Below are 115343 nucleotides of genomic sequence, written 5' to 3' on the forward strand. Positions count from 1 at the left end.
TTCATGCACAGGGCTCGCGCTATTGCCACGCGCTGTTGTTGCCCACCGGAAAGCTGGATCGGATATTTGTGAGCCTGTTCCGGGATCTTGACGCGCTCCAGATAGTGCATGGCGATTTCGGTTGCCTGTTTTATCGGCGTTTTACGGACCAGACGCTGGGCAATGGTGAGATTGCGCAAAATCGTCATGTGCGGGAACAGGTTGAAGCTCTGGAAAACCATTCCGACTTCACGCCGAACTGCATTGATGTCCCTGGTCTTGTCGGTAAGCTCGTGGCCGTCGATGAAGATATCGCCGCTGGAATGCTCTTCCATACGGTTGATGCAGCGGATCAGCGTTGACTTGCCGGAGCCGGATGGACCGCATATGACAATTTTCTCGCCGCGCTGAACCTTGAGACTGACCTGCTTGAGCGCATGGAACTTGCCGAAGTTCTTGCTAACATTGACCAGTTCAATCATCGTGTCTTTAACTTCATTCATAAAGGTCACCTTGAAGATACTGTTTCGCTTCAGCGCACCATGTGCCGGCCAAGATAATCCTCAAGGCGCTTGATCCCCGTCTGCAATATCCAGGTCAGGATGATGTAAACGCAGGCCAGCGAGAGGAACACTTGATACGGCGCGAAGGTTTCAGCGACAATCGAGCGGGCGATACCAGTCATGTCGACCAGCGTAATCGTGCTTGCAAGTGCGGTTGATTTCATCAGGCTGATGACCTCATTACCATATGCAGGCAGACATATTCGGAATGCGAGCGGCGCAGTGATATAAACAAAGCGATGCATCGAGTTCATTCCAAGGGCAGCGCCAGCTTCGGTCAGCCCGCGTTCTACAGCAAGAACTCCGCCTCGAAAAACTTCGGATACATAGGCTCCAACATTGAGCGAGAGCGCAACAATGGCACAGCCGAATGGATCTCTGAATATTGGCCACAATATGCTGTCACGGATCCAATCAAATTGGGGCAGGCCATAATAGATGATAAATATCTGGACGAGGATGGGGGTGCCGCGGAAAACATAGATGTAAAGCTGCGCTGGCCAGGACAGCCACCATTTGCCGCTCTGCCGCATCAAAAGCAAAATGATAGCGATCAGAGTTCCGGTGGCCAATGAAATAACCGTCAGCTGAAATGTCATTGGAAATCCGCCCAGCATACGCGGTAGCGCATCTAGAATAATACTCATATTCATGATGGTCTCCGCTGCAAATGCCGGTTGGCCAAATATTCAAGCAGATTCACCGATAGCGTGATGATGCTGGAGAAGAACAGGTATATCAGCCCTACCACGATATACATTGTGAATGGCTTCCCAGTAACGCCAGCAGCTTGTTTGGCAACAAAAAGCGTCTCGTTCAGCCCGATGATCGAGATCAGCGCCGTATCCTTGATAAGTGACAACATGTGATTGCCAAAGGGCGGCAAGGCCGTGCGCCACATTTCGGGTAGGCGAATATAGACAAATGTCTGAAGGGCGTTCATTCCCAAGGCTCGCGATGCTTCAATACTGCCGGGCTTGACGCTCTTGAAAGCTCCGCGGAATGTCTCTGTGGCATAGGCTCCCACAACCAGCGCTATAGCTATTGAGCCAGCCCAGAATGGTGGGATATCAACGAACTTTATCGACGGGTTGAAAAACCGTGCAATCGTCGTGAGTGTGACAGCCGAGCCAAAATACAGCAGCAGAATGACAAGTATTTCAGGTGTGCCACGAAAGAACACCGTATAAACATTGCCTATCTGGTTCAGCACTCGACTGGATGACAGCTTGGCGGCGGCGCCAAGCAGTCCGAAGATTACAGTAAGGATCAAGGAGCAGATAAAGACTTTCGCAATTATCATTGATGCGAAGAGATAATTATCCCACCAGCCGTTCATGGCTTCCAATTTACTTCTCCGTCTTTTTGAGAAAACAGGGTCGACGGATTATTTGTTAGCCCATGCATCATCGTGAATAGGGAATGGGAATATCTTAAGGGCATATTCCTTGAGCTTGCCGTCACGAATAAGTTGACGAATGGCATCGTCTATTTTGCTGCGCAACTCATCTTCACCTTTGCGCAAACCTACCCCAACGCCCGGGCCAAAATACTCAGGCTCATTTATTTCAGGTCCAACCAACTCGAATTTGCCCTTACCTTCGCCCTGGAGGAAGGAGAGATAGGCCTTCATAGGGTTGGTCATGATCATGTCGACACGGCCATTTTTGAGGTCGAGATACATTGGCTCTGCGCCGTCGTATATGGCCAGATCGGCATCAGGCAGCTTGGCCTTGAACCAGTCGAAATAAGTCGATGCGCGTTCGACACCTATGCGCACCCCTTTGAATTTTTCAGGAACCGGCTGGCCGCTTGCATCAAACATGTCCGCGCCTTTTCCTGCCCGCGCCACCAGGTGTCCAACCGACTTGCGATAGGGGATGGAAAAGTCGATCTGCTGCTTGCGCTTGTCGGTAATCGACATGGAAGCAACAATCAGATCAAACTTGTTCGCCAGCAAGGCAGGGATCAGTCCGTCAAAGCTCTGACAAACATATTCAAGCTCGTAGCCGGTGATTTCGGCTATGCCCTTGGCAACATCTACATCATAGCCTTCAAGATTTCCTTCTGCTGTACGGTAATTGAACGGCGGGTAGGTGCATTCCAAGCCGACACGCAAGGTTTCGCTGTGGGCCAGCGACGTACTAACTAGCATTGTTGCGATGGCACTCAGAAAAACTGACTTCCACATTTTCATTGTCATTGTTCCCTTTGTTTTTTCGCTTCAACAAGCATTCAGAGCAGCTGATGTGCCAATGAAAAACTTGCATAAGCCCTGTGATTAAATTTAGACTATTATATCTAAATAGGACTGTCGAGTCCAATTTATGAGCAAGTTGGCCGTATACAATCCGCAACAACTGAGAGTATAAGTATGGAAACAAAGGTATTGTTTATTAAGGAAAACAGCGCCTTGAGCCATGAGATAAGCCCGAACCTGTTGCCCTATGTGCCTATTTGCGAGGCAATTGCGACGTTATTTGCACCTTTTGCAGAGGTCGTGCTGCACGATCTTCCTAGCGCATCAGTTGTTCACATCGCTGGAAATTTCTCGAAGAGAGAACTTGGAGACCCGTCAAATCTTGATGAGATTAATTTTACGCCCGCAGACCGGTTGATCGGTCCTTACGCAAAAACAAATTGGGACGGGCGCCGGATAAAGTCCATCAGCTCTGTGTTAAGGACTGCCGACGGGCAGGAAATCGGAGTGTTGTGTATCAATGCAGACATGTCTGTTTTTGAAAGCATGGTACTGACGCTGCAGAATTTCGTCTCGGTTCCATCCACGCCGGGCGAGATGGAAAGTCTGTTTCGCGATGATTGGTTCGAGCGCATCAACAGTTACATTCAGCACTGGACGACGTCGCGCGGCCTCAACATATCGGACCTGTCGCGCGCCCAGAAAAAGGAGCTTGTACAGGCACTGGCTGACAGTGGTGCGTTTAGCGGCAAGAATGCGGCGGGATACATATGTCGTTTGCTGGGGATGGGCCGAGCTACAGTCTACAACTATCTTAATGATAACAGCAGCACCTATGATGAGGACAGCTGATCCCGACCAAGAAAGCATGGTGCGACGCTGAGCTCGTTACGGGCATTTGCTGCTATTCACTCAGAAAAATTTCTGTGCTCGGAAAAGGTTATCGGGACGCTTCATTGCTGGTAGCACTTTTCTTTAAAGCGGCTAAAAAAGCACGTCGTACCATCAACGTACCAACGAAATCTGCGACTTCAAGCGCATGGCTACGCACAAAGATATATGGACTAGATAACAAAAAAGCCCGCTTGCGCGGGCTTTTTGGGGTGCTTCTGACCTTGGTAGTGGTCTGAAGACTAAGGAATGGTGCCAGAAGAGGACTTTAATTGCAACTCCAACTGTATGAAATATAACAATAATATTTAGAATATTTTCTTTTATGCCATCAATAATGCCATCAAGTTGAGCGGATGGAATAGTGTGGACGCGTCACACTGAGTTTTAATTGTGGAAAAGACAATTATCAACGGTCTCTCCGTGATCATGACTTTCCCCCGTAGTCCAGAATGATCTGGTTCCCCCGGTGCCATGGAAAGGACGATTCTAATGGATCGAGATTATAAAGAACAACACACACCTGACCGTGACATTGTGCAGCCATTAATCATGCTGGTGGATCTCGATAAATTTTGGATTGGCGTTGGCGCTGCAATCGAATGGATTGCCATGCGTGGCAAGCCAATGACATTAGAGCAATATTACAAACGGGAAGATGAAGCCGCCCTGGCGCTTGTAACAACTTTGGCTGATATGCCTGCAGAACAAGCGGAAGCGAATATCAGAGGTGTGGATGAAAGCAAGCCAGGTCCATTGGTCCCCATACCTAGCGGGATCTGGCCGCAAACGGCAACCTCAGATTCGAATGACAGTGGACAGCTTTACCGGCTGATCGGGACCGATGATCACGACGAATGGGATGCCGCCATTCGGAGCATCCAGTTGAGCGGCTATCATAAAATTCAAGTTAGATCTGACTTCATAAAGGACAACTGGCCGGAAGATGGGGAAAAACCGACAGCGCCGTCGGCTGGGCGCGTTGTGTCGCAGGCGCAACTTCGACGTCTTATGGAGAAGATTTTGCACGAAACTCCAATTGAATTGGCACCGCTCACACAGAGGGAGATAATTGAGCTTGTTAAGCGCTGTATTCCAGGCGCCCCCCGAGACAATATTCGCCGAATTTATCAAGAACTTGTGCCCAATCAAAAGCCAGGTCCACGCGGTCCGCGCAGGCCAGATCGCCAAAATAAGATCAATGAATTGAGCGAAGAATTCATCGCCGCACAATTGCACAATTAGGATTCCACTCAAGTCTACGGCAGGCTCCACGTATTCCCCCGGAATTACCTGGGATTAAATGGAGCTAATGTAATGCAGGACTATTCATCGCTTTCTATAGCGCAGACCGCTCGCTTTCTTGGGATTGGCCGCTCCACACTTTACAATCTGATCAAGGAAGGCCGTCTTCCTGTACGCAAACTTGGTAAGCGTACCCTTATTCTCCGTGACGACCTCGACCAGTTCGTTGCATCGCTGCCGGTCAAGGGCACGCGCGATTAGGTCGCCTTTTCAAGGGCGGCACTTATCGTCCGTGGTAGCGAATAATGAAGCCCAGGAAACTAGGGCTTCAACTGTTTGGCGGAAACCTGCATGCGGAAAATCAATCAAGGTAACGATGCTGTCAGTCCAGAAGTGATTGCCGATCGTATGTTCGGTAAGACTGAGGGCAACAAAATTGAACGGTTTCACAATGCTTATGCTGAAGCAAGCTAAGCGCGAATACCATGCAAAGCTCTGAAACCAGCTGATGCGACTGGCTCCGTTACAGCCGCCGAGATCGCAGTCGCAGCAATTGGCGCATCCGATTCAAATAATAAGCAAGAAATATCATTAGCCGTTAAACACGATTTATCGATCATTTCAGCGGTTAAACCGCGTAAACAAAAATCATACAGTGATAAGTATCCGTTTGAACACCAGATCAACGGCCAATGCGCACGTCTTATGACTGTTAAAGAGGTGGCGAGCTATCTGAGCGTCAGTATTTCTAAAGTCTGGCGCTTAGGTAAATATGCTATCGATTTTCCGAAGCCGGTTCACATCTCCGGATCAACGCGGTGGGACCGACACTCAATTGATAACTACCTGGATCGTCTCCAGAATACCGCGCATTCAGGCAAATAAGCATGTCGCGGCGCCATGATCCTACCAAAGCACGTCGTCATTGGGTGTATACCCGTGAACAAGTTTGTCAGAGTTTCCATATTGGCGAAAGCACGATCACGAATTGGATCAAGCGTGGATTAAAGCCAATTGACGAAAGGCGCCCCCAGCTTTTTGCTGGATATGAACTTCGTCGCTTTGTTACGATTATGCGCTGGCCATTTGGACGCTCGCCCGAGAATGGTCGGGTATTCTGCTCATTCTGCAACAAATTTGTGGTGCTGGTGCATGGATCAATAAATGCTCTTCCGAAAGGAATAACATGCTACGAGGTGACAGGAAATTGCTCTGATTGCCACAACATGCTACAAGCTAGCATTCAATCCAGCATTCTGCCTGAGATTTATGCTGCATCTACCAATACCCCTAAAGACTCGTCCGACGTATTGTATGATGGCGCTCCCGGAAATATTGGGAGAAGCCGCTCGCCAGTCCCGCCGGAAACTAACAGTTTCAATTTGCGCTGGCTTTACCATTATACGGTCTATCTTGAGAGCCATCAGAATTTAGATGTGCGAACGGTAGATGAACATCTTCGTTCTCTCGCCAGACTGAGCGCATTTCTCAATCATAAGCCATTCGGCAAGATAGCAATTGACGATTGTCGCAAGTTCAAGGAAGAGCTACGTGGTCGTCGTCTTCTTATAGGGAGAGGCGCGCTAAGCAGCTCAACCGTTTCGCACACGCTGGACCGGTGCCGTGCATTCTTTGATTGGCTGCAACGGCAACCTGATGTCGAAATCCATCCAGATCTCGCTGGCTATTTCAGTCTTTCCCGGAGAGAGCGCGCCGTCGAAGCAAGTTCGGTAAAGGGGACCAGTCTAACCTTCGACCAAGCTCTTTGCATTTTTACAGCCATGACCAGCGCGAATACGGTCGAGCTGCGTAATCGTGCAATTGTGGCGATGTTTATCATAACGGGAATACGTATTGCGGCGCTGGTCACGTTGCGTGGTAAACACGTAAACATCCGTACTCGGTGGATCAATCAGGATCCACGAGAGGTGGACACGAAGCTTGGAAAGCACATAAGAACTTATTGCCTCGATCTTGGCTCGGGACTTCTTGAAGCTCTTGATGCATGGGCAGATTGGCGTGGATCGAATGGCTTCGATCATGATGCCCCTTTCTTTCTTCCGGACCGCTATATTCAACCGAATGCCCTTGGCTTCGGCTATAGAGGCAATCAAACAGAACCAGCGCAGTGCTGGAGATCGGAAGATTCTGTTCAGCGGATTATAAAAGAGGCAGCTCAGGCAGCCGAAGTCTTGAGCGGTAACATCTCCTCACATGACTTTCGAAAGATACTCCACCCATTTTTAACCAAGCGCGGCAACATGACGATCAAAGATGAGGTCGCACTGCAACTCAACCTTGGTCATACGCCGCAGGAAATTATACGGAAACACTATTCGTCAATGCAGGACAGCGAACGGGAAGAAGTTCTTGATGATCTTTGTCGCCGAGCTCTGACAAATCGCTCCGAACTTGACCTCTATCTTGCCTTCGAGCGGAAAGAAATTGCGGAATCAGATCCGGATTTTCGACGAGCAAAAGAAATTTATAATCGTAACGCAGGCACACTAGTTAACTCAGATGATTAATCCGTAGGGTTCGCCGGCAGCGTATCTGCTCAGAAGTGCTGGCATGGTCTTTTTCGGTGGAACTCTTCGACTGTGTATGTTCTCAATCAGGCTTCTGTTCTTAATTATCTGATTGAGCTGGCAAGATGGTTGATATTGACGCTTTAATGCGCGCACTGCCTATTTCATCGCTTGAGCCCTACCATGTGGCTTCAATTCGTGGCGTCGGTAATCCGCTTAAAAAATCGCCTTGGGATCGGAACATTGATTTCCTTGAACCACCGGCTGGGCAAAGACTTCCTTATATTCATCCGCTTGATGCATTGGAAAAGCTACTAGGTAGCCAGGAAGAAACTCACGACGAATGGCTTGAGAAGGCACAATTGTTTGAGCGTGAACTGAAGCTGGAGATCAAGTCGAACAAATGGGCTCGATTCTACCATCATCTCGAGCCGGATATGCAAGAAGCAATACCCGTGCCTGATTTTCTGGTATGGCTCAGAAATAAGTCGATTGTTAGCAGCAAGATTACGGATCTTTTTGAACAGGCCAACGCCGCCGCGATCAAAACGCCAATGTTTACCGGCCCTGACAACATAGGTAACCCTTGGTCTCTCGAAACCTTGCCCGATTTTCCACCGGCCAAAGCCATGATAGAATTTGTTCCAGGGCCTTCATGGGATAACGAATACGATAGCGCTGGCAAAAACACAGTGTATGAACCGTTTTTGCTTTGGCGAGCGGCAATACGACCGGTGGCACAAGCACTGGAACAAAAGCTGGGCGAGCCTGTCTATCGTTTTGCCAATCTAGAACTTGACTACGACGATGATGACGTACACCGATTTCTGGTACTTCACTGGTGTTTCACCTTGCGACCCGATGCGCTGTTTACGCAGTATATCATCCGAGTAACCGGCGCTACGGATGTTGAAGAATTGAAAGCCGCACTGATCGATCCAGCTAGCTACAAACAGCCATTTAAAATGAACTATTCATTTTCTGGATTGGAAGCACGCACTTTAATATTTGATATCGGCGGTTGAGAAATTGGCGGTCTCGTTGTTAAGCTGGATGGCTAGCGCACTGACGGCTTTTGTGACAGGGTTAGACGTTAGAATACCTAGTCATCACCACTCATAATTACTATTCTCTAGAGATGAGTAATAAAAATGCTGATGAAGGCCTTGAGCTAACACGATTCATTCTAGTCTGGTCGAGTCTTAGCCCGGTATTTGTACTGTGGGCCATTCGCGGCGTCGATGCGATTCAAGACAAATATTGGATCCCAATCTGTGTGGCACTGTTTATGCTCCCGACAGCGATCTTATGGTGGTTATTGAGACAAGCTCGCAAGACTGAAAACACAAAGACAATTCATATCGCATCGGCAAAAGATCAACGGGAACATCTGCTTACGTATTTGTTTGCAATGCTGATTCCGCTGTTTGATGCAAACACAGATGGCATCCGCGATCTGACCGCAGTTTCCCTGGCGTTCATTTTTGTCATATTCCTCTTCTGGCACATGCGACTTCATTACATGAACCTGTTGTTCGCGATATGGGGGTACCGGATATTCACCGTAGAGGCGAAAATCGGTACTACGGAGAAGGACCGCAAACGCGACCGTTTCGTCACTTATGCGGTCATCTCTCGCAGGCATTTTATTCCTAACGACGATGCTCTCACCGGCTACCGCCTCGGTGGACGTGTACTATTCGATAAGGCCGCAAATGATTGAGAACGATATTGATATCGGAAACATTGATTCCGTTAACTTCGGCATTGCACTGCGCAGTAATGGAAATCTTTATTTTGTTCCGACAGATGCCGGATTGAAAGGCGCCTTGAAAGAAATGATCGCGAGCACCGTCGCTGCGCTCAACGCTGTGCCAGGCGATTGGCAAGCCTATGACATCTCCGAAGATTATGGGCAGCGGCGGCGCGTCTACTGCAATCGTGACAACGAATACATGGCCGTGTTTTCAACGCTATTTGATGCAGGCGCGCTTGATGATCTCGCGAACCTACCGGACCACGTGAATGATATCGAATATTACTTCGCCGAAATCACCGACAATCAGAATCGCAGAATGGTTGGCGTGAGAAAGGCGACACAGTTCAAGGGAACGGTGAAAGCGAAGAACCGCTTGGTCCGCATGACAGATGACACGCTGTCGATCATCGAAGATACCGTGTTCAAGCTCGACAATGAGTTCGATGTGCTGATTACGGGTGCACATGTCTATATCCTGAACGACGCGAAAATGCAGCAGCTTGCTGATATTACCTCATGTGTGGCGGCAACGGCCAAGAACAAAATCCAATCTATAGAAGACACGATCACCTTCCTCGACCTCTCGCGGGTCAAAGAGAAAATCGAAAAGCATCCGAGGGTTGCGCGGTATGCTGCCTCAATCGCGCAAAACCCGTTAATTGTTAATTTCCAGTGGGCGAAAATAGAAATGCTCGCCCAGCAGCATGGGATCGTTTTCAAAGAACTTGAAAGCGGTAAGCTTCAGTGCCGCGTCCAGGACGAGGCGAAGCTCATGGAACTGCTGGACGCGCGGCGCTATCATCTGGATCTGGCCAACAACGGCGGCGATCCGTATCGAGCGACAGGCAGACAGAAGGTCTAGCCGGTGTTAGCTACATCCAGTTAAGCATGCCCCGAAAGGGCAATTAATAAACCCAATTCTCGTAAGCTAGCGGCTCATTGTTCAGCAAATCTCGGTATGATCGCCACTTGGGCATATATTGATCCATAAGTGTCCGAAAACGTTCGTTGTGATGGCGCTCATGCAGATGCACCAGCTCATGAACAAGAATGTATTCCAAGCATTCGGGGGATTTTTTGGCTAACTCCAGATTCAGCAAAATGCGCTTTTCCGAAATGTTGCAGCTGCCCCATTTCGTTTTCATTTTTTGAATCCGCCAGCCATTTACCTCCCTGCCGATCACAGGTTGCCACTTCTCCAAAAGAGCAGGTACCTGCTGCCTAAGGTGGCCACGAAACCAATCGGCCATAATTTTTGCTCGGGCTGCTTTGGGAGTACCAGGTCGAACTGACAGCAAAATCTTTGAGTTATTTTTCAGCGCCACTGAGGGTTTTTCCAACCGTTCCGACACCTCCAATACATAGCGCCGCCCTTGGAAATAGTGGCTCTCGCCTGCAACAAATTTCCGTTCCGATTGCCGTGGCTGTCGCTCAAACTCCGCTTGTTTGCGCTTGATCCAGCCGAGCCGGGAAATGACCGCCAGCCGTACGTTTTCATTGGTGGTTTGCATTGGCACTGCAACTCTCACCATCCCGTCCGGCGGATAGACCGCGAGATGAAGGTTTTTAATTTTCTTCCGAACGATCTCGACGGATAGTCCGGATACTTCGAGGTACCGGCTATCTGTACTCATATTGGTTCTTCACCAGTTCAACGATTTTCTCGATACGATCATCATCGCCGATTGCCTTGTAGATTGCGCCCGCGAGTTCGCGTTCCTTCTGAGGGTTGCCAATCCAGTCAGCTTTTTTGGCGGTTCTGATTGCCGTATCCACCTTGGTTACCCATAGCTCGTCGGCCTCAAAATTGTCATACAGCGCCTTTTTCGCAGGCGTGTCCACTGATGTTGGATAGGTCTTCGGATCGATCCCTCCTGGGTTGAGGACCTGCACCGATAACTCTTTCACACGCAGCAGATACTCTTTGTAATCCAAAGCCTGCTTTCGCCGCTCTTCAATCAAAGCGTCTAGAAGCTCTGACATTTTTTCGTAATATTTGGGGTTCACATCCTTCTCATCGATAATAACCTTACGCATGTTATTCTCGATGGTTTCCGCCATAGATTCCTCGCTTTTCATCATCGCGAGCGGCGTATCTTGAAGGGAAGCATTGCCCCGTTTCACGATAAGTTCGATCAGGCCCAACTCTTCGAAATCGGCTATAAGCTTACTATCTTCGGCCTTGATGTAAGTATCCAACAGGTGGCGCATCGCTGGCTCGTAAAGCTTCATGTCGATGTAATCGCCACTCGCCAGCTTGATTTCTTCCCGCACCTTACTGAAGTGCTCGACTTCCTGCTTAATTCGCGCGGCTTCCGCCGCATTGTATCCTGCATCCTCAAGTTCATTGGCAAGGTTAGCATAGGCGCGGAGCAGGCCAGCTACGGCTTTATACAAGGCAATTCGTCGTGCCTCAAAATCTTGAAGCTGCCCAGGCGATGCCGGATCACCGCAGAAATAATGGCGATATTCGTTTTGGCCTCTTGGCTCGAGGACAGGCTCACAGATCGCCTTAACGGTTTCTCTCGCCTCTTCCAGCCGGTCATGGCCTTTTTCCAAGCGATCTCCAAGAAGGCCTTTGACATCTGCTTCGTCATATCCATCGAATGCGCCGCTGGTGTAATCACTGATCGCGCCCTCTAGGCGGTGGAACAGGTCTTTGTAATCGACGATATATCCGTATTCTTTATCCTCTCCGTCGAGCCGGTTGACGCGGCAAATCGCCTGAAAAAGCCCATGATCGCGCATTTCCTTGTCGATATAGAGATAGGTTGCCGATGGCGCATCAAAACCGGTGAGTAGCTTGTCCACCACGATGAGCAAGCGCATTTGCCCTGGCTCTTTGATGAACTTCCTCTTCACCTGCTTTTCGAATTCCTCGGCCATGTACATGGCTTCGTCTTCTGGTTTCTCGAAATACTCGGCCAGCATCCGGCGATAGATCGCATACTGATTGAGCTTTTCAGTGAGCCCGGCACCGCTGTCCTGCCCCTTGATGTCAGCGGGTGACGGCTGGTAGCTGGTGATGATCGCGCATTTTCCGGTCAAGTCGGTCTTTGAGAAGAGATCGTAGACCTTGCATGCCTGATAGATGCTGCTGCAAACCAGCATTGCATTGCCGCGTCCATCCATCAGGCGTGGCTTGGTTTCCATGTCCATCAAGACATCATTGACGATCTGCTCCAGCCGGTCTTGGCTGGATAGGACTTTCTTCAATGTGCCCCATTTCAGCTTGAGCTGAGCGCGGGCCATGTCCGACAGGCCCTTGGTCTTGGCCTCGAACCATTTGTCGATCTTTTCTTGAGAGGAAACGTACTGGTCGATGTCTCTGGCTTCGTAGCGAAGATCGAGCACCACGCCGTCCTCAACGGCTTCATCGAATTTATAGGTATGGATGAAACTGCCGAAAACCTCGATGCTCTTCTTCTTGTCCGCTTTCAGGAGAGGTGTGCCGGTGAAACCGATGAAAGTTGCATCCGGCAGGATCAGCCTCATGGCATCGTGTAGCTTGCCGGACTGTGTTCGGTGGCATTCATCCACGAAGACGAAAATCTCGCCTTTCGCCGTAAAACCAGCTGGCAGGCTGGCCTTCAATTCCTTGATAAAGTCTTCGGTGGCCTTTGTTTCCTCTTCTTCGCCCTGCCGACCGAACTTATGGATCAGAGAGCAGACCAGCCATTCGGTCGAGTTGTTCAGCGTGGCAATGAGGTCTTCGCCGTTCTTCGTGCGATAAATCTTCTCGTCAACGCCGGAGAACACGCCTTCGATCTGCTCATCCAGCTCCGTTCTGTCAGTGATGACAACAACGCGAGAATCCTTGACGTTCTCGCGTATCCATTTGGCCAACCAGACCATGGTCAGGCTTTTGCCTGAGCCTTGGGTATGCCAGATAATACCGCTCTTTCGATCCCGAACATGATCATGTGCTGCCGACACACCAAAATACTGGTTGTGACGGCAGGTCTTCTTGGTGCCGGTATCGAACACGATGAAGTCGTGAATGATTTCCAGAAAGCGTCGCTTCTCGCATATGCGGCTGAGATGGAAATCCAGCATATAGCCGTAGGGGTTTTCGCCGTCTTCCTTCCACTGGTAATAGTGTTTTTCAGTGGTTCCGACGGTGCCGTATCTGAGCCCTTCGGTATCGTTTCCGGCCATGGTGAGCTGTATGGTCGTGAAGAAATTACGGATGAAAGCCTTTTTCTGATTATCGAGGTTCTGGCGTATGCCTTCAGCCACGGAAACGCTGGAGCGCTTCAGCTCGATCACGCCCAGCGCAATGCCGTTTACGTACAGAACAACGTCTGGGCGCTTCTTGTTCGCGCCGCTGACACATACCTCTTCGGCGATGGCAAAATCGTTGTTTTCAGGATTTTCCCAGTCGATTAAATAGACCGTCTGGTTTTGCTCACCGGCGCCTTCCTTGACCTTCACACCGTAGCGCAGAATGCGGTAGACATCCTTGTTGGCATCATAGAGGTGGCGACCATCACCAAGGGCGGCTGCATCCTGTAGCTCGCGAAATACGCGGGTGATCAGAACATCACTGACGCCGCGACCGCGCAGCCAATCGCCCAGAATCTCTTTCTCGACATTGTTGTTGTCGGGGCGATCTATCCAATTGCCAAGATAGCGATATCCCAGTTGCTCGCGGAACAGTTTAACAATTCTGTTCTGCGTCGCGCGCTCGATCTGCCCCACATCGCTCATAGCTCCCCCTAACTCTTAAATAACTTAAAGCTCACCGAATAACGGTAAAATTCAATATTGCTGGTCACGCGCAGCGCCCGGCGCAGACGCAAATCATCTTCCAAGGCGATAATTGCCCCGCGCACGCCTTGATTTGGTTCTGCGATGTCATCCAGAACATAGCCCATATAGCGTTGAATCTGGCCGACCACGGCATCGCTCGCGCGGCCCTTCTTCAGCTCGACCACCAGATATTCGGTCTTGTCCTTGCTGAGCGCCAGAATATCGATGTTGCCTGTATCCGTCGGATATTGCTGGCCGACGACTTCACCCTCGTCCTCAACGAGGTCAAAGCGCTTGCCCAACTCGGTCTGGGCCCAGTTTTGTACAAGGAAGTCTTCGAGATGCTTTTCAAGCGCGAACACAGACGGGTCTTCAACCAACTCATCCGTTGAAATCAGCGTTGGCAGGGCATTCCCGGCAAGCAGGCTTTCAATTTCTGCCCCATGCTTGGAGATATTGCTGACGGTGCCAATTGAGCCCGCCGAATTTACCAAGGCCTGGCTGAGTTCGCTGCGGTCGATGGCCTTCGGATACCAGCGCACCTGACGGCGATGGGGCAAAATCGCACCCGGTACATACGTGTAATCCCCAACGACCTCACCTGCCCAGTAGGTTCCTGTTCCGGTCGGACAGAGGACGAAATCGCCCATCTTGATGCCCTTGCAGATGGTGTGGAGCATGCCGCAGGCCAGACCTGCAGCCACCTTACTCTTCCCCGGATTGCGCTCTAGAAAGACTGGGTTGTACATCTTGTTGAAGTCGCGCCAGTTCTCGGGCAGTGTCCTGCTCAGGTCAAAATCCATACCCCAGTCGCCGCCGATGAACTGCCCGTCGTGGCATTCCTTGGCATGGACGCTTTTGCGGCCCAGCATGATCCGGTAATAGCTGCGGGTTATCGTCATACGAGGCGCGTCCTCCCCGTCAGCAATTCCTGCATCATGCCTTGCTTGATGGCTTTGGCTTTGCTGAGCTTTTCCTCAAGGAGGTGAAGCTCGTCGTCCATGCATGAGATCACCTTCACGATCTCGACTTGTTCATCAAATGGCGGGACCGGAATGCTCACGCTTTTCAGGCTGTTCTTAGAAAGACCGTAAACCTTTAGGCCCGTGGCAAGCGTATCAAATGCACACTTGATAGCCGGAATTGAATGAAGATAGCCGCGAAAACCATTCGCGTAGCGCTTTTCCGTATCTCTCAGCAGAAACGTGTGGAGCCCGGAAACGACCCGTCTAGTGCCGACGTTTGAGATTTCAATACTCTTACCAATACCTTCATAGTCCTCTGACGCATCAGCCATCACGACATCGCCGTCAGCAATAAAGGCCGGATTTCGCAGTTTGTTGCGGTCAATCTTTGGAAGTGTTTGTCGTTCCAAATCGAGATTGAAATGAAGCTTTGTATGAATGTCTCCGTAATGGATGTATTCTACGTCCCCATCTTCATTGAGGTCTGCACGAGAGTTGTTTGCCGTCGACAAAAAGGCAAACGTATCGCCATATTTTCGGACGTCCCAATCTTCCGGGATTTCACCGAGTTCGCTTTGTTTCGTGCCTTTGCCTTCGCCAAAACCCGGCAGCCGTTTTTTGCCGGTGAGGAGTTGCTGCATCGTCGCGGTCTTGATGTCGCGCTTCTTCTCGATCAGCTTTTCCAGCGAAACGATCAGCGCATCCACATCCGACAGGGTGTTAGCTATAGCTTCTTGTTCAAAACGCTCCTTAGGAGTGGCTTGGATTATTTTCTCTATAGTTGTGGCGCTCAGGCTAGGCACCCCGGACGCTTCATTATATTTATACCAATCAATGAGCTGAAATTTATAAAACATAAACTTAGCGTCAGCTCGATAGGAAATCTCTGAATAAAAAAGCGTATCTACTGTCCAAAAAGGGGTGTCCATATAGTAAGGAACGTCAATCGTTCCCTTTCTCCCGATAAGAACAGATGGCTTTGAATAGAGGGGGTCCTTTGCTCGACCAATCTCTCCGCCGGTTGCCAGTATCGGATAATCTCCATCAGAAGATTCAACCAACTTTTGGCTCTTCCCATGTTTAATTCGAAGCAATGCCCCTAAAGGAGTAGCTTCCCAATCTTCTGGGATCTCACCAACTTCGGTCTGCTTATATCCAGCCTTTACCATGCCAGCCCCATCTTTTTGAGGTGGCCTTCAACGAGGTTCGCGTATTTCTGAACGTTCTTGTCTAGCACGGGCAGGGTTTTGGCATAGCGCTCCTCCAGTGTTTTGACGCGGTTGGCAAGCTGCTGGGTCATTCGCTCAACTTCCTCGACAATCCGCACCTCAACCGTTCCGAACCATTTGTCGTGAACCACGATGGCTTTCAGCTCTTCCTCTGAGAGGGTTGGGATCTTTTTGAAAACCAGCTCGTCGAGCTTCAGCTTAGCGGCGTTCACCGCCTTCTTGGCCGCGTCCTCGCTGGTGATCAGCGAAAGACATTTTTTCAGCGCCGCCAGCTCATCGTCATCATTGGTTTCCTTGATCCGGTCCTTCACGCCCTTTTGCTTGATAGCGCCTTTGTCGTTCTTAGCGTTTTCGATCAGGCCGTCTTCGCCAGTATTTTCCTCGATGAAGCTTTCCAGCTCTTGCACCGCGCTATCGTGTTTGGCCTGAAGGGCATCGAGCACCGCTTGCTTGTCCGCGAAATATTTCGCGATCACCAGTGATGGCGGGATTATATCGCTGCGATAGCGCTTCTTGGCTTTTGCCGTACCGAACTCGAAATCATGCTCTTCGGTATATTTGGGCTTGCCATTCTTGTCCTTGATCGGCACCAAAAGGCGGACGGTCTTGGCGATTTTCCAGTCATCCTGAACAATCATATGCACATCGTCCTGCATGACCTCATCCCAATAGGTCATCAGGATTTGATAGATGTCGTATTTGCTGAGCAGCGGCGCGCCGTCGAACTGCGACAGCAAGTCTTCGGAAATGTCGAAGATCAGCTCTTTGGGCTTATCGCCGACCTTGATCGCGGCCAGTTGGCCCTGGTGCTTTGCTTTCCAATCGTGGAAGCGCTTCAGGGATGAATTTTTGAAAGCATCGAATTCAGCATGGCCGAGGATTGTTGCCTTGATCGCTCGCGATTGCACCAAAGCCTTGGCATAACGGGGGCGCGGGCCATCGGCGAACAGGGTTTTGCGCAGCGAGGGGAAGACATCCCAATAGGCCTTCAGCGCTTCAATATCACGGTCCGGGATGCCGCCATTCAAATGGGCGTCCAGATCATGAATGTCTTCCGGCTCGCTGGCATCGATATAGCGGGGGATATTGAGGTTGAAATCGTTCTTTTTGGCAATCTCGTCATAGGGAATAAGGCGCGAATACCGTTCCACGGTATACTGACGGTTGAAGACGTCCACGATCTTGTGAATGTCCTGCGCCCGCAAGCGGTTCTTGTTCCCGTCTTTGACGAAACCCTTGCTGGCATCGATCATGAAGATGGGGCGCTCCGGCCCTGCCGTGCTCTTGTCGATCACGATAATGCAAGCGGGGATGCCGGTGCCGTAAAAGAGGTTGGCAGGCAGTCCGATGATGCCTTTGATATAGCCCTGGCGAATGAGGTTGCGGCGAATGTCGGCTTCGGCATTGCCACGGAACAAAACGCCGTGCGGCAAAATCACTGCTCCTTTCCCCATGCTTTTCAGCGATTTGATGATGTGCAACAGAAAGGCGTAATCGCCATTTTTTTCGGGCGGCTCGCCGTATTCAAAGCGCTCAAACTCGTCATTGGACGGAGTAAAGCCGTTACTCCATGATTTGAGCGAGAATGGCGGGTTAGCGACGGCGAAATCGAAGGTACGCAGCTTGCCGTCTTTGTCCTTCCAGTGTGGTGCGGACAACGTGTCATCCTGCCAGATTTCAGCCGATGGGCTGTTATGCAGGACCATGTTCATCTTGGCCAAAGCTGCCGTGGCTTGTTCCTTTTCTTGCCCGTAGAGCGAAAGGCCATTCGGTGCTTCGTCGTTGACCTTCAGGAGCAGCGATCCGGAACCGCAAGTGGGGTCGTATACGGTCTCGTCCTGGCTGGTCTTAGAGTTGATGCCCAAGACCTTCGAAAGAATGCGAGACACTTCGGCTGGGGTGTAGAACTGACCTTTGCTCTTGCCCGATTCCGTTGCGAAATGGCGCATCAGATATTCGTAAGCATCGCCAAGCAGGTCATCACCATCGGCGCGGTTCTTGCCGAGGTCCAGGTTCTCAAAAATGCCGACGAGCTTGGTCAATGTGTCGACCATGGCTTTGCCTTTGCCAAGGCGGTCTTCATTGTTGAAGTCGTTATCGGGGTTTGACAGCCAAGCCATGTCATTGGCCCGCGCGAGTTCGCCGATAATCGTATTCATCTTGTCGCCAATATCTTTTCGCCCTTTTTGGGCAACCATATCCGCGAAAGAACCGCCTGCAGGCACCACGATAGCGCCGTATTTTTGTTTGGCGTACTTGTCCGAAACATATTTTACGAAAAGTAGAGTGAGGATGTAGTTCTTGTACTGGGAGGCATCCATGCCGCCGCGCAACTCATCACAGCTCGCCCACAATGAAGAATATAGTTCGGTCTTTTTAATTGCCATTTACGTCATGCTTTCAATCATTACAGTGCAGAGACTTATCACGCGCGTCTCCGCAGAATATGCAGTTCGGCAGGCGTTGATTAACGCTCTCTTATTGAGCTGAGAGTTTCAGAACGTCAGACTTTGACGATAGCGAAGCGGTTGTTGACGTTCAACAATAACTTTCCACGATTGTGGCTCAAAGCTTTGAAAAAGATATAATTTTTAGAGCCTAGTGCAATAATTTGGCAACGCGCTATAAGCGTTGGACAGGGTTCAAGATCTCTTCGGATCTATGCCAACGAACGCCCAATTCCGGGTGCAAATTGAAACAACCTAAATGGTCGTCATTACGCGCGCCAACCTAGGTGCAACTTTGTCGAGCTGTAAATAATGTTTATAGTCCGCCGAAATCCGTTTCGATGGACGCCAATGTGCTAAAATATTATCTCACAGTCCAACGTGATTGCCCGTTAAACTTGATGTGCATGGTTCAACTTACCTAAGATTTCTGCAATTCGTTCCGACCACCAGGTCGTCATTCTCACACGCTCATCCCAATAGGAAGCACGGTGGTAGGCTCGGCGCACTGCATTGCCACCGATGTGAGCCAATTCGGCTTCGATAGCGTCAGCGCTCCACTTACTGCTTTCGTTCAAAAGTGTCGAGGCGGTAGCGCGAAAGCCATGCGAGGTGGCGTCGTTCTTGCCAAATCCCATTCTCCTAAGTGCTTGGTTCATGGTGTTCTCGCTTATTGGGCGTTCAACTGATGTACTGGATGGAAAGACCAAGCGCAGATTGCCGGTGTGATTGTGTTGCTTCCGCAAGATCTTTATGGCCAACGGCGGTAATGGCTTTTTGTGTGGGCGTCGCATTTTTGCGCGTTCAGCTGGTATTATCCAAACTGCATTATCAAGGTCGAATTCATTCCATTCCGCTTGGCGGAGTTCGCCGGGGCGTGGATAAAGTAGAGCCATTAACTTTAGAGCAGCGCAAGTTTCCAACGTCCCCTGGTAAGCCCAGATCGATTGTAACAATTTGGCAAAGACGGTCCAGTCTGTGACGGCAGTCTGATGTGTGACCTTTGGTGCAATAATCGCACCCCTTAAACCAAAAGTTGGGTCATTCTCGGCTCGTGCCGTGGCAATTGCATAACGAAAGACCTGACTTATAACAGCACGCAGGCGTCTGGCAGTTTCATAGTTGCCTTGTGCTTCCACTCGGCGCAGCGGTACGAGAATATCCGTTGCTGATATCTCCGTTATTTGTTTGTCTCCCAAGTCGCTTATTGCAAGGCTTACTAGCCAGCGCTTTTTTCCAAGTGTTGCTGCGGATTTGCCTTCGCGCGCGTTTTTGTCCAGTAGTTCATCGGCCAATGCTGTGAAGCTATCTGTTATCAGTCGTTCACGAGCGACTTTCTCCTCCTTCTTTTTAGAGGAGGGATCTATTCCGGATGCGAGGATCTTACGCGCTGCATCGCGGACTCCGCGAGCTTCAGCAAGAGACACGTCTGGCGATGTTCCGAATGAAAGCTGCTTTTGTTTTCCCTCAAAGCGATAGACCATCCGCCAGAGCTTGCTACCGGTAGGACTTACGACAAGTAAAAGTCCACCTGCATCGCCGTGCTTTGTCGGTTTGGCTGAAGGCTTTAATGCTCTTATGCGTGTGTCGTTCAAAGGCATTGTGTTGGCATCCCGATTTCTATTTGATGGCATTCCAGCAAAATGCCATCAATAATGCCATCAAATTGTTTGGATGCCACTGGTTGACTATGGATGTGAGAGGAAACTTGGCAACAAAAAAGCCCGCTTGCGCGGGCTTTTTGGGATGCTTCTAGACCTTGGTAGTGGTCTGAAGACTAAGGAATGGTGCCCAGAAGAGGACTCGAACCTCCACGCCCTTGCGAGCGCCAGCACCTGAAGCTGGTGCGTCTACCAATTCCGCCATCTGGGCGACGAGGACCGATCTAAGGGGTCGGCCTCTCTCTGTCAATCGAGATTTCACACTTCCATCAGCTTTTTTTCACATTGCTGATGCGAGTGGTTAAAAAGGCCGGTAAACAGGGGGCGGGCGCGGTGCATAAGGCGAGCCGCGCCCGAAAAATCATTATGCAGAAAGCACTTCCTTGGAAGCGACGGTCGAATCGGCGTTCAGCTTGTAGATGATTGGAACGCCGGTATTGAGTTCCTGCTTGAGAATCTCTTCCGGTGTCAGGCCATCAAGCGCCATAATGAGTGCGCGCAGCGAATTGCCGTGGGCAGCAACCAGAATGGTTTCACCGCGCAGTACATGTGGCTGGATGGTGTGCAGGTAATAAGGCCAGACGCGTGCGCCCGTATCCTTCAGGCTTTCGCCACCCGGAGGAGGGACATCGTAAGAACGGCGCCAGATGTGAACCTGTTCTTCACCCCATTTTTCGCGGGCATCGTCCTTGTTGAGACCCGAAAGATCCCCGTAATCGCGTTCGTTCAAAGCCTGATCACGGATCGTTTCGAGGTCGGACTGACCGAGCTCGTCAAGAATGTGTTGGCAGGTGACCTGTGCACGTGAAAGACCCGAAGTGTATGCGAGGTCAAATTTGAGGCCAGCGGCCTTCAAACGCTGGCCGGCAGCCTTGGCTTCGGCATGGCCCTGTTCAGTAAGGCCCGGATCGCGCCAGCCGGTAAAAAGGTTCTTCAGATTCCATTCGCTTTGGCCGTGGCGGACCAGGACGAGGGTACGAGACATCGCAGCACTCCGTTGGGATAAAAATCAGTTAGTCGTTTAGCCCGAGAACATCGAGCATAGAATAAAGACCGGGTTTCTTGCCATGTGCCCAAAGGGCAGCTTTTACCGCGCCTCGGGCAAAGATTGTGCGGTCCTGGGCATGATGGGCGAGGGTGATGCGCTCGCCTTCGCCAGCAAGAATCACTTCATGATCGCCGATAACCGAGCCGCCGCGCAGTGTTGCAAAGCCGATGGTGCCCTGTTCACGCGGGCCGGTGTGACCGTCGCGCACACGTACGCTTTTATCGAGAAGATTGATTGCGCGGCCTTGGGCCGCTGCTTCACCGAGCAGAAGGGCTGTACCGGAGGGTGCGTCAACCTTGTGTTTGTGGTGCATTTCAAGGATTTCGATGTCGAAATCTTCAGGGCCGAGCGCCTGAGCAGCCTTTTTCACAAGGCCTGACAACAAATTGACACCAAGGCTCATATTGCCGGATTTGACGATTGTGGCGTGACGCGCTGCGGCGCGGATCTTTTCTTCGTCTTCGACGGAAAGTCCTGTGGTGCCAATGATATGCGCGATGCGTGCCTGTGCCGCAAGGCCTGCATAGTCGAGTGTGGTCGCTGGCGTAGTGAAATCAAGTACGCCCTGCGCCTTAGCAAAAACCGGCAGCGGATCATCGGTGATCGCGACGCCAAGATTGCCGATGCCTGCAACTTCACCCGCATCCTTGCCAAGAAATGGTGAGCCGGGACGCGCAATAGCGCCTGTCAGATACGCGCCGTCAATTGCATGGATCGCGCGGATGAGCGCCTGTCCCATGCGGCCATTTGCACCGACGACAACCAGACCGATTTCAGCAGCCTCAGCCATTGGACTTTTCCTCTGTATCATTGTTCCCGATGAGAATGTCGTCGTTACCACTCTGAAGCTGGTAGAAGCGGGCATAGACTCCGTTCGGTATCTCGATCAGGTCGCTATGGCGACCTTCTTCAACCACATGTCCTGCTTCCATGACGATGATGCGGTCAGCATTGACGACCGTAGACAACCGATGTGCAATCACAATCGTGGTACGATCATGCATGATGTGATCAAGGGCCTGCTGAACACGCTTTTCTGACTCATTGTCGAGAGCAGAAGTCGCTTCATCGAGCAGCAGCACGGGAGCGTTGCGCACAATCGCGCGGGCAATCGAAACGCGCTGACGCTGACCGCCCGAGAGTGTTACGCCGTTTTCACCGACAGGTGTGTCGTAGCCGTGTGGCTGCTGCAAAATGAATTCATGTGCGTTGGCAAGTTTTGCGGCTTCAATGATTTCCTCCTGCGTCGCATCCGGGCGTCCATAGCGGATGTTATCGGCAATTGTTCCTTCAAACAGATAGGGCTGCTGCGAAACATAGGCGACGGAATGACGAAGCGACTCTTTCGTGACTTTGGCGATGTCCTGTCCATCGAACAGAATCTGTCCGCCGGAGACATCGTAGAACCGCTGCACAAGGTTGATCAGTGTGGATTTGCCAGCACCCGATGCGCCAACGATCGCAGTTGTTTCTCCGGCCTTTGCTTTGAAGCTGATGCCGTGCAGCACCGGGGTCAATTCGTTATAGGAAAAATGCACATCCCTGAAGTCTATCTCACCTGCTCCCGCTTTAAGCGGTACGGCGTCTTTTGCATCACCCTGATTGGGTTCGATGTCCAGTACTTCGTAGATCATGCGGGCGTTGACGAGCGCGCGCTCAAGACCAACCTGCAAACGTGCCAGACGGCGCGCTGGATCGTAAGCCAGAAGCAGTGCGGTGATGAACGCAAACATAGAACCGGGAGGCTGCTGGTTGAGGATCGCATTATACCCACTGTAGGCCAGCACACCGGCAATCGCAAAACCCGCCAGAATTTCCGAAATAGGGGTTGTGCGTTCAGAAACGCGGGCGATCTTGTTGCTGCGGTTTTCCGTCTGGTCGATCAGCGTATCGATCTTACCGCGTAGCTGATCTTCCATTGTGAATGCTTTGACAATGGCAATGCCCTGAACGGATTCCTGCATGGCACCGAGAAGGTGCGAGTTGAGATGCACAAGATCACGCGTTACGGTACGGATGCGGCGCGAGATATAGGCAACTGCCAGTACCAAAGGTGGTCCGATCAGGAATACCGCTGCCGACATATAAGGGTCGGTATAAAACATCATGCCAACAAGACCGATGAGCGATACAAAATCGCGCGCGATCGACGTGATGGTCATGTTCAGCAGGTCACGGATGCCGTTCACATTCTGGTTAATCTGTGCCGCCAGATGGCCGGAGCGCGTATCGTTATAGAAATCCAGCCCCAGCTTCATAAGATGGTCAAAGATGCGCTTCTGATAGCGTGCAACCAGATTATTGCCGATTTTGGCGAGTTCTACGGCCTGAATATAGCTTGAAAGCCCGCGCATAATGAAAATGCCGAGGATTGCACCGCAGATAATCCAGATCAAACCGATTTTCTGTTCATAGAAAATCTTGTCGATCATCGGCTTCATCATATAGGCCAAGCCAGCATTTGAACCGCCCACTATGAGTGAGGCAGCGATCGCAATGAAATAGCTCTTTTTATATTGATGCACATTCTCCGACATCATGCGGCGAATGACACGCGTGGCTTCGCTTGGATCGATCTTCTTCTTTTTCTTTTTGAATAAGCTCACGGGCAAAGTGCTTTTTATCTGGCAGCCAAAGACTGCAATAGGTGACTGTTTGCAGCGCTTCTATAACGTTATCTTTGTGGCTTGACCATGCCTGAGAATAAAAGCCCTTTTAGTCAACGCGCCAGCGGCGGCCTCGAGTGGTGACTTCAAACCGTGTTGGGGTACGTGCAAAAGCCGAAAGTCCGCTAAGAGCTGCAAGCGGGTGAACCACGACGCGAACAGGGATTTCGCGCATGAAATGCGAATGAGGAGCCTTATCTTCAAAGGCTGCACGGAACGATCCTCGCTGAAGGGCGGAGAGAATACGCTGCGGGATGCCGCCAGATAAATAGACGCCACCATGTGCCTTGAAGATGAGTGCCAGATCGCCCGCAATGCGACCCAGATAGGTCACGAAGAGTTCAAGCGTCTCAACAGCCTGGGGATTGCTGCCATCAAGGCCTGCTGCTGTAATATCTGGTGGTGTGTCTAAAACCGCTGGCACCTGATCGCAGGCGCAGATTGCGAGATAAAGATTGCGCAGGCCACGTCCGCTGAGAATCTGTTCAGCTGCAACGCGCCCTTCGATGGTTTCAATATGGGGGAAGATTTGATAGTCGCGCTCGCTGCGCGGACCGATATCAATGTGGCCACCTTCACCGGGAACAGGAACCCATGCATTGGAAGTGCGCACAAGTCCAGCGACACCCAAGCCCGTGCCCGGCCCCAGAACGACGCGTGTTGCGATGATTTCTTCCTCATGCCCGCCAATCTGATGGAGATATTCTTTTTGGATGGAGACAACGGCCAGAGCCTGAGCTTCAAAGTCATTGAGAACGGTGACATCTTCAAAGCCAAGGTTGGCGATCAACTGTTTTGGACGGACAACCCAGTCACAATTGGTAAGGTCGATCTCATCATCATCAACGGGTCCAGCAACAGCCAGAATGGCAGAGCGGGGGCGAATGGAGGTGTGGTTGAGTACCGTTTGCTCAATCGCATCGTCAATCGTTGCATAATTGGCGGTCTGAACGACCGGAAATTCTTTAGGCTCTGCATGAGAATCAACAAGAAGCGCAAAGCGCGCATTGGTTCCACCAATATCGCCGACGAGGACGGGAAACTTGAAACTCTGGTCAGCGTTATTCATGGTCTGCCTTGCTGCTTCGATTGTTCTTATTTTTTGCGGCCGTGTTCAGGGTAGCTCTATCAGTCGAGCACGCGTATCAGCTTTTCAGCCGTGGCGGGATTGAGAGCCATTGGAATATCATAGACACTGCCAAGCCGGGTGAGGGCCTTTACATCGACATCGTGGGGAAGCGGCGAGAGCGGATCGATGAAGAAAATCAAGGCCTGCACGGTGCCTTCGGCGATCATTGCGCCGATCTGCTGATCGCCGCCAAGCGGGCCGCTTTTGACGCGATGGATGTTCAGCGAGGGACATGCCTCCTGAATAAGACCACCGGTGGTTCCGGTGGCGACAATATCATAATGAGACAAGGCTTTCTCATGGGTTTGCGCAAAGGCGACCATCTCGTCTTTCTTCAAATCATGGGCGATCAGGGCAATGCGCAGACGTTCCGTCATGAGATTGATAACCTTGTCATTTGAGTTCTAAATCGTTTGAAACCTATAGCGAAGCCATAAGCCAGTGAAAAGCGTGTTTTTAATACACGCTTTAGTTGGCACCATAGATCACATCTGCAATCGAATCGGGCGACGGACCGTTCAGGACTGCGGCGCAGGCTTTTGGCAAATCTGAAACCATGACCGGCTTAGGCTTTTTGGGTGGCTCCTTGGATGGTTTTGCAGGCTTCCACGGTTCATCCGTAAACCACCATGCCAGCGACTTGTCGCATCCGTCACCCGCCGCAACTTTTGGCTGCGGTTTGCAATCGGGTGATCCCGGCTGGCAATGGAGTCTGACGTGGAAATGATAGAAATGGCCCCAATATGGGCGCACTTTGCCAAGCCAGCTGCGATCTCCTGTTACGGTATCGCAAAGCTGCTTTTTGATGCCGGGATGCACGAAGATGCGCTCAACTTCCGGATAGCTTGCGGCGTGTTTGATGAGCGCTGTGCGCGCCGGGGTCCATTTATTCGGATCGACGTAAAGCGAATCCTTTTTAAGCATGGATACAGCCGACACACTTTCGCGTTCCGCATCGGTGAAACGCTTCTTTGGCATCGGCGTCAACCAGATATCGGCATCAAGTCCCACCTGATGCGAAGCGTGGCCTGTCAGCATCGGACCGCCGCGGGGCTGTGAAATATCGCCGACCAGCAGGCCGGGCCAGCCGTCTTTTGCGGCGTCGCGCGAAAGCTTTTCCAGAAGACCAATGGTGCGCGGGTGCCCCCAGTTGCGATTGCGCGAAAGACGCATGACCTGCCAATTGGGGCCATCGATTGGCAGGGCAACACCACCGGAAAGACAGCCCTTTGCGTAAAAGCCGATGGATTGCGGCTCTTGTGCCAGTACGGGCAGTTTCTTGCTGCCGAATGCCTGTTTGGCAGGGGCGTCCTGCGCCAGCGCCTGTGAAGCGAATTCCGGCGCAAGCATCGCCGCAAGACAGGTTGCGAGGACGAAACGCGACCGGAATTTGGAGAAAAATCTCGTAGCCATGGGCAATGTCCAAATAAATATTACTCGAATCATTCGAGCCGACATGGCGGATTATGCTTTGCGTTCATCCAAACGGCAATCAATCACTCATTTTACCCCTTTGGGCAGCATGAATTAACGCCAATGATCGTTCTGCCACATGGCCGAGAAGGCTGCTTTATAATCAGGATAGATGAAATCATAGCCCAGTGCCTTGATGCGCTGGTTGGAGACGCGTTTGTTTTCGCCATAGAATGAGCGTCCCATCGGTGTGAGATCGGCTTTTTCAAATGGAATTTCAGGCGGAGTGGCAACGCCCATCAATTCTGCGGCATAAGCCACGACGTCTTGTGGCGGGGCTGGCTCGTTATCGGTGATGTTGAAGGCTCCGCCAGTATTGGTGCCTGCGAGAAAACGCAGGCTTCCGGCGATATCATCCACATGGATACGGTTGAAAACCTGGCCGTCTTTGATGATGCGCCGCGCCGTGCCGCGTTCAAGATTGACGAAAGCATTGCGGCCAGGGCCGTATATGCCCGATAGACGCAGAAGGGCGACAGGGGTGCCATGGCGTTTGCTCAGTGCTTCCCACGCGTTTTCCGCTTCCACACGCTCGAGCGAACGGCGCGATGTGGGGGCTAAAGGCGCTGTTTCATCAATCCAGTTGCCATCGTGATCGCCATAAACGCCCACAGTTGACAGGTAGCCGATCCAGCGAATGGTGTTGCCGGGGCGTCGCAGAGCCTCCTCGACAATTGCAAGCGATGGATCGCCGCTTTCGCGTGGCGAAATCGATATGACGACATGGGTTGATTTTGCGAGGCGGTCGATCAGATCATTCGAGGCAGTCTCACCGTCGAAGATGATCGGTGCAATGCCGGATTTTTCGAGGAGGGGGAAATTCTGCTCGTTACGGGTGGTGCCATCGATGCGCTCCGCCTCTCCGATCATCAAGCGGGAAAAGGCTCTCGCAGAATAACCGGCTCCAAACAGAAAAATGCGCATTCCAGCTATCCTCCAGAGCGCATCCCGAAAGTGTGAAACGGTTTTCGGAAAAGATGCGCGTTTAAACAAAAGCTTGAGATGCACCAATCTTATTCAATCAGATTGGTGCTCTAAGCTCCATTCTGCGCGCACCGTAGCATCCTCTTCGCGTGAGGCCAGACGTTTGTGTGAAATTTTGAAACGATCTGTGCTTACGAGCTGTTTCAATGCCCAGACGGCCGCGCCACGCACCACAGGTGCAGGATCTTCAAGCAGGCTTTCCACCTGTGGAACCAGCGTCTGATCTTTTGAATTGCCGGTTGCGATCAATACATTGCGCAGAAAACGGTCGCGACCGATCCGTTTGACGGGAGAACCGGAAAACAGTGTGCGGAAGGCTGGATCATCGAGTGCAAGAAAATCTGCAAGCTTGGGTGCCTTGAGATCATCGCGGGCTTTCAATTTGATCTCGCTGGTGGCTTGCGCAAACTTGTTCCATGGGCAAACCGAGAGGCAATCATCGCAACCATAGATACGGTTGCCCATGGCCTTGCGAAACTCGTGCGGGATCGGGCCCTTGTTCTCGATGGTGAGATAGGAAATGCAGCGTCCTGCATCGATCCGGTAAGGCGAGGGGAAGGCCTTTGTCGGGCATGCATCAAGACAGGCGCGGCAGGAGCCGCAATGATCACGATCCGGTTCATCCGGCGGAATTTCAGCCGTCGTGAAGATCGAGCCTAAGAACAGCCACGAGCCGAGTTCGCGACTGACCAGATTGGTGTGTTTACCCTGCCAGCCAAGGCCGGCAGCCTGCGCAAGCGGCTTCTCCATCACAGGGGCGGTATCGACAAAGACTTTTACATCCTGCCCTGCACGTGCCGCAAAGCGGCTTGCAACATGCTTGAGCTTGCCCTTGATGATGTCGTGATAATCGCGATTTTGCGCATAGACCGAGATTGCGGCCCGGTCCTTGTGTTCAAGAATGCTGAGCGGATTGCTATCCGGACCGTAATTCATCGCAAGCACCATGATTGAACGCACTTCCGGCCAGAGAACGCTGGGGTTTGCCCTGCGCTCTTCGGTCTCTTCCATCCAGAGCATATCTGCGTGATGGCCATCGGCAATATATTGCCGCAAGCGTTGAGGCGCGTGCGGAATAGCATCCGGCCCTGTGAAAGCAACCGCATCAAAGCCGACAGCTTTCGCTTCTTCAATCAGAAAGCGTTTCAGCTTGAGAGCCTTGTCCGAAGCCTGTCCCTTATCAGAAGTCGAGGTCGCCATAATGAGCCACTGGAGCTAGCCCGCGCACGCGATCAGCCAGCAGCGGGCGGAAGGCCGGGCGCGATTTCATGCGAGCATACCAGTCGCGCGCGGCTTTGGTCTCGCCCCATTCAATTTCGCCGAGATAGTCTAGCACAGAAATGGAGGCTGCGGCTGCCATATCCGCATAGCTTGGAAGGCTGCCTGCGAGCCAGTCTCGGGTAGCGGCGAGCCAGTCGATATATTTCATGTGCTGGCGGATATTGGTGCGGGCAGCACGGATCGCGGTTGAATCCGGCGCGCTGCCACCCATCTCAGCCGCCATCTGGAGCTTGAAGACCCGTTCGCGAGCAATATGACGCGTCACTTCGTTTTCGAGCTTGAGCAGGAACCAATCGACCAGACGACGCACTTCTGCCCGTTCCATCGGGCTTTCCGGCAAAAGGCGGCGATTGCGCTTCAAGGCGCCGCGCGTTTCATCGAGATATTCCGCAATAACGGTTGCACCAACAACCGGCAGATCGCGTTCAGCCAACAATACAGGAAGTGTTGCAGCAGGGTTCAGCGCCAGAAATTCCTTGCGGCGCGACCACGGGCGCTCCTCAATCAGTTCGGCTTCCACATCATATTCACCGAGAATAAGCCGCACATAGCGCGAGCCTGAAGACATGGGATGATGAAAAAGCGTAAGCATAATCGACGCGGTACTCTCGACTGACAAGCTTTAATTGATCCCCGGTGAGGACATGTGGCTGGCGTTTGCACCGGCAGCAGGTTATTTCTGCTGTCAGGCGATTCGAGCCACCTCAACGGAATGTTTAGTTTATAGGTGCTATGCTTGGCAGAGACAAGCAATCGCTGGGAGTGCCTAGTGTAGCACTTTCATGCTTAACAGCTCGTCAAGATGCGCCATTTTTATCCTGCCACCTTCTAAGGTACTGACTTCATGGAAATTTATAATCTTCTGGAAGCCGCTTTTCTCGGTCTGGTTGAAGGTTTGACGGAATTCATCCCTGTTTCATCGACAGGCCATCTGTTGCTGATCGGCCATTTTCTGGGTTTTGAATCGAACGGTAAGACCTTTGAGGTGCTTATTCAGCTGGGCGCAATCCTTGCGATCCTGAGCGTCTATTCGGCAAAGCTTGTTAAAATTCTGACTGATTTTCCGCGCGATGCCCGGACAAGACGTTTCGTGCTGGGCATTCTGGTTGCATTTCTGCCTGCAGCCGTCATTGGTGCATTGGCGCACGGCTTCATCAAGAGCGTGCTGTTTGAAACGCCGATGCTGGTCTGTATCATGCTGATCCTTGGCGGTTTCATTCTGCTTTGGGTGGATCAGCTGGACCTCAAGCCGCGTTATCGCGATGTGATGGATTATCCGCTGCCGATCTGTCTGGCGATTGGCTTTGTCCAGTGCCTTGCCATGATCCCCGGCGTATCGCGCTCAGGTTCGACCATTGTTGGCGCACTTCTGCTCGGTGCAGACAAGCGTTCGGCAGCAGAGTTCTCGTTCTTCCTCGCCATGCCGACAATGGCGGGTGCTTTCACCTACGATCTTTATAAAAGCCATAGCGCACTGTCGATGAATGACACGACGCTTATTGTTGTCGGCTTTGTTATGGCATTCATCTCGGGCGTATTCGTTGTGAAACATCTGCTCGATTATGTCTCGCGCCATGGCTTCAAGCTGTTTGCCTGGTGGCGTCTGATTGTCGGCTCACTTGGAATGGCAGCACTTTTTATCTGGGGATAAAAAAGGGGCCTTTCGGCCCCTTTATTGTAATCACGCAAATCCGGTCTTGGTGTATTGACCGGCAACGCGGTAGCGCCAGAGATAGGCTGGAAGGATTGCATCCACGGCTTCGGGCGTGATGCCCATGCCTTGCAGCGTACGGCCTTCCTTGATGGCATTTTCTGAAACCACATTGTCGAATTTCAGCAATGTGACCTGATCATTGGTGAGCAGCGGATTTGGCAGCAGGCCAAGAACCAATGCCTGAAGGCGAGCAACCCACCAAGGCATCGACACGATGACGCGCTTGCGGGCGATAACGCCGAGCATGTCCTTCATCCAGTTCTTGAACGGCTGCGCGTCTGGACCGCCCAGTTCATACACGCTACCGGCTTCAAGCTTGCCATCGACTGCGCGTGCAACGGCTTCCGCGACATCGCCGACATAGACCGGCTGCAGCTTGGTTTTACCGCCGCCGATAACAGGCAGGAACGGCGAGAAGCGTGCCATGTTGGCGAAGCGGTTGAAGAAGCGATCTTCATGACCGAAAATAATTGATGGACGCAGGATAACCGTATCCGGGAGAACGGAGAGAACGGCGTTTTCGCCTTCAGCCTTGGTGCGTGCGTAATCCGAAGGAGATTTTGCGTCCGCTGCAAGCGACGAAATATGCGTCAGCTTGAGGCCTGCTGCCTTGGTGGCTTCGGCAATGTTCTTTGCGCCCAGCACCTGAACGCTGTTAAAACGCTGCTTGCCGCTTTCCGAAAGAATGCCGACGAGATTGACGACATGATCGGCGCCCATGATGGCGCGTTCAACAGACCAGCGATGCCGCACATTAGCCTGAACCATCTGAATCTGGCCCACATTGCCGAGCGGCGCCATGTAATAAGCGATCTCTGGCTTGCGCACAGCAACGCGCACACGGTAGCCGCGTTTGGTGAGGGCTGCCACGACCGCGCGCCCAACAAAGCCAGAGCCGCCGAAAACGGTGACCAGTTGTGGTCTGTTGTGAACTTCGTTCGGTTCGGTCTTCATCCTGAACTCCTGCATGAAAGCCTGATTATAACGCCGCATATGATGCCAGACATGATGATTGCGGCATGTTTTCTGGCGGTGATTTATCGCCTTTTGGCAACAACGCAAAGGGGACTTGTTGTCACGACTGCGACAAAGGCCGCTTTTCCCGTATTAAACATGCAATACCGCTTTGAGATTTCGCGGCTTACTGGTAAATCGCGCGCATGAGCACACCACTTGACCATATTCGTAATTTTTCGATCGTCGCCCATATCGACCACGGCAAATCGACGCTGGCCGACCGCCTCATTCAATTGACGGGCGGGCTGGACACGCGTGAGATGAAAGACCAGGTCCTCGACTCGATGGATATCGAGCGCGAGCGCGGCATCACCATCAAAGCCCAGACCGTTCGTCTTACCTATAAGGCGAAGAACGGCGAGGACTATGTGCTGAACCTTATCGACACCCCCGGACATGTCGACTTCGCCTATGAAGTCTCGCGTTCGCTGGCTGCATGCGAAGGTTCACTTCTGGTCGTCGATGCCTCACAGGGCGTGGAAGCGCAGACGCTGGCCAATGTCTATCAGGCCATCGACAACAACCACGAGATCGTGGTGGTGCTGAACAAGGTTGATCTTCCGGCAGCGGAGCCTGAGCGCGTTCAGAGCCAGATCGAAGAAGTAATCGGCATTGATGCCAGCAAGGCTGTGATGATCTCGGCCAAGACGGGGCTTGGCATCGCTGATGTTCTCGAAGCGATCGTCGAGCAGCTGCCGCCTCCGAAAGAGGGTGATCGCAATGCGCCGCTGAAAGCCATGCTGGTGGATAGCTGGTATGACAGCTATCTCGGCGTTATCGTGCTGGTTCGCGTTATCGACGGTGTGCTGAAGAAGGGCCAGACCATCCGCATGATGGGTACGGGCGCGAAATATCCTGTTGAACGGACTGGCGTATTTACGCCGAAAATGGTTCAGATGGATGAACTTGGACCGGGCGAACTGGGCTTCATCACCGCTTCCATCAAGGAGGTGGCTGATACGCGCGTCGGTGATACCATCACAGAAGACCGTCGCCCGACCGAAAAGGCCCTGTCCGGCTTCAAGCCTGCGCAGCCGGTCGTGTTCTGCGGACTGTTCCCGGTTGATGCTGCCGACTTTGAAGACCTGCGCTCTGCCATGGGCAAACTGCGTCTCAATGATGCGTCGTTCTCGTTTGAAATGGAAACGTCTGCTGCGCTTGGTTTCGGATTCCGCTGCGGCTTCCTCGGACTCCTGCACCTCGAAATCATTCAGGAACGCCTTGAGCGTGAGTTCGATCTCGACCTCATCACGACGGCACCCTCAGTTGTCTATCGTCTGAATATGCAGGACGGTTCGCAGAAAGAGCTGCACAACCCGGCTGATATGCCGGATGTTGTGAAGATCGAAGCGATTGAAGAGCCATGGATCCGCGCAACCATCATGACGCCGGATGATTATCTCGGTGCGATCATGAAGCTCTGTCAGGAGCGTCGCGGCCTGCAGATCGATCTCACTTATGTTGGTCCGCGTGCGATGATCACCTATGATCTGCCGCTCAACGAAGTCGTGTTCGATTTCTATGACCGCTTGAAGTCGATCTCGAAGGGCTATGCCTCCTTCGACTATAACCTCTCGGATTACCGCGAGGGCGATCTGGTTAAGATGTCGATTCTGGTGAACGAAGAGCCTGTGGACGCGCTTTCGATGCTCGTTCACCGCTCGGCTGCTGAAAAGCGTGGCCGTGCGTTGTGCGAAAAGCTCAAAGAGCTGATCCCGCAGCATATGTTCAAGATCCCAATTCAGGCGGCAATTGGCGGCCGTATCGTGGCGCGCGAAACTATTTCAGCGTTGCGCAAGGACGTGACGGCCAAGTGTTACGGCGGCGATATTTCGCGTAAGCGCAAACTTCTGGACAAGCAGAAGGAAGGCAAGAAGCGCATGCGCCAGTTCGGTAAGGTGGAAATCCCGCAAGAGGCCTTCATTCAGGCACTCAAGATGGGTGATGATTAAAAATACAATGAGGTGCCTTTGGGCACCTCTTTTTTGTTTACTGAATATATTGTGTAGAAAAAGTGATGTTTTCTTGTTTAATTAATGTAGAGTATTATTTAATTTTGTATTTTAAATCGAGAAAACAGAATAAATTATTCTTTAATTAAATCCCATTTTGCGTAGTCTGGAGATAGGTATGCTTGCCAGTAGTCATCTTCTTTTACTAGAGTCATAAAATTACCATCTCTATTTGAAATATAATAATCGCCATCCAATTCAAGAATACGAAAAGTTGTTTTCAATATTATAATTGAGCTGCGTATGCATGCTATTCCTTCATATTTTATGCCATTAATTGTTTTGTTTTCTTCCTTGTAAAGATTAATGTCGTATTCGCTGCCTTCGACATGAGTAAATATGCGACCTTGCTGAATGCCATCGAAATTTTGATTGATCGTCCAGTTGTAATTGGGAACGTTTTTCGTTCCTATAAGTGGTGAGAGAGAATCAATCGCGACGAGACCAGCAGTTAAAAACATTCCAGATTCTTTATGTAATAAATTGTATTTTGGCATAATAATCTCCGATACTTATTTGCCGGAAGACTGTATCATCTGTTTCTTTTGATGCACCTGTCAGATTTACTGTCTAATCCTCATCCACCACGCGCAGGCGCATCTGGGTGGGAGCGATATCCGACTGTCGCGTCGGGCGCTGCGGCTCTTCAGCCGGTGCCGGACCAAATTCCAGTGCTTCGATCTTCGCGCCACGCTTGGTGACCTTATTGGAAGACACCAGAATGTCGTCGATATCCTTGTTGGCCTGCAAGAAATGGGTTTGCAGCTTGCGCACACGCTCATCAAGGCGGCCCACATCTTCCATCAGGCGGATCACTTCACCCTGAATGACATGCGCCTGTTCGCGCATTCGGGCATCTTTCAGGATCGCCTGAATAACCTGAATGGACAGCATCAGCAGCGATGGCGAGACGATGACGATCCTCGCCCGGTGCGCGCGCTGGACCAGCGCTTCAAAATGCTCATGAATATCGGCAAAAATGGACTCCGACGGAACGAACAGGAAGGCCGTATCCTGCGTTTCGCCGGGTATCAGATATTTGTCGGAAACATCCTTGATATGCACTTCCATATCGCGGCGGAACTGCGCAACGGCTGCCTTGCGTGCTTCCGGCGCTTCCGTTTCGCGCATGGAGTTCCATGCTTCAAGCGGGAATTTCGCATCGATAACCAGTGAAGGCGCGTTGTTTGGCATTTTCACAAGGCAATCAGGGCGCGTTCCGTTGGATAGTGTCGCCTGAAACTCGTAAGCGCCCTGCGGCAGACCATCGGCAATGATCGCTTCCATGCGCGACTGGCCAAAGGCACCGCGCGTCTGCTTGTTGGCAAGGATCGCCTGCAACTGCACGACCTGACCGGCAAGCGATTGAATATTGTTCTGCGCTGTGTCGATAACCGCCAGACGCTCCTGCAACTTTGCGAGGTTTTCATGGGTCGAACGGGTCTGCTCCGTCATGGTCTGGCCGATGCGGTGTGTCATGCCGTCGAGCCGTTCGCGGATAGACTGGTTGAGCTCTGCCTGCCGTGAGCCGAAAACTTCGGCCATGGTCTGCATGCGGCCCTGCATTTCGGACTGAGCTTTCAGAATCTCCGCCATGCGATATTCCGCATCGCGCGCACGGTCTTCAGCCTGCGCTTCCGCGACCGCGCGAAGGCGTGCAGAACGCGTCGCCGCAATGAGAAAAATGGCGAGGCACAACACCAGCACAACAATGCCCGCAAGGAGGATATTTCCCAGCGTGAAGGAGGTTGCGCCAAGCTGCAGAAGCGGTTCATTCAAGAGGTTCTGGTTTTCCATGCATCAAGCTTAACTGATTCGTGTCGCCTTGATGAGATCAAAACGGGAACATTTTACAAGTTGCAATTGACGATTATCGCGCAAGCGATTAGGTGAAACGCATGTCTATTAAACCGCTCATAATTCTTCCCGATCCCGTCCTGCGCCAGCTTTCCAAGCCTGTGGAGCGCTTTGACGATCAGTTGCGCAAATTTGCCGGCGACATGCTCGACACCATGTATGATGCACCGGGCATCGGCCTTGCTGCTATTCAGGTGGGTGAGCCTCTGCGGATGCTGGTCATAGATCTGGCCAAGGAAGAAGAGCCGAAGGCGCCGCATGTCTTCATCAATCCGGAGATTGTCGCCTCATCGGACGAACGCAGCGTTTATGAAGAAGGCTGTCTTTCGATCCCTGATTATTATGCAGAGGTCGAGCGGCCTGCGACCATCAAGGTCAATTATTTCGATGCGGACGGCAAGGAAAAGTCGATGGAAGCCGACGGGCTCATGGCGACTTGCCTGCAGCATGAAATCGACCATCTCAATGGCGTGCTGTTTATTGATCATATCTCCAAGCTCAAGCGCGATATGGTCATCAAGAAGTTCAAGAAGCTCGCCAGTCAACGTGCGTCAAACAGGGCTTTGTGATGCGGATTGTCTTTATGGGGACGCCGGATTTCTCCGTGCCAATCCTCACAGCCATCATAGGACAAGGTTATGAAGTGGTTGCGGTTTATTCGCAGCCACCGCGTCCGGCTGGCCGTCGCGGGCTGGAATTGACCAAGTCACCGGTGCATGAAAAGGCCGAGGAATTCGGCATCCCGGTTTTCACACCGAAAAGCCTGAGAGGCGCCGAAGAGCAGGACGTTTTTGCGAGCCTGGAAGCGGATGTGGCAATCGTCGTGGCTTATGGCCTGCTGCTGCCACAGGCCATTCTCGATGCGCCGCGCCTTGGATGTTACAATGGTCATGCCTCGCTTCTGCCGCGCTGGCGCGGGGCTGCTCCCATTCAACGCGCCATCATGTCGGGCGACACGGAAACCGGCATGATGATCATGAAAATGGATGCGGGGCTTGATACCGGTCCCGTCGCTATGGCCGAAAAAGTTGCGATCACGCCGGACATGACTGCAGGCGAGCTGCATGATCGTCTGAGCCTTATCGGTGCTGACCTGATGGTGCGTGCGCTTGGTGCGCTTGAGCGCGAAAGTCTGACACTTCAGCCGCAGGTGGAGGAAGGTGTGACCTATGCCGCCAAGATCGACAAGGCGGAAGCGCGTATCGACTGGTCGAAGCCTGCAAAGGACGTGCACAATACGATCCGCGGTATCTCGCCATTTCCAGGCGCATGGTGTGAGATGGAAATCAACGGTGCGGTTGAACGTGTCAAACTCCAGCGCTCCACATTGGGCGAGGGAAGCGGCGCTCCGGGCACTGTACTTGATGATCGCCTGACGATCGCATGCGGCGATGGTGCCGTGCGTCTCATAACGTTACAACGTTCAGGCGGTAAGCCTTTGCCCGCGCAGGAGTTTCTGCGTGGAGCGTCTGTGACGAAGGTTCTCTGAGCGGTGCCTCGTTACAAGATCACTGTCGAATATGACGGCACGCCCTATGTCGGCTGGCAGCGGCAGGAAAACGGCCATGCCGTGCAGAACGCGATTGAGCAGGCTTTCAAGAAATTCTGTGGTGAAGATCTGACATTGAGTGCGGCAGGCCGCACCGATGCAGGCGTCCATGCGAGCGCGCAGGTCATTCATGTCGATCTGACCAAGGATTGGGGTGCTGCGAAAGTGCGCGATGCCCTCAATGCGCATTTGGTCATGGCGGATGAACGTATCAGCATTCTCAATGTCGAGAAGACAACGGATGCTTTTGATGCACGTTTCTCGGCGCGCGCCCGGCATTATCTCTACCGCATTCACAACCGCCGTTCGCCTCTGGCGATTGATTATCAGCGCGTTTGGTGGGTGCAGAAACGCCTTGACCACGAAGCGATGCATGAGGCTGCAAAGCGGCTTCTGGGTGAGCATGATTTTACGACATTCCGCGCAACGCAATGTCAGGCAAAAAGTCCGGTGAAGACACTCGACAGGCTGGATATCACGCGCAATGGCGACTATGTCGAAATGCGGGTTTCAGCACGTTCGTTCCTGCATAATCAGGTGCGTTCCTTTGCGGGAAGCCTGATGGAAGTTGGCGTTGGCCGCTGGACGGCTGATGATCTGCAGGCAGCACTTGAGGCCAGGGATCGCAAAGCCTGCGGTCAGGTCGCACCGCCCTATGGGCTTTATCTGATTGGCGTTGATTACCCGTTTCCGTTTTAAAAAGTCTGTGCGCCAATTCCGATGCCAAAAAGCTGTTGCAGGAACACTGTGATGAACAGTGAGCCGAAGAACATGCAGGCAAAGAACGGTGCCACATAACCGTGCGGGCGCTGCAGCACGATGAAGGTCAGCCGGTAGCTCAGGATGATCGAGATGGCGAAGAGCAAGAACGCAAACAGCGTCGCGACATCAAGAAACCCCGGAAAGAATAGCTGTAGCAGCGTGATTGGCGCGAAAAGCCATGCAAGAAGTGCGCTGCCCCAGTTGGTTGCAATTACATAAGCGGCATAGCGCTTTGCAATGCCGATACGTTGTGCGATCAGGCCGACGATAACAATCGGTATAACCCAGGCAGCAATATCGACAGTTGCGGCACGAATGACGATGGCCAGGCGAAGGCCAGCTTCTTCGCGCCCCGCCGTGAGGTCGGCTGCATAGGCAACCCAGGTTGCCAGAAGCGGCGGCAGAGCGACCACAATTGCATAGAATGATGCCCAGAAATCTTCTGTGGAGATATCGAGATATCCAAGGCCATCTTTCCGGCCAAGCATCATCTTCCAGACGCCCGCAAAATATCTGAAAATAGTATCCAGATTGGGCATATTGGTCCCTTATCCGAAGAAATCAGCGATGAAACGTTCGTAAATTTGTGTCAGTCCTTCAAGGTCGGCAAGGGCCACGCGTTCATCGACCATGTGCATGGTCTGTCCCACAAGGCCAAACTCCACCACCGGGCAATAATCCTTGATGAAACGCGCGTCCGACGTGCCGCCTGATGTGGAAAGCTGCGGGCGTTTGCCGGTGACGGCTTCCACTGAAGAGGTCAGTGTCCCGATGAGCTTCTCGTCGCGGGTGAGAAACACATGGCTCGGGTTTTCGCGCCATGTCAGTTCATAACTGATCGGCGTTTCGCGGCCCGGTCGCAGACGGTCGTTGCGCGAAGCCTTTTCAAGACGCGAGACGATCTCGGCCTTCAGGCTATCTGCGGTCCACGTATCGTTAAAGCGGATATTGAAGGAAGCGGTCGCCTTGTTTGCAATAACGTTGGTCGCCGTATTGCCCACATCAACCGTTGTCACTTCCATGTTGCTGGCCTGAAAATCATCGGTTCCTTCATCGAAAGCCGGATAAAGCAGGCCGTCGATCAGCGTGGTGATGCCACGAACCGGATTTTCTGCCAGATGCGGATAGGCGGCATGGCCTTGCACTCCGTGAACTGTGATCGTGCCGGAGATCGAGCCACGACGCCCGATCTTGATCATGTCGCCGAGCGTATCGGGATTGGTTGGCTCGCCGACAAGCGAAGCATCCCATGTTTCGCCACGGTCTTTCGCCCATTGCAGAAGTTTTTCGGTGCCGTTGATTGCCGGGCCTTCTTCATCGCCCGTGATGAGGAAGGAGACGCTGCCCTTGAGGCTGCCATGCTTTTCGATGTGACGCGCAACAGCAGCCACAAAGCAGGCAATACCGCCCTTCATGTCAACCGCGCCGCGCCCATACATGACGCCGTCTTCGACAGCCGCAGAGAAAGGCGGATGTTTCCAGTCGCTCTCATTGCCCGGAGGCACGACATCGGTATGCCCGGCGAACATCAGATGAGCACCATTTCCGGATTTGCGTGCATAAAGGTTTTCAATGTCCGGCGTGCCTTCTTCAGTGAAGACGGGACGCTGAACGGAAAAGCCCATTGGCTCCAGCATCGCTTCAAGTGCCGTAAGCGCGCCGCCTTCAGCGGGTGTTACGGACGGGCAGCGGATCAGAGCGGCAAGATTATCGGCGGGATTGGTAGGAAGGCTCATGATGTCAAAGCTTCATTCTGAGAATCGTATTGGCTTGAGATTAGATTGGGACGCTCGCAGATGAAATAGCAATCGCCTCTTTACGTAAACAAGTTCGAGGCGGTGCAGAAATCATAGCTTTTCTCAGATCGTTGCAATTCGGGAATGAAATTTCCTTGACCAGAGGGGCTTTGTCATCGTTAGTTAAAAAAAGGTTGATAGCGAGATCCGGAAAACGGACCGGTCACTGGGGAATTGTCACCGTGGAATTGTTCCAAGGGACATTTTTTAAAAATGGGAATCCGTCATGCGTCTACTGATTTCTGCGGCAGCAGGTATATTGGCCTTATCCGGGGCGACGCTGGTTCCGGCCAAGGCAGCTCAATGGAGTGAAGCAGGCGGGATTACCAGTATTCCATACGGCCATCTTGATTATTGCAAGCGTAACCCGCGTGATTGCGGAGCTCATCGTGCTTTGGCGCCGATGAAGCTGACGCCGGATCGCATGAAGCTGCTGCAAAGCGTCAACGCTTCGGTCAATGCGGCGATCAAGCCGGTTTCCGATCAGGATAATTACGGCAAGCGCGATTATTGGACCATTCCCCGCAATGGGAAGGGTGACTGCGAAGATTATGTATTGATGAAGCGCGCCAAGCTGATAGCTCGTGGCATCAGCCCCTCACAGTTACTGATCACGATGGTGCAGGGCAGCGAGGCGCATATCGTCTTGTCGGCAAGGACCGATCACGGTGATTATATTCTCGACAATATGCGCACGGAAGTGCTGCCTGTGGAGAAGACCTCCTACCGTTATGTCAAGATGCAATCGCCAGCCCATTCAGGGCAGTGGGTGTCGATTGCTGGTCGAGGCATGACGGTTGCCAATAATTGATATCGGACAGTTGCCATCGAAAAAGGCAGCTATCATCTGACGCAAGTGAATAGGGCCGCATTTTGCGGCCCTATTTATTTCGCGGTGCCATGATTGTGGATAAGGCATTCCTACCTCGTCAAAACTGATTTGCTCATCGTGTCGAGGATGAAACTTTCAGCCACGCAACTGTCATCAATGAGCCCCATTGTTCTCAATTCTTATACAGTGATTGCAAACAGTCTGTTCAGTGAAAATGAACAAAAATGCTTATATAACAGTTCTGTGAACGCAGATATATGAGTTAACATATTGTTTATAATATGTATTTTTCAATCTTCCCTTTGTTTTTGAAAAAATTGCATGCACGAATGTGTGATTAAGAAAACATTTTCGTGACTGGAACTTTCTCCCATTGTCACCCATTTGAGATGCATGAGGACGACGCACAGAACGTCGCCCATCAGACTAAGGAGATAGAAAATGAATAAGTTTGTTCTTGCTGCTGCTGCTCTCGCACTTAGCGCTGGTGCTGCTTTCGCTGAAAACCCAAATGTAGGCACACCTGCCGATCTTTATGCAAATGATCGTACACCTGTCGCTGCTCAGCGCGTTGATCACACTGCAACTGCTGCAATTGGTCACTCGACCTATATGGATGGTTCTGCAAACCGTTTCGGTGATGCATCGCCTTCCAGCTTCTCGAACTAAAAGTTCGAATGAAAACTTTGCTATCCCGGTTTCATTGCAGGCCGGAATGGCAAAATTTGAAGGTAGCGAGTGCGGCCTCCCAAGGTTCTCGCTGCCGGATTTGAATACTCAACGATTTTAACGAATCTCCCCGGAGGATGGCTTCTTGTCATCCCGGAGTCCCCGAAGGGAAAGGCAGGTTGCCATCCAAAGGGGCGATAGAAGGATTATAAAAATGAAAAAGTTTGCTCTTGCTGCCGTAGCCGTTGCCCTTAGCGCCGGTGCTGCTTTTGCTGAAAACCCAAATGTTGGTACACCTGCCGATCTTTATGCAAATGATCGTACGCCAGTTGCAACGCAGGGCGTTGACTACACTGCTCCGGCTTCGATCCAGAGCCAGACCTATAGCGATGGCTCTGCACACCGCTTCGGCGATGCATCGCCTTCGAGCTACCAGAACTAATCATTCTGGCAGTGAAATAAAAAAAGGCGAAGCTTTCGGGCTTCGCCTTTTTTGTTTGATTTTGCGGAGAAATCAGTCTCGCAGCAGCTCGTTGATCGAAGTCTTGGAGCGGGTCTTCTCATCGACGCGCTTGACGATCACGGCGCAATAAAGGCTTGGGCCCCAGTTTTCACCCGGGACGTTTTTGCCGGGCATTGTGCCCGCAACAACGACTGAATATGGCGGTACTTCGCCGTAGAAGATTTCACCCGTTGCGCGGTCGACGATCTTGGTCGACTTGCCGATGAACACGCCCATACCGAGCACGGCACCTTCGCGAACGATACAACCCTCAACGACTTCCGAACGGGCGCCGATGAAGCAGTTGTCTTCGATGATGGTCGGGCCAGCCTGCATTGGCTCCAGAACACCGCCGATGCCGACGCCCCCCGACAGATGCACGTTCTTGCCGATCTGTGCGCAAGAACCGACGGTTACCCAAGTATCGACCATCGTGCCTTCATCGACATAAGCGCCGAGATTGACGAAAGATGGCATCAGGATCGCGTTCGGCGCAATATAAGCGGAATGACGGACGACGCAGTTTGGAACCGCCCGGAAACCGGCTTTCTCAAATTCGTTGGCAGTCCAGCCGTCGAACTTGGAAGGAACCTTGTCCCACCATGAAGACTGGCCAGGGCCACCCTTGATGATTTCCATTGGGTTGAGACGGAAAGAAAGCAGCACGGCCTTTTTGAGCCACTGATTGACCTGCCAGTTGCCGTCCGCCTGTTTTTCTGCCACACGCGCTTCACCGCGATCGAGCATCAGCAGCGACTGCTCAACAGCATCGCGAACTTCGCCGCGGGTTGCCGTGTTGATGCCATCGCGTTCGTCAAAAGCCTTTTCGATGACCTTTTCAAGGGAGGCGAAATCTGGCTTGGTCATATGGCGGTCTCCATAAAATGGCAGGATAAGCGGCTGCCGCCTTTTTCGGTCGGCAGTTATCGTAGAAGTGATTAAGCGAAGGTACCATATGGGTCAATCGCGATATTGTGCGAATAGCTGGTCGCAATTGTGCCAGATTAAGAATTTAGCGGCCAAATTGATGCTAAAGCATCAAATAGCATTGTAATTGAAGGATCAGGCAAGCATGAACCCGATGGAGAAGACTGGCTGGACGCCTTTCCCCAATTCTGAGGAAGCCGCCAAGCAGGCGCGCACCGTTCCGAAGACTCCCCAGACTGAGGCTGAGGCTTATCGGCTTGCCTTCATGGACGATGACTTTATGACACGGCGCGATATGCGCCCCATCCGGCTTCAGCTTGAGCTTCTCAAACCTGAATTGATTCTTGCCGATCGTGGCATCAAGTCGACGGTTGTCATGTTTGGAGGCGCCCGTATTCCAGAGCCGGGCGGAGAGGCATGGGCTGCCAAGAACGAAGTTCAGAAAAAAAATCTTGAAGCCAATGCACGCTATTATGAAGAAGCGCGCAAATTTGCCCGCATCTGCTCCGAATATTCAGCGACCACCTATTATCGCGAATTCATCGTCGTAACCGGGGGTGGTCCGGGCGTGATGGAAGCGGGCAATCGCGGTGCCGCGGATGTCGGTGCGCCAACCATTGGTTTAAATATTGTGCTGCCGCATGAGCAGGCGCCCAATAGTTACGTGACGCCGGAACTCTGCTTCAATTTCCATTATTTTGCGCTGCGCAAGATGCATTTTCTGATGCGTGCGAAGGCAATCTGCGTATTTCCGGGCGGCTTCGGCACGATGGATGAGCTGTTTGAAGCGATGACCCTGATCCAGACAGACCGTATGGAGCGGATGCCGCTCATCCTGTTTGGCAAAGATTTCTGGAGCAAAGCGATCAATATCGAGTTTCTGGCAGAGCAGGGTACGATTTCTCCTGCCGATATCGAGTTGCTGACCTTCGTGGAAACGGCCGACGAAGCATGGGACGAGATCAAGAGCTTTTATAAGCTTTGATTGTAAAGATGCCATCGTGGGCTCCATAAGTGTGGGATGCTCACGATGGATTTTATATATTTTTTCGAAACAGGTTTTATTAAAGACCAGTGAAAATTACTGGCAGTTGATCCATTCCGCATTGGGTTCAGTTCAAAAATTTATAAATGAAATGTGGAACGTCTGGCGGTGGTTTGGCGTGGCCACTTTGGGTTTTGGGGCATATGATGCGACTAGTAATAGACTGGCCTTAATTATGATTTTTGCCGTCTCTATGCAGAAGTGGAACTTTTCAAGGTTCTGAATGTTTTCCGTCCTCATAAGGCCGCGGGCGGTGAACGAGTGTCACCAGCACAACGGAAATAATCATCAGCAGATACCATGAGCCGAGCTTACTCATTGAAACCAGCTCCCAGCCATTGCGCTGGTTGGGATAGAGCCAGGCTTTCGACCAGGTTCCGATGTTTTCGGCGATCCAGATGAACAGTGATGTAAGCAGAAACGCGACCAGCAGCGGCATTTTATGCCGGAAGCGAAACACGCGATAATGCATGGTCGTGCGCCAGTAGAGCGCGAAGGTTGCGGCAAACAACACCCAGCGCATATCCCAGATGAAGTGGTGGGCGAAGAAATTGATATAGATCGCAGCCGCCAGCACGATCGTCGTCCAGAGCGGCGGATAGTGGTTAAGCCTGATATCGAATATGCGGTTGATACGCGCCATATAGGAGCCGACAGCCGCATACATGAAGCCTGAAAACAGTGGCACGCCACCGATCCGGAAGAAGTTTTCCTCCGGATAGATCCATGATCCGGCATGGGTTTTGAACACTTCCATAGCCGTTCCGACAATATGGAAAATGACGATGACCTTGGCTTCTTCCCAAGCCTCAAGCTTAAAGACAAGCATTCCAAGCTGGATCATAACAGCGGAGAGAAACAGGAAGTCATAGCGGGTGATAAATCCTGGAGCATCCCCAATTCCACCGTCTGGCCAGAACCAGCGTGTGAGGATGATGAGACCCAGCATCGCGCCGCCAAACAAGCAGGCCCATGCTTGCTTCAATCCAAAAACCAGAAACTCAATCAGCGCATCACTGATGCGATGCCTTGGCAAGCTGTCGAGAAGGCGATGAGCCGCCTTATCGATACTTTTTTCAAGGCCCGTAAACTGCCTATCGGTCTGCAATTATGGTTTCCAGAAACTGGGTCAGATTGTCGGTGACATAATCGACCTGATCAGTGAATTCCGGGTCACTTTCCCATATTTCTGAGAATGTTGGCTCAAAATTATTTGGAACCACCAGCACGGTTTTCATGCCCAATGTCTTCGGCACGACGAGATTGCGCGCCAGATCTTCAAACATCACAGCCTTTTGTGCATCAATGCCGAATGCTCCGAGAAAACGATCATAAGTGACGCGTTCCGGTTTGGGCGTCAGTCCTGCTGCAACGATGTCGAAAATATCGTCGAAATCATCGAGAATGCCGAGCTGCTGTGCTGCACGTTCCGCATGGCCACGATCACCATTGGTAAAGATGAAACGGCGACCGGGCAGGGCGCGGATTGCCTCGCCCAGAGCCGGATCAGGCTTCAGCCACGTATAATCAATGTCGTGAACCTTTTTGAGAAAGTCGTCTGGATCGATCTTATGGCATTCCATCAGGCCCTTCAGTGTGGTGCCATATTCCAGATAAAACTGCTTCTGAATTTTGCGCGCTTCGTCGCGCGGCAATTTCAGGAGGTTCTCGACATAGCTCGTCATGCGCACGTCGATCTGTGAAAACAGGTCGGCGGCGTGCGGATAGAGTGTATTGTCAAGGTCGAATACCCAGTCGGTGACGTGGGCAAAGGCCGGAGCATCAGGTTGATTGGTCATAAGTCTTTATGTCACGAAGGCCGGTCAATAAAAAGCCGCCCGAAGGCGGCTAACTGATTATGGCACAATGAGTGCGCATTTTTCTATTATGGCACGATAAGCGTGCCGGCACCGTGTTCGGTGAAAAGCTCCAGCAGCACGGAATGCGGTGTCTTGCCGTTGAGAATGACAACGCCCTCAACGCCGCGACGGATTGCATCGATACAGGTTTCGACCTTCGGGATCATGCCGCCGGAGATGGTGCCGTCCTGGATCAGCGCCTGGGCGTCGGCAACCGAAAGCTCCTTGATGAGCTTCTTGTCCTTGTCGAGAACGCCCGGAACGTCGGTGAGGAAGAGTAAACGCGTTGCGGCCAGCGCACCAGCGATGGCACCTGCAAAGGTGTCGGCATTGATATTGTAGGTGTGACCGTCGCGACCCGGTGCTACTGGTGCAATGACAGGAATCATTTCCGAACGCGCCAGAAGATCGAGAAGGGTGCGGTCAACTTCTGCTGGTTCACCGACAAAGCCCAGATCAAGCACCTTCTCGATGTTCGAATCCGGGTCGATAACCGTTTTGTGTGCCTTGCGCGCGAAAACCATGTTGCCGTCTTTGCCGCAAAGACCGATTGCCCATTCGCCTTCGGCGTTGATGAGAGCCACGATTTCCTTGTTGATGGAACCGGCGAGTACCATTTCCACCACTTCAACGGTCTTCTCGTCGGTGACGCGAAGACCGCCTTCAAAGCGCGATTCAATGCCGAGCTTGGTCAGCATCGCCTGAATCTGTGGACCGCCGCCATGAACGACGATTGGATTGATACCTGACTGCTTCAAAAGCGCAATGTCGCGGGCAAACGCCTTGCCCAGTTCCGGGTTTCCCATGGCGTGACCGCCATATTTCACCACGACATTCTTGTTTTCGTAGCGCTGCATATAAGGCAGAGCTGCCGAAAGAAGTTGCGCTTGCATTTCAGGATTTTCAAGAGTCGTCATCGCGGGCTCCATGGCTGGCGACAGGGCAAGAGAGGCAGGCTTTTCTAAGCAATATGTGCGAGCCTGTAAAACGGTTTTGTGTCCATCGTTCTCGATTATTTGATCAGGCTGATTTTAATCGCCGCATTAAAATCAATTCCGTGCGCCAAACTGTTCCACCATAACGGAGTTGTCTTATGCGGCTGGTGATCTTTCTAACTCTTATTTCCCTTGCCGGTATAGGCGGGGCGCAAGCGACGCCCACGACAGAAACCATTATAATGATCAGACATGGTGAAAAACCGGAGCAGGGACTTGGGCAATTGAATTGTCGCGGACTTAATCGCTCGCTCAAACTGCCCGCTGTCATAGAAGAAAAATTCGGCAAGCCGGATGTGATCTTTGCCCCTGATCCTGCCGGATTGAAAAAAGACCGGGGTGTGCAATATCCCTATAATCGCCCGCTGTCCACGGTCGAACCAATGGCCATAAAGCTCGGCATACCTGTTGATATTCGCTTTGGTTATAAGGATATAGACCAATTGCAGGATGCGCTTGAGCGATCAGAATATAAGGCATCCACTGTTCTTGTTGCCTGGGAGCACAAGCAGATCGTGAAGCTTGCCAGAAATATTCTGAAGGAGGAGGGAGGCGATGAAGCCTCGGTGTTAAAATGGAATGGCAATGATTTCGATAGTATTTATGTCGTGCGTATCACGCGCGATGGTTCGAAAACCACCGCGCAATTTGAACATCTTAATCAGGGATTGAACAACCAGTCCGATCTTTGCCCAAGCTGATGGACGCTCTCAGTTTACTGCTTTGCAACCAGTGCAATAGCAGCGCGCAATTCATCAAGGCCAAGGCCTTTCTCCGAAGAGGTTGTGATGATACCGGGGAAACAGGCGGCGCGCTTTCTGGTAAGGTTATGCGTTTCTTCTATCAGACGCGGAATGCCGGCGGCCTTGATTTTGTCGATCTTGGTCAGAACGATCTGATAAGAGACCGCTGCTTTATCGAGCAGGTCAAGCACTTCGGCATCGTTCTTCTTGATGCCGTGGCGCGAGTCGATCAGCACATAGACGCGCTTCAAGGTGGTGCGACCACGAAGATAGTCGAATACAAGACGTGTCCAGGCATCAACATGGGCTTTGGGTGCTTCGGCAAAGCCATAGCCGGGCATGTCAACAAGTGCGAGTGGCGGCAAGTCGCCATCTTCACCGGAATAACCATCTGGAACGAAATAGTTGAGTTCCTGTGTGCGGCCTGGGGTGTTGGATGTGCGGGCAAGGCCTTTTTTCCCAACCAGCGCATTGATCAGAGATGATTTGCCGACATTGGAGCGTCCGGCAAATGCTATTTCAACAGGGCCTTCGAGTGGCAGGAATTTCATTGAAGGCACGCCACGGATGAAGATCCACGACTTCTTGAACAGCAGGCGCCCTTCTTCGACCAAAGCCATGTGGGCGGCACGGGTCGCATCTGCTGCTGCCTGAGCGGCGTTGATAGCTGCCTGCTTTTTGTCCTGATCGCTCAAAGGGCTCTTCCTGATCGTGTACTCTAAAGAATACACGCATCACGGTTACGCGCTGCATTGTCAACCGTTCTGGATCGCGGCGCACAAAAAAAGCCCCGCTTGAGCGGGGCTTTTTGTCTTTTTATTTCTTGGCCTCTTTCGGCTTTCGCTTGAAGAGGTCTTTCAGGTTGTCGAAGAGTTCAATCTTCACACCCTGACGCTTCATGATGAAGCCCTGCTGGAGGATCGACAAAGTGTTGTTCCATGCCCAGTAGATCACGAGACCAGCCGGGAACGATGCCAGCATGAAGGTGAAGATGATCGGCATCCAGGTGAAGATCATCGCCTGTGTTGGATCCGGAGGCGTCGGGTTCATGCGCATTTGCAGGAACATGGTGATGCCCATGATGATTGGCCAGGCGCCAATCATGAGGAATGCCGGAACCGCATAAGGCAGGAGGCCAAACAGGTTGAAGATCGATGTTGGATCAGGTGCTGCAAGGTCATGAATCCAGCCAAAGAATGGCGCATGGCGCATTTCGATGGTGACGTAAAGTACCTTATAGAGCGCAAAGAATACCGGAATCTGCACGAGTACCGGCCAGCAGCCTGCTAGAGGATTGATCTTCTCTTCCTTGTAGAGACGCATCATCTCCTGCTGCTGCTTCATCTTGTCATCCGCATATTTCTCACGGATTTCCGTCATCTTTGGCTGCACGAGCTTCATGCGGGCCATCGACTTGTAAGACTTGTTGGCAAGCGGGAAAAACAGGCCCTTGAGAAGAACGGTGACGAGCAGGATAGCAACGCCGAAATTGCCGGAGAACTTGTAGATCCAGTCGATGAGGTAGAACATCGGCTTGGTGATGAAGTAGAACCAGCCCCAGTCGATCAGCAGGTCAAACTGCTTGATGCCAAGACGATCCTGATAGTTCTGGATGTCCTGAACAACCTTTGCACCGGCAAACACGTGGTTCTTGATCGTCTGCGACTGACCGGCATCGATGGTAACCGGCGCGCTCAGAAGATCAGACTGGTAGCGTGGGCGACCATCGGTGAAGTGCGAGAAGCGAGCGGTAAATTTTTCTGTCTGGGGCGGAACGAGTGTCGCTGCCCAGTATTTGTCGGTGATACCGACCCAGCCGCCAACGACGTCCTTGAACGAAATATCCTTGTCGTCTTCGACTTTGGAATATTTGATTTCCTGCAAGCCATCCTGCCCCATGACGCCGATAAGGCCTTCATGGAGAACATAGGTTGCGCTTGCATGTTCAGGCTGATTGAAGCGTGTTACGCGGCCATAGGAGGCCAGCGAAACTGGCGCACCGGTATTGTTGGTGATCGTATCGTCGACTGCGAACATGTAAGCATCGTCAACCGAGATGACGCGCTTGAAGGTGATGTTCTTGTCGTTGGTGTAGGTCAGCGTAACAGGTGTTGACGGTGTCAGCTTGTTGTTGCCTTCGACCGACCAGACGGTGTTCGGGCCGGGAACCTGACCAACAGCTTCATTTCCTGCAAAGCCGAGTTCGACAAAATATCCCTGCTTGAGACCTGATGGAGCAAGCAGTTCAATTTCAGGTGAGTTTGGATCGACCGTTTCACGATATTTCTTGAGAAAAAGATCATCAAGGCGTGCGCCGGTCAGATTGATCGAACCGCGCAGGGAAGGTGTATCGATATCCACGCGCTGCGACTGCGCAACAGCTGCTTCACGGGTCAGCGTTCCAGTTGCGGCTGCACCATCATGCTGGCCTGGAACCGTGCCGGGTGTGCCCGATATCTGTGGAGTATCGCCCTGAGCACCACCCTGTGCGCCGCTTTGGGCGGCTTGCTGGGTCTGGCGCTGCTGCTCCTCAATGCGTGTCTGTTCCCGCTGGGCTTCCGTTTTCGGTCCCAGATAGAATACTTGCCACAGCGTTAGTACGAGGATGGACAGGGCAATGGTTATGAAGAAATTACGATTATTTTCCATCGACGGGTCCTGATTCCGGTCTTTCCGTTCGGCGTTTCTTTTCGCCCCGCCGATCATCCTTGGCTTTAATGCGTTTGGAGAGTTCTGCGGTCAGTTGCGAAAAGGGCGCAGTGAGTGCTTGCTCGCGTGCTACGATCACATAGTCGGTCGAGGCCGCCATGTCACTCCCCACGTGACAACGAACCGCTTCTCGCAACCTGCGACGGATACGATTACGTATCACCGCATTGCCGTTTTTCTTGGTGACAGTGAAGCCTGCGCGGGGCTTTTCGCCAATTTTGGCAGCCGCAGATTCTTCTTCAGACCGTTGCCGGACTTCCAAAAGAAACAGTGGACCACGCCGTTTTTCACCATTCCTTACAGACAAAAACTCCGCTCTCTTGCGAAGGCGGAGTATTTGTTTCTGCTTTTTCATATCTTTATTCACCGCGCTGGTCGCGCGGGAAAAGATTAAGCGGAAAGCCGCTTGCGGCCGCGTGCGCGGCGAGCGGCGAGAACTTTACGACCTGCTGCTGTTGCCATGCGTGCACGGAATCCGTGGCGACGCTTGCGGACGAGATTGGATGGCTGGAAAGTGCGCTTCATTTATTTAATACCGCGGTGTGCGGCCCTTCTTGGTTCTGTCTTTTCGACGAGCATGATCTTGTCTGAAATTCAATTTCAAGTTTCAGGACCAAGCTCAATTGAACAGGAGCGAGTTCTTTTCCCATAAAGCAGGATAGCAGAAGCCATCCATTAACCCTTAAGGGCGAACGTGGTGCGGCTTATAGGGAAAGGGGTACAAAGAGTCAATCGGTCAGCAATAATTCTCGATACGATGCACTCATCACGCATTGCCAAAGCACACCGCGGCGAGGGGTCTTGATCAGACTAAATCATCCCAGAGTTTTTAGCGCGTATCTTGTCTGAAAACCGCTTCACACTTTTCAGGATGCACTCTAATAAGGGTGCGCATCATTTTTACAAGCGGGCATATCCGCAGCAGTCATGAGAGGAGTTCACCATGAGCATCCGTCGTATCGAAGTCGGACCACGTATGAGCCAGGCCGTTGTTCACGGCAATACCGTTTATCTTGCTGGCCAGGTTGGCGAGCCGGGTGCAAGCGTGACCGACCAGACCAAAGCTGTTCTGGCTGAAGTTGATCGTCTGCTGGCAGCTGCTGGTTCCGACAAGTCGAAGATTCTTCAGGCAATCATCTGGCTTGCGGACATGAAAGATTTTGCTGAAATGAACGCAGTCTGGGACAGCTGGGTCGATAAGGCCAATACACCAGCGCGTGCGACCGGTGAAGCGGCACTCGCAACCCCTGATTACAAGGTTGAAATCATCATTACCGCTGCAATCTGATTGATTGCAGTTGTTGGTTGAGAACCCCGCGCAAGCGGGGTTTTTTATTGGCGTATGCGTTCGGAATAGCCTTCGCGATCACCTGCCTGTGCTTTCGCATCAATGGATGCGCGCTGGCGGGCTTCTTCGACGGTGTTGCCATCATTCTTGAGCCATCCATGATCGTGAAGGTAACCGGGCAGATAACCGGACAGCAGAATGCGGTAATCGAAGGGGATGCCGGGATCTAGAAACCGCGCCATCTGAAAAATAATGGTCGTGCAGTTGGTCGTCACCGTGTTGTAGAATTTGGCTTTTTGAGCGAGCTGGTTACCTTGCTCTACGTAAGAGAGAAAGAGCTCTCTCGCCGCTGCTGGCGGAAGATCAATCTCATAACGATAGACATCCTCCTTGCGGACATTGGTGCGCAGGAAAATAATGTCGCTCTCCTCAGCCGCAATCATCGCCAGTTCAAACTCACGGAAGAAACCGCCAATTGGCGAGTAGGATTCGTGATGCTCTTTGCGGATCTCGCCGGAAAAGACGACGTGCCGCCCGTCCTCAAAGCCAAACGACAGGAGCGTGTGCGCGATTGCCGGGCCTGTCCAATAAGAAAGATAAAGATCGACGGATGTTATCTTGTCGAGATTATAGGTTTCATCTTTCCAGACGGGTGTGAAGTCGTTGACCGAGCGCCAGTCAAAATCGCGGACATTATAAAGCGTGACAAGATTGCCATCCACCTTGCCCGTGACCGTACGCGCCACTTCCGGCGCCCAGATGCGGTCGAGTGATGGACGAATGGTTGCCCACCATCCAAGAAATACAAGAGCGAGCAGGCAGAAAAACAGGCGTTTGCGACGGCAATAGAATTGGCGCTCACCTGCAATGACCCACAGTGAAATTACCAGCCATGCAGCAATGATCGACCCTCGTACAGCATTGCCGAAAGGTAACTGGAACCACATTGCAAAGCTGGACCAGAGAGCAAAGACTATAACGAACAAGACAAAGACGAATTTGCCTGCGAAACGAACGGGTCTGGATTTCAGGATAGATGCCATGGATATTCCGTATTCGCTTGCCGCTTCGTTCATCAAAGACGGGGCGATACTGGCATGATTTGTAGCACTATGTCATCGTCTATCCTGTCGGAAAGTCGATTTATCTCTTAGGTTAGAATTCATTGAAGGATATGCGTTACTTATTTCTTCAACAATGTCGCGACTTCAGGTCGGCGTTTTATTTGTTTCCTACCTTTGAAAAGTGGATATGCCACGCGCCATAGCAGAAGTATTGCGACAATTGCCGCATATATTACGGGCTCGGCAGGCCAACTTTTTACTGACATCAGAAAATGGATCGCACCACCTGCAATCGCTACATAGACCAGTTTGTGGAGTACGACCCACCGCCGCCCCAGCTTGCGAATGGACCAGTTATTCGATGTGAGTGCCAAAGGCACAAGAACTGCGAGGCTGACCATGCCGATGGTGATGAACGGTCTTTTGATTATATCTGCGATAAATGCGGAAATGTTGAGTGCCTGATCCAGGACCATATAGACGGCGAAATGCATCAAGACATAATAGAAGGCGAGTAGCCCGAGCGCGCGTCGATAGCGTAACAGGCTGACACCCGTTATTTGGCGGACAGGCGTAATAAGAAGGGTTAAGATCAGAAAGCGCAGAGCCCAGAGACCGAGCATATGCTCGAAACTTTTGATCGGGTCGGCGCCAAGCTGGTAGGTTGCACCGAGATAAAAAGCCCAGACAGCAGGCAGAAAGCCCAGAGCATACAGAACCCAGACCTTTAATTTATTGATATATGCGGATCTGGACTGAGCCGCCATGTCAGTAGTTTTTCCGCAAATCCATACCCGCGTAAAGCGAGGCAACTTCTTCGCCATAACCGTTGAATGGCAAGGTCGGGCGACGACTGGCGCTGAAAAAGCTGCCTTCGCCAATCCGGCGTTCGGTGGCTTGGGACCAGCGAGGATGGTCGACGTCGGGGTTTACATTGGCATAGAAGCCATATTCGTTTGCGGCCTGCTGCTGCCATGATGTGGGCGGTTGCTTTTCCACGAAACTGATCCTGGTGATCGATTTTATGCCCTTGAACCCATATTTCCACGGAGCAACCAGCCGGATGGGTGCGCCATTGGCATTGGGAAGTGTTTCACCATAAAGGCCCACCGAGAGGATCGTCAGCGGATGCATCGCTTCGTCAAGGCGCAAGCCTTCGACATAGGGCCAGTTCAAAGCCTGAAACAAGCCATTTTGCCCGGGCATTTCTTCTGGCCGTACGACACCGGTAAACGCAATATATTTGGCTGATCCCAGCGGTTCGACCTGTTTGAGCAGGCTTGCAAGGGGAAAGCCGATCCATGGAATAACCATCGACCACGCTTCGACACAGCGCATCCGATAGATACGCTCTTCAAGCGGCATCTTTGCGATCAGTTCCCGGATGTCGAATTCTTTGGGCTGTTTGACCAGTCCATCGACTTTTAATCTCCAGGGCAATGGTTTGAAGCTGCCTGAGTTGGCGGCAGGATCACTCTTGTCCGTACCGAATTCATAAAAATTATTATAGGTCGTGACAGAATCTTTGGGCGTCAGCTTCTCATCGACTTTATAGGCGGAAGCGGTGGCTTTGAGCGGCTCGGCAACCGCACCCGATGCAAAGCCTGTCGCAGCAATTGCACCCGCACCAATCAAAAAATCACGCCGACGCAAATAAAGATTTTTTGGCGTCACATCGCCAGAATTAAGGCGGGCAGACGAAAAACGGCCAGGCTTGAAGCTATTCATGTCGGAATCCTCTGTGCCCACTGGTTTTTTCACGCAGGCCAATTGTCGCGCTAAACACGTCAAAAGAATGATTTTTTTGCTACTCGATTATGGTTCACGTGTTGTTGATGTATAAATTAACTGTAACACGAATGTAACAGTCGGTAAGTTTTAGTGTTTTTGTCATATTCTTGCTGAATCTGTGTTGTTAACAGCACCACATTGATCAAACTGGCACGGGTCTTAGCCAGGCCCGGGGGGCTGCCTTAAAACCTTCGTTAACATATAAGTGGCAAGTTGAGCTTATGGTAAAGAAGATGTTTATAGCCGCCATGCTGATGGCGCTTGCAGCAACCACGACCACTGCATTTGCAGAGGGAGAGCTTATGCCTGTGAAGGTTGTAAGCAAATCGCAGGGCATGGCGCTGAACGGCATTTCTGCGTCGATGAAAGATGAAACAGGCGCTCCCCGGCTCGGTGAGGGCGTAACGATGCGTGAAAAGAAAATGAATGTCGAAACAACCCCGGAGCAGAATTTTTCGCGTAGCAAGCGGTTTATCTATCGTTTCTACAAGCCGGAGAATGCCTCCAATGAGCTGATTGTTCTGTTGCATGGCTCGGGCGGCAATGAAGCCAGCCTCGTGCCGATGGCGTCGAAAATCTGGCCGCGTGCCACACTTCTGGGTGTTCGCGGGCGCGTTATGCAGGATGGTGGCACGCGTTGGTACAAACGCATCACGCCGGTCAAGTTCGATCAGAAAGATGTGAAGCTTGAAGCCAATGCATTCGTGACGTTCCTCACCCGTCTTTCTGACGAGAAGGACCTTGATCTGCCACATGCGACATTTGTTGGCTATTCCAATGGTGCAAATCTGTTGGCGGCAACGATGATGTTGCATCCGGATCTGGTCAAGCGTGCAGTGCTGATGCGCTCGATGCCTGTTCTTGATAATGTCCCGGTTGCAAATCTAGGTAAGACACGAGTGCTGACGATTACGGGTCAGGAAGACAAGCTCTATTCGCCATTTGCACCAGCACTGTCAGCGCTGTTGCGCTCCGGTGGAGCGAAGGTTGATGCACGCACCATTGAAGCGGATCATATGCTTGGTGAAAAAGATGCCTCAGCCATCAGTCAGTGGGTCGCTTCGCTCGGTCCAGATGGCGGGCCGACCGTGACGATGAAAGCCAAGTGATAAAAAGGCCCCAATCGGGGCCTTTCACTTAACAAGCCTGTTCAGGTGGTCGTCATGTCTATCACGCCGCAATCGCCGGTTTCAGAGCCGAATGCCAGACGTGTGCCCTGATCGTCCCAGCCCATGCTGGTGATTGCGCTTTTACCGCCACGACGAAGCAGCACTTCTTTCTGGTCGGCAAACCGTACCAGAAGCACCATACCGTCATTATAGCCGATCGCTGCAATTTCTTCGAGCGGATGGCAGGCAACGGATGTTACCATGCTGTCGCCGCGCAAGCCCAGTTCAAGCGGCGCTTTGCCCATAGGGCCATCCTTACCCGAAAATGGCCAGACAATCGCAGCCGGTGCGCCGGAGGTTGCCAGCCACTTGGCCTTGACACTCCAGGACCAGTCTTTGACCTTTGCCGGATAGCCGGTCATGCGCATGTGCTTGGCATCTTCCAGACGCCAGCCATGCAGGGCATTTTCCTGCATGGACGTAATCAGAAAACGATTGTCGGGCGAGAAGACGACACCGATATGGGCGCCTTTCCACTCAAGCTCCACAGGCTTTGCTTCGGTCCCCGGCCAGATCAGTGTCGCGCCATTATAGCGCGCGATCGCGAGACGCTGACCTTTTGGCGCAAAAGCTATGCCTTCAACGCTGCGTTCCTGCTGATATTCCTCAATCTTGCCATTGGATGAGCGGAACCAGGCCGAACGGCCAGACGCAAATGCGACGCTGCCGCTTGGTCCACTTGCAACAGCGGTCATCCATTTGCGCGGAACTTTGGCAAGTTCGGTGACGCTGCCATCTGTGGCAGTCTGACAAACGCGACCATCTTCGCCGCCGGTCAGCAGTGCTTTACCGTCGAAGGTCAGGGTTGCACTGAGAAGTCCGTCATGGGCCGTGCTGGTCTGGTGACCATTGTCCAGCCGATGGATCGTACCATCAGCCAGCGCGAAAAAGGGAATACCCTTGATAAAACGGGCATAGAGACAGTGACCATCAAGGTCGAGTGGGGCAACTGTAGGCATCAGTGTCCAATTTTACTGTGATTGACAGTTTTCAAAACCGGCTTTGAGTTCAGCTGAATCAAGCTGACGTCCGATGAAGACAAGACGGCTTTCATGCTTTTCTTCCGGCTTCCATGCGCGCTGGTGGTCACCTTCGATGATCATGTGAACGCCCTGAACCACATAGCGGTCAGGATCGTCCTTGAATGCAATGATGCCCTTGAGACGCAAAATGTTTGGACCTTGCGTCTGGGTAACATTCTGAATCCATGGGAAGAATTTAGCCGGATCGATCTCGCCAGCGCGCAACGACACCGAAGTAACGGTCACATCATGAATCGGCGAGGCATGGTCATGGTGATGATGGTCGTGCCCATGGTCGTGGTTGCAGTCGGGGCCGCAGCTATGGTCATGATCATGGTGGTGATGGTGATCGTGCCCATGATGATGGTGATGATCATGTCCGTGATCGTGGTCACAATCAGGGCCACACACATGATCCGGATGGTCATGGTCGAGGAAATGCGGATCGTTTTCAAGCGCACGCTTGAGATCGAAAGCGCCGCGATTCAACACGCGATCCAGAGGAATTGCCGAGCGTTCCGTGCGGTGAATGATGGCGTGCGGATTAATGGCGCGAACAGTCGCTTCAACACTGGCCAGTTCTTCCGGTGTCACCAGATCGGTCTTGTTGATCAGCACCACATCGGCAAATGCAATCTGGTCTTCTGCTTCGCGGCTGTCTTTCAGACGCAGCGGAAGGTGCTTGGCATCAACGAGCGCTACAACAGCATCAAGAACCGTTTTGGCACGCACATCGTCATCCATGAAGAATGTCTGTGCAACAGGGACCGGATCGGCAAGGCCAGTGGTTTCAACGATGATCGCATCGAAGCGGCCCGGGCGGCGCATCAACCCCTGCACAACGCGAATCAAATCGCCGCGCACGGTGCAGCAGATGCAGCCATTGTTCATTTCATAGATTTCTTCGTCTGACTCAACAATCAGATCATTGTCGATGCCGATTTCGCCGAATTCGTTGACAATGACAGCATAACGCTTGCCGTGATTTTCGGTGAGGATGCGGTTGAGAAGCGTCGTTTTACCCGATCCAAGATATCCGGTCAGAACGGTAACAGGGATACGACCAGCCTCTGTGCCAGCGTCTGTGGTTGACTTATCCTCAGTATGGGCTTCAGCCTGGCTCATTTTCATGCCTCTTGAGTTGCGGCCTTGCTGGGCGCGTGCAAACGCGCACCATAAAGGCGTCAGATCGGGTATCTCATATAGGGGAAGGTGCTCGGGAATGCTATATGCAATGCTATATTATAACATCGGCTTCAATCACGTTGTTGCCATCTCTTCCGGTTTAAAGCGCTTAAGGTCAAACTGGTCCACATCTTTCAGCAGGTCAATGAAACCCGCGACAGCATGTGCAAGAATTTTCTCACCTGCTTCAGCCGTTGCGGCGGCCGCATTCCCTGCCACACCGTCAGCGTTCAGATCATGCATTTTCCAGCCGAAAGCGTGAGGGCCATAGGCGCGTAAATATTTGAACTCTTTTGCGAAAGCTGACTGTTTGCTCGGAAAGTTTGCAGCCTTCGACATGTCAACCAGATCAGGGCGCAGCGCGAGCATGACCGACGTTTCGATAAATCCACCATGAATATCGAGCGACTTGTCTTCCGGAGTAATCAATCCTTCCGGTAGACCGAAACGGGTCCAGCTTGTCGCCACCGCCAGCATATCAAGGCGCGTGCGAAGCTCGGTCGCAACGATGGTCATCAGCGGTGAGTTGCCACCGTGGGCATTGAGCATCACCAGTTTGCGAATGCCACCTGCATGAAGGTTTTCACCCATTCCGATCCATTGATTGACGGCTTCCGAGAAAGCAAGGCTTTGGGTGCCCTCGACGTCCATGTGCTCAATGGAATAGCCGACCGGCTGGGCCGGCAGAAAGTTGACGTTGAGATCAGATGGCAATGCTTCGTTGACGCGTGCGACTATGCCTTCAGCGATGATCGTGTCTGTTTCAAATGGCAGATGAGGGCCATGCTGCTCATGCGCACCGAGTGGCAGGACGACAATCATATTGCTGTTCTGGTCGCGCAGGTCGGTCATGCTGGTCTCCATGCTGATTATGCCTAAATTATTGTTCTCAAGCGTAATGATGATCGAATAAAACAGCAACCGTTTGTCTGTTTCCGACATTCGCGCCCTGCACATATCGAAGATATTTCATGTTCACTGCGGCAAATTTACTTTGTGGCTGCAATGTCTACATTAACCTGTTGCTGGTGCTTGCAGCTTCATACGGCAGACAATATCCTGCTATAGGCTGCACTTTATTAGTTTATGGCCAATGGTGAGGTCGCGATGAGTAAGGACAAAAAGGCAGAGACGCTTTACCGGCTGCAATCGGTAGCGCGTCTCACAAGAACCGTGCTTGCCACACGTCTGCTCGAACTGGGTCTTTATGCCGGTCAGGATGCGGTAATGCTGCAGCTTGCATCAGAAGATGGTTTGCCGCCAGGCATTCTGGCTCAGCGCCTTGGTGTTCGCCCGCCGACCGTTACCAAGACCATCACGCGACTGCAAACGCAGGGCTTCGTCACAAAAAAGGCTTCAGAGACGGATCAGCGTCAATCGCATGTTTTTCTTACGCCGCAGGGCGTGGAGGCGATCAAGATTATCGAGAAGTCTATTCGCAAGACTGAAAAAGACATGCTCAAAGGCCTGGATAAAAAAGAGCGCAAGGCATTTCTCAAAATGCTCACCCGTCTGGAAAATAACCTGACGGCTCGTGGCGCGGCCCGCATGTCTGACGCGTTGGACAAGGAAGTTATTGAGGATGAAGATGTGGAATGAGCGCAAGGCCATAAAAGCCGCGCTGAAAAAACTTTCAATTCAATGATTGCAATGGCATAACCAATTGAAATGGGATTGCCGCTTCTTTAATTGAAATGATTTGAAGCCTTTCCTGTTGTGATTGATGCAAGATCATTTCGGGGAGGCGATTTGGCTCAGAAAATCAAGCTATCGACCATCGCAGATGCGCTTGGTGTTTCGACGGCCACGGTTTCGCTGGCATTGCGTGACAGTCCGCTTGTTGCCGACCAGACCCGTGACAAGATCAAGGAACATGCCCGCGCTATCGGTTATATTTATAATCGGCGTGCGGCTAGTCTGCGTACTTCGCGCTCAGGCATTGTGGGCGTTGTGGTTCATGATATCATGAACCCGTTCTTCGCCGAGATTTTGCGGTCGATTGAAACGGAACTGGACCGTTCGCGCCAGACATTCATCCTGTCTAACCATTATGATCAGCTGGAAAAACAGCGCACCTTTATGGATACGCTGTTACAGCTTGGTGCGGATGGTGTCATCATGTCACCAGCCATCGGTACGCCACCAGAGGACATTCAACTTGCCGAAGATAATGGCTTGCCGGTTGTGCTGATCGCGCGTGACGTTGAAGGCGTTCATGCGCCCGTTTTCCGCGGTGATGATGCCTATGGTATCGGCCTTGCAACCAACCATTTGATTTCGCTCGGGCATACCAGAATTGCCATGATCGGCGGCACGGATCAGACCTCAACAGGCCGTGATCGTTATCAGGGCTATTTGCAGGCGATGCAGAAAGCCGGACTCGAAGTAAAACCCGAATGGCGCATTGCAGGTCCGCGTACCAAGCAGGCCGGTTTTGAGGTTGCGCCGCAGTTTCTTGCACTCAAAGACAAACCCACGGCGGCTGTATGCTGGAATGATTTGTCGGCCATTGGTCTGATGAACGGTATCGCGCGCGCGGGCCTTGTGCCGGGCGAAGATATTTCCGTCACCGGCTATGACGATCTGGAAGAAGCGGCCATTGCAACGCCCGCACTGACGACGGTTTGGAACGGCCAGCGCGAAGTCGGTCGCCGTGCTGCTCGCGCTCTTCTTGATCAGCTGAATGGCGTTGAGGTTTCGCACGATCAGGAACTGATCAAGCCGGAGCTGCATATCCGGCAATCGACATCCAAGCCTAAAAATCTCTGATCCCAAACACAATGAATGAACGATCTTTGATGGTTTGTTGAAGTCTGCATGAACATAAGGAAGCTGGCATGAGTGAACGTGAAGCGACCATTCTGGTGCTTGGCAATTTCAACGAATATGCCGTGCAGCGGCTTTCGGACGAATTCCGGGTCAAGCGCGTTCCAAAAGGTGATGCAACATTGGTTGAACCAAGCTGGGCCAAAGATGTTAAAGGCATCGCCAGTATGTCTACAGTCAATGCCGGACTGATCGACGCGCTGCCAAACCTTGAAATCATTGGTAATTTCGGGGTTGGCTATGATGCTGTTGATGCCAAGCATGCTGCAATCAAAGGCGTGATGGTCACCAATACACCAGATGTCCTGACCGATGAAGTGGCGGATACGACCATTGGCCTGCTGATCGATACTGTGCGTGAGTTGTCAAAATCGCAGGAGTTTTTGCGTTCTGGTGAGTGGGTTAAGCAGGGCCGGTATCCGCTTTCGAAATTGTCACTGCGCGGTCGCAAGGTTGGCATTTTCGGCCTTGGCCGTATTGGCAAAGCGGTCGCGCACCGCATTGAAGCATTTGGTCTACCGATTTCTTATCATAACCGCCGCAAAGCCGATGATGTGCATTATACCTATTATCCAAGCCTTCTTGAGCTTGCTAAAGCGGTTGATACGCTTATTCTGGTCGCACCCGGTGGCGCGGAAACTGAAAAGGCCGTCAATGCGGACGTACTTGACGCGCTCGGATCAGATGGCGTTCTGATTAATATTGGTCGTGGTTCTGTTGTTGACGAAGATGCTTTGGCGCTTGCTCTGAAGAATGGCACGATTGCTGCTGCTGGCCTTGATGTGTTTGCCAATGAGCCAAATGTGCCGCAGGCGCTTCTTGATGCGCCGAATACGGTTTTGTTGCCGCATATTGGCTCCGCATCGGAAAAGACACGTCAGGATATGGCCGATCTCGTCATCGACAACCTGATTTCATGGTTCGACAAAGGCGAAGCTCTGACGCCCGTGCCGGAAACCGTGCATTTGAAGAAGGTTTGATAAGGTCAGATTGCTGATCTGACTGAATTAGAGCGGCGCTCCAGCTTTTCGTATTTTAGGCATAGTCTTATAAACCCTCGTTTTATTCCAGTTCGATTATGCTCTATGCTGTGAGCTGCGCCTTGTGAGCACGCACAGCTTCACCAAAGGCTTCAAAAATCTTGCGTGAGGGCGCATCCGACTGAACCCAGTATTCCGGGTGCCACTGAACACCGACGACAAAACCCTTTGCATTTTTGACTGAGACGGCTTCAATCGTGCCGTCTTCTGCTGTGGCTTCAACAGCCAGGACGGGGGCAAGTTTATCGATGGCCTGACGATGAACTGAATTGACCTTGACGTCATCGGTTTTCAATATCTCCGCCAAACACGAGTTCGGTGCGATCTTGATAGCATGCTGAATGGCAAAGCGTTCGGCCTGAATGTCCGACTCTGGTGCCCGGTGGTCCATACGGCCTTCCAGTTCCTGAATTTCGGTGGCCAGCGTGCCACCCAAAGCCACGTTCAGTTCCTGAATACCACGGCAAATCGCCAGAACGGGAATACCTTTATTGATTGCTGCACGGATGAGGGGGAGCGATGTTGCATCGCGCGCATTATCATATGGCTCGAAAGCCGCACTTTGTTCGACGCCATAAAGCTCTGGATTTACGTTTGATTTCGCGCCAGTCACCAGCAAGCCATCCACGCCATCAAGAATAGCCTCAATGTCGATCTTGTCGCCAAAGCTTGGTACGAGAAGCGGCGTAACCTCTGCAACGTCAATGGCCGCAGCGAGATATTGTTCAGGGGCTGAATGCCAAATGTAGTTTTCAAATGGCTTCACATCGGTAGGGACAGCGATGAGGGGGCGGGTCTTTTGTGCCATGGTCGAATGGATCCAGCTTGGGCCTTTGGTTTTGCTTTTTTAATGCGCGATCGTATGGCGCGCAATCTGCAAGCAGAATACTGTGTTGTCGCGGAGGTTTTTTACCTCCTTCTTTTGACATAAAGCCGTTGCAGCTTTAGAGCGCATTCGATCAGATAATTTCTATAAGTCATTGTTTTAAAAATAATATTTTTTAAGAAACCATTTTTCACTTTTCGGGATGGGCTGTAACGCACAAAGCATACATTTTGTGACGGATGTAGCCCGACCTGATGAAGTATGCGCTGCTTTTGATGAAGCGGATAGTCTTTTAGTCCAATAGATGCAGTTTTTAAAATGCTGGGGTTGCACGTGCCTTGCGTGTAAGGAAATACGACGTACGATATATTTGAGCATATGCCGGGCGTGATTGTTTCGGTTACTTTTGCTGCTCAAGATGTTGGCATCGGGTCAATGCTATAATGTCAGGGTTGTTTCCGACCCGAATCAAAGAGCACCAACTTTCCGGGCCATTGTTGGCTGATCTTTAGGGTGTTCATTCCATCAAGTGCGCTGGTGAGTTGCAATATATTGAGGGCGCCGTTCTTGTGCACGCTTCAGAAGTCAGCCGCTCTATGATAGGCTGGGTTATTACAGTCGATAGCGATCATTAAATCTAAAAAACCTCATCTTATCGAAATAGTTGAGGCAGAGTTTTCCTCTGAATTTTCTTTTATTCATAGAGTTTTTAAACGAAAAAGCTTTTAAACTAGGTGAAATCAGAATGTAGTTCGTCGAAATGATTTCTTCGGGGACGTTTTTTTAGCTCATAACCGAATGAAAAATGCATGCAGCAACAGATGAACATCTGGTTGGTTCAGCCTCGAAGTATATTTTTAAAATGCAAATTGAAGCCATCTTGGTTTGCTTAATAATAATGTAATTACATCTTATGGTAGTTGTAATAACAGCTTGTGGTTTAGTTTCGAGAAAGGTATTTTTAAAGGATTAGTGGCATATTCCCCCCTAGGAAAAGGGGTGTAATCAACGAAATGTGGCGTAGCCTTCAACCAGACATGCCTATTGACGTACGACTGTCGTTTTTGCGTTCGCTTTACGGCAATCGAACGACATTGTGGTTTGGCTTGCTCGCTCATGTCGTAGCATGTGTCGTGATCTATGTTAAAACGGCTGATTGGAGATTTCTGGGTTTTGCAGCTTTTTTTACAATAGTGGCCCTTGGTCGTCTTTATGACATGCATAAATTTGATCAGGCAAAACTTGGTCATTTATCTCATTCAGATCTGGATAAATGGGAAGCAAGATATCTGGTGGGGGCATCATTGGTGTGCACCACGCTGGGGATGTTATGTTTTTTCTCCAGCTATGTTTTGCGCGACTCGTTTGCGGAACTGGCAAGCTTGACCATTTTGTTGGCTTCGGTCGTTTCAATTGTCGGGCGTAACTATGCCTCTGCCAAGGCGGTCATATTAATGTCCGCTTGCACATTGATCCCGGTTTTAGCCGGCTTGATTCTCGCTGGCACGCCGTTTCATGTTGTGATCGGTCTTTTATTGATCCCTTATTTCTTGTCCAATATTCAGATGGCAAATGGGCTACGAGAATTTTTGTTTGCCGCAGTTATGGGAAAAAGACGCCTCTCTGTCGTTGCGGGGAGGTTCGATGCTGCTCTCAACAACATGCCGCAGGGCTTGCTTATGTTTGATGCCCAGCAGCGGATAGCAGTGATCAATCACAAGACAAAAGCCCTGCTCAAGATTGCCGAACATACGAAACTAAGAGGTCGCAGACTGGAAGTCTTGCTTCGTTACTGTGCCAAGCAGGGCTTATTTCCGCACAACGATCTCAACAGCATTAGAACGCGAATGCAGGATCTATTGTCCGGGCGGAAGTCACGCGATATTCTGCAGCTTTCAGATGATCGTTATATTGAGTGTGTCGGAAATCAGACATCAAATGCTGGTGTCGTCCTGATGTTTGAGGATGTAACGCAACGGGTGGAATCCGAGGCGCGTATTCAGCACATGGCGAGATTTGACGGTCTGACCGGTCTTGCGAACCGGAATTATTTCGAGACAATGGTGCGCTCTTTACGGGCGCATCAGGCGCAAGACAGCTTTGCTGCATTGATTGTCATCGATATTAATCACTTCAAGCACGTCAACGATACGCTTGGGCACCACGTCGGTGATGTGTTTTTACGGCTTTTCGCACAACGACTGAATTCTCTCGATCCAGAGCGTTTTGTAGCATCGCGTTTCGGTGGCGATGAATTTGTTCTGTTTGTTTTTAACTTGCGCGGCGACGACGAAATACCGGAAGTCATGCAGCATGTTATTTCAATGACCAGTGGCCTTTATGATCTAAATGGTGATCAAATTCATATTGAGATCAGTGCCGGTGTCGCAACTGAACGCATCGATAAATGTGATGTTGCAAGCATGCACATGAATGCTGATCTCGCTCTTTATGAAGCCAAGAGTGAAGAGGGTAAACAATGGGCGCTCTTTGTCGGGGCGATGGATACGAAGTATCGTGGTCGGCAAAAATTAAAGGCAGATCTTCGGCTCGCTATTGAAAACCAAGAAATTAAAGTTGTTTATCAACCAATTGTAAGCGCGCAGTCGTTGCGTATTGTGGCTTATGAAGCACTCGCGCGCTGGGAGCACTCAGAGCTGGGTCCCGTCCCACCGGCGGAGTTCATTCCGCTCGCAGAAGAGATCGGTATTATTTCCCAAATAACTCGCTTCATGCTCAATCAGGCTTGTCTGGACTGTACCTCCTGGGGTGATCGCATCGGTGTTTCGGTCAACCTGTCGGCTATCGATCTTAAGAATAGCGATATTACACGCGATATCGCCAATGCTTTGCAAAAGTCTGGTCTTCCAGCGAGGCAGTTGGAAGTAGAGGTCACTGAAAGTGCAATCATTGCTGACCGAAATCAGACATCACTCGTTTTGCAGAGATTGAAAAATGCAGGAATTAATATCGCGCTTGATGATTTTGGGACCGGCTATTCCAGTCTGAGTTATTTGAACAGCTTGCCGCTAACCAAAGTTAAAATCGATAGATCCTTTGTGCAGGACATTACGACCGATCGTCGATCCCTGATGCTTTTGCGTGGTGTAACGCAACTTTCTCACGAATTGGGTTTGGCGGTTACAGTCGAGGGAGTCGAAACCGAGGAGCAGCTTGCACTTGTTCGTGTGGCTGCCGGAGCAGATCTTGTGCAGGGGTATTTACTTGGCAAGCCCATGCCTGTTGCCGAAATCAGAACGTCTTCTGCGAGGGCCATCGTACATCATGATACAGGCCACACGGTCGTTTGATGTTACTTACAACCAAGAAGCTGTCGTCCAAAAAATAACGCCAAAATCGCCAACAAATATTAGTGACTTTTATCATGCAACGAAAGATGTTGATATATCGCATCATGCCTAAATGGGAAAATATATAAATATTGTATTTTATATAAATTGAGGAGTTGGTATGAAGAGACGCCTTCATATAATATTTTATACTTTTATAGTTATCTTTGCCTTGGCGGGAATTTTTACCTCATTATTTTGGAAAACTATACACGAGTATTGGGCAGTTTATCAGTATGCGAAAACTTTCAAGCCGGATGTTATTGATCAAAATTTTCGAAGTCTTTATAAAACCTATTCCTCAATTCGTGTGCCTCACACAGACAATGTGAGTGCGTTACCGGTGGTGGATAAGCCATTGCCAGCGACCTATGTTTACAAAGACCAAACGCGCGAGGTCGCAGATTTTCTCAAAAAGACCGATACGACAGGCTTCATTGTGCTCAAAGACGGCATGATCATCCACGAAGAGTACGCACGTGGAAATACCGAGCAAACCCAGTCTATTGCAATGTCATTGTCGAAATCGTTCATATCATTTCTTATTGGTAATGCTGTTGATGATGGTCTCATCAGTCTTGATGAAACAGTTGATCATTATGCCCCGGTTCTTAAGGATGGTGGATATAAGGGTGTTACGGTCAAAAATGTTCTGCAGATGTCATCTGGCATTGGTTTCAACGAAGACTATGGTGATTTGAATTCAGACATTGTTCGCTATATCATCCAGATATTGACGGGTTCTGTGATCGACTTTACCGCTCATCTGAAAAGCCAGCGCCCACAAGGAACGGTCAACGAGTATGTTTCGGCTGACACACAGGTTCTCGGAATGGTTCTTGAAGGCGCGACAGGTGTTCCGCTACAAAAATACTTTCAGGATCGGCTTTGGTCCAAGCTTGGAGCAGAAGCAGATGCCTATTGGCTGACGGATTCAACAGGCGAGGTCGTTGCCGCTGGTGGTCTGAATGCTGTCCTTCGTGATTTTGCCCGTTTCGGTCTTCTTTATATGAATGGTGGGCGGAGCTACCGAGGCGAGCAAATCGTACCTGCCAAATGGGTGCATGATTCGGTTACCCCAGATGCTCCGCATCTGATGCCCGGACGTCCACTGCCTGATGGAAAAGTATCCTATGGATATGGCTATCAATGGTGGATACCAGCAGAACCCCAGGGCGATTTCGTCGGCGTAGGTATCTATGGGCAATTTATATATGTTAACCCGGCTAAGCGTGTGGTGATCGTGAAAACCTCAGCATATTCCAATTTCAATGTGGATGGAGCTGCTATGAAAGATGAAACGATTCATATGTTTCAATCAATTGCCAGCCAGCTTGAATAGGTTGAATTCATTTAAGGAATGGCCATTCAGATGGCCATTTCTGGTTTCTAACGCCTGTGACTGGTTCGGTTTCGGTTCTGGTGAGGGGGAATGAGAGTTTATGTCATCGAGAAGTGACAAAACTCAATCTTTCACCTTTACACACTAATAAAGCACCTTATTCTGCGCACTGATTTGACGGGGTGCGGATGCTATTTGAATGACGAATGAAGCTGTCTCTGGTGGGCAACCACCGCTATCCAATTTCGCGCGGCAGCTCTTGCAGTTTTTGGATCGGGTGGAATATCGCCGTATTGTGCATGCGGAAGATCTCGAAGAAATTGGACGGCTGCGTTATCGGTCCTACCGCAGTGCGAATGTGATGCATGAAGCGGAAGTACCATCGATTGTCGATGATATTGACCGTGACAGTCATGCGTTCGTTTTCGGTATCCATATTGATGGGCAGTTGGTGAGTACCTTGCGTATTCATTACATAACCGCGGATCATCGGGTTGGCACAAGTTACGCGCTCTTTCCGGATATTCTTGATCCTCTGCTTAATAATGGAATGGCTTTTGTCGATCCAACGCGCTTTGCGGCTGATCCCGATTTGCTAAGCGAATATCCGGCGATTCCCTATGTTACGTTGCGCATAGCTGCAATGGCTTCCGAATATTTTGAAGCGGATCAATGCCTTGCTTCGGTCAAGCCCGAGCATATGGCGTTTTACAAGCGCATTTTCGGAACGACGGTTATGGCCGAAGCGCGGGAGCATGAAGGCTATGGCATCAAGGTGGGGCTCGGCGCTGCACCTATTCGCAATATTCGCGACGCTGTCGCCGTCCGCTTTCCGTTCTTCAAATCACAGCCGCATGAGCGGCGTGCCATGTTTGGCAATCTCGGCAATGGTGTCGGCCCGCTGACGATCTTGCCGACAGCAAAATATACCGGATTGGGTGTCTAGCTCACGACCCATTCATTTGACGGAAATTCTGCTGCGTCAAGACGCTCAGACGGGGAACAACTCCGTTCTGCGTGTCTTTGCTTGCATATCTGGTCATTTCAGGTGACATTTCCATGCACTGAATTGGTCGTGAGCCTCATAGCGCACCAACTTTAGTTTATTCTTATAATTGCTTTTACTTTTAAAATTTATTTTGAAAATTTCTTTAAATAATTAAGTCTGGTAATTTTTAAGAATTAAAGCTATTCGGGCTTTGGAGCCGCTTTATGCGGAACGAGGGGTGCTCAAGCCATGGATGCAGGACGTTGCTCAGAACGGCTGACAACCATGTTGTATGTGCATTGAAGATTGCAGATATTCTGTCTAGACTTCGGCAAAATATCTCAATGGGTGGAACTAAAAATGGCAGAACATCACAATACGGCTCCGGCCGAACTCGGTGCGCCGATGGATTATTCCGAGCATGATAAAACCTATGCCGGTTTCACGGGGCTGGTTAAATGGGGAACTGTGGCGCTCGTAGCGCTTCTGGTTGCCATGGCGTTCGGCTTCTTTGCGGGTGGAGCTTTCTCCGCAACCGTTCTTTTCATTCTTATCTGCGTTGCTGCCTGGTTCATTCTCTAGGGATTTAAGCCAGCATTAACCCGCATGATTTGATCGAATGCCTTGGTATGGGTGCAGTTTGCACCTTGCCGGGGCTTTATGCATGTCGTCTGTTTCATCATTTAAGGGGGCTTCTTCCCGGAAGCCCGGATTGTGCCCGGCTGTGAGGTCGGATTAAGCCACGAAAGGGAAACCAGTTGGCCCAGACTATATTCATTCCGAAAGAGAGTGATCCCAACGAGACCCGCGTTGCGGCATCTGCCGAGACGGTGAAGAAATTCATCGCGCTTGGTTTTGATGTCGTGGTGGAAAAAGGTGCAGGTGAAAAATCGCGCATCATTGATGCCGAGTTTGTCACTGCTGGTGCACGTATAGGATCGACGGCTGACGCCAAAGCGGCAGATGTTATCCTGAAAGTACGACGCCCGAACGATGCGGAACTCAAAGGGTATAGGTCGGGCGCAGCACTTTTCGCGATGCTTGATCCTTACGGTCAGGAAGCAGCGGTTGCCGCACTGGCTAAGGCCGGTATTTCCGCTTTCACGATGGAATTCATGCCGCGCATAACGCGCGCGCAGGTGATGGATGTTCTCTCGTCGCAGGCCAATCTTGCCGGTTATCAGGCTGTGATTGATGCAGCCGAAGTTTATGACCGCGCTATGCCAATGATGATGACGGCTGCAGGCACAGTGCCCGCAGCCCGCGTCTTTGTTATGGGTGCAGGCGTGGCCGGACTTCAGGCGATTGCGACCGCACGTCGTCTGGGCGCGGTTGTGACTGCAACCGATGTTCGTCCTGCTGCCAAAGAGCAGGTGGCATCGCTCGGCGCGAAGTTCATCGCTGTCGAGGATGAGGAATTCAAGGCGGCAGAAACCTCCGGCGGCTATGCCAAGGAAATGTCGAAGGAATATCAGGCGAAGCAGGCGGCACTTGTTGCTGACCATATTGCCAAGCAGGATATCGTCATTACCACCGCGCTTATTCCGGGGCGTGCAGCCCCGCGTCTTGTTTCAAAGGAAATGGTTGCAGCCATGCGTCCGGGTTCTGTGCTGGTTGATCTTGCAGTTGAACGCGGCGGCAATGTTGAAGGTGCGGTTGCCGGTCAGGTTGCAGATGTGAACGGCGTAAAGATCGTTGGGCACCTCAATGTGCCGGGGCGGATTGCAGCGACTGCTTCGCAGCTTTACGCGCGCAATCTTTACGCATTCCTCGAAACGCTGGTCGATAAGGAAGCAAAGCTTCTCAAGCTTGATCCGCAGGAAGAGTTGGTAAAGGCAACGCTTCTGACCCACGAGGGCAAAGTTGTGCATCCGGCGTTTGCCAAGGCTCAAGCAGAAGTGGAACCAGTACCAGCCGTTGTGGCTGAGAAGGTTACCAAGCCGAAAGCCGCAGCGAAGGCAAAGGCGCCTGCTGGCAAGACAGAGACTGCGAAGCAAGTGGCATCTGCTCCGGCCAAGCCTGTCGCCAAGACAACCCGAAAAGCACCGGCAAAAGCTGCGAAAACTTCCGCTGATGGAGGAGAGGCATAATGTCCGATACAGCACTTGAAAAAGCTCTTGAGAGCCTCAACCAGGCGGCTGATGCAGTAAGGCAGGCAGCGGAAAATGCAGGCGGTTTGGGTGATGCAGCCGCAGCTGCCGCTCATGCTGCATCCGGTGGCGTCGTTGACCCGTTTGTCTTCCGCCTTGCGATTTTTGTTCTGTCGATTTTCGTCGGCTATTACGTTGTCTGGTCAGTGACACCTGCACTGCATACGCCGCTCATGGCTGTCACCAATGCTATTTCATCGGTGATCGTGGTCGGCGCACTTCTTGCAGTCGGTCTTTCGCTCTCTAGCTGGGCAACCGGCTTCGGCTTTATCGCGCTCATCCTTGCAAGCGTAAACATCTTTGGCGGCTTTCTGGTTACCCAGCGAATGCTTGCCATGTACAAGAAAAAAGAAAAGTGAGGGCTGAGCCATCATGAGCGTTAATCTCGCAGCCTTCCTTTATCTCGTCTCCGGTGTCCTGTTCATTCTGGCACTGCGTGGCCTTTCGCACCCAACCACCAGCCGTCAGGGTAATACCTATGGTATGATCGGTATGGGTATCTCCATCGTCACCACGCTGCTGCTGGCACGTCCAAGCTTTGGCGGTCTGGTGCTGATTATCCTCGGTATCGCCATTGGTGGCGGTATTGGTGCAGTGATTGCACGCCGCATCGCGATGACGGCCATGCCGCAGCTTGTGGCTGCCTTCCACTCGCTGATCGGTCTTGCAGCCGTGCTCGTGGCTGCCGCTGCCCTTTACTCACCGCATTCCTTTGGCATTGGCGAAGTGGGGCAGATCCACGGTCAGGCGCTGATCGAAATGTCGCTTGGTGTTGCGATTGGTGCAATCACCTTTACCGGCTCGATCATTGCATTCCTGAAGCTTGATGGCCGTATGTCGGGCAAGCCGATCATGCTGCCGGGGCGTCATGTCATCAATGCGGCCCTTGCTGCTGCAATCGTAATCCTGATTGCCGTTCTGACCAATACCGAAAGCCATTTCGTGTTCTGGCTGATCGTCATTCTGGCGCTGGTGTTTGGTGTGCTGATCATCATCCCGATTGGCGGCGCGGATATGCCGGTTGTCGTTTCCATGCTCAATTCTTATTCGGGCTGGGCTGCGGCAGGCATTGGTTTCACGCTTGGTAATCTGGCGCTGATCATCACCGGTGCGCTGGTCGGCTCGTCCGGTGCGATCCTGTCCTACATCATGTGTAAAGGCATGAACCGCTCGTTCATCTCGGTTATTCTCGGTGGCTTCGGCGGTGATGTGGCCGCTGCGGGCAGCGGCGAAGTGGAACAGCGTCCGGTCAAGCAGGGTTCGGCTGACGATGCAGCCTTCATCATGAAGAATGCATCCAAGGTCATCATCGTGCCGGGTTACGGTATGGCGGTGGCACAGGCTCAGCACGCGCTGCGTGAAATGGCCGACAAGCTGAAAGCCGAAGGCGTGGAAGTGAAATACGCGATCCACCCTGTTGCCGGTCGTATGCCGGGTCATATGAACGTGCTGTTGGCCGAAGCTAACGTGCCTTATGATGAAGTGTTTGAGCTTGAAGACATCAACTCGGAATTTGCGACGGCTGATGTTGCCTTCGTGATTGGTGCGAACGACGTGACCAATCCGGCAGCAAAGACTGATCCGCAATCGCCGATCTTCGGTATGCCGATCCTCGATGTCGACAAGGCCGGTACGGTGCTGTTCATCAAGCGCGGTATGGGCTCAGGCTATGCGGGCGTGGAAAACGAGCTGTTCTTCCGCGACAACACCATGATGCTCTTTGCCGACGCAAAGAAGATGGTTGAGAGTATCGTCAAAGCTCTCGACCATTAAAATATAACAAATTATAATTATTAGGCGTCCTGTATATCGCAGGGCGCCTTTTATATATCTTTACCCCTATAAATTTGGTAATTCCAACGGAGATATCATATTGAATTTTTAAATAAAGGATAATATCTAGAAAATTATTATTGTAAAATATATTGACAGAATTTTTTTTTATAGTTTAAAATTGCATTAATAATATACGGTTTTTTTATTCTAATTTTAAAGGGATTGCTTTAATGCGGTTTATTTTAGTTTTATTTATTTATTTTTTAGGTTTTTCTTATGCAAATGCGGAAATTATTTCTTCATTGCCAGAAAAAGAAGAAATCGTACCGGAAGTTGCAAATATATATTTTACGGATTCCGTCAGTGAACGCTCCATCTCTGAGCTTGGTGCTTCTATAAATGACATATATATCAAATATCCAACAGTAAAAAAAATAAATCTTATTATAAATAGCTTAGGTGGAAGTGTACAAGCCGGCTTTATGGCTTATACAATGATAAAAAGCTCACCGATACCAATTACAGCAATTAACGGAGGTATAACAGCGTCAGCCGCAACGTATTTTTATTGCGCTGCAAAAGAACGCCAGGCCATTCCCGGCTCTATGTTTCTTCTACACGCTGCTAATACGTATGCGAAGGCAGAAAAGCCTGATGAGTTAGAGCGTGAATTGGTTCAACTTGGTTATGTGCATAATTTTATCAATAAAATATATCGAGAATGTACAACGTTAAGCGATGATGAGATTAAAAATATCGCCAAGTCTGAATATTTAGCGAAATATTTGGATGAGGAAGAAGCAAAAACTATCAAGTTAAGCGATAAAACAGCGCAGACAATAGCGCAGCCTGACGTTTCTTTTTTCATTTTTTCGAAAGATCGAGACGAGTAATACATATTTCTATTTCGGTCGAATTATGCCTCGTATATCATCTTATCCTGCAGCGCACGCAGTTCGGCTATCTTGGAGCCGGGCTGTGGTGCTGCGTTGATATAGGTGATGAGTTCACCTTTCCGGATTGGTGCAGTGACGGTACCGTTTTGCAGCAAGCCGCAAGGAATGGCTTTTGCGGCGCGTGCTTCCGGTGTCGTCATGATCCATGAACGATAGCAATATTGACCGATGGCGTCGAGCTTATCGCCCGGTTGCAGGTCTTTCTTTGCTACCGCGCAGACTTCCGCCACCGGCTTGGGCAGCGGCACCATGTCGGATTTGCCGTACAGGACTGCGCGTGCGACTGTCAGCGGCACTTCAAGCGAGGTGAGGTGGTAAGGGCGGTGGAAGGTGAAATAGGGGCCCTTGCCGATCTTCAGATCTTCAAGGCGCTCATTCAGGCGAGGGTGGTCCATCTTGGCCACAACGAAAACACCTGGAGAAACGCCTTTGCCGATCGAATAATCAACCACGCCGCTTTTGTTAAGAACACCGCCATCCGCCTGCGGGATGAGCGTGCTGCTCAACTGGTCAATGCTGGCGCGGGGGCCGTGCATCCCGGCAATATCAGGAACGAGGCCGGTTGCATTGGCGATTGCTGCCATCTCGACCATGGTTTTCGAACCATCGATGAACTCAACCAGCAGGCGGACATTCATGTTCCGGCGGTCGGCTTCTTCCTGATAGTGGTCCGGGATCGCATCAAAATTGAGCGGATTGTTCTTACCCTTGCCAGCCGAGACCACTTCATAGCCAAGCGCTGAAACGAACTCGATCAGTTCCATGCAGGAAGACGGTTCGTCGCCGGCACCCAGCGAATAAATCACGCCCTGCTTGTCGGCCTGTGTCTTGAGGTAAGGTCCGATAGTGACATCGGCTTCAACATTCATCATCACAAGATGCTTGCCGTGCTCAATCGCCTTGATACCGGTTTCAGCGCCGACTTCGGGAATGCCGGTTGCATCGATGATGACGTCCACCAATGGATTTGAGAGGATCAGATCATTGTCTTCGGTGACTGCGATCTTGCCGCTTTCAATGGCGCTGGTCATGGCGCTTTCGCTATTGGCTTCACGCGCATTGTCATCAACGCCATAGGCCGTGCGGACAGCCTTGAAAGTGTTCGGCAGACGACGGGCAGAAAGCGCACCGACTGCAATGCCGGGCATACGGGCAACCTGTGTGACGATATCCGTACCCATTTCGCCGGCGCCGATCAGACCGATGCGGATTGGTTTTCCGGTTTCAGCACGCGCTTGCAAGTCACGCGCCAATCCAACCAGTGCCACATTCGTCGTCATAATCGTCTCCGCGAAAATTTTTGTCACGCTTCACTTGTTATAGATGCGCAATCGTTGATGAGTCTCTATATCAACAGTGACAAACGCGCATCTCAAATCGTCGCGACAAAATACGCATTCTATCGGAGCCTTTATGAGCAATGCATCCCCCTTCGACCTCGTCATCTTCGATTGCGACGGTGTTCTCGTCGACAGTGAGCCGCTTTCCTGCCGCGCGTTTGAGCAGGTTTACGCCAATCACGGCATGGTACTGCCTGAGGGTACTGTTGCCAAAGGTATTGGTATGAAGGTCGCTGATATCGCGCTTATGATTGAAGATATGACAGGGCATCGTTTGCCGGATGGCGCCACTGATGAATTCTGGCCGATCACCAGAGACCTGTTTGCCGCACATTTGGAGCCTGCTGTCGGTATTGCTGATTTTCTGAAAGTCCTGCCGCTCAAACGTTGCGTTGCGTCTTCCTCTCACCCGGAGCGCATTGCATTCAGTTTGGAGAAGACGGGTATCAACCATTACTTCGGTGATGCGGTCTATTCATCGAGCATGGTCAAGCGCGGCAAGCCTGCACCTGATCTGTTCCTTTTTGCAGCCGACAAGATGGGAGTTGATCCGGCGCGTTGCGTGGTGATCGAAGATTCACCTTTTGGTGTTGAAGGTGCGATTGCAGCCGGTATGACGGCATTTGGCTATACGGGCGGCGGTCATACTTATGAAGGTCATTCTGAACGCCTGTCTTCCAAAGGCGCAAGCCGGGTTTTCGACCATTGGGACGATATCGCCCGTGAAATACTCGTTGCAGCGTAAGGTTATGATTTGCCGGACCTTTTTTATAGGTTAAAGAAGGCGTTATTAGTTTAAGCAGAAAGTTTGAGGGCATGAAGGACGCAATTACGCTCGACCAGTTGCGCGAGGCGATCGGCACAGAAATCGGATGTTCCGAGTGGCGCGAAGTCACGCAGGAAATGATCAATCAGTTTGCGGATGCAACGGATGATCATCAGTTCATTCATGTTGATCCAGAGCGCGCTGCCAAGGAAACGCCGTTTGGTGGTACGATTGCGCATGGGTTTCTGACTTTGTCGCTGCTTTCGACGCTGGCATTCGAAGCACTGCCCATGTTGCAGGGTGCCACCATGGGCATTAATTACGGCTTCGATAAAGTGCGGTTCATGTCACCGGTCAAGACCGGTGCACGGGTGCGCGCGCGTTTCAAGCTTTCCGATGCCGATATTCGTCCATCGGGACGCGTGGTCAACCATTACGAAGTGACGCTGGAAGTGGAAAACACCGTCAAACCGGCACTGACTGCGACATGGCTTACAATTGCCGTGGTAGAGCCACCAAAGACCTGAAGCGCCACCTCTTACAGATTGATAAGCCGTCCTTCTTCATCAAGGGGGGCGGCTTTGTCGTTGTGCGTTGTCATTAGCTCACGAAACAAGAACGGACCATGTAGAAACATGCCAAAATCATAGAAGTTCATCTTTTCGGCGCCGCGCATATACAGCAGATGCATCAGGAAGAAATTGCCTTTTGAACGCTTGTAGCGGTTTTCACTATGAACATTCTTGAAGCGGATACGATTGATGAGCGGCCTGTTCTGAGGTCTGATCTTTAGCGCCTTTGCCGGATCAGAGCCATAGAAGTGGATGATGTCGGTGAGAACCTGAAATTCCGACCAGAGCACAGGACTTTCGTTGAACACCACGCGCACGTCCTCGCGCAAGCCGCGTGCCTTTGGATGCAGTGCGATCATCAGCAGGCATGAGCCGATGGCCAGCATCGACACGGGCTGTTTTGTCAGCAGGTCGGGACGCTCGCGTTGAACATCCGCCAGCGCTTCAACGGCGGGAACCGTGCCGAGGCTGTGGGCGACGATAATCACCTCGTCGGCATTGCTTTCTTCGATCTTCTTTTTCAGCGCTTCTGCAAAGGCGCGACGACGTGCTTTGAGCTTATCGTTGCGGTTATGGATCCGGTCATAGGCGGCCGACCAGTCATCAAGCAGATAGGACATGAAGAATCGGTCGCCAGGCCAGCGCACGAGCAATGTGGCGATAACTGCGGCAAGAGGCAGGGACCAAACAAGGTTCCAGTATGGGAAACCTGCAAGCATTGGCGCCGAGGCGATCAGGGCCGCTATTGCTATAATGACGATGGATAAAAGAAACGGCCACATGAAGAACATCACGAAACGCCAGCTCGTCAGCAGATAGCGGAGCAGGGTGCCCGTGAAAAAAATATTCATGAAGGCGCGAAAGCCGGTCAGCATACGCATTGGCGTCGAGCGGGCTGCGTAGTCGTCAAAAATATCCGCTGTTCCGAACTGGCAGAATTCGGTTTCGGTCTGCCAGCCGTTGCCCTGAGTCGTTGCGGTGAGTGTTCCGCAATCATCCGACTCATCTTTCATCGGAGGCACTTTGGTTTTTGCGTGCCACAAACGATCAAAATCCTTCAACGCCTGCGCATGGCGCACGCGGACAGCTTTGGGGTGCAGGCCCTCATAGCCTGTGAATTGAATAACGAGTCGTTTGCGAAAAGACATAAATCTCGACAGAGGAATCAATGAACGGGATAGACGGTACGTTTCACCAGCCTGTCGCTCATGGCCGAGCAATGAGGCTGAATTGTGCGAAAAGCGCGTGCTCTCTATCCTATCGGGCAGGATTCCGTCACTATAATTTGTCGTGAAGTCATTATTTGTGCTGAAGGTGGGGCAAAGTTTCATCTTGAGGTGGACAAAAGCCGGCTTATCTGGTAATGCGAGCCCCAATTTGCAACGTTTATGTTGCGAAGCTTGGGAGCCTTTGGGCGTATAGACAGTTGACTCTATCAGCTGAACATCGTTAAGAGACGCCCTTAATGCCTCAGGCTAAATCGAAATTCTAACCGATACGGGATTACACGTGCAGGTACTCGTCCGCGATAACAATGTTGATCAGGCTCTCCGCGCTCTTAAGAAAAAGATGCAGCGCGAAGGTATCTTCCGCGAAATGAAGATGCGTGGCCATTATGAAAAGCCATCCGAAAAGCGTGCTCGCGAAAAGGCGGAAGCCGTTCGCCGTTCGCGCAAGCTGGCTCGTAAGCGCGCACAGCGTGAAGGCCTTATCGGCGGCGGTCGTACCGCGGCTCGTTAAGAAGCCTGAAATTGGCGCTGCCTTTGTGGCGCCATTTGCTTGCCGGTGCAGCTTATGGCTCGCGCCGGTTTTTGCATGTCTGAGCCTTGGTTAAGCATTGTTGGCTTCACGAGATAAAACATGCCGATTTGAAGTGTTAGTGAACTGCCATATACTGACCTTTATTGTGGCGTTGAGCTTGTTGCGACAGATGAGCAGAATTCTGGCCAGTTGAGTTGATCTGCGGCTTTTATCTGCTGTCATCTTTTGTACGACACAATGAGAATATTATGGCTGTTAAGGCAGCCGGGGACAAAGTTGAGGGAAATTGAGGATAAACGCCTCTGTTCCACTCACGCAGAAAGGAACGCTGCCGTTGCCAACGCGCTTTAAGGTAATGCATTCGTCCGGCAAATTTGTTGCCCGTCATAGTCTGTTGGCTGCAACGGCGGTTCTGGCTCTTGGCCTTGCCGGTTGTCAGAGTTCCAGCACACATAGCGCATTGAGCACGGTTGATCGTGCGCAGGGCTCGAGCGAAAATATTGGCTCGCTCACCAGCGTCATCCAGAGTAACCCACGCGATCCTGAAGCCTACAACGTGCGCGGATCAGCTTATGGCAAGGCTCGCCGTTATAAGGAAGCGCTGCGTGATTTCGATCAGGCAATAGCGCTCAACCCGAATTTCTATCAGGCCTATGCAAACCGTGCGCTGATCTATCGTTATATGGGTGACAGCGGCAAGGCAGCGCAGGATTACAGCCGTGCGATCCAGATCAACCCGCAATATGATGCGGCTTATGTCGGACGTGGCAACGTCTATCGTCTGGCTGGACGTGCGGATCAGGCATTAAGCGATTTCAATCAGGCTATTGCGTTGCAGACGACTGATGGCCGTGCTTACCATAATCGCGGTCTGATTTATCAGTCCAAGGGGCAGCACAAGCAGGCGATTGAGGATTTTTCCAAGGCAATTTCGCTTAATTCGACAGCACCTGAGCCTTACAATGGTCGCGGCATTTCTTATGTGGCGCTGGGTGACTATGACAATGCATTCGATGATTTCAACACGGCGATTACGCTTGATGGAAACATCGCTGAGAGCTGGGCCAATCAAGCGCTGGTTTATGAACAGCGTGGTGATAAGGCGAAAGCTGCAAATTCCTATCTGCGTGCGACGCAGCTGGATCCAAACTATCAGCCAGCAAAATCCGGACTTGCCCGCACACGCAGCTAATCCATCTTTTTCAAGAATAATGAAGGCGGCGCTCTCCAAATCAGGAAGCGCCGCTTTTCTTTATCAAAAGCCGACATATAATCATTGTTATGTCGCTCTTCGATCATATCGGCTTTCAAAGCAAAGACCTTCGCCGCAGCCTTTCTTTCTATGAAAGCTGCATGCCTAAACTTGGGCTCGCTGTTATTTCACGTTCGGACAGTGGTTTCTTTGTGAGTGGTGGCGAAAGGGCGCCTGTGCCTTTTCTATGGATACACAAAGCGCAGAATGCGGATGCAGGCGTGCCCGACGGCAAGCCGGGCAATCACCTTCACTTGATGTTTACCGCGGCCAGTCGTGAAGATGTAGAGGCTTTTTTCCGGGCAGCAGTTCACGCTGGCGGCAGTGAAAGTGATGCACCTGGTTATCAGGGACCGGAAGAGATGGGGTATTACGCAGCTCTTGTTTTCGACCCTGACGGAAACACACTGGAAGCGGGCTTTCGACAGAGGGCACGATAAACACACTGCGACTGTAGTTCAAAGCGCGTATTGATCCGGCTGGATCATATCTGCGTTCTAGCCGCGTGAACGCAGATTGCGCTTGTCGAGACGATTAACGAGATAGTCGCCGATGAGCTGAATGCCGCAAACCATGATGATGAGAATAATCACCACAGCAATCATGATCTGCGTTTCAAAGCGCTGATACCCATAGCGGATCGCCAGATCGCCCAAGCCCCCCGCACCAATAGCACCAGCCATCGCAGACGCACCAATGAGTGTGATGATTGTGACGGTGAAGCCTGCAATAATGCCGGGTAGCGCTTCGGGCACCAGCACTTCGCGCACGATTGTCCAGCGGTTTGCGCCCATTGAACGGGCAGCCTCCACGAGGCCGTTATCCACTTCGCGCAATGAGACTTCAGCGATACGTGCATAATAGGGAATGGCTGCAATCGACAATGGCACGATGGATGCCCATGTGCCGATCGATGTGCCGACGACAAAACGCGTCACCGGAATGAGTGCCACCAGCAGAATGATGAAGGGCACGGAACGGAAACCGTTGATGATGGCACCGAGTATGGTGTTGATTGTCAGATTTTGTGCAAGACCACCACGTTCCGTCAGAATCATGACGAGGGCCAGCGGCAGGCCGACAACCAGCGAAATCAGGCTCGAAAAGCCAGTCATGATGATGGTCTCCCAGAAGGAGCGCCAGAGAAGATCAAGCATTGCCTGAGACATAGCCGAGAACCTCCGTGGCGTCTGCATGGGTGTTAAGATAGGCGAGTGCGGCGCCCAATGTTGCTTTGTCCTGCGTGGGCAGGCCAATGAACATGGTTCCAACCGGCTCGCCCTGAATGGTATCCATGCCGCCATGGATCAGTTGAAGCGCAATTCCGGTTGCAAGTGTTGCTTCGCTGAAGAACGCGCCCTTGGCGGCGTTTCCTGAAAGCTTGACCTTGAGAATGGCAAGGTCGCCGGTCTTTTCGAGGCGCTCGCGCCACACGGCAGGCAGTTCCGGCTCCAGCACCTGCAACATGCTTTGCGTGATGGGCGAGCGCGGATTGGCGAAGACTTTCCAGACCGGACCTTCTTCCGCGATTGCGCCATGATCCAGAACGATCACCCGATCGGCGATGCGGCGGATGACTTCCATTTCGTGGGTGATAAGCAGGATTGTCAGACCAAGCTTTGTGTTAATGTCTTTGAGCAGCGACAGAATCGACTGGGTTGTCTCAGGATCGAGTGCCGAGGTGGCTTCGTCAGAAAGCAGCACGGCGGGTTCGGCAGCAAGTGCACGCGCAATGCCGACACGCTGCTTCTGCCCACCGGAAAGCTGTGCCGGATATTGCTTTGCCTTGTCGGAGAGACCGACGAGATCAAGCAGTTCTGCCACGCGCTTGATGCGTTGGGCTTTTGGCATGCCTGCAATCTTGAGCGGCAAGGCCACGTTCTGCGCCACCGTTTTTGCCGACATGAGGTTGAAGTGCTGAAACACCATGCCGATGCGGCGGCGCACAGGGCGCAGCGCGTCTTCACCAAGACCGGTGATTTCACGGCCCTCAATCTGGATTGAGCCGCTGTCCGGCTTTTCGAGGCCGTTGACGCAGCGGATCAGCGTGGACTTGCCGGCGCCGCTGCGGCCGATGATACCGAGAATTTCGCCGCGTGCGACGGAAAGAGAGACGCCGCTGATCGCAGCCGTTTCGCCGAACATTCGGCGCACGTCTTTCATTTCGACGATGGGCGCTAATGCAGCAGTTGGCTGTTCAATGGTCACGGTCGTTTCTTCTATAGTTAGATGCTCCGCTGCAAACAGCGGCAAACTGCAATCGGATGAGGCTTCCAGGAAAGATGGGATCTGACTAAGCCATGGAGCTCGCGCTCGCCGCCGATGCTTTTGGGCAATTTTTTTGCTTACGTCAATAAAAGCCGCGCCGGAAATGCTTCTCCGGCGCGGTCTTTCAGTCACTTATAGCAATTAGTTCCAGGCTGGAATGCCTGTGCCCTTGTAAACGCGGTCGAGCTCAGCCTTCACTGCGTCGTTCTGGAAGGAAGCAACAAGGTTCTTCACCCAGTCAGCGTTTTCATCTTCGGTGCGGACCGCGATGAAGTTGTTGTACGGGTTGTTTTCCTTGGATTCCCAGCCGATGGCTTCTTCCTTCTTGAGACCTGCCTTGCCAGCCCAGTCGTTGTTCACGATGGCAACATCCAGATCATCAATCGAGCGACCGACAACACCGGCATCGAGTTCCTTGATTTCGATCTTCTTGGGATTTTCAATGATATCGATTGGCGTTGCGAGAATGCCAGCTTCTGGCTTCAGCTTGATGAGGCCCTTTTCTTCAAGCACGCGGAGCGCACGACCTTCATTCGAAGGATCGTTCGGCACGCCGACGACAGCGCCTTCCTTCAGTTCATCGAGGCTCTTGATCTTGCGCGAATAGACGCCGATTGGCCAGACAGCGGTGTAACCTGCAACGCTGATCTTGTAGCCGTGCTGCTTGATCTGTTCGTCGAGGTAAGGCTTGTGCTGGAAGGCGTTCGCGTCGATTTCCTTGCGTTCCAGCGCTTCATTTGGCTGGTTGTAGTCGTTGAAGGTCACGCGTTCGATGATGAGGCCGTGCTTCTTGCCTTCTTCCGCAACGACTTTCCAGACGTCTTCATCTTCGCCGCCCATGATACCGACCTTGATGGTCTTGTCTTCTGCATGGCTTGGTGCGGCTGCAAAACCAACGGTGAGGGCTGCAACGGTGAAGAGAGCAGCTTTCAGACCCGCGCGGCGGGTTAGCGAATAGCGGGAAAGGACTGACGACATTCTTATGTTCCTTGTCTAAAGTTTTTTGGAGAGCCGGTCCTGGAAAGTGATCATGTTAGATGATCTTTCTCCCCCTGCCCACCTTGATGCCGATAATTCCCGTTTGTATTCCAATAAACAAGAAAAATTATTTCAGCTTCACGCGATTCAGCGATGGTGAAATTGCGTTCACAGGCGCGTGAGCGGATTGCCATTTCCGCTCATGCGGCTTACCTGAATCTGGTTCTAGAGCGGTGCCGAAAAGATTGAATCGTTGGGGCCGCTATGTATATTTTTACGCATTATCCAGTGCAAAACCGCTACGCACTTTTGCGGGAAATGCTTTCATTATCCGCAATAATCATCTGGGCGGCCTTCTCGGCAATCATCAAAGTGGGTGAGTTCGTGTTTCCGGAGGTGATTGCGGGCATGACCGAGGCATCGGCCACGCGCAGCCCCTCAATACCGTTTACGCGCAGGCGCGGATCGACGATCGCTTCTGTATCGGTGCCCATTCGGCAGGTTCCGACCGGATGGAAAATGGTTGTACCAATATCGCCCGCTGCTTTTTCCAGTTGTTCCTGTGTTTCATAGCTTGGTCCGGGCTTGAATTCTTCCGGCCGATATTTCTGCAAAGGTGCCTGTGCTACAATATGGCGGGTGAGGCGGATGGCGTCGGCTGCAACGCGGCGGTCAGTTTCCGTGGAAAGATAGTTCGGGCGGATGGCCGGTTGGGTGCGGTGATCAGGGGACTTGATATGAATCGAACCACGACTCTCGGGACGCAGATTACAGACCGATGCGGTGAAGGCCGGGAAGGGGTGGACGGCCTCGCCGAATTTCTCAAGGCTCAATGGCTGCACATGATATTGCAGATTGGCTGTTTCATAGGACGGGTCTGAGCGGGTGAAAGCACCGAGCTGGCTGGGTGCCATCGACATGGGCCCAGAGCGACGCAGGAAATATTCAAGGCCGATCATGGCTTTGCCAAAAAGCTTGCTCGCCTTTTCATTGAGCGTTGGAATGCCGGTCACTTTATAAGCGCAGCGCAGTTGCAGATGATCCTGCAGGTTTTCGCCCAACTGTTTGCGTTCAAGTTTCAGTGGAATGCCCGCCTGTTGCAGCACATCACCGCGTCCCACACCTGAAAGCTCCAATATTTGCGGTGAGCCGACGGAACCGGCTGCGAGAATAATCTCGCGTTTTGCCCTGACGGTTCGCGTTGTCCCGTTCTGATCGAAAGTCACACCGGTTGCGCGCAGCTCTTCGATCTCGATGCGGCGAACATGCGCGCCGGTTTCAACATAGAGGTTCGGGCGATCAAGGGCCGGTCGCAAAAAGGCCTTGGCCGTATTCCAGCGAATGCCGCGCTTCTGGTTGACCTTGAAATAGGACACACCTTCATTGTCACCACGATTGAAATCGTCGGTTGCTGGAATCCCGGCTGCAACGGCCGCATCACGAAAAGCATCCAGAATGTCCCAGTGCAGACGGGCACTTTCGACACGCCATTCGCCACCCGCACCATGCAGCTCGCTTGCGCCTTCAAAATAGTCTTCAGACTTTTTGAAGAAGGGCAGCACGTCGTCCCAGCCCCATCCATCGCAACCGGCCTGTCGCCACAGATCATAATCGCGAGCCTGTCCGCGCATATAGATCATGCCATTGATGGAAGAGCATCCGCCAAGCACCTTGCCGCGCGGATAGCCGAGTGAGCGTCCGTTCAGGCCTGGTTCTGCTTCCGTGGTGAAGCACCAGTCGGTGCGCGGATTGCCGATGCAATAGAGATAGCCGACGGGGATATGTATCCACGCGTAATTGTCTTTGCCGCCTGCTTCAAGCAGCAGCACGGAACGGTTTTTATCTGCGGAAAGCCGGTTCGCAAGCGCACACCCTGCCGTGCCCGCGCCAACCACGATGTAATCGTAGGTGTCGGTCATGATTTCATATCCAGTAAAAAGGTGGAGCCGCTATCTGATGAGCGTGCGGCTCCGGGAACGTCGGTTATCCGAACAATTTCTTTCCAAGCCGCGATGCATAAAACTCGCCTACGATTCCTTTACGGAAGAGGAGAACGCAGGCCATGAAGATGATGCCGGTTACGATTGTGACGGGGAAGTCGGAGGTTGCGAGATAGTTCTGAAGAGCGACCACGAAGGCTGCACCGACGATTGGTCCAATCAGCGTTCCGATGCCTCCAAGCAGGGTCATCAGGATCACCTCGCCCGACATCTGCCAGCCCACATCGGTCAATGTTGCGAACTGGAAGACCAGTGCCTTCATGCCGCCTGCAAGACCCGCAAGCGCTGCCGACATCACAAAGGCTGCAAGCTTGTAGTGATTGACGGAATAGCCCAGTGACACGGCGCGGCTCTCATTTTCGCGCACTGATTTGAGGATCATTCCGAACGGCGAATTGATGATACGCCAGATTGCAAAAACCCCGATCACGAAGAGTGCCAGCACCAGATAATACATGTTCATTTGCTGGTTGAGGTCGATGATGCCAAACAGATAGCCGCGTGGCACACCCTGAAGACCATCTTCGCCATGGGTGAAGGCTGCTTGCAGGCAGAAGAAGAAGAACATCTGCGCAAGCGCCAGCGTGATCATCGTTGAATAAATACCCTGACGGCGGATGGCAAGATAGCCGATGATGAGGCCGAGACCTGCGGCTGTGAGCATGCCAAGCAGAATGCCGATTTCTGGCGTCACACCCCAGACCTTGACCGCATGAGCCGTCACATAGGCAGCGCCGCCAAAGAAGGCTGCATGGCCAAACGACAGAATGCCGGTATAGCCGAGCAGCAAATTGAAGGCGGAGGCAAAGAGCGCGAAGCACAGCATCTTCATCAGGAAGATCGGGTAGACCATGAAAGGGGCTGCGATCAGGCCGATGAGGGCGATGACCAGAACGACTGCCGACAGGCTGTTGAGCGTTGAGGCTTTGGCCTGATGAGTTGCCGTTGTTGCTTTAAGAACAGTATCAGTCATATCAGGCCTCCTTCCCGAACAGTCCGGCGGGTCGCACCAGAAGGACGATAGCCATGATAACGAAGATGACGATGCTGGAGGCTTCAGGATAGAAGACCTTGGTCAGCCCCTCAGCCAGCCCGAGCACATAGCCGGTGATGATGGCGCCAAGGATCGAACCCATGCCGCCGACCACAACCACGGCAAAGACCACGATGATAATATTGGACCCCATCAGTGGGCTGACCTGATAGATGGGTGCCGCCAGAATTCCGGCAAATCCGGCAAGTGCCGCACCGAGCGCATAAGTGAAGGTAAGCAGCAGTGGCACATTGATGCCGAAAGCTTTGACCAGTGTCGGGTTTTCGGTTGCAGCACGCAAATAAGCGCCAAGCTTGGTCTTCTCGATCAAAAGCCACGTGCCAATACAGATGACGAGTGACGCCACCACCACCCATGCGCGATAGTTGGGCAGGAACATGAAGCCGAGATTATTGCCGCCCGCAAGTGATGGCGGCACCGCATAGGGCTGACCGGCAGCGCCATAATAATAGCGGAAGGTGCCTTCGATTACGAGCGCCAGACCAAAGGTGAACAGCAGGCCATAAAGCGGATCAAGATTATAAAGCCTTGAAAGCGCAACGCGCTCGATGATGGCGCCGCCCAGACCCACGATCAGCGGAGCCAGAATAAGCGCTGGCCAATAGCCAATGCCAAGGCCGCTCAACAGCAGATAGCCGACAAAGGCGCCGAGCATATATTGCGCGCCATGGGCAAAATTGATGATGCGCAAAAGCCCGAAGATGATGGCGAGGCCAAGGCTCAGAATTGCATAGAAAGACCCGTTGATAAGGCCGACGAGCAATTGCCCGAGAAAGGCCTGCAAAGGGATGCCGAAGATCATTGTCATTGGTTCAGACCCCCAGTGCTTCATTGAGTGCTGCCATGCGTTGCGGCAGCTCGGTGGTGGGGAAGTTCTCCGTCACCACGCCATGATCCATCAGATAAAAGCGGTCCGCGACCTTGGCGGCAAAGCGGAAGTTCTGCTCGACCAGAAGCACGGTCATGCCGCGTTTCTTGAGCTCGACCAGCACATCGCCGATGCGCTGGATGATGACGGGTGCAAGCCCTTCTGTCGGCTCATCAAGCAGCATCACCTTCACGCCGGTGCGCAGGATACGGGCAATGGCCAGCATCTGCTGTTCGCCACCCGAAAGCTTGGTGCCGGGGCTGTTGCGACGCTCATAGAGATTGGGAAAGAGTTCGTAAATCTCGTCGAGCGACATGGCGCCACTGCCTTTGCCGACAACCGGCGGCAGCAGCAGATTTTCATGCACATTAAGCGTTGCAAAGATCCCGCGTTCTTCCGGCACAAAGCCAAGACCCGTGCGGGCAATGCGATGCAGCGGCACGCGCATAACGTCTTTGCCATCAAGCGTGATGGTACCGGTCCGCTTGCGGATGATACCCATGATCGCACGCAGCGTGGTGGTCTTGCCGACACCGTTGCGGCCTAAAAGCGTGATGGTTTCGCCGGGCCAGATATCAAGATCCACGCCGTGCAGCGCATGGCTTTCACCATACCAGGCATTGAGCCCGCGCACCGAAAGCAGGGGTTGGCCTCTATTCATGTTCAGTTCCCATATAAGCCGTGCGGACGCGCTCATCTTGTGCGACGGTGGCATAAGTGCCCGATGCGAGGATCTCGCCGCGTTGCAGCACTGTGACCTGGTGAGCGATGTCGGCGACAACCTTGAGATTGTGTTCGACCATCAGCACCGCGCGATCTTTGGCCACGTCGGTGATGAGGGCTGCAATTGTGTGGACGTCTTCGTGGCCCATACCTGCCATTGGCTCATCGAGCAGCAGCACTTTCGGATCGAGCGCCAGTGTGGTGGCGATTTCAAGCGCACGCTTGCGGCCGTAGGAAAGATCGGCGGCCAGCGCATGACGGGCATCGCCAAGGCCGACGCGCTCAAGAAGCGCAATTGCCTTTGTATCCAGTGCATCAAGGGCGGATAGTGAGCGCCAGAACTGCGTGGCCAGACCACTCGGACGCTGAAGTGCGACCTTCACGTTTTCCAGCACCGTCAAATGCGGAAAAGTTGCGGAAATCTGGAACGAGCGCACAAGACCCATCCGCGCCACTTTGGCAGGATTGGTTTTGGTGATGTTTTCGCCAAGAAGCATAATCTCGCCGCTTGTCGGCTGGAGGAATTTGGTGAGCAGGTTGAAAACGGTCGTCTTGCCCGCACCATTCGGCCCGATCAACGCATGAACACGCGCGTGCTCCACATCGAGATCGACATTCTTCACCGCATGAAAACCGCCAAACGACTTACCCAGCCCACGCGCCGAAAGAACTATCCCAGACGGCTCTGCTCCTCGCAGAGCCGTGACATTCTCAATTGCTGTCTTCATCCCATTAGCCTCTTATTGTGTGACCAGTGGGCAACCGCTTTCTTCCGGCTTCATGTAAGCCTGATCGCCGGGGATGGTGGCCAGCACCTTATAGTAGTCCCATGGAGCCTTGCTTTCGTCAGGCTTTTTCACTTCCATCAGGTACATATCGTAGATCATGCGGCCATTGGGTCCGACCTTGCCGTTGCGGGCAAAGACGTCATTGACCGGCATTTCATGAAGCTTTTTGGCGACAGCTTCTGTTTCGTCGGTGCCTGCTTCCTTGATGGCTTTCAAATACTGAAGAACTGCCGAATAAGTGCCTGCCTGGATCATGTTCGGCATACGGCCAGTGCGGTCGAAAAAGCGCTTGCTGAACTCACGCGATTCGTCGTCGCGATCCCAATAGAAACCTTCGGTGAGCGTCAGGCCTTGTGCCGCATCAAGGCCAAGTCCGTGTACTTCCGCGAGCGTGAAGAGCAATGCCGCAAGGCGCTGGCCACCGGCAACGATGCCGAACTCCGCAGCCTGTTTGATCGCGTTGGATGTGTCGAGGCCGGCATTGGCAAGGCCAACAACTTTCGCGCCTGATGCCTGTGCCTGTAGCAGGAAGGAAGAGTAGTCGGTGCTGCTCAGCGGATGACGAACCGAGCCAAGAACTTTACCGCCCTTGGATTCGACGAACTTCGAGGTCTGCTCTTCGAGCGAGTAGCCGAAGGCGTAGTCGGCTGTCAGGAAGTACCAGGTGTCTCCACCCTGTTCGACGAGCGAGCCGCCAGTGCCGACCGCCAGCGCGTGGGTGTCATAAGCCCAATGGAAGCCGTAAGGCGTGCATTGCTTGCCCGTAAGCTCCGATGTCGCAGCACCCGTATTGATGGTAATTTTCTTTTTGTCTTTGGAGAGTGCCTGAACGGCGAGCCCCACGGAAGAGCTGGTCAGCTCCATGATCGCATCGACCTGTTCGGTATCATACCACTGGCGGGCGATATTGGCCGCAACATCCGGCTTGTTCTGATGGTCAGCAGTGATGATTTCAATCGGCGCATCCAGCACCGTGCCGCCAAAATCCTCCGCAGCCATTTTGGCCGCCTCATACGACCATTTGCCGCCGAAATCAGCATAAACGCCAGACTGGTCGTTCAGAATGCCGATTTTGACTTTGCCGTCTGATATTTCCGCTGCGGATGAAATTGCGGTGGCAGCAAAAAGTGCAGCCGTAGCAAATGCAAAAAGTTTCATTCAGTGCTCCTCCCAAAAAGCGTGTGTCCGTCTCGATAGAATCGAACGGTATCCTCCGTTCGAGCGCGTCTCGATCTGTCAGGATCCGTTCAGCGCTCTCATTGTTTGTTCTGATGCGCATCTTTTTCCGAAAACCATTCCACACTTCTCGGAATGCGCTTTGAAGCAGTCTTTTCAGACCGGGTTGGCAATCTTCCTCATGATTGCGCATCCCTCTGCTTCTGCCCGATTTTGATCCTCCGGTCGGGCTGTTCGTGAGAACGGTAGCATTGACAAATGCGTACAAGAATAACAATTTTTGAACACTGTCTGTTCAAAAGTGTACAGAACCTGCTGAATGGGTGGTGGCTATCTTTTGGGAGGAAGAGATGCGGCAGTTTACATGGGATGATCTGCAATATTTTTTGGCCGTTGCACGGACCGGCCAGCTTTCGACGGCCGCAAGACAATTGCGCACCAGTCACGTCACGGTTCTGCGGCGGATTGATCGTCTGGAACAGGCGCTTGCAACCAAGCTGTTTGAGCGCAATCCGCGTGGCTATCTGCTGACGCCGATGGGTGAGCGACTGGTTGAACCTGCGGAAGTGATGGAGCGTGAGGCGCTCAAATTCCAGACGGAAGCAACAGGAAGTTTTTCCGCACTGTCTGGTGTGGTGCGGCTTTCGACGCTTGAAGGCTTTGGCAATTTCTTTCTGGCAGAACGATTGCCGGTGCTGGCACAGTCCTATCCCAGCCTCTCGGTGGAGGTTGTGACGATCCAGCAGATCATGTCGCTATCGCGGCGCGAAGCAGAACTTTCAATCACGCTGCATATGCCGCGCACCGGACCTTATCACAGTGAAAGACTTACGCCCTATCGCTTGTTCGTCTATGGGCATCGCGATTATCTGAATTGCCATCCGCCGATCAGGACGCATGACGATATGACCAAACATCCCTTCATCGGTTATATCGATGATATGGTGTTTACGCCCGGCCTTGATTATATGCGCGAAATTTTGCCCGGAAAGCGTTGCAACTATCAGGGTTCAAGCATTCACGCGCAACTGGTTGCAACTTTAACGGGGTACGGGCTGTGTGTGCTGCCATTTTTCATTGCTAGCCAATATTCTGAACTCTTGCCAGTTCTGCCCAAGGAAATGCATTTGGAGCGTGAATACTGGATGAATTGCCATGTCGATGTTATGGCAGCACCTCGCATACGCGTGATCAGCGATTTTATGCTTGGTGCAGTGCGTGAAGCCTCGGCAAGTTTCCTCGGCGAAAGCCTTCTCCGATACTAAAGGAGGACGCCGCCGATTGCGTAAATGCATGTAACAACGAGTGCGCTAAAGCCGAAGCCGATAATGTAAAGATTCAGTGTTCGCAATTCATTTCCCCCGAAATCAATTTTCGGCGTTATCCCCGAATCCTGTCTAAATGTCTACCGTAAATTGTATTACATCAAACTAAAGTTGTATTTGTTCAGCGAGGCACTTTTTTCGGGGCCTTTTTTTGTGAAGTGTTGCTTCAGTAGTGGAATCCTCATCTACAGCTCTTCAAGCGCATCACCAAAAGTTTCTATCGCCCGTAGTCTCTTACGCCCGTTTGCACCAACCTTCTCAATGGCTCTCGTTGTAAGCAGGTGACAAAGCGCCATAACGGAGACGTGGTTGAAAAGTGGGCCGGGAGCCAATGTCTGACACTGGAAATGCCACTGTGCAGATGCCCGAAATGGAGCGCCTTCATCTGTTACATAGAGTAGCTTCGCATCGCGCTTCTCAATCGTGCTGAGGATCTCATCCATTTTGGCGATCCGTCTTCGCAGACCAAATACGATCACGAGGTCTTCCGGTTTGATGCTCGCAATATACTCGCCCATTGTCTGGCCGGGTCCCGGAATTGCAACAATATTATCCACCACTTGCATCATCTGCCATTGCAGATAGGCCGCAAAGGGATGACTGCTGCGGAAACCGATGATCCATGTTCTTCGTGCTCCCAGCATGGCATCAACAACGGCATCGATTTGATTGTCCCGAATTGAGCTGAACGTCATTTCCAGATTGGCGATGGTCTGGCTGACATGCGAGGAAAGAGACTGGCCAGTATTGCCATTGGTGGCGCTGGAAAGAAAAAGTCGTGATCCCGTCTGCTTTTCTTCGCGGGCATGGCGGCGGGATTCTTCATAGGTTTCGTAGCCCAATCGTCTTACGAAACGTGTTACGGTGGCATTCGATACATGCGCGAGAGCAGCAAGCTCGGATGCAGAGTAACTCGCAAGTTCTCCCGGAAAATCACAAATAAACTCCCCGAGCCTTTTCTCCGCTGGGGGAAGCTCCTCGAGCACGTCTCTTACGCGGGAAAGAAAAGATCTTTCTGCTGGGTTCATGGGCGTTATATGAAATCCAATTTTCAATTTGCACCAATTATTAGCAGTTTTTCCAGTGATTTGCAGCTTTTTTGCTCAAAAAGTATGCAGCTTAACATACTGAAAATAAACAATAAAATTTCTCTTGTCAAAATTGATTTTCTCTGGCTTCATAATGAAAAAATAATTTCATGCCGATAATAAAAAGGGGTTATACCGCTATGGCAGGGGAACAAATGATGCAGTCTGGCGCAACATCAGCGACCAATAAGCAAATGGAACAAGCACTTGGGAGTATAGGTGTTACGAGTACTCATAAGAAGATTCTTCTTCTTGTGCTGATCGGTTGTTTGTTCGACTCATTTGAGCAAAACACGATTGGGCTGGTTGGTCCGATTCTTCGTGAACAGTGGGGTCTGACGGGAACGGATATTGGTTTCCTGAACACCATCACCTTCGCAAGTGCTGCGATTGGGCGCCTTCTTTCGGGGATATTGGGTGATCGATATGGTCGCCGTGTGATGCTCACATTCAACTTGCTGCTCTTCACATTAGGATCAGCCTTGTGCGCTTTGGCACCGAGTTTTGGATGGCTGTGTGTGGCGCGCGCAATTGTCGGTTTCGGCGTTGGTGGCGAAATTTCGACTGCTGTGACCATGCTTGCAGAATTCTGCTCGCCAAAATTCCGAGGCACCGCTGCCGGTCTCGTCAATGTGGGCGCAGGCGGTTTTGGTAACTTCCTCGCTCCTGCATTCGGTCTTTTGGTATTTGCAATCTTTCCGGGGGAAAACAACTGGCGCTGGTTGTTTGGCGTGCTTGCCATTCCTGCTCTTCTCGTCGTGTTCTTCCGTTGGTTTGTGCCTGAAACACCGCGCTTTCTCGCATCGCAAGGGAAAATAGGTGAGGCAAACAGAGTTTTGTCCATTCTCGCATCAGGCAAGCTTCGTCCGAAAAACCTGAAAGTCACAGAATACCTGTCAAAAATTGATGAGAGCCAAAATACGGCTTCAAAATCCAGCTGGAAAGAACTTTTCAAAGCGCCTTTCATTGGGCGTACAATTCCGGTCGCAATCGCTATCCTGATGAGCTATGGCGCACAGCTTTCCGTTCTTACCTTGATGCCGATGATATTCATCTCGATGGGCTACACGCTTTCTGGCAGCCTTCTTTATACGATGGTTATTCAGAGCGGCAGCGTTCTGGGCGCAATTGCAGCATCAACTTTTGGCTATTATTTCCCACGGAAAAAGGTGCTGACAATCGGAGCCGTCTGCGCATGTGCGGCAGCACTCTCAATTGTCTACCTGGGCACAAGTCTCTATCTCGTCCTGCTCTTCGGCGCGTTGTTTCAGTTCTTTGTGCTGCTTCTCAACACATCGATCTGGATTTATGCGCCGGAACTTTATCCAACCCGCATCCGTGGTTTTGGTGTGGCGCTGATCCTTGCAAGTGGTTCGGCTGCTGGTTCCTTTGTTCCGATTATCGCTGGTGCGCTGTTTGACGGTTACGGAATGATCGGCGTCTTTGGCCTGGCGGCTTCCATGTATGCAATCTTCGCTTTCTGCATTCAGCTCGGACCTGAAACATTCGGACGCAATATGGAGGACCTCACTTTGCCTGCGGACGATAGCACCAAGACTGTCGATTTCGCGGAGGCTGCAACACAAAAATCTTGATCGCCTGAGAAAGGATCACGGGCGAAATTCAAAAATAAGGGGTGCCGATATTCCTCAAGATAAAAGGCACTCCATAAAAATCAGGGAGAAAATGTCTGAATGTCAGTATCAGCACCGCGTGTGTTGCTTATCAATCCGAACAGTTCAGAAGCAACGACCGGAATGATGTGCGAAATTGCTCAGAAGACAGCGGGGGAACGACTCGCCTTTTATGCAAAAACAGCCAATCTTAATCCTGTGATGATTGTAAATGGTGAACAGTTATCCGCTTCCGAAGCGCAGGTTATTAAAATCGGTCAAGCCGGAAAGCACAATTGTTCGGGGATCATCATCAGTGCGTACGGTGATCCCGGTGTCGATTTTTTGCGCAACGAACTTGATGTCCCGGTGATCGGGATTTGTGAAGCTTCGATGTTGGTGGCGGCAGCTGACCAACGGAAATATGGTGTTGCTACGGTCACGCCAGATTTGGCGGTTCAAATTGCAAACCGTGCCAAATATCTGGGTTTCGCCCATCTCTATACGGGTATCCGTTGCACACCCGGGGATCCCAGAGAGATAGCGGGTCAGCCAGAGCGTTTGATTGAGGAGCTTGGCCATGCCGTTGAACTCTGTCTGCTTGATGGAGCCGAAGCTGTCGTAATTGGCGGCGGTCCCTTGGGGGAGGCGGCCGAACAATTACAGAAGATGTTTGACGTGCCGATTATCGCCCCGATTTCATCTGCTGTCGAATTGATGGTCAAAGCGATCAATGAAAAAGAAATGCCAATGAAAGCGATTGTGTGAGTTTTTCGAATTCTGGCATGAGCAGGTAAGCTTGTAGAGAAAAGGACGAGATTAATGGGGGCATTTTCGTCTTTGTTCCATTGCCTCATATGCCAGCAGTGCGGCCCTCTCTGATAAAGAGAGGGCCGCTTTATTTAGCGCTGTTTTACCAGTCCCTGTTCGCGCATCTGGCTGAGCGTCATTTTGGGCGAAAGCGCTTCCGGGTCGATGCGGATTTCAATGAGGCCGGGTTTGCCGGATTGCTCGCATCGCTTGAAGGCTTCCGCAAAATCGGCAGTTTTTTCCACCGTTTCCCCATGCAGGCCATAGGCGCGTGCCAGCGCCGCAAAGTCTGGATTTGCGAGGCCAGTGCCGGAAACGCGGCCCGGATAGGTGCGTTCCTGATGCATACGGATCGTGCCATACATGCCGTTATTGACGACGATGAAAATCGCATTGGCTCCATATTGGGCAGCCGTTGCGAGTTCCTGTCCATTCATCAGAAAACACCCGTCTCCGGCGAAACAGACGACGGTACGCTCGGGTGCTGTCAGCTTGGCTGCGACGGCAGCTGGAACACCATAACCCATGGAGCCATTGGTTGGTGCCAGCTGGCTACGATAGGTACGGTATTGATAGAAGCGATGCGGCCATGCCGAATAATTGCCTGCACCATTGGTGATGATCGCGTCTTCAGCTAAATGCGCGCGCAGCCATTCCATGATCTCGCCCATCTGGACGTCACCGGGAATTGTCGGCGTTTTAAGATTGTCGCGATAATCGGCATTTGCGCTTTCAGCCCATGCCTTGAAGCCGGGATTGGCGATAGGCTCAAGCTTGGAAGCTGCTTTGGTGAAGGCGGCCATGCTGGCATTGATCGGAATATCAGCATGATAGACGCGGCCAAGTTCTTCCGCCCCGGGATGGACGTGGATCAGCTTCTGCTTTGGTACAGGGATATTGACCAGCTCATAGCCCTGCGTGGTCATTTCGCCAAGGCGTGCACCCACGACCAGCAAAAGGTCTGAGTCTTTAACCCGGGCTGCAAGTTTCGGGCTGATCGATGTTCCCATTTCACCGGCGTAAAGCGGATGGGTATTGTCGAACATATCCTGGCAACGGAAGGATGCTGCAACAGGCAGCGACATGTTTTCAGCGAATGTTTGCAGGTCGCGAACGGCTTGGTTATTCCAGCCACCACCACCGACAATCAAAAGTGGCCGTTCGGCCGTTTCGAGAAGCGCTTTCATGTCCTGTAACTGATCGCTTCCCGGATACATCTCGACATGCTTGTAAGCCGGTGCATCGCTGACGGTTGCATGTGATGTCAGCATATCTTCGGGCAAGGCGATGACCACAGGGCCGGGGCGTCCGTTTACCGCGCGATGGAAAGCCTGACTGACCAGTTCCGGTATGCGGGCGGCATCATCGATCTGAACGACCCATTTGGCCATCTGGCCGAACATGCGGCGATAATCAACTTCCTGAAATGCCTCACGTTCCACCTGATCGCTTGCCACCTGTCCGATGAACAGAAGCATTGGCGTGGAATCCTGAAAGGCGGTATGAACGCCGACGGAGGCATTGGTAGCACCGGGGCCGCGCGTGACGAAGCAGATGCCGGGCTTTCCGGTCAGCTTGCCATAGGCTTCCGCCATATAAGCAGCCCCACCTTCCTGACGGCACACGATAAGATCGATCTGGTCACTGACGTCATGAAACGCATCCAGCGCTGCAAGGTAACTTTCGCCGGGCACGCAGAAAACACGGTCGACGCCATGAATGCCGAGTGCATCCACCAGTATCTGACCGCCATTGCGTGTGTTGGAGTTGGTCGTGGATTTGTGCATTTCCCTACTCTCAAAATGTCTGAACGACTTTGGCGCGCATGCGCTCTATTTCGGAGGCATACGCAGCGCACCATCAAGCCGAATGGTTTCGCCGTTGAGCATGCTGTTTTCGATAATATGCAGCGCGAGTGCCGCATATTCGTCTGGCCGACCCAGACGCGGGGGGAAAGGAACCATCTGGCCCAACGCATCCTGTGCAGGTTGCGGCAAGCCTTTGAGCATGGGGGTTTCAAAAATACCGGGTGCAATGGCGCATACCCGAATGCCGAGGGGGGCAAGTTCACGCGCAGCAGGCAGGGTCAGGCCAACGATACCGCCTTTAGACGCTGCATAGGCTGTCTGGCCGATCTGGCCGTCAAAGGCTGCAACCGATGCCGTATTAATGACAACGCCACGCTCGCCCGTTGGCAGCGCTTCGTTTCTGGATGCGACATCAGCAAAAAGCCGCAGCAGATTGAACGAGCCGATCAGGTTGATTTCAACCGCGCGACGGAAATCATCGAGCGGCATGACGCTGCCATCACGCGCCAGCATTTTCTTTGCTGGTGCTACGCCTGCGCAATTGACCAGAATACGCGGTGATTCGAGCTTGTCGCCGATTGTCTTGAAAGCTGCTTCGGCACTCGCAGCGTCTGACACGTCGCATTGAATGGCGATGCCGCCAATCGCAGCTGCCACCGTATTTGCACCGTCAATGTTGAAATCGAGGATTGCAACTTTCGCACCCTTGGCTGCTAGAGCCTGTGCAGTTGCAGCGCCAAGACCTGATGCACCACCGCTGACGATGGCGACTTTTCCTTCAACATCCATAATGCCCCCTCATATTGTCTCAACTGCAATAGCAGTTGCCTCGCCGCCACCGATACAGACTGAAGCCATGCCACGCTTCAGATCGTTCTGCTTCATGGCATGAAGCAGCGTGACGATGATGCGTGCGCCAGAGCAGCCAATCGGATGGCCCATAGCACAGGCACCGCCATGGATATTCACCTTGTCGGCGGGGAGGTCGAGTTCCTGCATTGCAGCCATAACAACAACGGCGAAAGCTTCATTGATTTCAAACAAATCAACGTCGCGTGCGTTCCAGCCGGTTTTGTCGAAGAGTTTCCGCATCGCAAAAATCGGGGCCGTGGTGAAGAGCGAGGGCTGCTGCGCATGGCTTGCGTGACCGCGAATGACGGCAAGAGGTTCTATGCCAAGCTTTTCAGCTTTGGACAGGCGCATCAGGGTAAGCGATGCCGCACCATCTGAAATCGATGAGGAATTGGCGGCTGTAATGGTGCCGCCTTCGCGGAAGGCCGGCTTGAGGTTTGGTATTTTTTCAGGCTTTGCGCGGGTTGGCTGCTCATCGCGGTCAAGCTCTGCAACATTGACCAGCTCATTCGCGAAATTACCCGCTTCGGTGGCTTTGAGTGAACGCGAGAGTGAGCGGAGGGCAAATTCGTCCTGTTGCTCTCGCGTGAACTGGTATTGGTCGGCGGTTTCCTCCGCGAATGTTCCCATGGCGCGGCCTTTGTCATAGGCGTCTTCAAGGCCATCGAGAAACATGTGATCGTAGATTTTGCCGTGGCCCATGCGATAGCCACTGCGCGCCTTTTCAAGCAGATAAGGCGAATTGGTCATGCTTTCCATGCCGCCTGCAACCACAATGTCCGCACTTCCTGCGGAAATGAGATCGGCGCCCAGCATGACGGTTTTCATGCCCGATCCGCAAACCTTGTTGATGGTCGAGCAGGGCACAGATTGCGGGAGACCGGCATGAATTGCCGCCTGCCGTGCGGGTGCCTGTCCCAGCCCTGCGGGCAAGACACAGCCCATAAGCACTTCGTCGATCTGATCAGGGCCAAGCTTCGCCCGGTGGACGGCTTGCTTGATTGTGGCTGCGCCCAGTGCTGTTGCACTCTCCCCCTTGAGCGCACCTGGAAAACTTCCGATCGGTGTTCGTACCGCACTGACGATAACGATCGGATCTTTTGTTTCCGACATTTGTTTACTCCTCCAGTAAAGCACAGTGATAACAGCATAGCGGAGGCTGTGAATACAGCGTAAACATGATGAGCAACGCTTATGAACTCATGTCGTTGAGGTATGGATAAGATGCGAGAAACAAATTCGGGCAAAATCCGCGTGGGTATTGGCGGCTGGGCTTTTGAGGGATGGGACAAGAGTTTTTATCCGGAAAAGCTCTCCAAAAAACGCCAGCTTGAATATGCTTCGAGCAAGTTGACCTCTATCGAAATCAACAGCACCTATTATGGCGCGCAAAAGCCTGCGACTTTTGCCAAGTGGCATGATGAAACGCCGGATGACTTCGTTTTTTCGCTCAAAGCACCGCGCTTTTCGACCAATCGGCGGGTGCTGGCTGAAGCAGGCGAGGGGATCGAGAAATTCGTGACCGGTGGCCTGCTTGAACTTAAAGACAAGCTTGGCGTCATCAACTGGCAATTCATGGGCACGAAAAAATTCGATCCAGCCGACTTTGAAGCTTTCCTCAAGCTTCTGCCAAAACGCGTCGATGGGCGCGATCTGCGCCATGCGGTCGAAGTGCGCCATGAAAGTTTCAACTCACCGGATTTTATCGCGCTGCTGCGCGAATATGGCGTTGCGGTGGTGATTGCGGGCGATAGCAAATTCGTGGAAATTGCCGACATGACGGCGCCGTTTGCCTATCTGCGCATCATGGGTACACAGGAAGACAAGACGCTCGGTTATAGTGACAGTGAACTGGACCATTGGGCAGAGCGGGCGAAAGCGATAGCGTCGGGCCACGATGTGCCGGACAGTCTCAAAACCGTCACCCCGCCGCTCCCTGACAATGTGGCCCGCGATGTCTATCTCTATGTCATCAGCGGCCATAAGGCGCACAACCCGCATGCTGCCATGGCCTTGATTGATCGTTTGAAATGATGGTTCTTGTCACGCATTGATTTTTTGTGAGTCTCGAGTCGATCATGTCGAAATTTGATACGTCCGCCCTTGAAGCCTTTGTTCGGCGCATTCCCCAAAATTACAAAGGTCCGGGCGGCGTTGTCGCCGTTTTGAAGGACGGCGAGGTTGTGTTGCAGCACGCCTGGGGTTTTGCGGATCTTCGCACGCGAAAGCCCATGACGCTCGATACGCGGATGCCGATCTGTTCGGTCAGCAAGCAGTTTACCTGTGCTGTACTGCTTGATGCCGTGGGCGAGCCGGAACTGCTCGATGATGCACTTGAAGCCTATCTCGACAAATTTGAAGGTGAGCGTCCCGCCGTTCGCCATCTCTGCAATAACCAGTCCGGCCTGCGCGATTATTGGGCGCTGACAGTCTTGTGCGGTGCCGATCCGGAAGGTGTGTTTCTGCCTGCACAGGCTCAAAGTCTGCTGCGCCGCCTTAAGACCACACATTTTGAACCGGGTTCACATTACTCTTATTGCAACGGCAATTTCCGCATTCTGGCAGACCTCATCGAAGCCCATACCGGGCGCACGCTGGTCGATCTTCTGTCTGAGCGTATATTCAAGCCCGCTGGCATGAAGCGTGCTGAGCTTATCCCCAACACAGCGCTGTTTGATGAATGTACGGGTTATGAAGGTGATACGGTTCGTGGCTTCCTGCCTGCAACCAATCGCATTCACTGGATGGGCGATGCCGGCATCTGCGCATCACTCAATGACATGATTGCATGGGAGCAGTTTATCGATGCCACGCGCGATGAAGAGCAGGGCCTCTATCGTCGGCTGAGCGGACCGCAAACATTCAATGACGGTGCCGTGGCACCTTACGGCTTCGGTCTCAACTTGCACGAGACGGGCGGGAAGCGTCTGACAGGTCATGGCGGCGCACTGCGTGGCTGGCGCTGCCAACGCTGGCATTGTGCGGATGAACGCCTCTCGACGATCGCCATGTTCAATTTTGAAGGTGGGGCTTCCGACGCTGCCTTTAAACTGATGAATATTGCCTTGGGTGTATCATCGTCCGATGTCGCATGCGTCGCAGCCGATGCTGTATGGTTTGGCTCTTGGCTCGATGAGAAGACGGGGCTTGTTCTCAGTCTTGAAGATGCTGGTCTTGGCCGCATGAAGGCGCGTTTTGGCACCAGTCCGGAAATTATGGATGTGGTGAGCGCAAACGTTGCGCGCTCAGCTATGACCACGATTCGGCGTGAGGGCGATGTGATTGAGCTTGCCCGCGAAAGTGAAAACCTTTCGCTGGTCATGAACCGTGTCAAAGGTGAAGCTACACAGAATATTATCGGGCACTATCACTGCGACGAGCTTGATGCTGATCTGCTTTTGGTTTCCGAAGGCGGTGCAATTTATGGCGCGTTTGAAGGCTTCCTTGGCAAGAGCGACATGTATCCGCTTTATAGTGTCGGGGCTGATGTCTGGCTGCTGCCTGTTCAGCGCTCGATGGATGCACCGTCGCCCGGTGAATGGAAGCTTGTTTTCCGCCGCGACAACAAGGGCGCTATAGCGGGGCTTACCGTCGGCTGCTGGCTTGCACGCGATGTTGAATACAGGAGAATTCAACCATGAATGAACTCAAGGTCAGAACCCGCGAAACGGGAGCAGTCGCGGTAATGCCCCATGGCAAGCTTCCGACGATCACTACGCCGACGGGTGGCTCGGTGGACATTGTAACCAGCGTCAGCCAGCCGGGTTTTAACCCGCTCGATCTGATCTATGCATCGGTCGCGGCGTGTATGGCACTCAGCGCACGCATTGCTGCAACCAAGCTCGAATTGCGTGAAAAGCTTAATGATGTTCGGGTGGAAGTGAAAGGTGATAAGGCTCATGAAGGCCCGTCACGCATCGAACGATTCGATATAACATTTCATTTCGACGGCGATCTGAGTGACGATGAAAAGCATCGTCTTGCAGAGATGGCCGAAGAAATCTGCACCGTCAGCAACACGTTGCGCGGCAATCCGAAGTTCGATCTCAAAGTCTAGAGCGGTTCCGGTCAAACCGCATTCGTGGGAACCACTCTATCTCTTTGTTTTTAAGCATTATGTTTGGGCGAAGCCGCTTCACACTTTTGCTGGAAGTGCCTTGATAAAGGGCTCAGATTTCTCCGCGGATACGTTCGATGCCGAGCGTGATTACGCTTTCCATGGCAGCACTTGCCTTTTGCCGGTCGCGAGACGCAATCGCATGCGCAATGCGCAGATGATTGGCTGCGCATTCCGCGATGCCTTCAGGGGAGCTTGCTGGAGACGATAACTGGAACGAGATCGCAAGCGCTGCTTCAATCAGACTGCTGACAGAACGCATGAATGGATTGCCCGACATGCGGGCAATTGCAAGATGGAACTCAAGGTCGACGTTGGCGATGGATTCAGGCGTATGCTTGGGATTGTCAAATTTTGCGGCCAAAGCATAGAGCTCAACGAGTTCTTCGCTGGTGGCGCGTTCGGCTGCGGCGGCAGCTGCGGCGGGTTCAAGCGCCATGCGCATTTCTGCCAGATGATCAACGAATACTTCATCAAAGCCAGCTTCAAAACGCCATGTCAGCACATCAGGATCGAAGAAGTTCCAGGAGCTGCTGCCTAAGACGCGGGTTCCAACCTTGGCCTTGGCCTCAATGAGGCGTTTTGCACCAAGCGTTTTCATCGCCTCACGCAGAACGGTACGGGAAACGCCAAAGCGCAACGACAATTCGTTATCGCCGGGAAGTATGGAGCCTTCAGGAATTGTGCCCGCGACAATGCCGCGGCCCAATTCGCCCACGACAACTGCGTGGCTGTTATGGCGTTTGCGTCCGGTTATGGCCGTTTCCAGTAATCCCAATTCAGGCCTCCTTCATGCGTTGACGCGCGAGTCTTATATCGGAAAACCATACAAGTCCTCGCTGTAGCGCAATGAACAGGAACAGCAAGATACCGATTGCTATTTTTGTCCACCACGAAGACAGCGTTCCATCGAAAACGATATAGGTCTGTATCAGTCCCTGTATCAGAATACCGACGAACGTGCCTGCCACCAGACCGGCCCCGCCGGTAAGAAGTGTGCCACCGATGACCACCGATGCAATGGCGTCAAGCTCCACTCCAACAGTTGCCAGCGAATAGCCCGATGATGTGTAGAGCGTATAGACGATGCCAGCTAACCCGGAAAGTACGCCTGACATCGTATAAATGCCGATTGTTGTGCGGCCGATGGGAACGCCCATCAATTCTGCCGATTGCGCATTGCCGCCGAGCGCATAAATGTTTGCGCCAAAGCGTGTGCGATGCGCGATGATGCCGCCGATGATGAAGACTGCCAGCATCAGCATGGCGACAAAAGTCAGTCTGCCGCCACCCGGAAGCCTCAGGTAAAAGCCCTGTAAGGTTTCGATGAACGGATGCGAAATCGGCACAGACTGCGTTGAGATCAGGAATGCCGCTCCGCGTGCCAGAAACATGCCAGCAAGCGTTGCCACAAAAGGCGGGATTCCGAGATAATGGATCATCATACCCATCCACGCGCCAAACATTGCGGCAATCACCAGAATGAGTGCGAAGGCGATCAACGGATGCACGCCAAGCTGCCCGACGAGGACTGCCACAAAAACGCTGGTAAAGGCGATAACTGATCCAACCGAAAGGTCTATGCCGCCGGAGATGATCACAAAGGTCATGCCAACGGCTGCGATTCCCAAAAAGGCATTGTCCGTCAGAAGATTACCGATCACCCGCGTTGACAGCATATTCGGAAACTGGATCACGCAGATCGCATAGGCAAGCAGGAAAATCGCGACCGTTGTGACGAAAGGCAGATTGCGAAGCACTCTCATTGCCGTGCTCCCTGTTGGCTCTGGCGGGTTGTCTTGGCATTATTGCCTTTGCGTTCAGCACGCAGGAAAGTGATGAAATTGACGATTGCCGGCGACTGGAATGTCAGCACAATCACGATAATGCCTGCCTTGATGATGAGGTTGAATTCTGGCGGAAAACCAGCCATCAGAATGCCGGTATTGATCGCCTGGATGATCAATGCGCCAAGCAGCGACGCCATGATCGAAAAACGCCCGCCATTGAGCGATGTACCGCCGATGACGACTGCCAGAATGGCGTCAAGTTCAAGCCAGAGACCGGCATTGTTGGCATCCGCGCCGCGAATATCGGCCGTGGCGATCAGCCCGGCAAGCGCTGCACAAAGGCCTGAAACCGCATAGACGCTGAACAGGAGAAAGCGGGCTTTGACACCTGCCAGCATGGCGGCACGGCGGTTGATCCCTGTTGCCTCAATCAGAAAGCCAAGCGCTGTAGAGCGCACGGCAAGTCCGATTGCCAGTCCGGCACATATCCAGATCAGAACCGGGATCGGCACCCCAAGGAAGGAGCCCGAACCAAGCGCTGCAAAGGAATCATTGTTGAAGGTGAGGATTGCGCCTTCGGTGATAAGCTGTGCGATACCACGTCCCGCGACCATCAATATCAGCGTTGCGATGATGGGCTGGATATCGAAAACAGCCACAAGAAAGCCGTTCCACAAGCCGCAGATCAGACCGACGCCGAGTGCGACCGGAATGACGATCGCCAGTGGATAGCCGGCAACGATGAGCGATGCAGCCGTCGCTCCGCTGATTGCCATGACCGCTCCGACCGACAGATCGATGCCGCGTGTCGCGATCACCAATGTCATGCCAACGGCGAGAATGGCGACAGGTGCAGCGCGCACCAGAATATCGATCAGGCTCCCGTAGAGGCGTCCGTTCTGAAAGGAAATGCCTAAAAATCCCGGCGCGATGATGGTGTTGGCGACCAGAATGAGCGCAAGGGCTGCCAGCTGGGGGCTCAGTCTTTTCAGTTTCTTGGCCATGCGGGCGATCATGCGAGAGCTTCCTTTTCGCTTCCGGTCTCGGCGATGGCACGCACGATATTGTCGGCGGTGATTTCTTCGCCCTTGAGTTCCGCCACATGGCGGCGGTCCGAGAGCACCACGACGCGGTTTGCCACGGCTGCAAGCTCCTCGAATTCGGAGGAAATGATGACCAGAGACATGCCTTCGGTGCAGAGTTTGCCGATCAGTTTGAGAATTTCCGCATGGGCACCGATATCGATGCCACGCGTTGGTTCGTCAAGGATGAGCAGGCGCGGATCGGTGACCAGCCAGCGTGCCAGAATGGCCTTCTGCTGGTTGCCGCCCGACAGAAACTTGATCGGCTTGTCCGGATCAGGCGGACGAATATCAAGCGCCTTGATATAGCGCTCTGCGAGGGCCGTTTTTTCGCGCGAAGAAATCGGCTTCGACCAGCCACGCTTTGCCTGTATGGCGAGCGCGATATTCTCGGCGACCGAAAAATCACCGATGATACCATCGGTCTTGCGTTCTTCGGGACAGAAGGCAAAGCGCTCGGCAATGGCTGCAACAGGCGATGGCAGCTTTGTTTCCTTGTTGTCGACCATAAGTGCGCCGCTATCTGCCTGATCGACACCGAACATGAGCAACGCAGTTTCTGTACGGCCAGAGCCGAGCAGTCCGGCAATGCCGACGGCTTCACCCGGTTTAATAGCGAGATCAAAAGGCGCAACGCTTCCCTTTTTGCCAAAGCCTGAAAAGCGGATGGGGGCGGCCCCGCTATCGTTTGCTTCCTCAGTCAGGTGACGACGCACAGTTTCCTGCAACTGATGTCCGAGCATCATCGAAATCAGATCGGTGCGCGGCAGTTCCGAGAGATTGCGGCTGCCGACCAATCGGCCATTGCGCAGCACGGTAGCGCAATCGGCAATGGCATAGACCTGATCCAGAAAATGCGTGATGACGATAATGCCGAGGCCTTCAGCTTTTAACTGACGCAGCACGCCAAACAGCATTTCGACTTCGCGGGCATCGAGACTGGCGGTCGGCTCATCGAGCACCAGCACCTTGCCGGAAACATCGACGGCGCGGGCGATTGCGATGATCTGCCGGATCGCCACCGAATAGGCCGACAAGGGGGCGCCAACATCGATTGTGAGACCGTAACGGGCGAGCAGAGTGGCTGCATCTTTTTCCATGCGGCGACGGTCGATGAAACCGAAACGTTCAGGCTGACGGCCAAGAAACAGGTTCTCGGCAACGGTCAGATTTTCAAGAAGATTGACCTCCTGATAGACAGTGCCGATGCCGAGCGTCTGTGCCTCTGATACTGAGGCCGGGGCTATAGCCTGCCCATCAAGCAAAACCGAACCGTCGAAGCCATGATAGGCGCCCGTCAATATCTTGATGAGGGTGGATTTTCCTGCTCCGTTTTCGCCGAGCAGTGCGTGGATTTCACCACGATTGAGTGTAAAATCGACGTTATCGAGTGCTGTCACACCGAGAAAGGATTTGGTAATTGAGCGTGCTTCAAGGAGTGGCGTTGCTGGCGTCGCTGGCGCAGCGATATCGGGGTGAGCCATAGCAGTCTTCCGTTTGCGAATTGCAAAACCAGAGCGTGTTGCATGTACATGCACCACGGCACTCGCTCTGTTTTATTTTCATGCATGTCGTTGTCGAACTGCAGCGAGAAAAATAATCAGTCAGTGAACCGATTTCCACGCGAAGGCGGTTCCCACTTCTCGCGACATGCTCAGCTTCGGGCCGCATTTAAAGCGGCCCGAAGGCATGAAGTTCAATCAGAAGATCAGTAGCCGAGGCCCTTCTTGGCTTCATAAACCGCCTTTGGATCGTCAGCTTGTGTGTAAAGCTTGGATTCGGTCTGGATCCATTTTGGCGGAACAGTGCCATTGGCTTTCAGTGCTTCGATGACGTCGAAAGCAGGACCTGCCATGTTTGGTGTCAGCTCAACCGTTGCATTGGCTTCACCATTGGCCATTGCCTGGAAAATATCAGGTACGGCATCGATCGAAACGACCTTGATATCGGTGCCGGGCTTGAGACCAGCTTCCTTGATCGCCTGGATAGCACCGACTGCCATGTCGTCATTATGGGCGTAGACCGCGCAGATGTCCTTGCCGCCATTTTCCGCCTTGATGAAGCTTTCCATGACTTCCTTGCCCTTGGTACGGGTGAAGTCGCCGGTCTGCGAGCGCGAGATCTTGATGTTGTCGTGGCCTGCAAGCGCTTCTTCAAAGCCCTTCTTGCGGTTGATCGCAGGAGAAGAGCCGGTGGTGCCCTGAAGTTCAACAACGTTACAAGGTTTATCGCCCACTTCCTTCACAAGCCAGTCGCCCGCAACCTTGCCTTCATGAACCTGATCGGAGGTGACAGCGGTGAGATAGAGGTCTTCCGGTGCATCAATCTGGCGGTCGAGAAGCACGACAGGAATTTCTGCTTCCTTGGCTTCCTTCAGAACAGCATCCCAACCGGTTGCAACAACTGGCGCAATCAGGATGGCATCAACACCCTGTGCAATGAAGCCACGAACGGCCTTGATCTGATTTTCCTGTTTCTGCTGTGCGTCGGCAAACTTAAGGGTATGGCCGCGCTTTTCAGCTTCCTGCTTGGTTACGCTTGTTTCGGCGGCGCGCCAACCTGATTCCGAACCGATCTGTGAAAAGCCGACCGTCAGTGAGGCGGCGGATGCGCTCGAAATAAGAGCTAAAGACAGAGCGGCCGTCAGGGCCGTCAGAGTGCGTTTCATATTATTCTCTCCCAATAAAAGGCTCTCCCAGCCTTCATGTTTATGAAGCATATAATATTACTTTATGGCAAGCGCATTTCTTATTTTAACTGAAAATAGGGGGTGCGACAAACGCGCATATTAACAAAAAATATAATTAAAACAGCATCTTGTATGCTTTGTATGGAGGGATGCTTCGGGCGGGTGCAATGGGCTTCGCTTCCCTTGCTTGACAAGTGGGTATTTGACAAAATAGTCATATTAATAAGAAGGAGCTGCACTCTGGCACATGATGCCTTGGAGCGGTCGGATAGAATGTTCCGCGACAAATCAGCGGAAATTGGGAGGTTCAATGTTGCGTCTGGTTCAGTTCCGCGATTCGCGCGGAGAAACGCGTGTGGCTGCTTGCGATGATGAAGGCGCTGCACATGTCGTTAATGGCGTGACTACGACTTATGAATTGGCATGGGCTGCAATTTCAGCAGGCATCAGTCTCGCCGAACAGGTTGAGCGCAATGGTCAGGGCGAGGCTGTTGATATTGATGCAGCGCTCGCAAGTGGCCGCGTTGGTCTGCCGATTACCCATGAAGATCCTGCGCATCTGATTGTTGCAGGTACGGGCCTTACACATCTTGGTTCTGCCGATGGTCGCGACAAGATGCACAAGGCCGCACAGGCTGCTGAAAAACCGACTGACTCCATGCGCATGTTTCTGATGGGTGTTGAAGGCGGTAAACCGAAGCCGGGCGAAACCGGCGTTCAGCCGGAGTGGTTCTACAAAGGCGATGGTTCGGCGCTGGTTGAAACCGGTGGTGAGTTGGTCTCTCCATCTTTTGCCGAAGATGGCGGTGAAGAGCCTGAACTCGCAGGCATCTATCTGATCGGCCCGGATGGTACGCCGTTCCGCCTCGGCTTCTGTCTTGCCAACGAATTTTCTGATCATGTGACGGAAAAGCAGAATTATCTCTGGCTGGCGCATTCCAAGCTGCGTCAGGCATCGCTGGGCGCAGAGCTTTATGTTGGCGATCTGCCCGATCATGTCGAAGGCGTTTCGCGTATTCGTCGCGGTGATCAGATAATCTTTGAAAAGCCATTCCTGTCGGGCGAAGCGAACATGTCGCACACCATCGCCAATCTGGAACATCATCATTTCAAATATGCGCTGTTCCGTCGTCCGGGCGATATTCATGTGCATTTCTTCGGCACGGCAACATTGTCTTTCTCGGAAGGTGTGAAGACGGAAAATGGCGACCAGTTCGAAATTTCGGCAAAGCCTTTCCGTTATCCGCTTGTCAACAGGCTTAATCAGGCAGCAGCCGAAGATGTTGCTGTAAAGGCGCTCTGAAATGGCAATCGCGTCTAATATCAATCTGGCAATTGTTGGTCTTGGCAAGATTGCCCGCGATCAGCATCTGCCATCCATCGAAGCCATTGATGGCATTGAGCTTAAAGCCATTGCCAGCCGCAATGCGGGCCTCGATGGTCTTGCATCGTTTCATGATATCGAACAGCTGCTGGCGAGTGATGTCGCAATCGATGCGGTGTCGCTGTGCACGCCGCCGCAGGGGCGTTTCAATCAGGCTTATGCAGCACTTAAGGCAGCCAAGCATGTGATGCTGGAGAAGCCTCCGGGTGCGACGATTTCGGAAGTGCAGGCGCTGACACGTTTTGCTGAAAAGCAGGGGGTTACGCTTTATGCGACCTGGCATTCGCGCGAAGCCGCAGCCGTTGAACCGGCCCGCGAATTTCTGAAAGATGCTGTAATCAAGTCTGTTGCTGTATCGTGGAAAGAGGATGTGCGCCACTGGCATCCCGGCCAGCAGTGGATATGGGAGCCGGGTGGCCTTGGTGTGTTCGATCCGGGTATCAATGCGCTCTCAATCGTCACACATATTTTGCCGGAACGGTTTTTTCTCACCAAGTCCGACCTTTATTTCCCTGAAAATCGGGCAGCGCCGATTGCTGCCGATCTCGCGTTTGAGACGGAAAGCGGCGTGCCTGTTTCCTTTGAACTCGACTGGCGCCAGACCGGCCCGCAGACATGGGATATTCGTGTCGAGACCGATAAAGGCACGCTGCTGTTGAGCCATGGCGGTAGCCGGTTGACCATCGCAGGCACGGAGAAAATGGCCGAGCCTGATCGTGAATATCAGCGTCTTTACCAGAATTTTGTGAAGCTGGTTGGCGAAGGGCAGAGCGATGTTGACCTGGCACCTCTGACCCATGTTGCCGATGCCTTCCTTCTGGGACAGCGGCATGTGGTTGAAGCTTTTGAAGATTAGGAAATGAGGCCGCGGGGCGGTCTCTTACCCACGCAGGACATTGAAATGAATAAGCCCGTTACACCTCAGACGCCAAAGTTCCGTTCACGCGCATGGTTCGATAATCCGGACAATGTCGATATGACCGCGCTCTATCTTGAGCGCTACATGAATTACGGTCTCAGTCAGGAAGAGCTGCAATCCGGTCGACCAATTATCGGCATTGCACAGACGGGCTCTGACCTTTCACCGTGTAACCGCCACCATCTTGAACTGGCCAATCGCGTGCGTGAAGGTGTGCGTGAAGCGGGCGGTATCGTGATCGAATTTCCGGTTCATCCGATCCAGGAAACCGGCAAACGTCCGACGGCGGGCCTTGATCGCAACCTTGCTTATCTCGGCCTTGTCGAAGTGCTTTATGGCTATCCGCTCGATGGCGTTGTGCTGACGATTGGTTGCGACAAAACCACGCCTGCCTGTCTGATGGCTGCTGCAACCGTCAATATTCCTGCGATTGCGCTGTCGGTTGGTCCGATGCTCAATGGCTGGTTCCGTGGCGAACGCACGGGTTCGGGCACGATCGTCTGGAAGGCGCGCGAGTTGCTGGCCAAGGGTGAGATCGACTATGCGGGCTTTATCAAGCTGGTTGCTTCTTCGGCACCTTCGACCGGTTATTGCAACACGATGGGTACGGCAACGACGATGAATTCGCTTGCCGAAGCACTCGGAATGCAGCTGCCGGGTTCGGCGGCAATTCCAGCGCCTTATCGTGACCGTCAGGAAGTGGCTTATCTGACCGGTCGCCGCATTGTGGAAATGGTCTATGAAGACCTCAAGCCTTCCGATGTCATGACCAAGGAAGCATTCATCAATGCGATCCGTGTCAATTCTGCGATTGGCGGTTCGACCAATGCGCCGATCCATTTGAATGCATTGGCACGTCATGTCGGGGTGGAGCTGACTGTCGATGACTGGCAGAAATATGGCGAGGAAATTCCGCTTCTGGTCAATCTCCAGCCAGCGGGCGAATATCTTGGCGAAGATTACTACCATGCGGGCGGCGTGCCGGCAGTTGTCAATCAGCTGATGGGACAGGGCCTCATTCATGAGGATGCGATCACTGTCAACGGCAAGACGATCGGTGAAAACTGCAGGAATGCGACAATTGAAGACAGCAATGTCATCAAGACCTATGATGAGCCGTTGAAGAAGCATGCCGGTTTCCGCGTGCTGCGCGGCAATCTCTTCTCGTCGGCGATCATGAAATTGAGCGTTATTTCGGAAGAATTCCGCAAACGCTATCTGACGGACGAGAAAGACCCGAATGCCTTTGAAGGCAAGGCGGTCGTGTTCGACGGCCCGGAAGATTATCATCACCGCATCGACGACCCGTCGCTGGAAATCGATGAGCATACTGTGCTTTTCATGCGTGGTGCAGGGCCAATCGGCTATCCGGGTGCCGCAGAAGTCGTGAACATGCGCGCGCCGGACTATCTCTTGAAGAAGGGCATCAGTTCGCTGCCTTGCATAGGCGACGGTCGCCAGTCGGGTACTTCCGGTTCGCCGTCGATCCTCAACGCGTCGCCGGAAGCAGCTGCCGGCGGTGGCCTTGCCATTCTCAAAACGGGTGATCGCGTCCGCATCGATATCGGTCGCGGTACGGCGGATATTCTGATCTCCGACGACGAACTGGCAGAACGCCGCAAGGCTTTGGAAGCAGCTGGCGGTTACAAATATCCGGAAAGCCAGACGCCGTGGCAGGAAATCCAGCGCGCGGTTGTGGGGCAGATGGAAACCGGTGCGGTTCTCGAAAACGCGGTCAAGTATCAGGACATTGCGCATACGCGTGGCCTGCCGCGAGACAACCATTAATGTCTGGGGCATCAATGTCCGGCGCAAAGATACCATTTGTTGCAGTTGCGGACTGGGGAACAACCCGGTTCCGCCTCTGGACGCTGGATGTTGATGGCAATGTGCTCAAGGAAAGCCGTGGCGACGACGGGTTGATCTCCGCAAATGAAACGGGTTTTGAGGCGCTGCTCGAACGGCATCTTGTCTGCGTGGGTGCGCCGGATGATCTGCCGGTGGTCATCTGCGGCATGGCCGGTTCGCGGACCGGCTGGATCGAAGCACCCTATATGAGCCTGCCTGCCGGGCTTGAAGGAGTGGTCGCGGCTGCGGTTCGGGTGCCTGCAAAACGCCATGTCATCATGCTGCCGGGTGTTGCGCGACGCAGCGAGAATGCGCCAGACGTCATGCGGGGCGAGGAAACCAAGCTGCTTGGGCTGGTGCATCGCGGCACGCGTGATGCTGTGGTGGTGATGCCCGGCACTCACGCGAAGTGGGTGCATATCGCAGACGGCAAGCTTAACGATTACCGCTCTTTCATGACGGGTGAATTGTTCGCACTCCTGAAAGACAAGTCGGTTCTCGCCGGTGCACTTGAAGGAGCGGGACCGGTTGACCCGAAGAGTGCTGCCTTTGCGGCTGGTGTCAAAGCTTCGCTTGAGACACCTGAGCTTATCGCCAATGCGCTCTTTACGGTGCGCGCTGGCTGGCTGGTGCATGACTATAAGCCGACGGATCAGCTTGCACGCCTTTCGGGGCTGTTGATTGGGCTGGAAGTTGCCGGTGGCCGCACATTGTTTGGTAAACCAAGCGAGGTTCTCCTGCTTTCCGACGGCATGATGGGTGCGCTTTATGCGGCTGCACTTCAGATTGCCGGTGTGACAGTGGTGCGCATCGAAGCCGATGAGCTGGTGCGCGATGGCCTGTTCATGGCAGCCCGTCATGCATTTGCGGGAGGCGCGCAATGAGCGAACGTATCGCATGGCCGAAGCTTCGCTATCCGCTGGTGGCAATCCTGCGCGGCATTCGGCCAGAAGAAACGGAAGCCATTGTATCTGCTCTGATCGAGATGGGTTTTGAGGCGATTGAAATTCCGCTCAATTCGCCTGAGCCGTTTGTCTCCATTGAAAAGGCTGCGAAACTCGCGCCCGCCAATGTGCTGATTGGTGCCGGGACCGTGCTGTCGGTCGAGAATGTGGACCGACTTCATGATGTTGGCGGCAGGCTTCTCGTCAGCCCCAATGTCGAGCCGGATGTCATTCGCCGTGCGACCCATTATGGCATGGTGACGATGCCTGGCGTGTTCACGCCGACTGAGGCTTTCAGCGCCATTCATACAGGTGCATCGGCGCTCAAGTTTTTCCCGGCGAGTGTGCTGGGGGCTGATGGCATCAAGGCCATTTGTGCGGTCTTGCCAAAGGATATTCCGGTGGGCGCCGTGGGTGGTGTCTCGGAAACTGATTTTGCGACGTATCGGGCAGCGGGAGTGAGCTGCTTCGGGCTTGGTTCCAGTCTTTACAAGGCTGGTTTGCCGGTTGCCGATGTGCGTGAACGCGCACGGCGTACGGTTGAGGCATGGGACAGGATCGCGGGCTGAGGCTTATTAAGACCTTTGCTGGACGACTTGTCTTTTGGAGGAATTCCGCAGGGCCTAACGGCGGGGGCGGAAATTTTGGGAGAACGGCAGGCTTAAAGAGCCTGTCCTACGATGGGAGTGAAACAATGGCAGGCATAAAATCATTCACACTGGCGGCAGCATTAGCTGCATTTGCCTTTACGGGCTTTGCACAAGCCGAGGACAAGGGCCTCGTCGGCGTAGCAATGCCAACCAAGTCATCGGCGCGCTGGATTGCCGATGGCGACAATATGGTGAAGGTGCTTCAGGAGCGCGGTTATAAAACCGATCTTCAATATGCGGAAGACGATGTTCCGAACCAGCTGGCGCAGATCGAAAACATGGTCACCAAGGGCGCCAAGGTTCTGGTTGTGGCATCGATCGACGGCACCACGCTTTCCGATGTTCTGGCCAAAGCCAATGATGCAGGCATCAAGGTTATTGCCTATGACCGCCTGATCCGCGATACGCCAAATGTGTCCTATTATGCGACTTTCGACAATTTCCAGGTTGGTGTTTTGCAGGCACAGTCGATTGAAAAGGCTCTTGATCTCAAGAACAAGGAAGGTCCGTTCTATATCGAATTGTTCGGCGGCTCGCCTGACGATAACAACGCCTATTTCTTCTATAATGGCGCAATGTCCGTTCTTCAGCCTTACATCGACAGCGGCAAGCTTGTTGTAGGCAGCGGCCAGACCGGTATGGACAAGGTAGCGACGCTGCGCTGGGATGGGGCAACCGCTCAGGCACGTATGGATTCGATCCTCTCGGCTTTCTATTCCGACAAGAAGCTCGACGCTGTTCTGTCACCATATGATGGTATTTCCATAGGCATTCTGTCGTCGCTCAAGGGCGTAGGCTACGGCAGCGGCGATATGCCAATGCCGATCGTTTCCGGGCAGGATGCGGAAGTGCCATCGGTCAAGTCGATCCTTGCTGGCGAACAGAATTCGACCATCTTCAAGGATACCCGCGAACTCGCCAAGGTCACCGTTGATATGGTTGACGCTGCGATGAGCGGAAAAGAGCCGGAAGTGAACGACACCAAGACCTATGATAATGGCGTCAAGGTCGTGCCGTCTTATCTGCTCAAGCCGGTGATCGTCGATAAGTCGAACTGGAAGGAAGTTCTGGTCGACAGCGGTTACTACAAAGAAGACCAGATCAAGTAAATTTTGTAGCCGGACGCGCTTTTGAATGCGCATCCCGAAAAGTGTAAAACGGTTTTCGGAATAAGATGCGCTTATGAATGCGCGTCCGGCGAGCCTGCCTTAATGCCATCCCCACGCTGCCCAGTCCCCGGACTGGGCTAGGCTGAAAGATTGACAGCGTTGTCTATTTGAGCGGCGCTGCAGTGAAAAACTGGGGCATAGCAGGTTTGTTATGGGAGCGAGCGATGAATGTAGCCAATCCTGTCACGCAAGGAACAGGCAGCGAAGGACCACATAGCGTGGTTCAGCCGCTGCTTGAAATGCGCGGCATCAGCAAATCCTTCGGTGTCGTGAAGGCGCTGAGCGACGTCAATTTCACGGTGATGCCCGGAGAAATTCACGCATTTGTCGGCGAAAATGGTGCAGGCAAATCCACGCTGATGAAAGTTCTGTCGGGTGTTTATCCGTCCGGCAGTTATGACGGTTCGATCTTCTTCGACGGGGAGGAGCGGCATTTTCGCGACATCAACGATTCCGAAGCGCTCGGGATCGTCATCATTCATCAGGAACTGGCGTTGGTGCCTTTGATGTCGATTGCCGAGAACATTTTTCTCGTTAATCCGCCCGGCTCTTACGGTGTGATTGATCGCAGCGAGGTTTATCAGCGGACAAAGGTTCTGCTCAAGAAAGTTGGCCTCACGGAATCGCCCGATACGCTGGTGACAGATATTGGCGTGGGCAAACAGCAGCTCGTCGAAATCGCCAAAGCGCTTTCGAAGCGGGTGCGCCTGCTCATTCTTGACGAACCAACGGCAAGTCTGAATGAAACCGACAGTGCGGCGCTTTTGGCGCTGCTCAAAGAATTCCGTGCGCAGGGCATTACCTCCATCCTGATCTCGCATAAGCTCAATGAAATTCGCGAAGTGGCTGACAAGATCACCGTGCTGCGCGATGGACGCGCGGTTGCGACGCTGGATTGCCATGAGGGCGAGGTCGAAGAAGACGACATCATCCGCAAAATGGTCGATCGCGATCTCGAAAGCCGCTATCCAAAGCGCGATCCGAAGATCGGTGAAGTGATTTTCGAAGTCGAGAACTGGTCCGTTTATCATCCGCTGCACCCGGAGCGACACTCAGTTAAAAACGTGTCGTTCGATGTGAAAGCTGGCGAAATCGTTGGTATTGCCGGCCTTATGGGTGCTGGTCGTACCGAATTCGCCATGAGCCTGTTCGGGCGTTCCTGGGGTACGAATATTTCCGGCGATGTGCGTATGCATGGCAAGCCGGTGGATATTTCCAATGTCGCCCGCGCCATCAAATCCGGGCTCGCCTATGTGACCGAGGACCGCAAAAAGCTGGGTCTTGTTCTTGGCGAGAATATCTCGCGCAACATATCACTTGCCCATTTGCGCGGCGTCAGCCCGAAGGGTGTGATCGACAGTATTCGTGAAATGAAGGTCGCGAACGACTATCGCTCTCAGATGAGCATTCGTTGCCACAATGTCTATCAGGAAACCGGAACGCTTTCAGGTGGCAATCAGCAGAAAGTGGTTCTGTCGAAATGGCTGTTCACCGGACCGGATGTGCTCATTCTGGATGAGCCGACGCGCGGTATCGATGTGGGTGCGAAATACGACATTTATACAATCATCAATTCACTGGCTGACAGCGGCAAGGGCGTTGTCGTCATTTCATCCGAAATGCCCGAGCTGATCGGGATCTGCGACCGCATAGTCGTCATGCATGAGGGAGCTTTCGTCGGCGAAGTGTCAGGCGAAGAAGCGACGCAGGAAAACATAATGCGTGCCATCATGCGGAACAAGGGAAAACAATAATGAGCGAGAACGTAATTCAGAGCGGTCAGAAAGCGCCAAGCGGTATCGGGCGTTATCTCAAAAACAATCTGCGTGAATCAGGAATGTTGCTTTCGCTCATCGCGATCATGATCTTCTTTCAGATCATGACGGGTGGCGTGCTGATGAAGCCGCTGAACCTCACGAACCTCGTGTTGCAAAACAGTTATATCGTCATTATGGCGCTTGGAATGCTGCTGATTATTGTCACCGGGCACATTGATTTGTCGGTCGGATCGGTTTGCGGTTTCATCGGCGCGCTGGCTGCTGTGATGATGGTCAGATGGGGAATTCCGTTTCCGATTGCCGCTATTCTGTGCCTGATTGCAGGGGGTATTATTGGTGCGATGCAGGGTTTCTGGGTCGCATATTTCAATATCCCTTCCTTCATCGTCACCCTTGCCGGAATGCTGGTCTTCAAGGGCCTCATGCTGGCGGTGCTCGGCGGGCAGTCGGTGGGGCCATTCCCGCCGGTATTTCAGAAGCTCTCGTCAGGCTTTATCCCTGAGTTCATTGGTGCGACAGGCGGCATCTATATGACGTCGCTGATCCTTGGCGTTATTCTTGCAGGCTTCATCGTCTGGCAGAATACGCGCTCACGTGCGCGTCACATTGCGCATGAGGTGGAAACAGAACCGTTTGGTCTTTTCGTTATCAAAAACATCCTGCTTTTTGCCGGTATTGCTTATCTTGCGCTGTTGATTGCATCGCATCGCGGTATGCCTAATGTGCTGATTATCATGGCTGTTCTGATCGCAGCCTATGCTTTCCTGACCAATCGGACCGTTATCGGTCGCCAGATTTATGCTGTCGGCGGCAACCGCCATGCAGCGAAGCTTTCGGGTGTTAAAACCGAGCGGCTGACCTTCCTCGCATTCGTCAATATGGGTGTGCTGGCAGCCCTTGCCGGTCTGGTTTTTGCAGCACGTCTTAACACGGCGACACCAAAGGCCGGCCTTGGTTTTGAGCTTGATGTGATTGCCGCCTGTTTCATCGGTGGCGCATCGGCCTATGGCGGCGTGGGACGTGTAACGGGTGCAGTTATAGGTGCGCTCATCATGGGCGTGATGAATAACGGCATGTCGATTCTCGGTATCGGTATCGACTATCAGCAGGTCATTAAAGGGATCGTTCTTCTGGGCGCGGTCTGCATCGACGTCTATAACCAGCGCCGCTAAATGGGCACCTTGCCACGAAAAAGCCTTGTTCTGAACATCGGTTTGCCATGACATTCACATTTTGAACATCGCTTTTTACGATGAAATGCTCACAAAAAGCGCGTTTTCGCGCTTTTGCTCCGCCCTTTTGGGAGAGGGAGGCGGGGGCGGGTCGGGCCGGAACTCTGTTCCGGCCCGATCTGTTTTCAAATCGCTGTG

Annotated in this window: 110 protein-coding genes and 1 tRNA gene (2 of these 111 running past the window's edge); 50 read left to right on the plus strand and 61 right to left on the minus strand. The window is 52.4% G+C overall.

What is annotated here, in order from left to right; genetic code table 11:
- The 4 genes in view from H5024_RS04050 to H5024_RS04065 are tightly spaced (at most 48 nt apart) and all read right to left on the minus strand, a layout consistent with a single transcriptional unit that may run on beyond the window.
- Positions 1–482 carry the 5' portion of an amino acid ABC transporter ATP-binding protein gene (locus H5024_RS04050; RefSeq protein WP_273726723.1) on the minus strand. The gene continues 268 nt to the left of window position 1, outside the view, so the window shows 482 of its 750 coding nt (coding positions 1–482); it begins with the start codon at positions 480–482; its stop codon lies off the left edge, out of view.
- Positions 483–511: 29 nt separating this feature from the next.
- Positions 512–1195 (minus strand): ABC transporter permease, encoded by a 684-nt coding sequence (locus H5024_RS04055; RefSeq protein ID WP_187544137.1) that lies wholly within the window; start codon positions 1193–1195, stop codon positions 512–514.
- Entirely contained in the window at positions 1192–1881 is a 690-nt protein-coding gene (locus H5024_RS04060; protein ID WP_247875248.1) for an ABC transporter permease, read from the minus strand. The genes H5024_RS04055 and H5024_RS04060 overlap by 4 nt, the downstream gene beginning before the upstream one ends.
- 48 nt (positions 1882–1929) lie before the next feature.
- A complete protein-coding gene (locus H5024_RS04065; RefSeq protein ID WP_247875208.1) occupies positions 1930–2733 on the minus strand; it encodes a transporter substrate-binding domain-containing protein in 804 nt (267 codons plus the stop codon).
- A 183-nt stretch (positions 2734–2916) separates the two neighbouring features.
- Between H5024_RS04065 and H5024_RS04070 the strand changes: the two genes are divergently transcribed.
- The 8 genes from H5024_RS04070 (at position 2917) to H5024_RS04100 (ending at position 10027) form a co-directional block, all read left to right on the plus strand.
- Entirely contained in the window at positions 2917–3594 is a 678-nt protein-coding gene (locus H5024_RS04070; RefSeq protein ID WP_187544140.1) for a PAS domain-containing protein, read from the plus strand.
- Positions 3595–4125: 531 nt separating this feature from the next.
- Entirely contained in the window at positions 4126–4878 is a 753-nt protein-coding gene (locus tag H5024_RS04075) for a hypothetical protein (protein ID WP_187544141.1), read from the plus strand.
- 72 nt (positions 4879–4950) lie between these two features.
- Complete coding sequence (locus H5024_RS04080; RefSeq protein ID WP_187544142.1) at positions 4951–5139, plus strand: helix-turn-helix domain-containing protein; 189 nt, start codon at positions 4951–4953, stop codon at positions 5137–5139.
- A gap of 90 nt (positions 5140–5229) precedes the next feature.
- A complete protein-coding gene (locus tag H5024_RS21495) occupies positions 5230–5352 on the plus strand; it encodes a hypothetical protein (protein ID WP_282186020.1) in 123 nt (40 codons plus the stop codon).
- Positions 5353–5765: 413 nt separating this feature from the next.
- A complete protein-coding gene (locus H5024_RS04085) occupies positions 5766–7406 on the plus strand; it encodes a tyrosine-type recombinase/integrase (protein WP_187544143.1) in 1641 nt (546 codons plus the stop codon).
- A gap of 125 nt (positions 7407–7531) precedes the next feature.
- The gene (locus H5024_RS04090) at positions 7532–8431 is read left to right on the plus strand and encodes a hypothetical protein (RefSeq protein WP_187544144.1); all 900 of its coding nucleotides are present in this window, start codon (positions 7532–7534) and stop codon (positions 8429–8431) included.
- A gap of 113 nt (positions 8432–8544) precedes the next feature.
- Positions 8545–9129 (plus strand): hypothetical protein, encoded by a 585-nt coding sequence (locus H5024_RS04095; RefSeq protein WP_187544145.1) that lies wholly within the window; start codon positions 8545–8547, stop codon positions 9127–9129.
- Positions 9122–10027, plus strand: coding sequence for a Kiwa anti-phage protein KwaB-like domain-containing protein (locus H5024_RS04100; RefSeq protein ID WP_187544146.1), 906 nt, complete (start codon positions 9122–9124; stop codon positions 10025–10027). The genes H5024_RS04095 and H5024_RS04100 overlap by 8 nt, the downstream gene beginning before the upstream one ends.
- A 43-nt stretch (positions 10028–10070) precedes the next feature.
- Here H5024_RS04100 and H5024_RS04105 read toward each other — a convergent pair whose 3' ends face one another.
- From H5024_RS04105 to H5024_RS04180, 16 genes are all read right to left on the minus strand, one after another.
- A complete protein-coding gene (locus H5024_RS04105; RefSeq protein ID WP_187544147.1) occupies positions 10071–10799 on the minus strand; it encodes a SprT family zinc-dependent metalloprotease in 729 nt (242 codons plus the stop codon).
- Complete coding sequence (locus H5024_RS04110; protein WP_187544148.1) at positions 10786–13875, minus strand: type I restriction endonuclease subunit R; 3090 nt, start codon at positions 13873–13875, stop codon at positions 10786–10788. Before H5024_RS04110 ends, H5024_RS04105 begins: the two co-directional genes overlap by 14 nt.
- An 8-nt stretch (positions 13876–13883) precedes the next feature.
- Positions 13884–14819 (minus strand): endonuclease NucS domain-containing protein, encoded by a 936-nt coding sequence (locus H5024_RS04115; RefSeq protein WP_187544149.1) that lies wholly within the window; start codon positions 14817–14819, stop codon positions 13884–13886.
- Positions 14816–16051: a restriction endonuclease subunit S gene (locus H5024_RS04120; protein WP_187544150.1), complete on the minus strand. Its 1236-nt coding sequence runs from the start codon at positions 16049–16051 to the stop codon at positions 14816–14818. Before H5024_RS04120 ends, H5024_RS04115 begins: the two co-directional genes overlap by 4 nt.
- The gene (locus tag H5024_RS04125) at positions 16045–18498 is read right to left on the minus strand and encodes a class I SAM-dependent DNA methyltransferase (protein ID WP_187544151.1); all 2454 of its coding nucleotides are present in this window, start codon (positions 18496–18498) and stop codon (positions 16045–16047) included. Before H5024_RS04125 ends, H5024_RS04120 begins: the two co-directional genes overlap by 7 nt.
- A 452-nt stretch (positions 18499–18950) precedes the next feature.
- A complete protein-coding gene (locus H5024_RS04130; protein WP_187544152.1) occupies positions 18951–20159 on the minus strand; it encodes an integrase arm-type DNA-binding domain-containing protein in 1209 nt (402 codons plus the stop codon).
- Positions 20160–20343: 184 nt separating this feature from the next.
- Positions 20344–20430, minus strand: a tRNA-Leu gene (locus tag H5024_RS04135).
- A 153-nt stretch (positions 20431–20583) separates the two neighbouring features.
- Entirely contained in the window at positions 20584–21204 is a 621-nt protein-coding gene (locus H5024_RS04140; RefSeq protein WP_064321000.1) for a 2,3-bisphosphoglycerate-dependent phosphoglycerate mutase, read from the minus strand.
- Positions 21205–21232: 28 nt separating this feature from the next.
- A complete protein-coding gene (gene dapB / locus H5024_RS04145) occupies positions 21233–22057 on the minus strand; it encodes a 4-hydroxy-tetrahydrodipicolinate reductase (protein ID WP_187544153.1) in 825 nt (274 codons plus the stop codon).
- Positions 22050–23873, minus strand: a complete 1824-nt coding sequence (locus H5024_RS04150; protein ID WP_187544154.1) for an ABC transporter ATP-binding protein — start codon at positions 23871–23873, stop codon at positions 22050–22052. Before H5024_RS04150 ends, dapB begins: the two co-directional genes overlap by 8 nt.
- Before the next feature lie 109 nt (positions 23874–23982).
- Positions 23983–25002 carry a glucokinase gene (locus H5024_RS04155; RefSeq protein ID WP_187544155.1) on the minus strand — a complete coding sequence of 340 codons (1020 nt, stop codon included), beginning with the start codon at positions 25000–25002 and terminating at the stop codon, positions 23983–23985.
- Positions 25003–25061: 59 nt separating this feature from the next.
- Positions 25062–25439, minus strand: coding sequence for a methylglyoxal synthase (locus tag H5024_RS04160; RefSeq protein WP_187544156.1), 378 nt, complete (start codon positions 25437–25439; stop codon positions 25062–25064).
- Between the two features lie 91 nt (positions 25440–25530).
- Entirely contained in the window at positions 25531–26475 is a 945-nt protein-coding gene (gene mepA, locus H5024_RS04165) for a penicillin-insensitive murein endopeptidase (RefSeq protein ID WP_187544157.1), read from the minus strand.
- A gap of 114 nt (positions 26476–26589) precedes the next feature.
- The gene (locus H5024_RS04170; protein ID WP_187544158.1) at positions 26590–27459 is read right to left on the minus strand and encodes an SDR family oxidoreductase; all 870 of its coding nucleotides are present in this window, start codon (positions 27457–27459) and stop codon (positions 26590–26592) included.
- 93 nt (positions 27460–27552) lie between these two features.
- The gene (gene queG, locus H5024_RS04175) at positions 27553–28719 is read right to left on the minus strand and encodes a tRNA epoxyqueuosine(34) reductase QueG (protein WP_187544159.1); all 1167 of its coding nucleotides are present in this window, start codon (positions 28717–28719) and stop codon (positions 27553–27555) included.
- Positions 28700–29392, minus strand: a complete 693-nt coding sequence (locus H5024_RS04180) for a glutathione S-transferase family protein (RefSeq protein ID WP_187544160.1) — start codon at positions 29390–29392, stop codon at positions 28700–28702. Before H5024_RS04180 ends, queG begins: the two co-directional genes overlap by 20 nt.
- A gap of 252 nt (positions 29393–29644) precedes the next feature.
- Here H5024_RS04180 and H5024_RS04185 point away from each other — a divergent pair, with 252 nt between their 5' ends.
- Entirely contained in the window at positions 29645–30451 is an 807-nt protein-coding gene (locus H5024_RS04185; protein ID WP_187544161.1) for an undecaprenyl-diphosphate phosphatase, read from the plus strand.
- A 30-nt stretch (positions 30452–30481) separates the two neighbouring features.
- Here H5024_RS04185 and H5024_RS04190 read toward each other — a convergent pair whose 3' ends face one another.
- On the minus strand, positions 30482–31468 hold the full coding sequence (locus H5024_RS04190) for a complex I NDUFA9 subunit family protein (protein ID WP_187544162.1): 987 nt from the start codon (positions 31466–31468) through the stop codon (positions 30482–30484).
- A gap of 206 nt (positions 31469–31674) precedes the next feature.
- Here H5024_RS04190 and lepA point away from each other — a divergent pair, with 206 nt between their 5' ends.
- Positions 31675–33483: a translation elongation factor 4 gene (gene lepA, locus H5024_RS04195; RefSeq protein ID WP_187544163.1), complete on the plus strand. Its 1809-nt coding sequence runs from the start codon at positions 31675–31677 to the stop codon at positions 33481–33483.
- A gap of 134 nt (positions 33484–33617) precedes the next feature.
- On the opposite strand, the gene H5024_RS04200 is transcribed toward lepA, so the two are convergent.
- The gene (locus H5024_RS04200; RefSeq protein ID WP_187544164.1) at positions 33618–34040 is read right to left on the minus strand and encodes a hypothetical protein; all 423 of its coding nucleotides are present in this window, start codon (positions 34038–34040) and stop codon (positions 33618–33620) included.
- Positions 34041–34113: 73 nt separating this feature from the next.
- Positions 34114–35340, minus strand: a complete 1227-nt coding sequence (locus tag H5024_RS04205; protein WP_187544165.1) for a DNA recombination protein RmuC — start codon at positions 35338–35340, stop codon at positions 34114–34116.
- A 101-nt stretch (positions 35341–35441) separates the two neighbouring features.
- On the opposite strand from H5024_RS04205, the gene def reads away from it, so the two are divergent.
- The 3 genes from def to truA are packed head-to-tail and all read left to right on the plus strand — an operon-like array spanning position 35442 to position 37648.
- Positions 35442–35969 (plus strand): peptide deformylase, encoded by a 528-nt coding sequence (gene def / locus H5024_RS04210; protein WP_187544166.1) that lies wholly within the window; start codon positions 35442–35444, stop codon positions 35967–35969.
- A complete protein-coding gene (fmt, locus tag H5024_RS04215; RefSeq protein ID WP_187544167.1) occupies positions 35969–36889 on the plus strand; it encodes a methionyl-tRNA formyltransferase in 921 nt (306 codons plus the stop codon). Before def ends, fmt begins: the two co-directional genes overlap by 1 nt.
- A 3-nt stretch (positions 36890–36892) precedes the next feature.
- On the plus strand, positions 36893–37648 hold the full coding sequence (gene truA / locus H5024_RS04220; protein WP_187544168.1) for a tRNA pseudouridine(38-40) synthase TruA: 756 nt from the start codon (positions 36893–36895) through the stop codon (positions 37646–37648).
- On the opposite strand, the gene H5024_RS04225 is transcribed toward truA, so the two are convergent.
- Together H5024_RS04225 and dapE are read right to left on the minus strand one after the other, a co-directional pair.
- Positions 37645–38250 carry a hypothetical protein gene (locus tag H5024_RS04225; protein WP_187544169.1) on the minus strand — a complete coding sequence of 202 codons (606 nt, stop codon included), beginning with the start codon at positions 38248–38250 and terminating at the stop codon, positions 37645–37647. The genes truA and H5024_RS04225 overlap by 4 nt on opposite strands.
- Positions 38251–38259: 9 nt before the next feature.
- On the minus strand, positions 38260–39447 hold the full coding sequence (gene dapE, locus H5024_RS04230; RefSeq protein ID WP_187544170.1) for a succinyl-diaminopimelate desuccinylase: 1188 nt from the start codon (positions 39445–39447) through the stop codon (positions 38260–38262).
- Positions 39448–39733: 286 nt separating this feature from the next.
- Between dapE and H5024_RS04235 the strand changes: the two genes are divergently transcribed.
- The 3 genes from H5024_RS04235 to H5024_RS04245 all read left to right on the plus strand — a co-directional run bounded on the left by H5024_RS04235 (position 39734) and on the right by H5024_RS04245 (position 41450).
- Positions 39734–40318, plus strand: a complete 585-nt coding sequence (locus H5024_RS04235) for a transglutaminase-like cysteine peptidase (RefSeq protein ID WP_187544171.1) — start codon at positions 39734–39736, stop codon at positions 40316–40318.
- Positions 40319–40780: 462 nt separating this feature from the next.
- Positions 40781–41008: a hypothetical protein gene (locus H5024_RS04240; RefSeq protein WP_187544172.1), complete on the plus strand. Its 228-nt coding sequence runs from the start codon at positions 40781–40783 to the stop codon at positions 41006–41008.
- A gap of 214 nt (positions 41009–41222) precedes the next feature.
- Complete coding sequence (locus tag H5024_RS04245) at positions 41223–41450, plus strand: hypothetical protein (protein WP_187544173.1); 228 nt, start codon at positions 41223–41225, stop codon at positions 41448–41450.
- 72 nt (positions 41451–41522) lie between these two features.
- On the opposite strand, the gene dapD is transcribed toward H5024_RS04245, so the two are convergent.
- Positions 41523–42377, minus strand: a complete 855-nt coding sequence (gene dapD, locus H5024_RS04250) for a 2,3,4,5-tetrahydropyridine-2,6-dicarboxylate N-succinyltransferase (protein ID WP_187544174.1) — start codon at positions 42375–42377, stop codon at positions 41523–41525.
- Between the two features lie 205 nt (positions 42378–42582).
- Here dapD and H5024_RS04255 point away from each other — a divergent pair, with 205 nt between their 5' ends.
- The gene (locus H5024_RS04255) at positions 42583–43422 is read left to right on the plus strand and encodes an LOG family protein (RefSeq protein ID WP_187544175.1); all 840 of its coding nucleotides are present in this window, start codon (positions 42583–42585) and stop codon (positions 43420–43422) included.
- 271 nt (positions 43423–43693) lie between these two features.
- On the opposite strand, the gene H5024_RS04260 is transcribed toward H5024_RS04255, so the two are convergent.
- The 3 genes from H5024_RS04260 to argB form a co-directional block, all read right to left on the minus strand.
- Positions 43694–44590 (minus strand): DUF817 domain-containing protein, encoded by an 897-nt coding sequence (locus tag H5024_RS04260; RefSeq protein ID WP_187544176.1) that lies wholly within the window; start codon positions 44588–44590, stop codon positions 43694–43696.
- Positions 44577–45281, minus strand: coding sequence for a pyrimidine 5'-nucleotidase (locus tag H5024_RS04265; protein ID WP_187544177.1), 705 nt, complete (start codon positions 45279–45281; stop codon positions 44577–44579). The genes H5024_RS04260 and H5024_RS04265 overlap by 14 nt, the downstream gene beginning before the upstream one ends.
- Positions 45282–45367: 86 nt before the next feature.
- On the minus strand, positions 45368–46258 hold the full coding sequence (gene argB, locus H5024_RS04270; RefSeq protein WP_187544178.1) for an acetylglutamate kinase: 891 nt from the start codon (positions 46256–46258) through the stop codon (positions 45368–45370).
- A 176-nt stretch (positions 46259–46434) separates the two neighbouring features.
- On the opposite strand from argB, the gene H5024_RS04275 reads away from it, so the two are divergent.
- Complete coding sequence (locus H5024_RS04275) at positions 46435–47037, plus strand: hypothetical protein (RefSeq protein WP_187544179.1); 603 nt, start codon at positions 46435–46437, stop codon at positions 47035–47037.
- A gap of 14 nt (positions 47038–47051) precedes the next feature.
- Here H5024_RS04275 and yihA read toward each other — a convergent pair whose 3' ends face one another.
- From yihA to rpmH, 4 genes are all read right to left on the minus strand, one after another.
- On the minus strand, positions 47052–47699 hold the full coding sequence (yihA, locus tag H5024_RS04280) for a ribosome biogenesis GTP-binding protein YihA/YsxC (protein WP_187546588.1): 648 nt from the start codon (positions 47697–47699) through the stop codon (positions 47052–47054).
- A gap of 196 nt (positions 47700–47895) precedes the next feature.
- On the minus strand, positions 47896–49728 hold the full coding sequence (gene yidC / locus H5024_RS04285; protein ID WP_187544180.1) for a membrane protein insertase YidC: 1833 nt from the start codon (positions 49726–49728) through the stop codon (positions 47896–47898).
- The gene (gene rnpA, locus H5024_RS04290; RefSeq protein WP_187544181.1) at positions 49718–50143 is read right to left on the minus strand and encodes a ribonuclease P protein component; all 426 of its coding nucleotides are present in this window, start codon (positions 50141–50143) and stop codon (positions 49718–49720) included. The genes yidC and rnpA overlap by 11 nt, the downstream gene beginning before the upstream one ends.
- 35 nt (positions 50144–50178) lie before the next feature.
- The gene (gene rpmH / locus H5024_RS04295; RefSeq protein ID WP_187544182.1) at positions 50179–50313 is read right to left on the minus strand and encodes a 50S ribosomal protein L34; all 135 of its coding nucleotides are present in this window, start codon (positions 50311–50313) and stop codon (positions 50179–50181) included.
- Positions 50314–50731: 418 nt separating this feature from the next.
- On the opposite strand from rpmH, the gene H5024_RS04300 reads away from it, so the two are divergent.
- Positions 50732–51076: a RidA family protein gene (locus tag H5024_RS04300; protein ID WP_007876378.1), complete on the plus strand. Its 345-nt coding sequence runs from the start codon at positions 50732–50734 to the stop codon at positions 51074–51076.
- Between the two features lie 44 nt (positions 51077–51120).
- Here H5024_RS04300 and H5024_RS04305 read toward each other — a convergent pair whose 3' ends face one another.
- The 3 genes from H5024_RS04305 to msrP form a co-directional block, all read right to left on the minus strand.
- On the minus strand, positions 51121–52119 hold the full coding sequence (locus H5024_RS04305; protein ID WP_187544183.1) for a DUF4105 domain-containing protein: 999 nt from the start codon (positions 52117–52119) through the stop codon (positions 51121–51123).
- A gap of 140 nt (positions 52120–52259) precedes the next feature.
- The gene (gene msrQ, locus H5024_RS04310) at positions 52260–52907 is read right to left on the minus strand and encodes a protein-methionine-sulfoxide reductase heme-binding subunit MsrQ (RefSeq protein WP_187544184.1); all 648 of its coding nucleotides are present in this window, start codon (positions 52905–52907) and stop codon (positions 52260–52262) included.
- Between the two features lies 1 nt (position 52908).
- The gene (gene msrP / locus H5024_RS04315; RefSeq protein ID WP_187544185.1) at positions 52909–53868 is read right to left on the minus strand and encodes a protein-methionine-sulfoxide reductase catalytic subunit MsrP; all 960 of its coding nucleotides are present in this window, start codon (positions 53866–53868) and stop codon (positions 52909–52911) included.
- Between the two features lie 284 nt (positions 53869–54152).
- Here msrP and H5024_RS04320 point away from each other — a divergent pair, with 284 nt between their 5' ends.
- Positions 54153–55040 (plus strand): alpha/beta hydrolase, encoded by an 888-nt coding sequence (locus H5024_RS04320; RefSeq protein ID WP_187544186.1) that lies wholly within the window; start codon positions 54153–54155, stop codon positions 55038–55040.
- Positions 55041–55081: 41 nt separating this feature from the next.
- On the opposite strand, the gene H5024_RS04325 is transcribed toward H5024_RS04320, so the two are convergent.
- The 3 genes from H5024_RS04325 to H5024_RS04335 form a co-directional block, all read right to left on the minus strand.
- Positions 55082–56059 (minus strand): WD40 repeat domain-containing protein, encoded by a 978-nt coding sequence (locus tag H5024_RS04325; protein ID WP_187544187.1) that lies wholly within the window; start codon positions 56057–56059, stop codon positions 55082–55084.
- Positions 56060–56071: 12 nt separating this feature from the next.
- Positions 56072–57247: a GTP-binding protein gene (locus H5024_RS04330; protein ID WP_187544188.1), complete on the minus strand. Its 1176-nt coding sequence runs from the start codon at positions 57245–57247 to the stop codon at positions 56072–56074.
- A gap of 135 nt (positions 57248–57382) precedes the next feature.
- Positions 57383–58159 (minus strand): creatininase family protein, encoded by a 777-nt coding sequence (locus tag H5024_RS04335; protein WP_187546590.1) that lies wholly within the window; start codon positions 58157–58159, stop codon positions 57383–57385.
- A 255-nt stretch (positions 58160–58414) separates the two neighbouring features.
- Here H5024_RS04335 and H5024_RS04340 point away from each other — a divergent pair, with 255 nt between their 5' ends.
- The 3 genes from H5024_RS04340 (at position 58415) to H5024_RS04350 (ending at position 61113) form a co-directional block, all read left to right on the plus strand.
- Positions 58415–58906: a MarR family transcriptional regulator gene (locus tag H5024_RS04340; protein ID WP_187544189.1), complete on the plus strand. Its 492-nt coding sequence runs from the start codon at positions 58415–58417 to the stop codon at positions 58904–58906.
- Positions 58907–59056: 150 nt separating this feature from the next.
- On the plus strand, positions 59057–60076 hold the full coding sequence (locus tag H5024_RS04345) for a LacI family DNA-binding transcriptional regulator (RefSeq protein WP_187544190.1): 1020 nt from the start codon (positions 59057–59059) through the stop codon (positions 60074–60076).
- A 68-nt stretch (positions 60077–60144) separates the two neighbouring features.
- Complete coding sequence (locus H5024_RS04350; RefSeq protein WP_187544191.1) at positions 60145–61113, plus strand: 2-hydroxyacid dehydrogenase; 969 nt, start codon at positions 60145–60147, stop codon at positions 61111–61113.
- 103 nt (positions 61114–61216) lie between these two features.
- On the opposite strand, the gene H5024_RS04355 is transcribed toward H5024_RS04350, so the two are convergent.
- Positions 61217–61993 carry a gamma-glutamyl-gamma-aminobutyrate hydrolase family protein gene (locus H5024_RS04355; RefSeq protein WP_187546593.1) on the minus strand — a complete coding sequence of 259 codons (777 nt, stop codon included), beginning with the start codon at positions 61991–61993 and terminating at the stop codon, positions 61217–61219.
- 1019 nt (positions 61994–63012) lie between these two features.
- Between H5024_RS04355 and H5024_RS04360 the strand changes: the two genes are divergently transcribed.
- The 8 genes from H5024_RS04360 to H5024_RS04395 all read left to right on the plus strand — a co-directional run bounded on the left by H5024_RS04360 (position 63013) and on the right by H5024_RS04395 (position 72498).
- Positions 63013–65310 carry an EAL domain-containing protein gene (locus tag H5024_RS04360; RefSeq protein WP_187544192.1) on the plus strand — a complete coding sequence of 766 codons (2298 nt, stop codon included), beginning with the start codon at positions 63013–63015 and terminating at the stop codon, positions 65308–65310.
- 160 nt (positions 65311–65470) lie between these two features.
- Positions 65471–66691: a serine hydrolase gene (locus H5024_RS04365; RefSeq protein ID WP_187544193.1), complete on the plus strand. Its 1221-nt coding sequence runs from the start codon at positions 65471–65473 to the stop codon at positions 66689–66691.
- 199 nt (positions 66692–66890) lie between these two features.
- Positions 66891–67637, plus strand: a complete 747-nt coding sequence (locus H5024_RS04370; protein ID WP_187544194.1) for an acetyltransferase — start codon at positions 66891–66893, stop codon at positions 67635–67637.
- Positions 67638–68039: 402 nt separating this feature from the next.
- Positions 68040–68261, plus strand: coding sequence for an aa3-type cytochrome c oxidase subunit IV (locus tag H5024_RS04375; protein ID WP_187544195.1), 222 nt, complete (start codon positions 68040–68042; stop codon positions 68259–68261).
- Between the two features lie 176 nt (positions 68262–68437).
- Complete coding sequence (locus H5024_RS04380; protein WP_187544196.1) at positions 68438–69769, plus strand: Re/Si-specific NAD(P)(+) transhydrogenase subunit alpha; 1332 nt, start codon at positions 68438–68440, stop codon at positions 69767–69769.
- Positions 69769–70188, plus strand: coding sequence for an NAD(P) transhydrogenase subunit alpha (locus tag H5024_RS04385; RefSeq protein ID WP_187544197.1), 420 nt, complete (start codon positions 69769–69771; stop codon positions 70186–70188). The genes H5024_RS04380 and H5024_RS04385 overlap by 1 nt, the downstream gene beginning before the upstream one ends.
- A gap of 13 nt (positions 70189–70201) precedes the next feature.
- The gene (locus H5024_RS04390; protein WP_064320963.1) at positions 70202–71602 is read left to right on the plus strand and encodes an NAD(P)(+) transhydrogenase (Re/Si-specific) subunit beta; all 1401 of its coding nucleotides are present in this window, start codon (positions 70202–70204) and stop codon (positions 71600–71602) included.
- A gap of 233 nt (positions 71603–71835) precedes the next feature.
- On the plus strand, positions 71836–72498 hold the full coding sequence (locus tag H5024_RS04395; RefSeq protein ID WP_187544198.1) for an ATP-dependent Clp protease proteolytic subunit: 663 nt from the start codon (positions 71836–71838) through the stop codon (positions 72496–72498).
- Positions 72499–72521: 23 nt separating this feature from the next.
- On the opposite strand, the gene H5024_RS04400 is transcribed toward H5024_RS04395, so the two are convergent.
- A complete protein-coding gene (locus H5024_RS04400; protein ID WP_187544199.1) occupies positions 72522–73841 on the minus strand; it encodes a 1-deoxy-D-ribulose 5-phosphate reductoisomerase in 1320 nt (439 codons plus the stop codon).
- A 133-nt stretch (positions 73842–73974) separates the two neighbouring features.
- Here H5024_RS04400 and H5024_RS04405 point away from each other — a divergent pair, with 133 nt between their 5' ends.
- Positions 73975–74646 carry an HAD family phosphatase gene (locus tag H5024_RS04405; RefSeq protein WP_187544200.1) on the plus strand — a complete coding sequence of 224 codons (672 nt, stop codon included), beginning with the start codon at positions 73975–73977 and terminating at the stop codon, positions 74644–74646.
- 71 nt (positions 74647–74717) lie between these two features.
- Complete coding sequence (locus H5024_RS04410; protein WP_187544201.1) at positions 74718–75194, plus strand: MaoC family dehydratase; 477 nt, start codon at positions 74718–74720, stop codon at positions 75192–75194.
- An 11-nt stretch (positions 75195–75205) separates the two neighbouring features.
- Here H5024_RS04410 and H5024_RS04415 read toward each other — a convergent pair whose 3' ends face one another.
- On the minus strand, positions 75206–76387 hold the full coding sequence (locus tag H5024_RS04415) for an alpha/beta hydrolase (RefSeq protein ID WP_187544202.1): 1182 nt from the start codon (positions 76385–76387) through the stop codon (positions 75206–75208).
- Positions 76388–76748: 361 nt separating this feature from the next.
- On the opposite strand from H5024_RS04415, the gene rpsU reads away from it, so the two are divergent.
- From rpsU to H5024_RS04430, 3 genes are all read left to right on the plus strand, one after another.
- Positions 76749–76979, plus strand: a complete 231-nt coding sequence (gene rpsU, locus H5024_RS04420; RefSeq protein ID WP_187544203.1) for a 30S ribosomal protein S21 — start codon at positions 76749–76751, stop codon at positions 76977–76979.
- A gap of 376 nt (positions 76980–77355) precedes the next feature.
- On the plus strand, positions 77356–78192 hold the full coding sequence (locus H5024_RS04425) for a tetratricopeptide repeat protein (RefSeq protein WP_187546595.1): 837 nt from the start codon (positions 77356–77358) through the stop codon (positions 78190–78192).
- Positions 78193–78281: 89 nt separating this feature from the next.
- Entirely contained in the window at positions 78282–78692 is a 411-nt protein-coding gene (locus tag H5024_RS04430) for a VOC family protein (RefSeq protein WP_187544204.1), read from the plus strand.
- A gap of 57 nt (positions 78693–78749) precedes the next feature.
- Here the strand turns inward: H5024_RS04430 and H5024_RS04435 are convergent, their stop codons facing one another.
- The 9 genes from H5024_RS04435 to H5024_RS04475 all read right to left on the minus strand — a co-directional run bounded on the left by H5024_RS04435 (position 78750) and on the right by H5024_RS04475 (position 88089).
- Entirely contained in the window at positions 78750–79421 is a 672-nt protein-coding gene (locus H5024_RS04435; protein ID WP_187544205.1) for a methionine ABC transporter permease, read from the minus strand.
- On the minus strand, positions 79402–80460 hold the full coding sequence (locus tag H5024_RS04440) for a methionine ABC transporter ATP-binding protein (protein WP_187544206.1): 1059 nt from the start codon (positions 80458–80460) through the stop codon (positions 79402–79404). The genes H5024_RS04435 and H5024_RS04440 overlap by 20 nt, the downstream gene beginning before the upstream one ends.
- 201 nt (positions 80461–80661) lie before the next feature.
- Entirely contained in the window at positions 80662–81498 is an 837-nt protein-coding gene (locus H5024_RS04445; RefSeq protein WP_187544207.1) for a MetQ/NlpA family ABC transporter substrate-binding protein, read from the minus strand.
- 299 nt (positions 81499–81797) lie between these two features.
- Positions 81798–83417: a GMC family oxidoreductase N-terminal domain-containing protein gene (locus tag H5024_RS04450; RefSeq protein ID WP_187544208.1), complete on the minus strand. Its 1620-nt coding sequence runs from the start codon at positions 83415–83417 to the stop codon at positions 81798–81800.
- Between the two features lie 64 nt (positions 83418–83481).
- On the minus strand, positions 83482–84471 hold the full coding sequence (locus tag H5024_RS04455) for a branched-chain amino acid ABC transporter permease (protein WP_187544209.1): 990 nt from the start codon (positions 84469–84471) through the stop codon (positions 83482–83484).
- 1 nt (position 84472) lies between these two features.
- A complete protein-coding gene (locus tag H5024_RS04460; protein ID WP_187544210.1) occupies positions 84473–85360 on the minus strand; it encodes a branched-chain amino acid ABC transporter permease in 888 nt (295 codons plus the stop codon).
- Between the two features lie 4 nt (positions 85361–85364).
- Positions 85365–86081, minus strand: a complete 717-nt coding sequence (locus H5024_RS04465) for an ABC transporter ATP-binding protein (protein WP_187544211.1) — start codon at positions 86079–86081, stop codon at positions 85365–85367.
- Positions 86074–86871 carry an ABC transporter ATP-binding protein gene (locus H5024_RS04470; RefSeq protein WP_187544212.1) on the minus strand — a complete coding sequence of 266 codons (798 nt, stop codon included), beginning with the start codon at positions 86869–86871 and terminating at the stop codon, positions 86074–86076. The genes H5024_RS04465 and H5024_RS04470 overlap by 8 nt, the downstream gene beginning before the upstream one ends.
- A 12-nt stretch (positions 86872–86883) precedes the next feature.
- Complete coding sequence (locus tag H5024_RS04475) at positions 86884–88089, minus strand: ABC transporter substrate-binding protein (protein ID WP_187544213.1); 1206 nt, start codon at positions 88087–88089, stop codon at positions 86884–86886.
- Positions 88090–88457: 368 nt separating this feature from the next.
- Here H5024_RS04475 and H5024_RS04480 point away from each other — a divergent pair, with 368 nt between their 5' ends.
- Positions 88458–89372, plus strand: a complete 915-nt coding sequence (locus H5024_RS04480; RefSeq protein ID WP_187544214.1) for a LysR family transcriptional regulator — start codon at positions 88458–88460, stop codon at positions 89370–89372.
- A 245-nt stretch (positions 89373–89617) separates the two neighbouring features.
- On the opposite strand, the gene H5024_RS04485 is transcribed toward H5024_RS04480, so the two are convergent.
- The gene (locus tag H5024_RS04485; RefSeq protein WP_187544215.1) at positions 89618–90460 is read right to left on the minus strand and encodes a MurR/RpiR family transcriptional regulator; all 843 of its coding nucleotides are present in this window, start codon (positions 90458–90460) and stop codon (positions 89618–89620) included.
- Positions 90461–90660: 200 nt separating this feature from the next.
- Here H5024_RS04485 and H5024_RS04490 point away from each other — a divergent pair, with 200 nt between their 5' ends.
- Complete coding sequence (locus H5024_RS04490; RefSeq protein ID WP_187544216.1) at positions 90661–92115, plus strand: MFS transporter; 1455 nt, start codon at positions 90661–90663, stop codon at positions 92113–92115.
- Between the two features lie 99 nt (positions 92116–92214).
- Positions 92215–92901, plus strand: coding sequence for an aspartate/glutamate racemase family protein (locus tag H5024_RS04495; RefSeq protein WP_187544217.1), 687 nt, complete (start codon positions 92215–92217; stop codon positions 92899–92901).
- Positions 92902–93035: 134 nt separating this feature from the next.
- On the opposite strand, the gene H5024_RS04500 is transcribed toward H5024_RS04495, so the two are convergent.
- From H5024_RS04500 to H5024_RS04510, 3 genes are read right to left on the minus strand one after another with little or no spacing between them, the layout of a single operon-like run.
- Positions 93036–94730: a thiamine pyrophosphate-binding protein gene (locus H5024_RS04500; RefSeq protein WP_187544218.1), complete on the minus strand. Its 1695-nt coding sequence runs from the start codon at positions 94728–94730 to the stop codon at positions 93036–93038.
- Between the two features lie 45 nt (positions 94731–94775).
- Positions 94776–95540, minus strand: coding sequence for an SDR family NAD(P)-dependent oxidoreductase (locus H5024_RS04505; protein WP_187544219.1), 765 nt, complete (start codon positions 95538–95540; stop codon positions 94776–94778).
- A gap of 9 nt (positions 95541–95549) precedes the next feature.
- Positions 95550–96716, minus strand: a complete 1167-nt coding sequence (locus H5024_RS04510) for an acetyl-CoA C-acyltransferase (RefSeq protein ID WP_187544220.1) — start codon at positions 96714–96716, stop codon at positions 95550–95552.
- Between the two features lie 111 nt (positions 96717–96827).
- On the opposite strand from H5024_RS04510, the gene H5024_RS04515 reads away from it, so the two are divergent.
- Genes H5024_RS04515 through H5024_RS04525 form a run of 3 tightly spaced genes read left to right on the plus strand, consistent with a single transcriptional unit; the run spans position 96828 to position 99660 of the window.
- On the plus strand, positions 96828–97637 hold the full coding sequence (locus tag H5024_RS04515; protein ID WP_187544221.1) for a DUF72 domain-containing protein: 810 nt from the start codon (positions 96828–96830) through the stop codon (positions 97635–97637).
- A gap of 44 nt (positions 97638–97681) precedes the next feature.
- Positions 97682–99244: a D-aminopeptidase gene (locus H5024_RS04520; protein ID WP_187544222.1), complete on the plus strand. Its 1563-nt coding sequence runs from the start codon at positions 97682–97684 to the stop codon at positions 99242–99244.
- The gene (locus H5024_RS04525; protein WP_187544223.1) at positions 99241–99660 is read left to right on the plus strand and encodes an OsmC family protein; all 420 of its coding nucleotides are present in this window, start codon (positions 99241–99243) and stop codon (positions 99658–99660) included. Before H5024_RS04520 ends, H5024_RS04525 begins: the two co-directional genes overlap by 4 nt.
- 112 nt (positions 99661–99772) lie before the next feature.
- Here H5024_RS04525 and H5024_RS04530 read toward each other — a convergent pair whose 3' ends face one another.
- The 5 genes from H5024_RS04530 to ytfQ form a co-directional block, all read right to left on the minus strand.
- Positions 99773–100498 (minus strand): FadR/GntR family transcriptional regulator, encoded by a 726-nt coding sequence (locus H5024_RS04530; RefSeq protein ID WP_187544224.1) that lies wholly within the window; start codon positions 100496–100498, stop codon positions 99773–99775.
- Position 100499: 1 nt separating this feature from the next.
- Positions 100500–101486 carry a galactofuranose ABC transporter, permease protein YjfF gene (gene yjfF, locus H5024_RS04535; protein WP_187544225.1) on the minus strand — a complete coding sequence of 329 codons (987 nt, stop codon included), beginning with the start codon at positions 101484–101486 and terminating at the stop codon, positions 100500–100502.
- Positions 101483–102526, minus strand: a complete 1044-nt coding sequence (locus H5024_RS04540) for an ABC transporter permease (RefSeq protein ID WP_187544226.1) — start codon at positions 102524–102526, stop codon at positions 101483–101485. The genes yjfF and H5024_RS04540 overlap by 4 nt, the downstream gene beginning before the upstream one ends.
- A complete protein-coding gene (locus H5024_RS04545) occupies positions 102523–104076 on the minus strand; it encodes a sugar ABC transporter ATP-binding protein (protein ID WP_187544227.1) in 1554 nt (517 codons plus the stop codon). Before H5024_RS04545 ends, H5024_RS04540 begins: the two co-directional genes overlap by 4 nt.
- A gap of 224 nt (positions 104077–104300) precedes the next feature.
- Entirely contained in the window at positions 104301–105260 is a 960-nt protein-coding gene (gene ytfQ / locus H5024_RS04550; protein WP_187544228.1) for a galactofuranose ABC transporter, galactofuranose-binding protein YtfQ, read from the minus strand.
- Between the two features lie 331 nt (positions 105261–105591).
- Between ytfQ and araD1 the strand changes: the two genes are divergently transcribed.
- The 8 genes from araD1 to mmsB all read left to right on the plus strand — a co-directional run bounded on the left by araD1 (position 105592) and on the right by mmsB (position 115145).
- Positions 105592–106584: an AraD1 family protein gene (araD1, locus tag H5024_RS04555; RefSeq protein WP_187544229.1), complete on the plus strand. Its 993-nt coding sequence runs from the start codon at positions 105592–105594 to the stop codon at positions 106582–106584.
- A gap of 1 nt (position 106585) precedes the next feature.
- On the plus strand, positions 106586–107521 hold the full coding sequence (locus tag H5024_RS04560; RefSeq protein WP_187544230.1) for a Gfo/Idh/MocA family oxidoreductase: 936 nt from the start codon (positions 106586–106588) through the stop codon (positions 107519–107521).
- Positions 107522–107566: 45 nt separating this feature from the next.
- Positions 107567–109372 carry an IlvD/Edd family dehydratase gene (locus H5024_RS04565; protein ID WP_187544231.1) on the plus strand — a complete coding sequence of 602 codons (1806 nt, stop codon included), beginning with the start codon at positions 107567–107569 and terminating at the stop codon, positions 109370–109372.
- Between the two features lie 14 nt (positions 109373–109386).
- On the plus strand, positions 109387–110316 hold the full coding sequence (locus H5024_RS04570; RefSeq protein ID WP_187544232.1) for a 2-dehydro-3-deoxygalactonokinase: 930 nt from the start codon (positions 109387–109389) through the stop codon (positions 110314–110316).
- Positions 110313–110945, plus strand: a complete 633-nt coding sequence (locus H5024_RS04575; protein ID WP_187544233.1) for a 2-dehydro-3-deoxy-6-phosphogalactonate aldolase — start codon at positions 110313–110315, stop codon at positions 110943–110945. The genes H5024_RS04570 and H5024_RS04575 overlap by 4 nt, the downstream gene beginning before the upstream one ends.
- 125 nt (positions 110946–111070) lie before the next feature.
- Positions 111071–112135, plus strand: a complete 1065-nt coding sequence (gene chvE, locus H5024_RS04580; RefSeq protein WP_187544234.1) for a multiple monosaccharide ABC transporter substrate-binding protein — start codon at positions 111071–111073, stop codon at positions 112133–112135.
- A 224-nt stretch (positions 112136–112359) separates the two neighbouring features.
- Positions 112360–113949, plus strand: a complete 1590-nt coding sequence (gene mmsA, locus H5024_RS04585) for a multiple monosaccharide ABC transporter ATP-binding protein (protein WP_187544235.1) — start codon at positions 112360–112362, stop codon at positions 113947–113949.
- Entirely contained in the window at positions 113949–115145 is a 1197-nt protein-coding gene (gene mmsB / locus H5024_RS04590; RefSeq protein ID WP_187544236.1) for a multiple monosaccharide ABC transporter permease, read from the plus strand. Before mmsA ends, mmsB begins: the two co-directional genes overlap by 1 nt.
- Before the next feature lie 185 nt (positions 115146–115330).
- On the opposite strand, the gene H5024_RS04595 is transcribed toward mmsB, so the two are convergent.
- Positions 115331–115343 carry the 3' end of a D-amino-acid transaminase gene (locus tag H5024_RS04595; RefSeq protein ID WP_187544237.1) on the minus strand. Its footprint extends 863 nt past the window's final position, so only the last 13 of its 876 coding nucleotides appear in the window; its start codon lies beyond the right edge, outside the window; it ends in the stop codon at positions 115331–115333.

The sequence above is a fragment of the Ochrobactrum sp. Marseille-Q0166 genome (assembly GCF_014397025.1).
In the GTDB taxonomy this organism is placed as follows: Bacteria; Pseudomonadota; Alphaproteobacteria; order Rhizobiales; family Rhizobiaceae; genus Brucella.

What these genes read in the sequence shown, in the direction of transcription:
- H5024_RS04055 (WP_187544137.1), bottom strand. Translation starts at nt 1,195, where the DNA reads ATGAATATGAGTATTATTCTAGATGCGCTACCGCGTATGCTGGGCGGA.
- H5024_RS04060 (WP_247875248.1), bottom strand. Translation starts at nt 1,881, where the DNA reads ATGAACGGCTGGTGGGATAATTATCTCTTCGCATCAATGATAATTGCG.
- H5024_RS04065 (WP_247875208.1), bottom strand. Translation starts at nt 2,733, where the DNA reads ATGTGGAAGTCAGTTTTTCTGAGTGCCATCGCAACAATGCTAGTTAGT.
- H5024_RS04070 (WP_187544140.1), top strand. Translation starts at nt 2,917, where the DNA reads ATGGAAACAAAGGTATTGTTTATTAAGGAAAACAGCGCCTTGAGCCAT.
- H5024_RS04075 (WP_187544141.1), top strand. Translation starts at nt 4,126, where the DNA reads ATGGATCGAGATTATAAAGAACAACACACACCTGACCGTGACATTGTG.
- H5024_RS04080 (WP_187544142.1), top strand. Translation starts at nt 4,951, where the DNA reads ATGCAGGACTATTCATCGCTTTCTATAGCGCAGACCGCTCGCTTTCTT.
- H5024_RS21495 (WP_282186020.1), top strand. Translation starts at nt 5,230, where the DNA reads ATGCGGAAAATCAATCAAGGTAACGATGCTGTCAGTCCAGAAGTGATT.
- H5024_RS04085 (WP_187544143.1), top strand. Translation starts at nt 5,766, where the DNA reads ATGTCGCGGCGCCATGATCCTACCAAAGCACGTCGTCATTGGGTGTAT.
- H5024_RS04090 (WP_187544144.1), top strand. Translation starts at nt 7,532, where the DNA reads ATGGTTGATATTGACGCTTTAATGCGCGCACTGCCTATTTCATCGCTT.
- H5024_RS04095 (WP_187544145.1), top strand. Translation starts at nt 8,545, where the DNA reads ATGAGTAATAAAAATGCTGATGAAGGCCTTGAGCTAACACGATTCATT.
- H5024_RS04100 (WP_187544146.1), top strand. Translation starts at nt 9,122, where the DNA reads ATGATTGAGAACGATATTGATATCGGAAACATTGATTCCGTTAACTTC.
- H5024_RS04105 (WP_187544147.1), bottom strand. Translation starts at nt 10,799, where the DNA reads ATGAGTACAGATAGCCGGTACCTCGAAGTATCCGGACTATCCGTCGAG.
- H5024_RS04110 (WP_187544148.1), bottom strand. Translation starts at nt 13,875, where the DNA reads ATGAGCGATGTGGGGCAGATCGAGCGCGCGACGCAGAACAGAATTGTT.
- H5024_RS04115 (WP_187544149.1), bottom strand. Translation starts at nt 14,819, where the DNA reads ATGACGATAACCCGCAGCTATTACCGGATCATGCTGGGCCGCAAAAGC.
- H5024_RS04120 (WP_187544150.1), bottom strand. Translation starts at nt 16,051, where the DNA reads ATGGTAAAGGCTGGATATAAGCAGACCGAAGTTGGTGAGATCCCAGAA.
- H5024_RS04125 (WP_187544151.1), bottom strand. Translation starts at nt 18,498, where the DNA reads ATGGCAATTAAAAAGACCGAACTATATTCTTCATTGTGGGCGAGCTGT.
- H5024_RS04130 (WP_187544152.1), bottom strand. Translation starts at nt 20,159, where the DNA reads ATGCCTTTGAACGACACACGCATAAGAGCATTAAAGCCTTCAGCCAAA.
- H5024_RS04140 (WP_064321000.1), bottom strand. Translation starts at nt 21,204, where the DNA reads ATGTCTCGTACCCTCGTCCTGGTCCGCCACGGCCAAAGCGAATGGAAT.
- dapB (WP_187544153.1), bottom strand. Translation starts at nt 22,057, where the DNA reads ATGGCTGAGGCTGCTGAAATCGGTCTGGTTGTCGTCGGTGCAAATGGC.
- H5024_RS04155 (WP_187544155.1), bottom strand. Translation starts at nt 25,002, where the DNA reads ATGAATAACGCTGACCAGAGTTTCAAGTTTCCCGTCCTCGTCGGCGAT.
- H5024_RS04160 (WP_187544156.1), bottom strand. Translation starts at nt 25,439, where the DNA reads ATGACGGAACGTCTGCGCATTGCCCTGATCGCCCATGATTTGAAGAAA.
- mepA (WP_187544157.1), bottom strand. Translation starts at nt 26,475, where the DNA reads ATGGCTACGAGATTTTTCTCCAAATTCCGGTCGCGTTTCGTCCTCGCA.
- H5024_RS04170 (WP_187544158.1), bottom strand. Translation starts at nt 27,459, where the DNA reads ATGCGCATTTTTCTGTTTGGAGCCGGTTATTCTGCGAGAGCCTTTTCC.
- queG (WP_187544159.1), bottom strand. Translation starts at nt 28,719, where the DNA reads ATGGCGACCTCGACTTCTGATAAGGGACAGGCTTCGGACAAGGCTCTC.
- H5024_RS04180 (WP_187544160.1), bottom strand. Translation starts at nt 29,392, where the DNA reads ATGCTTACGCTTTTTCATCATCCCATGTCTTCAGGCTCGCGCTATGTG.
- H5024_RS04185 (WP_187544161.1), top strand. Translation starts at nt 29,645, where the DNA reads ATGGAAATTTATAATCTTCTGGAAGCCGCTTTTCTCGGTCTGGTTGAA.
- H5024_RS04190 (WP_187544162.1), bottom strand. Translation starts at nt 31,468, where the DNA reads ATGAAGACCGAACCGAACGAAGTTCACAACAGACCACAACTGGTCACC.
- lepA (WP_187544163.1), top strand. Translation starts at nt 31,675, where the DNA reads ATGAGCACACCACTTGACCATATTCGTAATTTTTCGATCGTCGCCCAT.
- H5024_RS04200 (WP_187544164.1), bottom strand. Translation starts at nt 34,040, where the DNA reads ATGCCAAAATACAATTTATTACATAAAGAATCTGGAATGTTTTTAACT.
- H5024_RS04205 (WP_187544165.1), bottom strand. Translation starts at nt 35,340, where the DNA reads ATGGAAAACCAGAACCTCTTGAATGAACCGCTTCTGCAGCTTGGCGCA.
- def (WP_187544166.1), top strand. Translation starts at nt 35,442, where the DNA reads ATGTCTATTAAACCGCTCATAATTCTTCCCGATCCCGTCCTGCGCCAG.
- fmt (WP_187544167.1), top strand. Translation starts at nt 35,969, where the DNA reads ATGCGGATTGTCTTTATGGGGACGCCGGATTTCTCCGTGCCAATCCTC.
- H5024_RS04225 (WP_187544169.1), bottom strand. Translation starts at nt 38,250, where the DNA reads ATGCCCAATCTGGATACTATTTTCAGATATTTTGCGGGCGTCTGGAAG.
- dapE (WP_187544170.1), bottom strand. Translation starts at nt 39,447, where the DNA reads ATGAGCCTTCCTACCAATCCCGCCGATAATCTTGCCGCTCTGATCCGC.
- H5024_RS04235 (WP_187544171.1), top strand. Translation starts at nt 39,734, where the DNA reads ATGCGTCTACTGATTTCTGCGGCAGCAGGTATATTGGCCTTATCCGGG.
- H5024_RS04240 (WP_187544172.1), top strand. Translation starts at nt 40,781, where the DNA reads ATGAATAAGTTTGTTCTTGCTGCTGCTGCTCTCGCACTTAGCGCTGGT.
- H5024_RS04245 (WP_187544173.1), top strand. Translation starts at nt 41,223, where the DNA reads ATGAAAAAGTTTGCTCTTGCTGCCGTAGCCGTTGCCCTTAGCGCCGGT.
- dapD (WP_187544174.1), bottom strand. Translation starts at nt 42,377, where the DNA reads ATGACCAAGCCAGATTTCGCCTCCCTTGAAAAGGTCATCGAAAAGGCT.
- H5024_RS04255 (WP_187544175.1), top strand. Translation starts at nt 42,583, where the DNA reads ATGAACCCGATGGAGAAGACTGGCTGGACGCCTTTCCCCAATTCTGAG.
- H5024_RS04265 (WP_187544177.1), bottom strand. Translation starts at nt 45,281, where the DNA reads ATGACCAATCAACCTGATGCTCCGGCCTTTGCCCACGTCACCGACTGG.
- argB (WP_187544178.1), bottom strand. Translation starts at nt 46,258, where the DNA reads ATGACGACTCTTGAAAATCCTGAAATGCAAGCGCAACTTCTTTCGGCA.
- H5024_RS04275 (WP_187544179.1), top strand. Translation starts at nt 46,435, where the DNA reads ATGCGGCTGGTGATCTTTCTAACTCTTATTTCCCTTGCCGGTATAGGC.
- yihA (WP_187546588.1), bottom strand. Translation starts at nt 47,699, where the DNA reads ATGGCTTTGGTCGAAGAAGGGCGCCTGCTGTTCAAGAAGTCGTGGATC.
- yidC (WP_187544180.1), bottom strand. Translation starts at nt 49,728, where the DNA reads ATGGAAAATAATCGTAATTTCTTCATAACCATTGCCCTGTCCATCCTC.
- rnpA (WP_187544181.1), bottom strand. Translation starts at nt 50,143, where the DNA reads ATGAAAAAGCAGAAACAAATACTCCGCCTTCGCAAGAGAGCGGAGTTT.
- rpmH (WP_187544182.1), bottom strand. Translation starts at nt 50,313, where the DNA reads ATGAAGCGCACTTTCCAGCCATCCAATCTCGTCCGCAAGCGTCGCCAC.
- H5024_RS04300 (WP_007876378.1), top strand. Translation starts at nt 50,732, where the DNA reads ATGAGCATCCGTCGTATCGAAGTCGGACCACGTATGAGCCAGGCCGTT.
- H5024_RS04305 (WP_187544183.1), bottom strand. Translation starts at nt 52,119, where the DNA reads ATGGCATCTATCCTGAAATCCAGACCCGTTCGTTTCGCAGGCAAATTC.
- msrQ (WP_187544184.1), bottom strand. Translation starts at nt 52,907, where the DNA reads ATGGCGGCTCAGTCCAGATCCGCATATATCAATAAATTAAAGGTCTGG.
- msrP (WP_187544185.1), bottom strand. Translation starts at nt 53,868, where the DNA reads ATGAATAGCTTCAAGCCTGGCCGTTTTTCGTCTGCCCGCCTTAATTCT.
- H5024_RS04320 (WP_187544186.1), top strand. Translation starts at nt 54,153, where the DNA reads ATGGTAAAGAAGATGTTTATAGCCGCCATGCTGATGGCGCTTGCAGCA.
- H5024_RS04325 (WP_187544187.1), bottom strand. Translation starts at nt 56,059, where the DNA reads ATGCCTACAGTTGCCCCACTCGACCTTGATGGTCACTGTCTCTATGCC.
- H5024_RS04330 (WP_187544188.1), bottom strand. Translation starts at nt 57,247, where the DNA reads ATGAGCCAGGCTGAAGCCCATACTGAGGATAAGTCAACCACAGACGCT.
- H5024_RS04335 (WP_187546590.1), bottom strand. Translation starts at nt 58,159, where the DNA reads ATGACCGACCTGCGCGACCAGAACAGCAATATGATTGTCGTCCTGCCA.
- H5024_RS04340 (WP_187544189.1), top strand. Translation starts at nt 58,415, where the DNA reads ATGAGTAAGGACAAAAAGGCAGAGACGCTTTACCGGCTGCAATCGGTA.
- H5024_RS04350 (WP_187544191.1), top strand. Translation starts at nt 60,145, where the DNA reads ATGAGTGAACGTGAAGCGACCATTCTGGTGCTTGGCAATTTCAACGAA.
- H5024_RS04360 (WP_187544192.1), top strand. Translation starts at nt 63,013, where the DNA reads ATGTGGCGTAGCCTTCAACCAGACATGCCTATTGACGTACGACTGTCG.
- H5024_RS04365 (WP_187544193.1), top strand. Translation starts at nt 65,471, where the DNA reads ATGAAGAGACGCCTTCATATAATATTTTATACTTTTATAGTTATCTTT.
- H5024_RS04370 (WP_187544194.1), top strand. Translation starts at nt 66,891, where the DNA reads ATGACGAATGAAGCTGTCTCTGGTGGGCAACCACCGCTATCCAATTTC.
- H5024_RS04375 (WP_187544195.1), top strand. Translation starts at nt 68,040, where the DNA reads ATGGCAGAACATCACAATACGGCTCCGGCCGAACTCGGTGCGCCGATG.
- H5024_RS04385 (WP_187544197.1), top strand. Translation starts at nt 69,769, where the DNA reads ATGTCCGATACAGCACTTGAAAAAGCTCTTGAGAGCCTCAACCAGGCG.
- H5024_RS04390 (WP_064320963.1), top strand. Translation starts at nt 70,202, where the DNA reads ATGAGCGTTAATCTCGCAGCCTTCCTTTATCTCGTCTCCGGTGTCCTG.
- H5024_RS04395 (WP_187544198.1), top strand. Translation starts at nt 71,836, where the DNA reads ATGCGGTTTATTTTAGTTTTATTTATTTATTTTTTAGGTTTTTCTTAT.
- H5024_RS04400 (WP_187544199.1), bottom strand. Translation starts at nt 73,841, where the DNA reads ATGACGACGAATGTGGCACTGGTTGGATTGGCGCGTGACTTGCAAGCG.
- H5024_RS04405 (WP_187544200.1), top strand. Translation starts at nt 73,975, where the DNA reads ATGAGCAATGCATCCCCCTTCGACCTCGTCATCTTCGATTGCGACGGT.
- H5024_RS04410 (WP_187544201.1), top strand. Translation starts at nt 74,718, where the DNA reads ATGAAGGACGCAATTACGCTCGACCAGTTGCGCGAGGCGATCGGCACA.
- H5024_RS04415 (WP_187544202.1), bottom strand. Translation starts at nt 76,387, where the DNA reads ATGTCTTTTCGCAAACGACTCGTTATTCAATTCACAGGCTATGAGGGC.
- H5024_RS04425 (WP_187546595.1), top strand. Translation starts at nt 77,356, where the DNA reads ATGCATTCGTCCGGCAAATTTGTTGCCCGTCATAGTCTGTTGGCTGCA.
- H5024_RS04430 (WP_187544204.1), top strand. Translation starts at nt 78,282, where the DNA reads ATGTCGCTCTTCGATCATATCGGCTTTCAAAGCAAAGACCTTCGCCGC.
- H5024_RS04435 (WP_187544205.1), bottom strand. Translation starts at nt 79,421, where the DNA reads ATGTCTCAGGCAATGCTTGATCTTCTCTGGCGCTCCTTCTGGGAGACC.
- H5024_RS04445 (WP_187544207.1), bottom strand. Translation starts at nt 81,498, where the DNA reads ATGTCGTCAGTCCTTTCCCGCTATTCGCTAACCCGCCGCGCGGGTCTG.
- H5024_RS04450 (WP_187544208.1), bottom strand. Translation starts at nt 83,417, where the DNA reads ATGACCGACACCTACGATTACATCGTGGTTGGCGCGGGCACGGCAGGG.
- H5024_RS04455 (WP_187544209.1), bottom strand. Translation starts at nt 84,471, where the DNA reads ATGACTGATACTGTTCTTAAAGCAACAACGGCAACTCATCAGGCCAAA.
- H5024_RS04460 (WP_187544210.1), bottom strand. Translation starts at nt 85,360, where the DNA reads ATGACAATGATCTTCGGCATCCCTTTGCAGGCCTTTCTCGGGCAATTG.
- H5024_RS04465 (WP_187544211.1), bottom strand. Translation starts at nt 86,081, where the DNA reads ATGAATAGAGGCCAACCCCTGCTTTCGGTGCGCGGGCTCAATGCCTGG.
- H5024_RS04470 (WP_187544212.1), bottom strand. Translation starts at nt 86,871, where the DNA reads ATGAAGACAGCAATTGAGAATGTCACGGCTCTGCGAGGAGCAGAGCCG.
- H5024_RS04475 (WP_187544213.1), bottom strand. Translation starts at nt 88,089, where the DNA reads ATGAAACTTTTTGCATTTGCTACGGCTGCACTTTTTGCTGCCACCGCA.
- H5024_RS04480 (WP_187544214.1), top strand. Translation starts at nt 88,458, where the DNA reads ATGCGGCAGTTTACATGGGATGATCTGCAATATTTTTTGGCCGTTGCA.
- H5024_RS04485 (WP_187544215.1), bottom strand. Translation starts at nt 90,460, where the DNA reads ATGAACCCAGCAGAAAGATCTTTTCTTTCCCGCGTAAGAGACGTGCTC.
- H5024_RS04490 (WP_187544216.1), top strand. Translation starts at nt 90,661, where the DNA reads ATGGCAGGGGAACAAATGATGCAGTCTGGCGCAACATCAGCGACCAAT.
- H5024_RS04495 (WP_187544217.1), top strand. Translation starts at nt 92,215, where the DNA reads ATGTCAGTATCAGCACCGCGTGTGTTGCTTATCAATCCGAACAGTTCA.
- H5024_RS04500 (WP_187544218.1), bottom strand. Translation starts at nt 94,730, where the DNA reads ATGCACAAATCCACGACCAACTCCAACACACGCAATGGCGGTCAGATA.
- H5024_RS04505 (WP_187544219.1), bottom strand. Translation starts at nt 95,540, where the DNA reads ATGGATGTTGAAGGAAAAGTCGCCATCGTCAGCGGTGGTGCATCAGGT.
- H5024_RS04510 (WP_187544220.1), bottom strand. Translation starts at nt 96,716, where the DNA reads ATGTCGGAAACAAAAGATCCGATCGTTATCGTCAGTGCGGTACGAACA.
- H5024_RS04515 (WP_187544221.1), top strand. Translation starts at nt 96,828, where the DNA reads ATGCGAGAAACAAATTCGGGCAAAATCCGCGTGGGTATTGGCGGCTGG.
- H5024_RS04520 (WP_187544222.1), top strand. Translation starts at nt 97,682, where the DNA reads ATGTCGAAATTTGATACGTCCGCCCTTGAAGCCTTTGTTCGGCGCATT.
- H5024_RS04525 (WP_187544223.1), top strand. Translation starts at nt 99,241, where the DNA reads ATGAATGAACTCAAGGTCAGAACCCGCGAAACGGGAGCAGTCGCGGTA.
- yjfF (WP_187544225.1), bottom strand. Translation starts at nt 101,486, where the DNA reads ATGAGAGTGCTTCGCAATCTGCCTTTCGTCACAACGGTCGCGATTTTC.
- H5024_RS04540 (WP_187544226.1), bottom strand. Translation starts at nt 102,526, where the DNA reads ATGATCGCCCGCATGGCCAAGAAACTGAAAAGACTGAGCCCCCAGCTG.
- H5024_RS04545 (WP_187544227.1), bottom strand. Translation starts at nt 104,076, where the DNA reads ATGGCTCACCCCGATATCGCTGCGCCAGCGACGCCAGCAACGCCACTC.
- ytfQ (WP_187544228.1), bottom strand. Translation starts at nt 105,260, where the DNA reads ATGAAACGCACTCTGACGGCCCTGACGGCCGCTCTGTCTTTAGCTCTT.
- araD1 (WP_187544229.1), top strand. Translation starts at nt 105,592, where the DNA reads ATGTTGCGTCTGGTTCAGTTCCGCGATTCGCGCGGAGAAACGCGTGTG.
- H5024_RS04560 (WP_187544230.1), top strand. Translation starts at nt 106,586, where the DNA reads ATGGCAATCGCGTCTAATATCAATCTGGCAATTGTTGGTCTTGGCAAG.
- H5024_RS04565 (WP_187544231.1), top strand. Translation starts at nt 107,567, where the DNA reads ATGAATAAGCCCGTTACACCTCAGACGCCAAAGTTCCGTTCACGCGCA.
- H5024_RS04570 (WP_187544232.1), top strand. Translation starts at nt 109,387, where the DNA reads ATGTCCGGCGCAAAGATACCATTTGTTGCAGTTGCGGACTGGGGAACA.
- H5024_RS04575 (WP_187544233.1), top strand. Translation starts at nt 110,313, where the DNA reads ATGAGCGAACGTATCGCATGGCCGAAGCTTCGCTATCCGCTGGTGGCA.
- chvE (WP_187544234.1), top strand. Translation starts at nt 111,071, where the DNA reads ATGGCAGGCATAAAATCATTCACACTGGCGGCAGCATTAGCTGCATTT.
- mmsA (WP_187544235.1), top strand. Translation starts at nt 112,360, where the DNA reads ATGAATGTAGCCAATCCTGTCACGCAAGGAACAGGCAGCGAAGGACCA.
- mmsB (WP_187544236.1), top strand. Translation starts at nt 113,949, where the DNA reads ATGAGCGAGAACGTAATTCAGAGCGGTCAGAAAGCGCCAAGCGGTATC.